Source organism: Clostridioides sp. ES-S-0001-03 (assembly GCF_020676075.1).
Lineage (GTDB): Bacteria > Bacillota > Clostridia > Peptostreptococcales > Peptostreptococcaceae > Clostridioides.
Map to the genome: position 1 here is coordinate 1 of NZ_JACVWJ010000006.1, position 115343 is coordinate 115343.

The 115343-nt window shown below is 27.3% G+C and carries 103 protein-coding genes, 2 pseudogenes, 1 riboswitch and 2 other annotated features (1 of these 108 running past the window's edge); of the genes and pseudogenes, 20 read left to right on the forward strand and 85 right to left on the reverse strand.

Going from position 1 to position 115343, the window contains the following annotated elements:
* A partial coding sequence (locus IC174_RS13140; RefSeq protein ID WP_255625507.1) for a glycine rich domain-containing protein occupies nt 1-212 on the reverse strand: 212 nt, incomplete at its 3' end.
* A 440-nt stretch (nt 213-652) separates the two neighbouring features.
* Here IC174_RS13140 and IC174_RS13145 point away from each other — a divergent pair.
* Nucleotides 653-1141 carry a prolyl-tRNA synthetase associated domain-containing protein gene (locus IC174_RS13145; RefSeq protein ID WP_255621705.1) on the forward strand — a complete coding sequence of 163 codons (489 nt, stop codon included), beginning with the start codon at nt 653-655 and terminating at the stop codon, nt 1139-1141.
* Nucleotides 1142-1371: 230 nt separating this feature from the next.
* Here the strand turns inward: IC174_RS13145 and IC174_RS13150 are convergent, their stop codons facing one another.
* The 5 genes from IC174_RS13150 to IC174_RS13170 all read right to left on the reverse strand — a co-directional run bounded on the left by IC174_RS13150 (nt 1372) and on the right by IC174_RS13170 (nt 7599).
* The gene (locus tag IC174_RS13150; RefSeq protein ID WP_227483093.1) at nt 1372-3918 is read right to left on the reverse strand and encodes an FtsX-like permease family protein; all 2547 of its coding nucleotides are present in this window, start codon (nt 3916-3918) and stop codon (nt 1372-1374) included.
* 8 nt (nt 3919-3926) lie between these two features.
* Nucleotides 3927-4604, reverse strand: coding sequence for an ABC transporter ATP-binding protein (locus tag IC174_RS13155; protein WP_227437334.1), 678 nt, complete (start codon nt 4602-4604; stop codon nt 3927-3929).
* An 82-nt stretch (nt 4605-4686) separates the two neighbouring features.
* Nucleotides 4687-5676, reverse strand: coding sequence for a sensor histidine kinase (locus tag IC174_RS13160; protein WP_227437332.1), 990 nt, complete (start codon nt 5674-5676; stop codon nt 4687-4689).
* Complete coding sequence (locus IC174_RS13165) at nt 5663-6349, reverse strand: response regulator transcription factor (protein WP_227437330.1); 687 nt, start codon at nt 6347-6349, stop codon at nt 5663-5665. Before IC174_RS13165 ends, IC174_RS13160 begins: the two co-directional genes overlap by 14 nt.
* 515 nt (nt 6350-6864) lie before the next feature.
* Nucleotides 6865-7599, reverse strand: a complete 735-nt coding sequence (locus tag IC174_RS13170) for a class I SAM-dependent methyltransferase (RefSeq protein ID WP_227483094.1) — start codon at nt 7597-7599, stop codon at nt 6865-6867.
* 380 nt (nt 7600-7979) lie between these two features.
* Here IC174_RS13170 and IC174_RS13175 point away from each other — a divergent pair, with 380 nt between their 5' ends.
* A complete protein-coding gene (locus IC174_RS13175; RefSeq protein WP_227483095.1) occupies nt 7980-8558 on the forward strand; it encodes an ABC transporter substrate-binding protein in 579 nt (192 codons plus the stop codon).
* Nucleotides 8559-8702: 144 nt separating this feature from the next.
* On the opposite strand, the gene IC174_RS13180 is transcribed toward IC174_RS13175, so the two are convergent.
* The 7 genes from IC174_RS13180 to IC174_RS13210 form a co-directional block, all read right to left on the reverse strand.
* Complete coding sequence (locus IC174_RS13180) at nt 8703-9944, reverse strand: ABC transporter permease subunit (protein WP_227483096.1); 1242 nt, start codon at nt 9942-9944, stop codon at nt 8703-8705.
* A 20-nt stretch (nt 9945-9964) separates the two neighbouring features.
* Entirely contained in the window at nt 9965-10831 is an 867-nt protein-coding gene (locus IC174_RS13185; protein WP_227437608.1) for an ABC transporter ATP-binding protein, read from the reverse strand.
* Nucleotides 10832-10868: 37 nt separating this feature from the next.
* Nucleotides 10869-11630: a hypothetical protein gene (locus IC174_RS13190; RefSeq protein WP_227437610.1), complete on the reverse strand. Its 762-nt coding sequence runs from the start codon at nt 11628-11630 to the stop codon at nt 10869-10871.
* On the reverse strand, nt 11627-12142 hold the full coding sequence (locus IC174_RS13195; RefSeq protein ID WP_227437612.1) for an RNA polymerase sigma factor: 516 nt from the start codon (nt 12140-12142) through the stop codon (nt 11627-11629). Before IC174_RS13195 ends, IC174_RS13190 begins: the two co-directional genes overlap by 4 nt.
* A gap of 178 nt (nt 12143-12320) precedes the next feature.
* The gene (locus tag IC174_RS13200; RefSeq protein WP_227437614.1) at nt 12321-12989 is read right to left on the reverse strand and encodes a VanZ family protein; all 669 of its coding nucleotides are present in this window, start codon (nt 12987-12989) and stop codon (nt 12321-12323) included.
* 331 nt (nt 12990-13320) lie between these two features.
* Nucleotides 13321-13824, reverse strand: coding sequence for a GNAT family N-acetyltransferase (locus tag IC174_RS13205; RefSeq protein WP_227483097.1), 504 nt, complete (start codon nt 13822-13824; stop codon nt 13321-13323).
* Nucleotides 13825-14132: 308 nt separating this feature from the next.
* Nucleotides 14133-14414 (reverse strand): hypothetical protein, encoded by a 282-nt coding sequence (locus IC174_RS13210; RefSeq protein WP_227437616.1) that lies wholly within the window; start codon nt 14412-14414, stop codon nt 14133-14135.
* Nucleotides 14415-14790: 376 nt separating this feature from the next.
* On the opposite strand from IC174_RS13210, the gene IC174_RS13215 reads away from it, so the two are divergent.
* The 3 genes from IC174_RS13215 (at nt 14791) to IC174_RS13225 (ending at nt 17888) form a co-directional block, all read left to right on the forward strand.
* Entirely contained in the window at nt 14791-15645 is an 855-nt protein-coding gene (locus tag IC174_RS13215) for an AraC family transcriptional regulator (protein WP_227483098.1), read from the forward strand.
* 208 nt (nt 15646-15853) lie between these two features.
* Nucleotides 15854-17362, forward strand: a complete 1509-nt coding sequence (locus tag IC174_RS13220; protein ID WP_227483099.1) for a recombinase family protein — start codon at nt 15854-15856, stop codon at nt 17360-17362.
* 46 nt (nt 17363-17408) lie between these two features.
* Nucleotides 17409-17888: a hypothetical protein gene (locus IC174_RS13225; protein WP_227483100.1), complete on the forward strand. Its 480-nt coding sequence runs from the start codon at nt 17409-17411 to the stop codon at nt 17886-17888.
* Between the two features lie 130 nt (nt 17889-18018).
* Here IC174_RS13225 and IC174_RS13230 read toward each other — a convergent pair whose 3' ends face one another.
* The 39 genes and pseudogenes from IC174_RS13230 to IC174_RS13415 all read right to left on the reverse strand — a co-directional run bounded on the left by IC174_RS13230 (nt 18019) and on the right by IC174_RS13415 (nt 63779).
* Nucleotides 18019-18366 (reverse strand): cupin domain-containing protein, encoded by a 348-nt coding sequence (locus IC174_RS13230; protein ID WP_227436116.1) that lies wholly within the window; start codon nt 18364-18366, stop codon nt 18019-18021.
* A gap of 198 nt (nt 18367-18564) precedes the next feature.
* On the reverse strand, nt 18565-19587 hold the full coding sequence (locus IC174_RS13235) for a M56 family metallopeptidase (protein WP_227483101.1): 1023 nt from the start codon (nt 19585-19587) through the stop codon (nt 18565-18567).
* A 1134-nt stretch (nt 19588-20721) separates the two neighbouring features.
* Entirely contained in the window at nt 20722-20931 is a 210-nt protein-coding gene (locus IC174_RS13240) for a helix-turn-helix transcriptional regulator (RefSeq protein WP_227436112.1), read from the reverse strand.
* A gap of 11 nt (nt 20932-20942) precedes the next feature.
* On the reverse strand, nt 20943-21272 hold the full coding sequence (locus IC174_RS13245) for a DUF6442 family protein (RefSeq protein WP_227436111.1): 330 nt from the start codon (nt 21270-21272) through the stop codon (nt 20943-20945).
* Between the two features lie 15 nt (nt 21273-21287).
* A complete protein-coding gene (locus IC174_RS13250; protein ID WP_227436109.1) occupies nt 21288-21599 on the reverse strand; it encodes a DUF6442 family protein in 312 nt (103 codons plus the stop codon).
* A gap of 278 nt (nt 21600-21877) precedes the next feature.
* The gene (locus IC174_RS13255) at nt 21878-22615 is read right to left on the reverse strand and encodes a YdcF family protein (protein ID WP_227483102.1); all 738 of its coding nucleotides are present in this window, start codon (nt 22613-22615) and stop codon (nt 21878-21880) included.
* Between the two features lie 16 nt (nt 22616-22631).
* Nucleotides 22632-26081 carry a diguanylate cyclase domain-containing protein gene (locus IC174_RS13260; RefSeq protein ID WP_227483103.1) on the reverse strand — a complete coding sequence of 1150 codons (3450 nt, stop codon included), beginning with the start codon at nt 26079-26081 and terminating at the stop codon, nt 22632-22634.
* A gap of 33 nt (nt 26082-26114) precedes the next feature.
* Nucleotides 26115-27467, reverse strand: coding sequence for a putative bifunctional diguanylate cyclase/phosphodiesterase (locus IC174_RS21410; RefSeq protein ID WP_413927193.1), 1353 nt, complete (start codon nt 27465-27467; stop codon nt 26115-26117).
* Between the two features lie 54 nt (nt 27468-27521).
* Nucleotides 27522-28247, reverse strand: a pseudogene (locus tag IC174_RS21415) (cache domain-containing protein); the annotation flags it as partial.
* Nucleotides 28248-28566: 319 nt separating this feature from the next.
* On the reverse strand, nt 28567-29406 hold the full coding sequence (locus tag IC174_RS13270; RefSeq protein WP_227483105.1) for a prephenate dehydrogenase: 840 nt from the start codon (nt 29404-29406) through the stop codon (nt 28567-28569).
* Nucleotides 29407-29421: 15 nt separating this feature from the next.
* Nucleotides 29422-29955, reverse strand: coding sequence for a shikimate kinase (locus tag IC174_RS13275; protein ID WP_227483106.1), 534 nt, complete (start codon nt 29953-29955; stop codon nt 29422-29424).
* A gap of 11 nt (nt 29956-29966) precedes the next feature.
* Nucleotides 29967-30776, reverse strand: a complete 810-nt coding sequence (aroE, locus tag IC174_RS13280) for a shikimate dehydrogenase (protein ID WP_227436087.1) — start codon at nt 30774-30776, stop codon at nt 29967-29969.
* 45 nt (nt 30777-30821) lie between these two features.
* Complete coding sequence (pheA, locus tag IC174_RS13285) at nt 30822-32018, reverse strand: prephenate dehydratase (protein ID WP_227483107.1); 1197 nt, start codon at nt 32016-32018, stop codon at nt 30822-30824.
* A 2-nt stretch (nt 32019-32020) separates the two neighbouring features.
* Nucleotides 32021-33100: a chorismate synthase gene (gene aroC / locus IC174_RS13290; RefSeq protein ID WP_227483108.1), complete on the reverse strand. Its 1080-nt coding sequence runs from the start codon at nt 33098-33100 to the stop codon at nt 32021-32023.
* Entirely contained in the window at nt 33078-34391 is a 1314-nt protein-coding gene (aroA, locus tag IC174_RS13295; RefSeq protein ID WP_227483109.1) for a 3-phosphoshikimate 1-carboxyvinyltransferase, read from the reverse strand. The genes aroC and aroA overlap by 23 nt, the downstream gene beginning before the upstream one ends.
* Complete coding sequence (gene aroB, locus IC174_RS13300) at nt 34391-35455, reverse strand: 3-dehydroquinate synthase (RefSeq protein ID WP_227483110.1); 1065 nt, start codon at nt 35453-35455, stop codon at nt 34391-34393. Before aroB ends, aroA begins: the two co-directional genes overlap by 1 nt.
* Nucleotides 35456-35476: 21 nt before the next feature.
* Entirely contained in the window at nt 35477-36490 is a 1014-nt protein-coding gene (gene aroF, locus IC174_RS13305; protein WP_227436070.1) for a 3-deoxy-7-phosphoheptulonate synthase, read from the reverse strand.
* A 468-nt stretch (nt 36491-36958) separates the two neighbouring features.
* Complete coding sequence (locus IC174_RS13310; protein ID WP_227436068.1) at nt 36959-37915, reverse strand: CorA family divalent cation transporter; 957 nt, start codon at nt 37913-37915, stop codon at nt 36959-36961.
* Between the two features lie 313 nt (nt 37916-38228).
* Nucleotides 38229-38927, reverse strand: a complete 699-nt coding sequence (locus IC174_RS13315) for a response regulator (protein ID WP_227483111.1) — start codon at nt 38925-38927, stop codon at nt 38229-38231.
* 34 nt (nt 38928-38961) lie between these two features.
* Nucleotides 38962-41664 carry a sensor histidine kinase gene (locus IC174_RS13320; RefSeq protein ID WP_227483112.1) on the reverse strand — a complete coding sequence of 901 codons (2703 nt, stop codon included), beginning with the start codon at nt 41662-41664 and terminating at the stop codon, nt 38962-38964.
* 298 nt (nt 41665-41962) lie between these two features.
* A complete protein-coding gene (gene ftsH, locus IC174_RS13325) occupies nt 41963-43780 on the reverse strand; it encodes an ATP-dependent zinc metalloprotease FtsH (RefSeq protein ID WP_227436062.1) in 1818 nt (605 codons plus the stop codon).
* A gap of 30 nt (nt 43781-43810) precedes the next feature.
* Entirely contained in the window at nt 43811-44254 is a 444-nt protein-coding gene (locus tag IC174_RS13330; RefSeq protein WP_227436061.1) for a MarR family transcriptional regulator, read from the reverse strand.
* 298 nt (nt 44255-44552) lie between these two features.
* Nucleotides 44553-45185, reverse strand: a complete 633-nt coding sequence (locus tag IC174_RS13335) for a TetR/AcrR family transcriptional regulator (RefSeq protein ID WP_227436059.1) — start codon at nt 45183-45185, stop codon at nt 44553-44555.
* Nucleotides 45186-45337: 152 nt separating this feature from the next.
* Nucleotides 45338-46228: a homoserine O-succinyltransferase gene (locus tag IC174_RS13340; RefSeq protein ID WP_227483113.1), complete on the reverse strand. Its 891-nt coding sequence runs from the start codon at nt 46226-46228 to the stop codon at nt 45338-45340.
* A 29-nt stretch (nt 46229-46257) separates the two neighbouring features.
* Nucleotides 46258-47523, reverse strand: a complete 1266-nt coding sequence (locus IC174_RS13345; RefSeq protein ID WP_227436055.1) for an O-acetylhomoserine aminocarboxypropyltransferase/cysteine synthase family protein — start codon at nt 47521-47523, stop codon at nt 46258-46260.
* A gap of 109 nt (nt 47524-47632) precedes the next feature.
* A riboswitch (SAM riboswitch) is annotated at nt 47633-47735 on the reverse strand.
* 53 nt (nt 47736-47788) lie between these two features.
* Nucleotides 47789-50446 (reverse strand): calcium-translocating P-type ATPase, PMCA-type, encoded by a 2658-nt coding sequence (locus IC174_RS13350; RefSeq protein WP_227483114.1) that lies wholly within the window; start codon nt 50444-50446, stop codon nt 47789-47791.
* A gap of 129 nt (nt 50447-50575) precedes the next feature.
* Complete coding sequence (gene yaaA / locus IC174_RS13355; protein ID WP_227483115.1) at nt 50576-51319, reverse strand: peroxide stress protein YaaA; 744 nt, start codon at nt 51317-51319, stop codon at nt 50576-50578.
* 15 nt (nt 51320-51334) lie between these two features.
* Nucleotides 51335-51793, reverse strand: a complete 459-nt coding sequence (bcp, locus tag IC174_RS13360; protein ID WP_227483116.1) for a thioredoxin-dependent thiol peroxidase — start codon at nt 51791-51793, stop codon at nt 51335-51337.
* 257 nt (nt 51794-52050) lie between these two features.
* The gene (gene ade, locus IC174_RS13365; RefSeq protein WP_227483117.1) at nt 52051-53748 is read right to left on the reverse strand and encodes an adenine deaminase; all 1698 of its coding nucleotides are present in this window, start codon (nt 53746-53748) and stop codon (nt 52051-52053) included.
* Between the two features lie 294 nt (nt 53749-54042).
* On the reverse strand, nt 54043-55197 hold the full coding sequence (locus IC174_RS13370) for a putative manganese transporter (protein ID WP_227483118.1): 1155 nt from the start codon (nt 55195-55197) through the stop codon (nt 54043-54045).
* Nucleotides 55198-55467: 270 nt separating this feature from the next.
* Nucleotides 55468-56307 carry a 4-hydroxy-3-methylbut-2-enyl diphosphate reductase gene (locus IC174_RS13375; protein WP_227436045.1) on the reverse strand — a complete coding sequence of 280 codons (840 nt, stop codon included), beginning with the start codon at nt 56305-56307 and terminating at the stop codon, nt 55468-55470.
* A gap of 12 nt (nt 56308-56319) precedes the next feature.
* Nucleotides 56320-56916 carry a lysophospholipid acyltransferase family protein gene (locus IC174_RS13380; RefSeq protein ID WP_227436043.1) on the reverse strand — a complete coding sequence of 199 codons (597 nt, stop codon included), beginning with the start codon at nt 56914-56916 and terminating at the stop codon, nt 56320-56322.
* Between the two features lie 51 nt (nt 56917-56967).
* A complete protein-coding gene (gene cmk / locus IC174_RS13385) occupies nt 56968-57618 on the reverse strand; it encodes a (d)CMP kinase (RefSeq protein WP_227483119.1) in 651 nt (216 codons plus the stop codon).
* A gap of 48 nt (nt 57619-57666) precedes the next feature.
* Nucleotides 57667-58920: an NAD(P)/FAD-dependent oxidoreductase gene (locus tag IC174_RS13390; RefSeq protein WP_227483120.1), complete on the reverse strand. Its 1254-nt coding sequence runs from the start codon at nt 58918-58920 to the stop codon at nt 57667-57669.
* Between the two features lie 24 nt (nt 58921-58944).
* Nucleotides 58945-59586 carry a histidine phosphatase family protein gene (locus IC174_RS13395; RefSeq protein ID WP_227483121.1) on the reverse strand — a complete coding sequence of 214 codons (642 nt, stop codon included), beginning with the start codon at nt 59584-59586 and terminating at the stop codon, nt 58945-58947.
* Between the two features lie 205 nt (nt 59587-59791).
* A complete protein-coding gene (locus IC174_RS13400) occupies nt 59792-60211 on the reverse strand; it encodes a DUF1653 domain-containing protein (protein WP_227483122.1) in 420 nt (139 codons plus the stop codon).
* A 365-nt stretch (nt 60212-60576) separates the two neighbouring features.
* Complete coding sequence (locus IC174_RS13405) at nt 60577-60918, reverse strand: LytTR family transcriptional regulator DNA-binding domain-containing protein (RefSeq protein ID WP_227436024.1); 342 nt, start codon at nt 60916-60918, stop codon at nt 60577-60579.
* A gap of 1284 nt (nt 60919-62202) precedes the next feature.
* Complete coding sequence (locus tag IC174_RS13410; protein WP_227483123.1) at nt 62203-62871, reverse strand: histidine kinase; 669 nt, start codon at nt 62869-62871, stop codon at nt 62203-62205.
* Between the two features lie 530 nt (nt 62872-63401).
* Nucleotides 63402-63779 (reverse strand): BlaI/MecI/CopY family transcriptional regulator, encoded by a 378-nt coding sequence (locus IC174_RS13415; RefSeq protein ID WP_227436021.1) that lies wholly within the window; start codon nt 63777-63779, stop codon nt 63402-63404.
* Between the two features lie 650 nt (nt 63780-64429).
* Here IC174_RS13415 and IC174_RS13420 point away from each other — a divergent pair.
* Nucleotides 64430-64903: a DUF2798 domain-containing protein gene (locus IC174_RS13420; RefSeq protein ID WP_227483124.1), complete on the forward strand. Its 474-nt coding sequence runs from the start codon at nt 64430-64432 to the stop codon at nt 64901-64903.
* A gap of 413 nt (nt 64904-65316) precedes the next feature.
* On the opposite strand, the gene IC174_RS13425 is transcribed toward IC174_RS13420, so the two are convergent.
* Entirely contained in the window at nt 65317-66528 is a 1212-nt protein-coding gene (locus IC174_RS13425; protein WP_227483125.1) for a pyridoxal-dependent decarboxylase, read from the reverse strand.
* Nucleotides 66529-67205: 677 nt separating this feature from the next.
* On the opposite strand from IC174_RS13425, the gene IC174_RS13430 reads away from it, so the two are divergent.
* Complete coding sequence (locus tag IC174_RS13430) at nt 67206-67808, forward strand: flavodoxin family protein (RefSeq protein WP_227483126.1); 603 nt, start codon at nt 67206-67208, stop codon at nt 67806-67808.
* An 87-nt stretch (nt 67809-67895) separates the two neighbouring features.
* Here IC174_RS13430 and IC174_RS13435 read toward each other — a convergent pair whose 3' ends face one another.
* From IC174_RS13435 to IC174_RS13445, 3 genes are all read right to left on the reverse strand, one after another.
* Nucleotides 67896-69641 carry a cell wall-binding repeat-containing protein gene (locus IC174_RS13435; protein WP_227483127.1) on the reverse strand — a complete coding sequence of 582 codons (1746 nt, stop codon included), beginning with the start codon at nt 69639-69641 and terminating at the stop codon, nt 67896-67898.
* A 249-nt stretch (nt 69642-69890) separates the two neighbouring features.
* The gene (locus IC174_RS13440; protein WP_227483128.1) at nt 69891-70574 is read right to left on the reverse strand and encodes a methyltransferase family protein; all 684 of its coding nucleotides are present in this window, start codon (nt 70572-70574) and stop codon (nt 69891-69893) included.
* Between the two features lie 251 nt (nt 70575-70825).
* Nucleotides 70826-71716 carry an MBL fold metallo-hydrolase gene (locus IC174_RS13445; protein WP_227435999.1) on the reverse strand — a complete coding sequence of 297 codons (891 nt, stop codon included), beginning with the start codon at nt 71714-71716 and terminating at the stop codon, nt 70826-70828.
* Between the two features lie 148 nt (nt 71717-71864).
* Between IC174_RS13445 and IC174_RS13450 the strand changes: the two genes are divergently transcribed.
* From IC174_RS13450 to IC174_RS13465, 4 genes are all read left to right on the forward strand, one after another.
* Nucleotides 71865-72725: a YitT family protein gene (locus IC174_RS13450; RefSeq protein ID WP_227483129.1), complete on the forward strand. Its 861-nt coding sequence runs from the start codon at nt 71865-71867 to the stop codon at nt 72723-72725.
* A gap of 510 nt (nt 72726-73235) precedes the next feature.
* On the forward strand, nt 73236-73802 hold the full coding sequence (locus tag IC174_RS13455) for a TerD family protein (protein ID WP_227435995.1): 567 nt from the start codon (nt 73236-73238) through the stop codon (nt 73800-73802).
* A gap of 41 nt (nt 73803-73843) precedes the next feature.
* Nucleotides 73844-74425 (forward strand): TerD family protein, encoded by a 582-nt coding sequence (locus tag IC174_RS13460; RefSeq protein ID WP_227435993.1) that lies wholly within the window; start codon nt 73844-73846, stop codon nt 74423-74425.
* 804 nt (nt 74426-75229) lie between these two features.
* Nucleotides 75230-75547: a hypothetical protein gene (locus IC174_RS13465; RefSeq protein WP_227435991.1), complete on the forward strand. Its 318-nt coding sequence runs from the start codon at nt 75230-75232 to the stop codon at nt 75545-75547.
* 51 nt (nt 75548-75598) lie between these two features.
* Here the strand turns inward: IC174_RS13465 and IC174_RS13470 are convergent, their stop codons facing one another.
* Together IC174_RS13470 and IC174_RS13475 are read right to left on the reverse strand one after the other, a co-directional pair.
* On the reverse strand, nt 75599-76165 hold the full coding sequence (locus IC174_RS13470; RefSeq protein WP_227435989.1) for a hypothetical protein: 567 nt from the start codon (nt 76163-76165) through the stop codon (nt 75599-75601).
* Between the two features lie 430 nt (nt 76166-76595).
* Nucleotides 76596-76907, reverse strand: a pseudogene (locus tag IC174_RS13475) (DUF1835 domain-containing protein); the annotation flags it as partial.
* A 1201-nt stretch (nt 76908-78108) separates the two neighbouring features.
* Here IC174_RS13475 and IC174_RS21420 point away from each other — a divergent pair.
* Both IC174_RS21420 and IC174_RS13485 read left to right on the forward strand, forming a co-directional pair.
* On the forward strand, nt 78109-78228 hold the full coding sequence (locus tag IC174_RS21420; protein ID WP_227483130.1) for a helix-turn-helix domain-containing protein: 120 nt from the start codon (nt 78109-78111) through the stop codon (nt 78226-78228).
* The gene (locus IC174_RS13485; protein WP_227483261.1) at nt 78221-78505 is read left to right on the forward strand and encodes a LysR family transcriptional regulator substrate-binding protein; all 285 of its coding nucleotides are present in this window, start codon (nt 78221-78223) and stop codon (nt 78503-78505) included. Before IC174_RS21420 ends, IC174_RS13485 begins: the two co-directional genes overlap by 8 nt.
* Nucleotides 78506-78636: 131 nt before the next feature.
* Here the strand turns inward: IC174_RS13485 and IC174_RS13490 are convergent, their stop codons facing one another.
* Entirely contained in the window at nt 78637-79542 is a 906-nt protein-coding gene (locus tag IC174_RS13490) for a LysR family transcriptional regulator (RefSeq protein ID WP_227435985.1), read from the reverse strand.
* Nucleotides 79543-79669: 127 nt separating this feature from the next.
* Here IC174_RS13490 and IC174_RS13495 point away from each other — a divergent pair, with 127 nt between their 5' ends.
* Together IC174_RS13495 and IC174_RS13500 are read left to right on the forward strand one after the other, a co-directional pair.
* Nucleotides 79670-81301, forward strand: a complete 1632-nt coding sequence (locus IC174_RS13495; RefSeq protein ID WP_227483131.1) for an FAD-dependent oxidoreductase — start codon at nt 79670-79672, stop codon at nt 81299-81301.
* Nucleotides 81302-81303: 2 nt separating this feature from the next.
* Nucleotides 81304-82251 carry a 4Fe-4S dicluster domain-containing protein gene (locus tag IC174_RS13500; RefSeq protein ID WP_227483132.1) on the forward strand — a complete coding sequence of 316 codons (948 nt, stop codon included), beginning with the start codon at nt 81304-81306 and terminating at the stop codon, nt 82249-82251.
* A gap of 283 nt (nt 82252-82534) precedes the next feature.
* Here the strand turns inward: IC174_RS13500 and IC174_RS13505 are convergent, their stop codons facing one another.
* From IC174_RS13505 to IC174_RS13520, 4 genes are all read right to left on the reverse strand, one after another.
* Complete coding sequence (locus IC174_RS13505) at nt 82535-82798, reverse strand: DUF1883 domain-containing protein (RefSeq protein ID WP_227435979.1); 264 nt, start codon at nt 82796-82798, stop codon at nt 82535-82537.
* 105 nt (nt 82799-82903) lie between these two features.
* Nucleotides 82904-83149 carry a hypothetical protein gene (locus IC174_RS13510; protein ID WP_227435977.1) on the reverse strand — a complete coding sequence of 82 codons (246 nt, stop codon included), beginning with the start codon at nt 83147-83149 and terminating at the stop codon, nt 82904-82906.
* Nucleotides 83150-83567: 418 nt separating this feature from the next.
* Complete coding sequence (locus IC174_RS13515; protein WP_227435975.1) at nt 83568-83936, reverse strand: C-GCAxxG-C-C family (seleno)protein; 369 nt, start codon at nt 83934-83936, stop codon at nt 83568-83570.
* A gap of 442 nt (nt 83937-84378) precedes the next feature.
* Nucleotides 84379-84549: a hypothetical protein gene (locus tag IC174_RS13520; RefSeq protein ID WP_227435972.1), complete on the reverse strand. Its 171-nt coding sequence runs from the start codon at nt 84547-84549 to the stop codon at nt 84379-84381.
* 439 nt (nt 84550-84988) lie between these two features.
* On the opposite strand from IC174_RS13520, the gene IC174_RS13525 reads away from it, so the two are divergent.
* From IC174_RS13525 to IC174_RS13545, 5 genes are all read left to right on the forward strand, one after another.
* Entirely contained in the window at nt 84989-85945 is a 957-nt protein-coding gene (locus tag IC174_RS13525; RefSeq protein ID WP_227483133.1) for an L-threonine 3-dehydrogenase, read from the forward strand.
* A 286-nt stretch (nt 85946-86231) separates the two neighbouring features.
* The gene (locus IC174_RS13530) at nt 86232-86582 is read left to right on the forward strand and encodes a hypothetical protein (RefSeq protein ID WP_227483134.1); all 351 of its coding nucleotides are present in this window, start codon (nt 86232-86234) and stop codon (nt 86580-86582) included.
* Between the two features lie 40 nt (nt 86583-86622).
* Nucleotides 86623-87594 (forward strand): 3'-5' exonuclease, encoded by a 972-nt coding sequence (locus IC174_RS13535; protein ID WP_227435965.1) that lies wholly within the window; start codon nt 86623-86625, stop codon nt 87592-87594.
* A 107-nt stretch (nt 87595-87701) separates the two neighbouring features.
* Entirely contained in the window at nt 87702-88361 is a 660-nt protein-coding gene (locus tag IC174_RS13540) for a DUF421 domain-containing protein (protein WP_227435963.1), read from the forward strand.
* A 2-nt stretch (nt 88362-88363) separates the two neighbouring features.
* Nucleotides 88364-88744: a DUF4363 family protein gene (locus IC174_RS13545; RefSeq protein ID WP_227435961.1), complete on the forward strand. Its 381-nt coding sequence runs from the start codon at nt 88364-88366 to the stop codon at nt 88742-88744.
* A gap of 55 nt (nt 88745-88799) precedes the next feature.
* Here the strand turns inward: IC174_RS13545 and IC174_RS13550 are convergent, their stop codons facing one another.
* The 22 genes from IC174_RS13550 to IC174_RS13655 all read right to left on the reverse strand — a co-directional run.
* Entirely contained in the window at nt 88800-89963 is a 1164-nt protein-coding gene (locus IC174_RS13550) for a MerR family transcriptional regulator (protein ID WP_227483135.1), read from the reverse strand.
* A gap of 235 nt (nt 89964-90198) precedes the next feature.
* On the reverse strand, nt 90199-91251 hold the full coding sequence (locus IC174_RS13555) for a BtrH N-terminal domain-containing protein (RefSeq protein ID WP_227483136.1): 1053 nt from the start codon (nt 91249-91251) through the stop codon (nt 90199-90201).
* A gap of 397 nt (nt 91252-91648) precedes the next feature.
* The gene (locus IC174_RS13560; protein ID WP_227435954.1) at nt 91649-92848 is read right to left on the reverse strand and encodes an argininosuccinate synthase; all 1200 of its coding nucleotides are present in this window, start codon (nt 92846-92848) and stop codon (nt 91649-91651) included.
* Between the two features lie 262 nt (nt 92849-93110).
* Nucleotides 93111-93318: a binding site (T-box leader), on the reverse strand.
* Between the two features lie 105 nt (nt 93319-93423).
* The gene (gene truA / locus IC174_RS13565; protein ID WP_227483137.1) at nt 93424-94164 is read right to left on the reverse strand and encodes a tRNA pseudouridine(38-40) synthase TruA; all 741 of its coding nucleotides are present in this window, start codon (nt 94162-94164) and stop codon (nt 93424-93426) included.
* Between the two features lie 21 nt (nt 94165-94185).
* Nucleotides 94186-95619 (reverse strand): cell wall metabolism sensor histidine kinase WalK, encoded by a 1434-nt coding sequence (walK, locus tag IC174_RS13570; protein WP_227435951.1) that lies wholly within the window; start codon nt 95617-95619, stop codon nt 94186-94188.
* Between the two features lie 2 nt (nt 95620-95621).
* On the reverse strand, nt 95622-96320 hold the full coding sequence (gene walR, locus IC174_RS13575; RefSeq protein WP_227435949.1) for a cell wall metabolism DNA-binding response regulator WalR: 699 nt from the start codon (nt 96318-96320) through the stop codon (nt 95622-95624).
* 28 nt (nt 96321-96348) lie between these two features.
* Nucleotides 96349-97728, reverse strand: coding sequence for a hypothetical protein (locus IC174_RS13580; protein ID WP_227435946.1), 1380 nt, complete (start codon nt 97726-97728; stop codon nt 96349-96351).
* Between the two features lie 147 nt (nt 97729-97875).
* Nucleotides 97876-99024 (reverse strand): THUMP domain-containing class I SAM-dependent RNA methyltransferase, encoded by a 1149-nt coding sequence (locus IC174_RS13585; protein ID WP_227483138.1) that lies wholly within the window; start codon nt 99022-99024, stop codon nt 97876-97878.
* A gap of 53 nt (nt 99025-99077) precedes the next feature.
* Nucleotides 99078-99896 (reverse strand): ATP-dependent sacrificial sulfur transferase LarE, encoded by an 819-nt coding sequence (gene larE / locus IC174_RS13590; protein ID WP_227483139.1) that lies wholly within the window; start codon nt 99894-99896, stop codon nt 99078-99080.
* Nucleotides 99897-100260: 364 nt separating this feature from the next.
* Entirely contained in the window at nt 100261-100962 is a 702-nt protein-coding gene (locus tag IC174_RS13595) for a DUF4253 domain-containing protein (protein WP_227435938.1), read from the reverse strand.
* Nucleotides 100963-101786: 824 nt separating this feature from the next.
* Nucleotides 101787-102149: an arsenate reductase family protein gene (locus IC174_RS13600; RefSeq protein WP_227435937.1), complete on the reverse strand. Its 363-nt coding sequence runs from the start codon at nt 102147-102149 to the stop codon at nt 101787-101789.
* 458 nt (nt 102150-102607) lie between these two features.
* Nucleotides 102608-103279, reverse strand: a complete 672-nt coding sequence (locus IC174_RS13605) for an amino acid ABC transporter ATP-binding protein (protein ID WP_227435935.1) — start codon at nt 103277-103279, stop codon at nt 102608-102610.
* A gap of 32 nt (nt 103280-103311) precedes the next feature.
* Entirely contained in the window at nt 103312-103923 is a 612-nt protein-coding gene (locus IC174_RS13610; protein WP_227435933.1) for an amino acid ABC transporter permease, read from the reverse strand.
* Between the two features lie 37 nt (nt 103924-103960).
* On the reverse strand, nt 103961-104764 hold the full coding sequence (locus IC174_RS13615) for an amino acid ABC transporter substrate-binding protein (RefSeq protein ID WP_227435931.1): 804 nt from the start codon (nt 104762-104764) through the stop codon (nt 103961-103963).
* A gap of 124 nt (nt 104765-104888) precedes the next feature.
* Nucleotides 104889-105149: a binding site (T-box leader), on the reverse strand.
* Nucleotides 105150-105235: 86 nt separating this feature from the next.
* A complete protein-coding gene (locus IC174_RS13620; protein ID WP_227483140.1) occupies nt 105236-106543 on the reverse strand; it encodes a hypothetical protein in 1308 nt (435 codons plus the stop codon).
* Nucleotides 106544-107073: 530 nt separating this feature from the next.
* Nucleotides 107074-107271, reverse strand: a complete 198-nt coding sequence (locus IC174_RS13625; protein WP_227483141.1) for a GyrI-like domain-containing protein — start codon at nt 107269-107271, stop codon at nt 107074-107076.
* Nucleotides 107246-107578: a helix-turn-helix domain-containing protein gene (locus IC174_RS13630; protein ID WP_227483262.1), complete on the reverse strand. Its 333-nt coding sequence runs from the start codon at nt 107576-107578 to the stop codon at nt 107246-107248. The genes IC174_RS13625 and IC174_RS13630 overlap by 26 nt, the downstream gene beginning before the upstream one ends.
* A gap of 92 nt (nt 107579-107670) precedes the next feature.
* Entirely contained in the window at nt 107671-108111 is a 441-nt protein-coding gene (locus tag IC174_RS13635; RefSeq protein ID WP_227435925.1) for a SufBD protein, read from the reverse strand.
* 327 nt (nt 108112-108438) lie between these two features.
* Complete coding sequence (locus IC174_RS13640; protein WP_227435923.1) at nt 108439-108816, reverse strand: C-GCAxxG-C-C family (seleno)protein; 378 nt, start codon at nt 108814-108816, stop codon at nt 108439-108441.
* An 86-nt stretch (nt 108817-108902) separates the two neighbouring features.
* Nucleotides 108903-109397, reverse strand: a complete 495-nt coding sequence (locus IC174_RS13645; RefSeq protein WP_227483142.1) for a methylated-DNA--[protein]-cysteine S-methyltransferase — start codon at nt 109395-109397, stop codon at nt 108903-108905.
* Between the two features lie 142 nt (nt 109398-109539).
* Nucleotides 109540-113796, reverse strand: coding sequence for a 2-hydroxyacyl-CoA dehydratase (locus tag IC174_RS13650; RefSeq protein WP_227483143.1), 4257 nt, complete (start codon nt 113794-113796; stop codon nt 109540-109542).
* Between the two features lie 387 nt (nt 113797-114183).
* A protein-coding gene (locus IC174_RS13655) for a hypothetical protein (protein WP_227483144.1) crosses the window boundary here: on the reverse strand, nt 114184-115343 show its 3' portion. Its footprint extends 10 nt past the window's final position; only the last 1160 of its 1170 coding nucleotides appear in the window; its start codon lies off the right edge, out of view — the gene reads right to left on this strand; its stop codon occupies nt 114184-114186.

The window sequence follows — 115343 nt, forward strand, 5'->3', positions numbered from 1 at the left end:
GAAGAAGCAAAACCAGTTTCCCCAACATAAACATACAATGTAGTTAGTTTATTTAATGTAAGTTCGCCTTTAGAATATCCGCCTCTAGCATCAGTATCCCAAGAAGAATTATTAATACCGCCAGAAGAAGCATAAATTTTACCAGTATATTTAATTCCAGCGAGTTCAGCTAATTCTTCATCTATGATTCCAACAACTTTGTCTGTAGACATATAAAGCACATTCCTTTCTAAGATAATTTATTGCTAAAATTATTAAAATTAAATATCTATATTTAAAGTATAGTTTATTCGAAAAAGAAAAGATAGTATAATATAGTTTTTTCATATCTGACCTTACATAACCTCTTTTTATATGATTTATAAATGGTAACTAAGGCTCTATTTTCAAATTATTTTTGGAAAATTTTTAGTTTTTTAAGCTTATATTATATATATATCATTTTTTACTTGAAAATATATATATTCTGAATTATTATAATAGTAAGAATTGAAATGAAATTAGGCAAGGCTGTTGAAAGATTTTATGATTAGATATGGAGAAAGTATAGTAGACTTTTGTTTGTACAGAATAATAATGCATGTTTTATTTTAAAGTGTTCTATGATAATATTATTTTTATATATCAAATAAATTACCAACAGGAGGAAATTATGAACGCTCAACAAGAAGTATATAAAAAATTGGATGAACTAAATATATCTTATGAAATTGTAAATCATCCTGCAGTCTATACAATTGATGAAATGGAACAATTAAAAACACTACAAATGGAGTTTGTTGTAAAAAATTTATTCCTTCGTGATTCTAAGGGTAAAGAGCACTTTTTAGTTGTCTTAGGTAAAGATAAAAAAGCAGATTTAAAGGATATACGCAAAAAAATTGATAGTAAACCTCTTAGTTTCGCTTCTGAAGAAAGACTTGAAAAATATCTAAAACTTACTAAGGGAGCTGTAACACCTTTTGGTATACTAAATGATACTGATGCTATTGTAAAAATTGTATTTGATAAAGATTTATTGAAAATGGATAAAATAGGTATACATCCAAATGACAATACTGCCACTGTATTTTTAAAGTTTGAAGATTTAAAAAGGATTATAGAAAAAAATGGAAATGAAATATACTATGTAGAAGTATAGTTTTATTATTTTACATATAATAAATGATAGATAAAGTGGGTACCTCAAAATAAAAATTTGAGTCATCCACTTTTTTATACAAAAAATAGAAAGGGGGGTTCATAAGAACCCCTAGTATAATTCACACTACTTCCATAGGATGAACTCTGTATTTTCAATGTTTAAATCGCCTTTTGGGACAATTGTGAATCATTTGAACTCAATCACGCAGGTATCTCTTTTATTTTCTATTAAGTCATATCATCCCTAAGCGCATCAATAATATTTTCTCTTTTTATTTTACTAATGGCATACAACATTGTAATGAACACTATAAAGAGAACGACAAACACGCTGATTCCGATACTGGTCCATGGAAGTACAAAATCTATATCATCTTTGACCATTCCTTTATGAATTAGCCAGGAAGAAATTACAGCTATAGGAAGTCCAAAGAGCAGCGACCTCATGCCATAAAAGGCACACTCAAAATTCATCATCTTCTGAAAATCACGTTCAGACATTCCCACAGAGCGAAGCATGGCAAGTTCACGACGGCGTAGCTTGATATTTGTGGAAATTGTGTTGAATACATTGGCTACTGCAATCAGCGAGATCATAATTATAAAAGTATATGCGAACACATTGGCAATAAAGATGTAATTACGGTTTTCGTCCATCATTCCATACATATTGTACAGGTTGTACTCAGCCGTAATCCCTTCCCTCTCGATGATTTTCTCCATTTCTGCAACTGACTGATTGGGATTCTTTGATTTAAAACTCAAGCTTTTAATTCCTTTAGAAATACTTGGAGTCTCAAACGAATCTTTGACCGAATAAGGTGCCAACACCCTGAAGCAGGCTTTCCTCATCTTTGAGTTTCTGACACCTGGTGGAGAATCAGGTGGCACGACTTTTACAAATGAAATGTTTACATTTTGCCTATCGACTGTGTTCGACTTGCTATCAGCTTCAGGAGTAAGTTTAAGATTTATGGAAGAATTTGTGAAGATATCAATAGTATGGTCATCCTCCACCATCATTGAAACGGCAATCATTTTTGCATTTTGCCCAGTGTACTCTTCTGTTGGCAACCCCAGACTTTTGATAATATTCAGATACGTACTGTCATCAAGAAACTGCATATCTACTGGCATATCAACCGTTTCAGATGGCGAATGTGAACCTTCATAGTTCAAGTAATCATCTGTAAGTTCACTTACTTTAACAACACATGAATAGGTCATAAGTTCTTGATACAAGCCTTCATACACACCATTGGTAGTCTTCAGCTTATCGTATAGCTGTAGCATTTTACTGTCATTCATGTCCTGTGTGGAAAAAATGATGTCCTGGTCAGTAACCTCTGATGCCTGATTTGAAACTTGTTTCAAATCAGCTACCAAAGCACTGGTCGATATGAACAGCACTATACTTAAAACAAGCGATAGCACAATACTACGATAGCGTTTCTTGTTTCTTTTAAAATTCTTCAGCGCCAGAGTTCCCTCCAGACCGTAAATACGCTGTTCAAGCTTTGATATCCTTACTGCTTTGGATTCAATTTTCACCTCGTTCGTCTGGCGAATACACTCCATCACTGGTTTGCTGGCAGCCTTTCTAGCTGGAATATAAGCCGATATCAAGATGGTAACCATGCTGACCACTGCCGCAACGACGATTGCTGGGATGGACAACGTCAAGGTCAAAGGTACATTGGTGTAGAGAACATTTGCGAAATTTTTGGAGATAACAGAAATAACAAGTCCAATACTAACTATACCAACCGCAACACCAATTGGTATGCCAACAGCACCAATGCAAAGACCTTCAAATAAAACTGAATTACGTAGCTGCTTTGCTGTAGCTCCAACAGATGAAAGGATTCCAAACTGCTGTGTGCGTTCGTTCAACGACATGTTAAACGAATTATATATCAGAAAAATCGATCCGAGCATGATTATGGCGACCACAATACCACCAACTGAGTACAAAAGCATATTGAACAAGTTATTGTCGGAAATACCCATGAAACGCAACACATTATCATTTAAAACGTAAGCATGGTCTCCAGTACTGTTTGTATATGAATGAACCTGACGTGGATTTTTCAACGTGACAAACAGGCTAAGGCTGTCAGCCTTGATTTGTGCATCCGCTTTGGTTATCAATGTGTATCCTGGTGCGGAAGATTCCTCAAAGACAGGCCTTTGGCAGGTACCAACAACTGTGTAGCTTCTCTCGCCTTGTGGAACAAGAGTTTCATCTCCAGCAGTATATTGGTCACTCTGACTAAGCTTCTCATTTCCATTCATACGGTTTCCCACAGGCAAAGAAATAGTGTCGCCCACTGCGAACTTGACACCGCCATCTGTTGCAACTTTACCCGAAACAAGAATCTCTCCACTGTTTTCAGGTAATCTGCCAGAAATCAAAGTTATAGGCAAAGTATCAAAGGCTTTTTCGCTGAATCCAGCTATAAAAAGATACGGTTTGTTTGGGTTTTTGTTACCATCAAGCTTTGCATAGCCAATATTTTCAAATGTTGCGGTATTTGCAACTTTATCATTTCCTATCTGTTTCTGTACGAAAGAGGAATTAACATCCAAAAACTCAACGTGCCAACCACCATATTTCTCAATCGAACCATTTACCATATAGTTTTGCAGGGAAATGGCAAGTGTAGCAACTGCTGTAATCATAGCAGCAGACAGAACAACTCCGATAACTGTTACAATCGTTCGTGTGCGTCTCTTTTTCATGTTTTGCAGTGCAACTTTGTTGAAAATGTTCATGGATATACCTACCTCCTTTCATCTCGCGTCACTTTGCCATCTGATATGCAGATAATGCGGTCTGCTTGCAGGGCTATATTTTCGTCATGCGTTACAATGATAAGGGTTTGACGATATTTTTTATTGCTTAATTTCAATAGATTGATAATTTCATGTCCATTTCGACTATCTAAACTACCTGTGGGTTCATCAGCAAGCATTACCGCTGGGGCATTCATTAAAGCACGTCCTATGGAAACACGCTGTTGCTGACCTCCAGAAAGCTGATTTGGTAAATGCGTTTTGCGGTCTTTTAGCCCAAGTAGGTCCATCAAGTCATTTAAGCGTTCCTCATTGACCTTTCGCTTGTCCATCAGTATAGGTAAAGTGATGTTTTCCACAACATTCAGAGTTGGAATAAGGTTATGAAATTGGTAAATCAGTCCGACTTGTCGCCTACGGAAAATGGCCAGCTTTTCATTGCTTTGGGCATATACATCCTGACCGTCCAAATACACCTTTCCGCTTGTTGGTACGTCCACTCCACCGATGATATGAAGTAATGTGGATTTTCCTGAGCCAGATGAACCAATGATTGCAGTAAACTCCCCCTTTTCTATTGTAAGCGAAACATTATCAAGTGCGGTAACTTTGTTCTCGCCCTTGCCGTAGACCTTGCATAGATTTTCAATTTTTAAGAACTCCATTATGTAAGTCTCCTTTCTTATGGTTTAACCATATAATATAACTTTCAACTTACATCTGTGTGACTTTCAGGTGAGAGATTAGTCACTTTGGGAAACGAATTACAAATATCGCGCCACCTTTTTGGTGATTTTTTGCAGTAATCGTCCCTCCCTGTCGTGTTATAATTATTTTACAGAGTGCCAATCCAATCCCATATCCTGTGGCTTCTGCGTTTTTACCACGATAAAATCTATCAAACAAATAAGGTAAATCTTCTTTTTCAAATCCTGTGCCACTGTCATGGATAGTAATCTCAGTAAATAGCGGATTATCCTCACAAACAATCTCAATCTTCCCATTATCGCCTGCACTTTCCATACAATTTTTGAGGATATTCTGAATTGCTTCTGAAAGCCAACCCGAATCACCCTGAATAATCATTCCTTTAGGCACATCTATTTGTAAAGCAATGTTATGCAGTTCAATTGGAATTAGAAATGGTCGAAGTGAGTTGTATATCAAGTTGTTCACATCTATCTGCTCGCTTTGGAAAACTACAATACCTGCGTCTAAGCGAGATAACTTCAATAGGGAAGTAATCAACCAATCCATCTTTACAAATAATTCCTCTGTTTCCCTCACCAATGCCTTTCGTTGATTTTCATCAGAGCTATTTGATAGCAATGACAGAATAATATTCGCGGATGTAAGAGGTGTGCGGAGTTGGTGGGCTATGTCAGCCAACGAATCAGCAAGATGTTCTTTTTCTTTTTTTAGCGCATCGTTTTGTTCCCGAATACATAGTGTCATTTTTGTTATCTCGCTGTGCAGAATGGAAAGTTCGCCCTCGTCCGATTCACCAATATACAGATGGTCAGCATTATGAAGCACAAGATCAATTTGATTAGAAATCTGTGCAATATTTTTATATCGAGCTTTGGTAAAAGAGAAAAACGCTAAACCAAAGGCAGTAACAGAAATAATAGAAAGGATTCCAGCCACCATATTTATTGTAAATCCAAGCGTTACAGTGGTGACAGCCATTAAAGAGAACAAAATAGCAAACTGCTTAAACTCTCTATTTCGAAGCATAATCGTCCCCCAATCTATACCCTGTCCCACGAACAGTCAGAATTATTTGTGGGCTTGCTGGGTCGCTCTCTATCTTCTCCCTCAAGCGCTTTATGTACACAGTTAATGTATTATCATTGACAAACTCACCCGCCGCGTCCCATAATTCATCAAGGAGCCTGCTCCTCGTGATAATACTTTTGGGGTTATTAATAAACACCAACAACAAGCGGTACTCTAAAGCTGAAAGAAAAACCTCATTGCTGTTTTTTTTCACAACGCCACTTGCCATATCGACATGAAGCCCACAGATTTCAAAAGCCGCTTCTGAACGTCCGTTTTTTCGTAGGGCAGTTCCAATTCGCGCAATCAATTCACGTGGACGAAAAGGTTTTGTTATATAGTCATCTGCGCCTATATTCAGCCCAGTAACAACACTCGCCTCATCGCCTGAAGCTGTCAGAAAGATAACAGGAACATCTTGCATTTCTTTGATTTCTGTGCAAACTGTAAAACCATTTCCGTCAGGTAAGGAAATATCAATTAACGCCAAGTCAAATTTATTACTGGAAAGCATGGCAATAGCTTCACCTCGTGTAGGAGCGTGAGTGACTTCAAATCCTTCTGAGTGCAGCAAAAGCATAAGATTTTTAGCGATTGCTTTATCGTCCTCAACCAAAAATATTCGTTTCATTTGTTTTCACCATCCTTTACTTTACTATTTCTATATCGTCCATCAGCTGAAACAAATCACATATTCTTCATTTTTTTGTTTACTTAACCCGCTCAGCAGAGTAATTTCATATCACTATTATGTATGCAATTTCCCAATTTTTCAAGGATTCTTTTGTTGTTATATAGCTCACGCGTAACACCTCCATTGCTATATTATATTTCTTTTGATGGAAATACACAAGTTGAGGTCTGGGTAAAACTGCTTTAACAAGCATCTTTACATTTGAAAATAGTTCTCCATAATGAAATCAATTTTCGAAAGTTCTCATTTTGCATTGTTATGGAAAGTAACCATATTCCTGTAAATACAGGTTTGATAAATGCCTTACCTATATTTACAGTGTCAAATGTACATGTTTATAGTGTAATAAAGAGGGTGAAAGCAACAAGTGCTTTCACCCTCTTTGAATATATAGCTTGTGTCACCCAATAGAATCCCATAATCACTTGCAATCAAAATTCCACTATTTTTTATTACTTTTTCCTTGCAGAAACAAGTAACATCATAGGTCTACGTAATTCATCTTTCATTTCAGGAATCGTATTTAATAATTTCTCTTCTGGTTGAGGTTCGATTATTTCTAATATCTCAAATCCAGTTTTAACTAAAGTATTTAGATAAGTAGTTAATGTTTTATGATATTTTATAACTTCTTCCCCTAAAAAATTTGATTTTCGAAGTCCCTCTATAAAATAGTTATCTACTGGCCAGTGTAAATTGTTTCCATCTTTATCACAGTACCATTCTTGAGCTCCATATGCAGTGAATATAGGATGTTCAACTGAAAATACAAAATCTCCTCCGCTTGAAAGACAATTGCTTATATTTTTACATATATCTTCAAATGATTGAATATAATGAAAAGCCAAAGAACTAATTACTACATCAAAGCAATCTTTTGGGAAGTCTATATCTTCAATAGGTATACATATGTATTTTATATTATCAAATTTGGTTTTATTTCTTGCTTCTTTTAGCATCTTTTCTGAAATATCAATTCCAATAGCAGACTCTGCACCATTTTCAACTGCATATTGACAGTGCCATCCAAAACCGCACCCTAAATCTAATACTCGTTTCCCCTCAAAATCAGGTAACATTTTTTTTAGAGTATGCCATTCTCCAGCACCTTCAAGACCTTTTTTAGAGCGTTCCATATCACTGTATTTACAAAAAAATTCATCATTATCATATTTATTTTGTTTCATTTAATTTCCTCCATTTTAACTGTACTTGTTTAACTATATTTGCCAAAATATAAAATGCAAATCTTCACTACTTTACACAATAACATTTTTTAAATTTATAAAATTAAATTATTATTTATATGAATTAATTTAATATCTATTATTAATAAATTTTGTGCCTATATAATTTATATAAAAACATTACTGTTTTAATTTTATATCTTAATTTACAAATAATCAATACAATCTATTTAATATAATCGATTACTTGAAAAATTCAAATATAAAAATTATTTTTAAATTATTGTAGAAATAAATTCTATAGGTATATATTTTTGTAACAACTACAACAAATATTTAATATTATATATTATTCGGATGTCTTATGGGAGGTATTTATTATGTTTAAAAAAATAATCGCAATTGCAAGTTCTATTGTTATGAGCACAATATGCTTAACTGGATGTGATTTTAACTCTAATGATGAAAATGATAAGTCTGCTTCATCTAAAGACTTAGATAAAGTAACTATTGCAGAAGTTACTCATTCTGTTTTTTATGCCCCACAATATGCTGCTATTACAAAAGGATTCTTCGAGGATGAAGGAATAAAGGTTGACCTTATAAATACTCAAGGTGCGGATAAAACTATGGCAGCTTTAATTTCAGGTGAAGCAAATGTAGGCTTAATGGGTCCTGAAGCTTCCATATATGTATATAATCAAAACAAAAACGATTATGCTGTAAACTTTGCACAATTAACTAAAAGAGATGGTAGTTTTTTAGTTGCCAGAGAAAAAATGCCTAATTTCTCCTATGATGATTTAAAAGGAAAAGAAATATTAGGTGGTAGAAAAGGTGGCGTTCCACTAATGACTTTTGAATATGTTCTAAAAGACAAAGGACTTACTATTGGAGAAAATTTAAAAGCAGGCAATGTCAACGTAAGAACTGATGTACAAAAATCAGTCTGTTTATAACTGTGATTTATAGCATCTAAAATACATATAATATAATTATTACTAAATTTAATGTCAAGATAATATAAAAAGACATAGATGCATCACTCTTCATTTATGTCTTTTTTGTATTATTATTTTTTTCATATATTTCTATATGATATATTAATTAACTTGATGTTTTCTAAAGTTATTCTTAACAAAAGGTAAAAAAATAATTGATAATATTAAACCTGTAAAAATAATCATTGTAGGTAAATCTATTATTAAGTTTCCAAATCTGTAGTTTACATACTCAGAAAATGAGAATGAAATAGCATTTGATGGTAAAATTCGAAGAATCTGATTATATAGCCAATTTGTCTCACTATATTTTAAGAACAGTGGTATAAATAGTAACACTATATCTGTAATTAAAACGGGAAAAGGCGATTTCATGCAAGAAGATAATAAAAGTGTAAATCCAATTAATGCTATTAATATCATATAGATAACTAAAATACTCAATAAGGTTGCTTGTAAAAATGTAACTGGGTATGGTGTTGAGCTCACTGTAAGTTGTAATGGTAAATTCCATCCATCTACTCCAAAAGACAATATAAGAATTCCAATAGATATAATTGTATTTATTATAAAAACAATTGTCCCAAATAAAAAGGAACTTATTATTTTAGCTGTTATAACTTTTGTTTTTCCATATTTAGAAGACAATATCACTGAATCAGTACCTGATTGATATTCTCCTGAAAATACAGAAGCTATACTTATACAGATAGCCAATATAGTGAAAATTAGTAAGTCTCTACCCAGTAAAAAATAATTCCAGCCTTCATAATATCCATTTAAATAGGGTTCATTTATTTTCTTATTCTTAGATAACCAAAACTCTTTTTCTTTTTGTGCATAATTTCCATCTGAATATTCACTGTTTAATATTGTATTTACTTTTTCATTTCTAAACTTATAAAAATTAGTTCTATTTTTTAATGATATTGATTGAAGTATCATAGAATTAAAATCATTTGGTGCATTATATGATTCTGTTATAAAGTTATAAAATGTTTTGTTTGGATAAAAGAATCTCCAATAAACGCCTTGCTTAAAACTTGAAAATCCATTTTCATCTTTTACAATATTATTTGTATTATTAAAATTTTTTTGATATTCTCTGATTGAGTTTTCTATTTTTTTATCTGTTATGTATCCCTCGTTTAATTTAGATTGTTGTTTTGAAAGTTCAATAGCTTGTAGCCCTCTATACTCTTTACCATTCTCATCATAGGATTTTTCTTTGAGTGGCATTAAGGCAAAAAGAAATATACTTAAAATCAAGCTTCCTAAAACAACTGCTATTGTAGACTTTCTTTTTATTATCTTTTTTAATTCAAACTTAATTAATGTAGACATATTTATCCCCTCACACATATTTATTGTACTTCATTAAAACAATATAAATATAAATCTTCTAATGTTGGTCTTAGATTACATGCATTATCATGTGGTTTTATATCACTTATAATTCTAAGAGTGGCAACACCTCCAGAGTGATGAATATTTACCAAACAATATTTACTAGCCATATAATCTACTTCATTTTCATTAACCACACATTTCCATACTTTATCTTCTATTTTTGATGTTACTGCTTCCACTGAACCATCCAAAATTAGATTCCCTTTTTTCAGTATTAAAATTTTATCTGCAATATGTTCTACATCAGATACAATATGAGTAGATAAAATTACAATTTTTTCCTTGGAGAATTCTGAAATCAAATTACGAAAACGGACTCTTTCTTTTGGGTCTAAACCAGCTGTTGGCTCATCTAATATTAAAATTTTAGGGTCATTAAGCAATGTCTGAGCAAACCCAAGTCTTTGTTTCATACCACCAGAAAATGTTCTTATTTTTTTATTAACGACACCTGACAATCCAACCAACTCTAATAATTCTTGCGATTTTTCTTTTGCGTAACTAGGAGTTAAACCTTTCAATGAAGCTATATATAACATAAACTCTTTTGCAGTAAAGTCTGGATAATATCCAAATTCTTGAGGAAGATATCCAATCATATCTCTAAAATCTTCTCCCATATCCAAATTATTTTTACCATCTATCTTCACTTCTCCAGAGGTTGGGCTTAATACTCCGCAAATCATTCTTATAAGAGTTGTTTTTCCTGCTCCATTTTCTCCTAAGAATCCATATATACCTTCATTTAGCTTGAATTCTATCCTATCTACTATAATTTTGTTATCATATTGTTTTGTTAGACATTCTAAACTTAGTTCCATACAATTCCTCCTAATACTATATATTGTTATTTATTATTTAGATAATAATGTTTTCAAATGAACAAAGATGTTTCCATGTTTTTTTTATTTCATGTATTAATATTACTGATGTCACTAAAAAAATAATTAACCATTGCTCTATTGATTCAAATTGATATATACTGTTTTTAAAAGTACCAAGCATAAATATTAACAAGACAAGAGATGTACCATAAATCATACAATAGTAATTTGTATACTTACCTCTATTTCTATTTATAATTTCTAAGCATCCAATACACATTAAGTTAAAAGGTACTAATATATAAATTATTATATACAAGGTATTGATATCAATTATTTGTTTTGCTAGTAATAAAATAACGCACATAAATAATAAATCACTTACTCCAAAAACAATCATTCTAGTAGCAATAATTTTATGTAATGTATTTTTTGTTGAAAATTCTATTTCCAATACACTATTGTTATATACTTTTGCTATCTCCTCTATATTAGTCAATATAAAAAGTGGAACTGCTACAGAAACCAAGGATAATATTTCATAAAATGAGTTATTATCTCTTGATGTATTGAATAGTAATGCACATATTGTACATAACACTAGAAATTGTATAATCCAGGTTCTTTTTCGTATAAAACCAATTTGAGAGATAAAAAAATCTATACTATTCATCCTTTTATCAGCGTTACTAAACGTCATTTTATGTATTGTTTTAATAGTCTTTTCAAAAGCTGAAACTTCATATTTAGGAACTGTATACTCCATTAAACTTTTTTTGATTTTTTTCTTATTCATAGTTTGCCTCCTTCCATATATGCCTCTAATTTTTTTAAGGCCATACTCATCCTATACTTTGTAACAGATACACTGGAATCCATAATTTTAGCAATATCCTTAAATTTCAAATCATGATAATACCGCAAAATTACTACTTCAAATTCTGTTTCTGGCAATTTAGTCAAAGCTTCTTTTACAAATATTTTGTTTTCTACATCTACTAATTCTTGTTTAGATTCTTCTTTGTCTAGTGACTCTAAATATAGGGGTTGTTTTTTCTTCCAAAAATCCTTACACCTATTTCTAGCAATAACATATAAATAATTTTCAAATTTACCATAGTGTTTATAATTACTTATATTTTTTATAACTGTTACAAATACATCTTGAGTTAAGTCCTGTGCAGTCATTTGATTATCTACATGGCGATAACAATAACAATAGACGCTATTATAATATTTCTCTATTAAAGTATCAAACAATTCTTTTTTACCTGTTTTTATTTGTGCTATAATCCTAGAATCATTCACTATTATCACCTCCATCACTCTATATAACGATTAAAACAAAGATAATCTTCAAATGACTTTATACCTTTAGATAATGCCCTATTTATTCCTTGTTTTGCTGTTTTGTTTAACGCTAAACTCTTATTGATAACTATTTTAAATTTAAGTATAATATATAAAACTAAATATTGATTATAATTTAATTATCCTCTCTTAAAATATCCTGTTTATAAATTTTAATATCCTCTTCAAGAGCTTCTTGTGAGTCACTATTTAATTCCTTATTTATGTATATCTTGTCTATAAAAAGTTTAAGCTTTCCTCTATAAGATAATTTGAATATAATGTATGCAATACAACCACCTAAAGTATTCATTATCAAATCATCTATATCTACAGCTCTTAACTGTGGAACTATAGACATGCAGTTCATAATTAATTGAATAGTTTCTATTGATAATGATATTAAAAAGCTAACTATAATTGTTTTTTTAAAATTTCTTAAACTTGATTTTATTAAACATAGATATAATGTAAATGGTAATAACAACAAAGTGTTGCCAATTAAATTATTTTTTATAAGATTTATATTTGTATACTTATTTTCTATGAAATCTCTAAATGGCAATAGATTTATATTCATTTTTTCATAAATCGTAAATCCTGAGAAATAATTTTCATCTGTATCTATTGGCAAAATGACTAAACTTATTAATATAAATAAATAAAGTATAAATATGTTGACCATTATTTCTTTTAAAAAAATATACTTCTCTTTATTCTTATACTTATTTATAAGTACAATTACCCTAACTATTACCCATATTGGTAATCCACACACAAATAACTTCATTATATCAAATTTCATAATCTACCTCCTTAGTATTTGATCTACCTCCTTAGTATTTGTAATTTGAAAACTTTAAGTAATTTTATCCTTATAAAATTGATTTATCTAGTGTAAATTACTTCTACCATCTTATATAACGATTTACAGTTTCAAAAAGTCAGTATTAAAAAATTATTTTATAAAATATATTCTTTAATATTTATCAATAATAATTTGAAACTTATATACTATCTGAAAATAAAAATAAAAGCTCTCTCCAAATATTTTATATATTTAGAGGTAGCTTTTATTTTTAATAACTATATTTGATTTGGATAATCTAAGGTAGTGTTTATATAAAGTTTATATTTTATTTGAAAGTATAAATGTATCGTACATCAGTAATTTTTTTATCCATAATCTCAATAGTATATACATCATTATTACAATAAAATCCATGTTTCTCATAAAATTTTCTCGCTCTCTGGTTTTCTTCTAATACCCAAAGATAAATATTACTAAATCCTGACAATCTCATATCATCTAGAGCACTTTGAAATATTTCATTTCCAACACCTTTTCCAAAATACTGAGGAAGTAAATACAATGAAACTATCTCGCCCCAATCTTTTAAAGTATCATCCCTTGAGTTGCCATAAGCAATACAACCAATTGGTTTATTATTATCAAAAATCATTTTAGCTGTTATTTTATTGTTTCCAATTAAATCTTTAAAAGTTTCAACCCAAAAATCGTCCTTTAAATCGTCTAAATAACTCTGTGGTATAATTCCCTTATATGCTGTTTTCCAACTTTGAGCATAAATCTTACTTATATTTTCTACATCATCTATTACAGCGTTTCTAATTTCCATCTTCTCCTCCTTAAACATAAAATATTTATGATAGTTATTTTCTATTTTATAATCTTTTATAGTAATAAATTTTAAAAATTATATAACTTACTTTAGTAAGAGTATACCAGTTTTCTTTTATACAATAAATTAAATTTTAAAATAATACTGATATTTCAAATCTTAACAATATTTTATAAGAAATTATCATATGTAATCTAAGTTTTAATGAGTATATTATTAGTTAAAGATTTATTATAAATTAACTAGTGAAGTTTTAATGTTAAGTTTTTAAATATATTTGTCCTATTTTATATCATAAAGAAGTGCTAATTACTAGCAACTTCCTTATTTGAGTTTTGTACTTTTAATTGTCTATCTATCATTATTTTTTCTATTGCTTTATATATTCTATCATCTTTATCCTGTTTTTCTCCTATTGTAAACTTTCTTCCTAGTGTTGTTTCAGGAGATACTACATGGCATACAGTATTTCCATGTAGTACTGTCATGGATATTTTATAACCATTATCGTCTGTTGGAACATCTACATCATCATCAAAGTATGTTATAGTAGTTGTACCATCCAAATCTTTTTCTATCTTTGGCATGCAAATCCCCTCCTCTCTTATATTTTATGTATATTAAAAATTGTCCTATTCTTAATTAATATTTATAAGTATTTAAGTAGTGTAATTTATGAAAAACAGCAATATATATCCAAAATACTCCATACAGTTAAGCACTTAATTAGATACTTTATGTAGTAAATTAAAACCATTATACTCTAATAAAATTAAGTGCTAAACTATGATATACTAAATATAAAAAAATTATATAATTAATAACTTTAATACTTAAGATTTAATATTTAAGTTGATTTTCAATACTAAATCTATACTTTATTATGCTAGTTAATTTGTGCATAAAAAGAGAGGAAGAATTATTTTAAAATAGGTATTATAAAAAGTACAAGGAGCTGATTTTATGGAATGGATTGAAAAACTAAACAAAGCAATTAACTATATTGAAGAAAACATAACAAAAGAAATTGAATATGAACAACTGTCAAAAATAGCTTGTTGTTCTACATATCATTTTCAAAGGATGTTTGCTTATATGGCAGATGTACCTCTTTCTGAGTATATTCGACGTAGACGTATGTCTTTGGCTGCTGTAGAATTACAAAATGATAATAAAAAAATAATTGATGTAGCTTTGAAATATGGATACACTTCTCCAACAGCATTCAATCGTGCCTTTAAAAGTATTCATGGTATTGCACCATCAATTATACAAAAAGGAGAAACAATAAATTTAAAGGCCTTTCCTCCAATTAGCTTTAAAATTACTATAAAAGGAGCTGAAGAAATGAATTATAGAATTGAAAAGAAAGAAGAATTTCGTATTGTTGGTGTATCTCAACGCCTTCACACTGAGTTAGAAAAAAACTTTGAGATTGTTCCAAAAATGTGGCAACAATCTGCATTAGATGGAACTATTCAAAAACTGTTACCTATGATGAATAGCCAACCAAAAGGTGTATTAGGTGTAAGTGTGTGTAATGATTCAGAAGAGTGGAAATACTTTATCTCTGTTGCAAGCACAGAATCCATAGATGATAAATTAGATGAATATACTATTTCACCTTTTACTTGGGCAATATTTTCTGGAGAAGGACAATGCCCACAAGCTATACAAGAACTAGAAAAACGTATTGTAACAGAATGGTTACCTACTTCCGGATATGAGTATGACAATGGTCCTGATATTGAACTTTACTTAAATCCAGACCCACAAAATTCTAAGTTTGAAGTATGGATACCTGTTATAAAAAAATAGCCTATAAATTTAATTTATATAGATATATAGAAATAGAAAGATAGAATTTATGCAAAAGTGAAGTTCTATTTATAATAACAAAGACTTGAATATATATGTGAAAATAAACATGTTAAAAAATAAAATCTATTTTTTACATGTTTATTTTTTATGTTTTAAATATAATCAGTTTACTGCTGAATATAATATATTCAAGGAGTGTGATTTAATGAATGTTTCTATTTATCTGCGAAAAAGCAGAGCTGATGAAGAAGCAGAACACAGAGGTGAGTTTGAAACCTTAGGTAGACATAAAACAACACTACTAAAACTAGCAAAAGAACAAAACTTAAATGTAATTGATGTTAAAGAGGAACTTATTTCTGGAGAAAGTATAGAATATAGGCCTAAGATGTTAGAGCTACTAGATGAAGTTAAAAGTAATAATTATGATGCTGTTTTAGTAATGGATATTGACCGTTTAGGACGTGGAAATATGCAAGACCAAGGATTAATATTAGATACTTTTAAAAAGTCTCAAACAAAAATTATTACTCCTAGGAAAACTTATGATTTGAATGACGAATTTGATGAAGAATATTCTGAATTTGAAGCTTTTATGGCTCGTAAAGAATTAAAACTAATATCTAGGCGTATGCAAAGAGGTAAAATTAAAAGTATTGAAGAAGGTAAGTTTATTGCTCAGTCTCCTCCCTATGGATATGATATTAAATACTTAAACAATAAAGAAAGAATTCTTGTAGTAAATAAAGATAAAGCAAATGTTATTAAAATGATATTTGATATGTATTTAAAAGGAATTGGAGCCTGTAAAATATCCAAGTATCTAAATGAACTTGGTTATAAAACCACAACAGGTAGAACTTGGTATGAAAAAGGTGTAAGAGATATTATAAAAAATAAAGTATATTGTGGCTACATAGTATGGAATAAAGTTGAGAGAAAAAGAAATTCTAGTAGGACTAGAGGCATCGAGGAACAAATGGAAGTAAAAGGAAAACATGAACCAATAATAAGCGAAGAAATATGGAATAAAGCGCAAGATATAAGAAAAAAACGCAGTAACTCACCTACTCCAAACAATAAAATAACCAATCCTTTAGCTGGAATTATAAAATGTGGATATTGTGGTCATACTTTAGTTGCAAAATCTAATACAACATCAAAAGGATATGAAAAATATATAGTCTGCACTAATTGTAAAAACAAATCTACTAAATTATACATATTAGAAAATAAAGTTTTAGAGGTTTTAAGTAAATGGCTAACAGATTATAAGCTATCTTTGAAAGAAGAACTTGTTTTTAAAGATAAATTTGAAGATAATTTAAAATGTACTCTAACATCCTTAAAAAAAGAACTTGAGAACCTAGAGAAACAAAAGGGAGGATTACATGATTTTTTAGAACAAGGAATATATAGTTCAGATGTATTTATAGAACGTTCAAATATACTTACATCACGTATAGAAGATGTTAAAAATTCTATAAATAAAGTAAATATAGATATTAAAATAGCAAAGGAAAAAAGCACTGTTAGAATGCAAATTATTCCTCAACTTGAAAAAGTTTTAAGAGAATACACAGAAGAGAAAGAGCCTTATCTGAAAAATATATTACTTAAAACTATAATTGACCATGTTGTATATAAAAAAGAGCCTAATCAAAAATGCGATGATTTTTCTTTAATACTATACCCCATTATATCAAAAGATTAATTGTATATTTCAATGTTATAAACAGACTGACTACCAATTTGGAGTAATGGCTGGGGCTTTTGCAGGTGGTGAAGGTGACTTTACAACAGCATTTGAACCTACAGCAACTGCCATGGAAAAAGAAGGCAGCGGATATATAGTAACATCTATAGGAAAAGATTCTGGAGAAATACCATTTACAGCTTACTCTACTACTAGATCTTACATGAAAAATAATAAAGATTTAATTCAAAGATTTACAAATGCTGTTTACAGAGGTCAATTATGGGTTCAAAAAGCTCCTAGTAAAGAAATCGCCGAAGCTATGCAACCTTTCTTTGAAGATATATCTCTAGAAGATTTAGTAACAGTTGTAGATAGATATAAGTCAATAGATGCATGGTCTCAAAACCCTGTATTAAAAGAGGAAGGTTTAAATAAACTAATGGATGTTATGAAAGAAGCTAAGGAATTAGACAAAGAAGCCCCTTACAAAGACATAGTAAATACTGAATTTGCAAATAATGCAATAAAAAATATAAAATAAATATGCATCAGTTTTAACTAAAAGCTTACAAAAATTATAAAAAGAGTCTTTTAAAAGACTCTTTTTATAATTGAGATTAAAGTTTATATTAAAAAATAGAAATTAAAGTATCGTAAAGATACCTATATATCTATCCTCTGTATTCTGCTCCAGCATTGATTTTTGTAATTTGAACAGCAACCATTTCCTCATTGCTTCCATTAGTAATTTCATGCCATTCTCCTGTTGGTACAAAAACAGTATCACCTTGTTTTACATCACACTCATGTTCTCCAAGTTTCATTTTCCCTTCTCCTTTTAAGAACACAAATATTTGTTCACCATTAGGATGTCTATGGGCATTAAGAACTTGATTAGGTTTAAAATAATAAACTTCTGAAGTTATATCATTACCAGCAAATACTGGTATTTTTGGTACTGCTGCATCATTATATTGAGCTAAGCTTCCATCTAATAGATTCTTTTTATTTTCATGCATACTATAAATACCTCTTTTCTATATTATAGATTTACTATTATTATTCCAATATAAAAAAATAGTATTCTCCTTATACATAATAGGAATAAAATTCTTTTACTTGTAACTATGACTCCTTAATATAAATTAAATTTTTTAATGTTTTTATTAAACTTACATCTTAACCTTTTAACACAGAAATTATTTCATTACATATATTTAATGATTATCTTGATTTTCTATTCTAATGTTTTTTTCATAGGTTGGTTTACTTTTGATTCTATTTTCAATATATGTTGAATTTGAAATAGAGTTATTCAAAAAGTTTGTAGAGATAAATTCTAATTTTAAATACATTATTGATGAAAATAAACATAAAAACAATACTACAACAGTGCTTCCTTTATATTTTTCACTAAACATATAATAAACACGTTTTTGAATATCTGATTTTTGATGTAAACCAGCTACAAATTTATTTGAATAATTTAATTTTTTTCTCATCATATTTATGATAATTAAAGCATACTCTTTTTTCTCTTCTATATTACAATTTTTTAAAACTCTTTCATCACAATAAAGTTCACAATCTAAATCTATAATCTTATCCATAATATACATAAAAGGATTAAACCAATAAACACATTTTAAAAATAACACTAAATATTTAATATAAAGGTCTTTATTCTTAAAATGTATAAGTTCATGTCTAAATATCCATTCAAGTTCTTTTAATGTATATTCACATGGCGGCAAAAGAACACATGAATCAAAAAATGCAGGTGTTTCAACTTCATAAGTGTATTTAAGTTTTATATCTTTACTTATTTTTAGTTCCTTTAATAAATTTTCATAAAGCTTGATTATATCTTTATCATCTATCTCATAAGATAAATCATTAATTAAATTTTTGAGTTTTATATATTTCAAAATATTGTAAATTAAATATACTATTGCACCAATAATCCAAATAAATATTAAAATGCCACTTTTAGAAATAGAAATATTATTAAAGTTTTCTAAGTTTATCTTTTTAATACTATCTTGATATTTCAATGTATTAAATGTAAAAGTATAATATGTAAATGGTAGCAAGAGTTTAATAACTACAATAAACCAGATATAATAATTAAATCTTTTACTAAATCTTTTAAATACACTTATTCTAAATACTAATAAAAGAATTAGGAATAAATTACTTACTAAAACCGTTCTAAAAATATCACTTAGAATCAAACTCATAGACTCTTCTCTCCTATTATATCTATTCTTCAATATGTTTATTTAACAATTTTTAAAAATCAGTTCAATATTAGTATTTTGTATTTAATTTTATGTATAAAGTAATTATAATTGTCATTAGTAAAATTTACCAGTATTATTTTGTTACTTATACTTACCAATAAACTTATTTAATTCTCTCCTTACCAAATCAGGTTTATCACGAAGCTATTTAGGCTAATTAAAATTTATTATATTAAATATAATTTATACTTAAAACTATATTATTAAAAAAAGGCATAAAATATATTATTTTATGCCTTTTTTTAATAGTATAGTTTTTTCAATACTTCTATAAACATAAATCGTTTATTTGTCAGTGAAATGTCAGTAATTTTTTTTGTTTTTTTTATTATTTTTTCATCTTTTTAGGATTCTCATAAACATTATATTTGTATTTATATTTTTAAAATTTATAGAAATCAAGCATATTAATTTACCACTCTAAATAGTTTTCACATTAAATTATTTAAACTTTATATTTTTTGTTTTAGCTATACCATATTTCTACCACAAAGAATTTATCGAATTTTATTTTCATTCAAATCCTTTTCAAATTAAAGACTCGTTGTATCGCATAAATTTCCATTAAAAATACTTGCGTTTCTATTTTTTATTTTAGCAAACTTTTCTTTTATTTTTTTTAATTAAATTCATAAATTTCATTTTTATAAATTTCAGCCAAAATTTATCTCTTCGCACTTTGGATTTTAAATGCGCTCTATAAAACCACGCGATGTTTTATACATATTTCATACAAACTTCCTTAAAATCTATTTAAATGTGTAATTTGATGTTTAAGCTACAAGCGAATCTAAAAAGTTAACTATATTTATATTATGTAAACTAAATTGATTTTTGAAAGCTTCATTTATATTTTTAAATAATCAAGATAAACTTGAAATTATTTTCATAGTAATTTATCTTAATATTATGAATATTTGCCAATAGTACTTTAAAGAAAAAAGGGAAGCATTACAATCTATTTAGATTAGTGCTTCTCTTTTCACTTCTTTTCTTCTTTGTTGAGTTAATAATACTTTCGCAGTTATAGTTATGAATAGGCATACTATTATTCTCATAAATTAATCCATCCTAAAAGAAAAATAAATCTTCAAACTTTTTATCTAATGCAATGCATAAAATCAATGCAAGTTTAGCAGTAGGATTGAATTGTCCTGTTTCTATTGAACTAATAGTATTACGTGATACTCCAACCATTTTTGCTAATGCTGATTGAGATAATTTTGCTTCTGACCTTGCTTCTTTCAAACTATTTTTTAATATCAATTCTTCTTTTTCCATATCACTTCTACCTATAACGTATAAATGAATTTAAAAATACATAGTGCAAAAATAATTAAAGCCCCTATACTTATCAGCAAATATTTTTTCTCATTTATCTTTCTGTAAACAACAAAATAAACAACTGATACATAGCCAGTTAATACAGCTAAAATATCATAGAATGGTGTTACTTTTTCAAGACCTCTCATGTCAGATACAACTACTTTGACTGCGAAAACAACACCACAAATAATCGCTAAAGCAATTGAACCAATTGCAGTAGCTTTTTGACTTACTGTGTTTTCAAATTCTTCGTTTTTTTCCAATTTTGCCTTGTTTAAAACAGCTTCTTTATTCATATCAATTCCCCTTTCTTAAAATACTTGTGTAATGTAATAGATAAAACTACTCAATGTTATAATAGAAGAGAGAAGGATAATAAAGCCACTCTTTTTATTTAATGCCTTAAAACTCCCATAATAGTTCCCAGTTAACCAGCCCCATAATATAGTTAATAATAAGGATAAATCAGTTGTTCTTAATTTTATAAGATTTAAGATAATGAGCGGTACTATTATACCTACAAATAATAAAGTTCCATATCGTTGACCTTTATTTAATACGAATAAATATCCCTCATCTGATTTTTCTTGTCTACTTCTTTCTAAAATTTCTTCTTTATTCATCTATATTCTCCTTTTATTGCCAAGTTTACTTGTCAATTATAATATAACACTGCCAAGTTTACTTGTCAATAACTTTTGCAAAGTTTTATTGTCAAATTAAAAGTATGCAAATCTTATATAGAAATGCACGCTTTTATGATTTACCTTACTATCTTCCAGTTATCGCCTTTCTTCAAGGTCAATTCATACTGTGAAATCTGCATTGGATTTTTACATAAAAAATACTAGATATAAATTTATGATTTATATCTAGTATTTTTATTTGTCACATATCACTTTCACCTATCAAAAACAATTGTTTTCCATATTGCAAAAAATTCTCTTGTATAATATGTTGGAACAAATGAAAGCTTTGACTTACTAGCGTAAAAAGAAATATTTTTATATTCATTTCTAGATGCTAGTATTTTACTCCTAAGAACATGAAAATCAGTTGTTACAATTTTTACTTTTATATTTTTTATTCTTTTTCTACTATGCTCTTCTATCTTTAGCTTTGAATATTTAAAGTTTTCATAAGTATTTGTAGATTTATCTTCTTCTATTATTCTATTGCTATCTATACCATTTCTAACAAGATAATCTTTCATAGCTTTTGCCTCAGTTATATTTTCTCCATTACCCTTACCACCTGATACTACTACATAGCATTCACTATTAACTTTTAAATATTTTAAAGCAGTGTTTAATCTTCCCTTCAATGTAGTACTTGGTGTAGTCTTTTTTACAGAAGCTCCTAAAATCAAAAGATAATCACTTTTTGTCTCAAAACTATTTTTAGGATAAGAGATTATTAAGCTTTCAGTAATCATGAATACTATTAAGAAAACACTAATTAGTATTTTTAGCACTTTATAAAAAACCTTCTTTTCTTTAATTTTCTTTTTTAAGATTCGATAAACAATTAATAGTATTCCTATAACTAAGAAAAATCCACTAAATGAAATACCACCAAAAACTATTTTAAGATAAAAATAGTAAATTATAAATATTAAACCCAATATTAAATTAATCATATTTCTATAATCCTTTTTATTTGTTTTTATATAAAGAAATATCTATGCACTCTATAAGACAGTTATATTCTCCATCTATCCAATTAATCCAACTTGCAATTGATACATTTTCTCCAAATATATTTGTCTCTGTTTTAAATTTTGAATCTCTATTTTCTTTTAATCCATTAATCGGGCAGTTATTACAAGGAATATTAGATTTTAATAATGATTTATAACATTTATCTCCTATTTTTATTTCTAAGTCTAAATTTGAGACCTTATTATTAATAAAAATAAGGTCATAAGTATTCGGATTTACTATATATATATAATTATCAATAGAATCAAGAACTTCTTTTAGTGATAGATTAGAATCTTCATATTCAATTTCACCTTTTAGACTTTCTTCTTTCACACTACCATTACTTATATCGGTTTCAAGTTTATTTTCACATATACAATCATTATAAAGTGAATACTTATCTTTTCCTTTATTCTTTGCATAATAAAGTGCCATGTCTGCTTTTTTATAAAGTTCTTCAAATACAGCTCCATGTTCTGGTACGAATGAAATTCCAACTGTACCAGATATCTTATACGTTTTTTTATTTCCAGTATAAGAATTTCTAAATATATTACATATTTTTTCTGCTTTACTTTTAGCATTTTCAAAAGATTGAATATTCTTTAAGAATACTATAAATTCATCACCACCAATACGCCCCACTATATCATTATTTCTAAATATAGGCTTTAGTTGTTTAGAAACTTCATACAAAACTTTATCTCCAAAAACATGTCCTAAATTATCATTTATTGATTTAAAATTATCTATATCAATAATTAAAAAGGCATGAATTCCTGAATTTGATTCTTCTGAATTTAGAAAATCATTAATAAGATTTTCTGTAGTACCCTTATTATATAATCCTGTTAAAGTATCTCTTTCAGCTTTTAATTTTAATTTAATTTCTTCATTTTTCTGTTCGTCGATATCTTTAATATAAGCAAGTGCTTTTATATCATTCGTAATAGAGTCTTTTATTAAATGCATTGTACAAAGTACCCAAATCATTTTATCATCTTGATTCATTCTTCTATATTCCAACTTTATTTCACTTATATTATTTTTATAGGCTTCTAATAAATGTCTACATAAAAATGTATTTAAAAAGACTTCTTTATCATCTTTATAAATAACAGTCTCTGATATAGATTTTACCATTTCAGAGTAGTCATTGCTTGGTTTAATTCCAAATTGTAGATACCATTTTTCATTACCCCTTATAAAAATATCCTTTGATACATTTATTTCATAGGTTATTATTGCTTCTGATAATATAGCGGAATGATATTTGTATGCTTGATTATATCTTATTTCTGCTTCTTTTTGTTCACTTATATCTTCTTGTATCCCAATAGCTCTTATAGGTTTAGCATCTTCATCAAAAATAGTAGTTAATGTAATTTTGTTCCATATGTAGCCTTCATCTGGAATTCTTATTTTAACAACACAACTTGCAGTTTTTTCTCCATTTATTATCTTCTCATACATTTTTATAAAATCTTCACTAAAGTCTTTATAAATAATTCCTGCTTCAACTAAGGAATAAGGAACATTTTCATTTATTTTATCAATATTATAATTTTCCATACTCTTATTAGTATTTACAAGAGATTTTGTATTTATATCATACTCAAATATAATATTTGATGTTTGATTTAATGCAATTCTAAATCTTTCTTCATTAATTCTAAGTTTTTGTTCTGCATTTTTTAAATCAGTTATATCAGTTAAAATCCAAATTCCTTTTTTACTATCATCACTATCAGTAATAAGCCTTCCTTTTAAAGAAACCCATATCATCTTGCCATCACATTTCTTTATTCTATATTCACCTACAGCAATATTTCCAATAATCAACTGATGTCTTAAATTTTCAAGAATCTTTTTTCTATCATCATAAAAAACAAGATTACATGATTTATATTGGAGTTCATCTTCTAACTGTTTACGTGTATATCCAATCATTGATAGATAACCAGAGTTAGCATATTGTATAGTAAAATCTTCATCAAATTCTGTTATAAGTATTCCGCCTAATATATTTTCTGATACCATTTCAAGTTCTAAATTCTTTTGTTCCATTTCTTTTTCTAATTGTTTTGTTTTGGTAATATCTACTGTAACACAATAAAGATATTTTTTACCATCAGGTTCTACTATAAGTTCCCCCTTATCAGATATCCAGACTATATCACCACTTTTAGTTCTAACTCTGTATTCCAATTCAATAGTTTTATTTTTATAAAGTTGTTCAGAGATTTCTTTTTTTACTCTTTCAACATCATCTTTGTGTATTATTTTATAAAAACTATTATTAAATTGCATTTTTATTTCTTCTCTTGTGTAACCAAACAAATCAACAAATCCATCACTTAAAAATTCAAACTCAAATTTTTCATCAACAGTACATTTTTGAACTCCTCCAGGAATGCTATTTGTAATAGATGATATTTCCTTATTGGCTTTTAGAATATGCTTTTGTGATTTATTATTTTTATAGAAGATATATATTATTAGTGCAATAAATAATAAGAACACCTTACAAATTAAAGAAAATGCTAATTGATTTATTTTATCAATATTTTTTCTTACAGTATATTGTGGTATTACTGAGAGAACATACCAGTCATTTACACCTATTGGTGTGTATGTTGCATAACGTTCTTTACCTTTGTATTTATATGAAATAAATCCACTCTTTTTATGTTTTGTATCTTCATATACTTTTTTATAGCTATAACCAGCATCAAAAGAAGCTTCCTTGAATATATCGTATATATTACTACTTGCTCCAACTATAGCATTTGTATGTGAAGATTTCAAAACAAATTGTCCGCTAGATTCAAATATATCTATATATCCTTCACTGTTAAAACTTGTTATGTCAATGAATTCAGCTAATTTATCATTATAGTATGAACCATATAAAACACCAATCACTTTATTTTCTTTGTATACAGGTGTAGCTATAACAAAAGTATCTTTTCCATCAATAGGAGATTTTACTACTTCAGATATGTTACTGTCTCCATTAACAGCTTTCTTAAAATATTGGTAATTTGATATATCAACAACTTTCCCATCGCTAGTACGACTTATTCCATTAGGAGAAGCAATTGATATTCTTTGAAAATCAGATTCTTTTGATATTTTAGCTAATAACGGGATTATCTCAGGATTATCTATAGTATCAAAATATGAAACCATATTCGCTATACTCTTAACAAATGATAATGAACTGTCTAGCTTTATTTTTATAGCATTAGAACTTTGTAAAGATATTTCTTTTAAACTAACTTTATTGTTTTCTTCTTCTTGAACATTAGTTTTAAATGCAAAATCAGAAAAAGAAATTATTGTGAATAAAAATATTAATATAATACTCATTACGCTTTTCAACGATTTTGCTCTTATCACTTACTTACCACCTCCAAATTAAAATTTATTGACCTATATTTTATAGACTAATTTCTCAAACTCTTTAACTGGTAATGGTTTTGAAAAATAATAACCCTGAATAATGTCACAATTTGCTTCCCTTAACATTTCCACCTGACTTTTTGTTTCAATTCCTTCAGCAACGACTCTTATTCCCAATTGTTTAATAAGCGAAACTATACTTTTTATAACAATTTGACTTTTATCAATATTCTTATCATCAATAAAAAAGCCTCTATCTAATTTGATTACATTTAAAGGTATATTTTTAAGCATATTTACAGAAGAATATCCTGACCCAAAATCATCCATTGAAATTATAAATCCAATATCTTGAAGTCTTCTACTTACATCAAATAGAGTGTCCGTATCACCAAACATACTAGATTCAGTAATTTCAATTTCTATTAAACTATATGGTATTTTATATTTATCACATATATTAACTATTTTTGTGATAAAATCTTTTTTTAAAAAATCAACTCTTGAAAAGTTCACAGATATAGGTAAAGGTAAAATACCTTTGTCAAATAAAGTTCTAATTTCTTTGCAAGCTTGTTCTAGTATGTACATATCAATTTTTGTAATAAAACCATTCTTTTCAAATATAGGAATAAAATCACTTGGATATATAAATTCTTTTTCTGTGTATTGCCATCTAACCAGTGCCTCACTTCCACAAAATTTATCTGATTTAATATTGTATTTTGGTTGTAAATACATTATAAATTGATTATTTTCAAGTGCATATTCCATCTCTTTCTCTATTTTATCTTCAAGTAATAACTTATCCCTTAACTTATCGTTAAAAAAAGCAAAATTTATATCTCTATTGTTTTTTATTGATAATTTCGCAAGTGAAGCTCTATCACTATATGCACTTATAGATAAGTTCTTATCCTTAATTTCATAGATTCCAAAAGACAAATTTACAAAGTCATTACTAATAATGATTTTTTTAATAGTATTTACTATATCTTCTTTTGTATTATATTTTAATAAGATATTAAAATTATCAGAACTAACACGAGCAAAAGTCTCATTATCATGAGTCATATTATTTAATGTATCTGCAATATCTTTTAAAATTGAGTTGCCTTTTTTATGGCCATATATATCATTAATTGCTTTGAATTTATCAATATCAAATGTTACCATTGCATGTTTATCATTTTGTGATGCTTTCTTTAGTAAATTTATAGCATCTGATTCAAATTTTCGCCAATTTGAATAACCAGTTACAAGATCTGTATATGCTATTTTTTCTATAGTCTTTTGATTCTTTGCTTTTGAATATAATATGTACAGTATAACACCTAAAAACAAAAATGAAAGTATAATCCATCCAATAATTGTAATCATCATTAAATTGTTTAGCTTTTTAGATACAACTATCTTTGGAACGATTGATATTATAAACCAGTCATTTATTCCTAAAGAAGTATATGCCATATAAATTTCTTTTCCTGATTCTTTAGCCTCTACTACTCCTTTATCTGATATTTTCATATTTTTAAAAGTAAATGTTTTTTTAAAATTAACTTGTGAAAGATTTGTAATATTTGAATTTGAATTTTTGTGATAAGATGGTATAATTATTTCACCATTACTATCACATATAAGTGAAAAACTTTCACCATTAAAAGTTGAAATAGACAAAAACTCAGATACAAACTCAACATCATAATCAGCTGCAATAACAGCAACAATTTTACCATTATTGTATAATGGGACTGCATATGTTTTCGTCAATTTTCCAGTATCTTTATCTATTAAAGGCTTTGATATATTAGCTGTACCTTTAATGGCCAACTTAAAATAATCCCTATCTGAAAAATCTGTTCCAAAAATACCTTTAGCATAGCCTTTGCCATTAGGTAAAATCATACCAATATTATTATAGTTACTATTTTTATTATATGATTCCAAGATTTTTAAAGTTTTTTCTAAATTAAAATTATCTTCTATTTCTAAAAACTTAGAAATACTTTCTAATTCATTTAAATTACTTTTCAACTTACTATTAATTGCAATCTTACTCTCTTCACTAATTTCTGATAAATAATTCTTTGTCTCATATTCTAATACATTATCCATATTACTTATATAAAAAAACGCAAATACACTAAAAAAGAATAGTACCATAAATGCTATTAATATACTTTTTAATATTTGCCTACTATATTTCAAGTAGCTACACCTCACCCTCTCCACTAGTTATATTTAGTTGATTCACTTTATTTTACTATTAAAAACTCTTTTTTACAATTGAGTTTTATAAATTGTTAATAAAGAACATATTAAATAAGTATTATTTATAGGATAATAAAATTAAGGGTATAAATACAGCAATAGCATATTTAATTACATTAGTAACAATAAAACTAATATGATTAAATATGTTATTGTTTATATTTATACCCACTTACATGTAATTTTAAATTTATATAATTTAAATAAGAGTCTATTTTTCTAAATACTCTCTTCTGACTGAAGATGTTTTAAAATATTCAACAAGTTTATTTTTATCATTATTAAAGATAGCATCTTTTATTAAATTCACTTCCATCTCAAAATTTTCTATAGATTTTAATAAATTATCTCTATTTCCTAAAAAAAGTTCACTCCATAGGTCTTCATTCATATTTGCAATACGAGTTAAATCCCTATAGCTATCTCCAATAAATTTGCCTGTATCTCTACCTTCTTCATCACTATTTATAAGAGCAACTGCCATTACATGAGGTAATTGAGATGTAAAAGCTATCATTTCATCATGTTTTTGTGCAGTTAATTTTTTTACTCTTTTAAATCCTATCTCTAAAATTAAATTCTCAACAAACTCCAAGTTTTTTATATTATTTCTGCCAGTTGGAGTAATTATATAATTTGCTTCTTTAAATACCTCATCACTCGCAAAATCAATTCCCTTTTTTTCTCTACCTGCCATTGGATGACCAAATATAAAATCTATATCATCTGGAATAATTTTTAAGACATCATTTATAAGAACTTCTTTTATTCCTGTGGTATCAGTAATTATAGTTCCTCTTTTAAAATACTCTTTATTATTTTCTAAAAAAGTTACAATTAATCTAGGATATATAGATAATATAATCAAATCAGCTTGTTTGAAAAATTCCTTCCCTGTAGTACATCCTTTTTTGATGATTTCTAACTCTTCTGCTTTTTTCAGAGTTTCAGAATCTATATCTACTCCAAACACATCTTCATATCCAGCTTTTTTCAATGCCTTAGCAAAAGAACCTCCTATAACTCCTAATCCTACAACAACAATATTCATTATTCTTATTTCCCCCTAGATTATTTTTTCATTAAATTCAAATTTAAAATTTTTATTAATTGCATTTTTGATATTATATACAGCATCATTTAATGATTTATCATTTAAAATTTCTATATCCGCAGCATTTTTATAAAGATTTATTCTTTCATTATAAAGATTGTATAATTTCTCTTTTCCATCTTGTAATAAGGGTCTTGAATTAATATTTATATCTTCTAAAATTTTTTCTATAGGTCTATTAATAAAAAGTATTATTCCTGCTTCTTTGAGTATTTCTATATTAATATCTTTTTTTATTACACCACCACCAGTAGAGACTACTGTTTTATCGCTAGTAGAAAGTTCTCTACATGCTTGAGTTTCATAATTTCTAAAAACCTCTTCTCCTTCTAAAAATAATTCTGCTATACTTTTTTGAGATATTTTATTTATATAATCATCCATATCACAAAAACTACAATTATATTCCTGTGCTAAAAGTTTTCCAATTGTAGTTTTTCCACTACCTGGCATACCTATTAATATTACTTTTTCTTTGTTTATCATAATCAATCCCCCTATAAAAAGTTTAATTTTATTTCTTCATATATAATATTTAAAACACCATTATCTATTTTAGTATTCTGCCATATTTCTTGAGATTTTATTGCTTGCCCAACCAACATATATAATCCATTACACGTTTTTTTACCTAGATTCTGACCAATTTCTAGAAAAGAAGTTTTTTTAGGATTGTAAATCAAATCTACTAATATATCAAAATTTTGTATAATAGATTTTGAGACAGGTGATAATCCTATATTAGGGTACATTCCTACTGGAGTTGCATTTAATATTATATCTCCTTTTATATTCTTAAGCTCTTCATAATCTATTAATATAGCTGAATTATTTGATAGCTTTTTATTATCTTTTTTTCTACTTGAAACATAAACTTTATCTATTCCAGAATCAAGAAGGTATGTTATGGCTGCTTTAGATGCACCTCCAGTACCTAATATAACAGCTGTCTTTCCTTGAATATCAATATTAGCTATTTTGAACATAATGTCAAGTCCAAAATAATCTGTATTATAGCCATATAATTTATTCTCTTTAAGTAAAATGGTGTTAACTGCCCCTATACGCTTTGCTTCTGGAGATATAAAATCTAAAAACTCCATGACTCTTTCTTTATATGGGACAGTAACATTTACACCTTTGATTCTTAATAATTTTATAGCATCATCCAACATTGGTATATTTTCTTTTGAAATCTCAAAGTTCTTATAAGCACCTTCAATATTCAATACTTCAAATAACCTCTTATGAATTTGAGGTGAAACGCTATGAGATAGCTTTTCACCTATTAGACCAAAAAAATTCATCTTTACACCTCCAATCATTCTGTTTAAAGAAAAAATTACATTTATCTATTCAATTTTATTTCTATATACACCGATAAATTTGAAGTATGCTGTATTACGTTCTATCATGTCTAATAAGCTACATACTTTTGAATCATATATAGAACATTCAAAATCTATATAAAAGAAATATCTCCAAGAAGCATTTTTCATTGGTCTTGATTCTATTTTTGTCATATTTATATTGTTTTCAGCAAAGTATCCAAGTATTTTATAAAGCTTTCCAGCTTCATGCTCAACAGAAAATACAATACTCATCTTATTTGACTCTTCTTCAATGTGTATCTCATTACTAATTACCACAAATCTAGTATAATTATCTGTTATATCATTTATACAAGGACTTATTATTTCTAATCCATAAATCGTTGCGGCTTTTTTACTAGCAATTGCTGCCTTTGTTTTATCTTGAAGCCTTTTAACAAGTTCAGCACTAGTTGCTGTATTATTAAAAGGTATCAATTTCCATTGACTATTTTGTTTTAAAAATTCACTACTCTGACCTATTCCTTGTGGATGTGAATATATTTCTTTAATATCTTCAAGGTTTGTGCCCTTTATTCCAATTAAATTTTGATTTATTTTTATACACTCTTCCCCAACTATATAGAATCCATATTTTCCTAAAAGGTCGTAAGTTTCAGAAATTGCTCCTGTAGAGGAGTTTTCTATAGGTATTATTCCATAATTTATGTCTTTATTTTGAAGTGCTATAAAGACATCTTCAAATTCTTTAAATTGTTTTTTTGTGATTTGAGTATTAAAAAATTTTGTTAGTGCTTCTTCTGTGAATGAACCTGATATACCAGGAAATCCTACTAGGAGATTTTTTTTATTAAGTTCACTTTTTAATGATTTATATTTATATAGATTTAACAAATCAAAATTTTCATTTGATGAATTTGAACTGTTTTCATTTTTTTCCTCTACATCATTATCTATTAATCTTTTTTGCAAATTTCTACTAACTTCCATTACTGAATTGAAAAATTGTACAGTCTCTTGTGAATATTTTTTATCTTCTAGATTATCTACTGCTTTACTCAATACTTTTTCTTCTCTATCTTTTTGAAGTATAGTAGTATTATTTTTCATTTTATATCTAGCAATTTCGAGAACTATATTCATCCTTTTTTCAAATAGTTGAACAAGTTCCTTATCTATATCATCAATTTTATTTCTATATCTCGTTAAATCCTCCATTATTATCGTCCTTTCATCAAATCAAAAATTCCAATAGCTGTTACTGCTTCTATTACAGGTACAGCTCTTTGAACTATACAAGGGTCGTGTCTACCTTTAATAGCTAAAACATCATCTTTTTTATCTTTTATATTAACAGTATTTTGTTGTTTACTAATTGATGGAGTTGGCTTAATTGCTACTTTAAAAACTATTGGCATTCCAGTTGTAATCCCTCCAACAATCCCACCATTATTATTAGTTTTACTTTTTACTGTATCTCCATCATAGTACATTTCATCATTACTTTGAGAACCATACATGTCTGTAATATCAAATCCTAATCCAAATTCTACACCTTTTATAGATGGAACAGAAAATAGTAAATGTGATAGAGTAGATTCAACAGAATCAAAAAACGGATTTCCAACACCTACATTAACACCTACCACTGCACATTCAATTATACCACCAACTGAATCTCCCTGATTTTTTGCATCTAGAATAGTATTTTTTATAGCTTCTTCTTTTGATAAATCAAGCAAAGGTAATTCTAAATTTTGTAAATTTAATAATTCTTGTATTGAGATGTCTATATAATTAAAACCCTTATCCTCTATATTCTTGATTTTTTTTATGTGGGCTCCTATCTCTATACCTTCTTGTGATAAAATTTGTTTACATATAGAACCACAAAATACTAATGGAGCAGTTATTCTTCCTGAGAAATGTCCTCCTCCTCTATAGTCATTAAACCCAGAATATTTTATATGACCTGTATAGTCTGCATGACCTGGTCTCATCAAGTTTTTAACTTCTCCATAATCTTTTGAGCGAGTATCACTATTTCTTATAATTGCACATAATGGAGTTCCTGTAGTTTTTCCATCAAAATATCCACTTAAAATTTCTGGTATATCACTTTCATTTCTTGAAGTTGATATAGAATTTTTTCCTGGTGCTCTTCTCTTCATTTCTTTATCAATCTTATCAAGGTCTAACTCAATGCCAGCTGGAAGACCATCTATATTTATACCTATAGCATTTCCATGAGATTCTCCAAAGATGGATATTTTTAAATTATTTCCCCATATTCCACTCATCAATTCTTCCTCCTAACATCTCAAAATCTTTAAAAAAATGTGGATAAGACTTTGATACACACTCAAAATCTTTCAATATGATTGGTTTATCACATCTACAAGAAGCAATTGCAAGTGTCATGGCAATCCTGTGGTCTTTGTGACTCCATACCTCTACACCTCCATTTAATTTGCTTACTCCCTCAATTATCAAACTATCCTCTTTTTCTTCTATATTTGCCCCAAGCTTACTTAACTCAACATTTATTGCATGAAGTCTATCACACTCCTTAATTCTAAGTCTTCCAGCATTGATTATAGTCGTCTTCCCTATACTTAAAGCTGCTACCACAGATAAAACGGGTATTATATCTGGGCATTGAGATGCATCTATCAAAGTACTATTTAGACAATTTGTTATTCCTTTAATTTTGTTGTCTTCTCTTAAAATTTCCACACCCATCCTTGATAAAATCTCAATAACTTCACTATCTCCTTGAAGAGAATTTTCTTTAAGGTCAAGTATGTTAATATCTTCTCCAATAGCATCTGCTGATAAATAAAATGCACCTTGAGAATAATCTCCTTCAACTTTATAATCTATAGATTTATAAGTTTGATTTCCTTTTATGATAAATTCTTTATAATTATTATTTACAATTTCTACTCCAAAATCTTTCATAGTTGAAATAGTTAAATCTAAATACCCTTTAGATTCCAGTTCAGTGGTAATTATTATCTTTGAGTCACTATCTAATGTAGGTAATATAAATAATAATCCTGTTATAAATTGAGAACTTATATTTCCTTTTACTCTAAATTCGTCTGGTTTAAGTTTTCCTGATACAATTAAATCCAGTTTATTTTCTTTGTAGTTGTATTCTATGCCTTGTCTGTCAAATATCTCATAATAAGTATTAAGTGGTCTTTTTCCAAGATTACCTCTTCCTATAAATCTTTTTACTCCATCAAAGGATAAAGATATAGGTACCAGAAACCTTAAAGTAGAACCTGATTCATTACAATCTATAGTCAATTTAGGTTGATTCAATTGATTCTCTTTATTTAAAATTGCTTCTTTAGAGTAGATTCCTGTAATTTCTAAAATGTCTTCTTTTTTTTCTATGGTTGCTCCTAATGATATCATTGCTCTTATAGTAGCTATAATATCATCAGAAAAATCTATATTAGAAATTCTACTTTTTCCATCACTTAAAGCTGCACAAATAACTGCTCTATGTGCCATACTTTTTGATGGAGGAATTTTCACATCTCCTGATAATTTGCTTGGATATATTTTTAAGCTTCCCATCATTTTACCTCCTGAAAAAATTTAGAAGTAGTATCATATATAATACTTTCTCCAATATCCTTTAAAAGTATTATTTTTAGTGTATCACCTAGATTTTTTTTATCAAGAGATATAGTATCTATTATGGATTTATTATCTCCTAATTCAACATCATAAGGTAAATCATAATTTATTAAAATTGATTTTATAAGCTCTGATGTACCTTGTTTTGTAATCCCTTTTTTTTCACTCTCTAATGTTATCTTATACATGCCTACACCAACAGCTTCTCCATGAGTATAACCTGTAAAGTTATAGTGTTTCTCAATAGCATGACCTAGTGTGTGTCCAAAATTTAAAAGCATCCTATCTCCTAAATCTCTCTCATCAGCTTCAACTACAGTTTTTTTGATAAGGCAACATTTGTGTATAATGTATTCTATATGTTGCATCACTTCTTCCCTATTTTTTAAGTTTGCAAGCTTATAAAAAAAAGTTTTATCTTTTATACATCCATACTTTATAACCTCTGCCATTCCATCTCTATAAAATTTTTCTGGAAGAGATGATAATACATCTGGGTCAATAAATACTGCTTTCGGCTGATAAAAACTCCCTACTAAGTTTTTTCCCCTTTCAAGGTCAACTCCAACTTTTCCACCTACAGAACTGTCCACTTGAGCTAATAGAGATGTTGGAATTTGAATAAAATTTACACCTCTTAAAAAAGTTGCTGCCGTAAATCCTCCTAAATCTCCAATTACCCCACCTCCCAATGTGATAATCAAATCTTTTCTAGTTAACTTAAAGTCAAGTAAACTTTCATATATTTTAGGTAGAGTATTAAATGACTTTGTCTCTTCACCAGCTTCTAATATTATAGCTTTAGTTTCAAATCCAGATTCAATCAAATTATTTTTAACTTCATATAAATATAATTTTGCTACATTTTCATCTGTAACAATAAAAATCTTATTTCCAGAATATATTTTTTTAATTTCTTTACCTATATTTTTTAATATACTTTTTTTTATAAATATATTGTAACTATTCTCTTTTAGATTAACTAATAATTTTTCTTCCACGTTTAACCATCCTTCTATAGATTATATTTCTCTTCCAACTGCTGATGCGATAGTTTTTAGTTCATTTATTAATCCTTCATACTCATCTGGTTTAATTGATTGTTTACCATCACAAAGTGCATGAGCTGGGTCATTATGAACTTCTATTATTAAACCATCTGCTCCAACCGCAATTGCTGCTTTAGATAGAGAGTCAACCATCCATGATTTTCCTGCTGCATGACTTGGGTCAACTATAACTGGTAAATGGCTAAGTTTTTTTACAGCTAAGATTGCACTTAAATCCAAAGTATTTCTAGTGTATGTTTCAAAAGTTCTTATACCTCTTTCACAAAGAACCACACTTTCGTTTCCTCCAGCCATTATATATTCAGCTGACATTAGCCACTCTTCAATTGTAGCAGATAATCCTCTTTTTAAAAGTATTGTTTTATTTGTTTTTCCTAATTCTTTCAATAAATCGAAGTTTTGCATGTTTCTTGCTCCAACTTGAATTACATCTACATTTTCTTCAAATACATCTATATCTTGTGTTGACATTATTTCTGTAACTATAGGAAGACCTGTTTTTTCTTTTGCTTTTTTTAATAAATCTAATCCATCATATCTTAATCCTTGGAAAGCGTATGGAGATGTTCTTGGCTTGAATGCTCCTCCTCTTAAAAATCCTGCTCCTGATTTTTTTACATCTTCAGCTATAGAAACTATTTGTTCCTCTGTTTCAACAGAACAAGGACCAGCTATCATAGTAAGTTTTTTTGACCCAATTTCCATACCATCTACATTTATAATTGAAGGTTCTGGATGAAATTTTCTATTTGCTTTTTTAAAAGGTTCTACTACATGCATAACTTTTTCAACCACCTTATTTGCTTCTATTCTTTTGGCATCTATTTTACTAGTATCTCCAACTAACCCCAAAACAGTTAATTCTTTTCCATCTATAGGATTCACTTCTACACCTTCTTTACAAATAGCTTCTATTAATTTCTTAACTTCTCTCTTATCTGCTCCTACTTTTAATACCACTATCATCTTTACTACCCCCTAATGTTATATTTTTATACTTGAGTTTAAAATAAAAAAGAGAACTCATTAATGAGTTCTCTAAAATAATCTATTAAGCATCAAATCTTACATGACCATATAAAATAATCATTTTTATAAAATTGACCTATGCCCAAGGTTATTAAAATCAAGGCCTCACCAGAAAGGAATTACATGTATTTTTGTAAAAGAAATAGCCAGCGCTAAAATAAAAGCCCCAGAACATAAAATAAAAAAAGCTATAAAGTTTTGCCACTAGTTCTTTTAAAATCCCTTTCATAGTATTATCCTCCATTTTTATAATTTATTAATCTTCTTGTTTAATAATTATAGCAAAGAAAATATAATTGTCAATATTTTCTATAAATATTTTCAATTTAAAATATTTTTTTATTTTCTTAATACACTTTTTCTTTTAATATATTTTTCTAAAATCGTTTAAAAAGCATCTTATTTTTACAATAATTTTTTTATTTTAAATATTATAATTCCAACAAAAACTATGCCTAACATCAAAAGTAATGTTGCTGGATATCCATAAAGCCAGTTTAGTTCTGGCATATACCTAAAGTTCATTCCATATATTCCTGTTATAATTGTAAGTGGTGCAGAGATAGCCGTAAGTAGGGTCAATTTTGTAATTAAGTGATTCGTTTTTTCACCTACTCTAGAAGAATAAATATCTAGGAGTTTATCTGCTAACTCACGTGTTGATAGTGCAAAATTATATAATTTATCAATACCAAAATCTATCCCTTGAAAATTTTCAAGATTATATTTTTTTACATTCGAGTATTTTAAATATCGTATATTTTCTTTAACTATTCTATCTCCAATATATAAAAGTGGTCTGGTGTTTTTAACTATAGTTCTAGTCAATCCTCTTACATCACTTATTCTAGAAACATGATTTTTATGAATATTGTCCATCATCTCATCTTCTATTTCAAGAATTAATTCTTCAACTTTTTCTAAAGATTCAAAACCATTTTTTATAACTTCTCTAAAAATTAAATAATTTATCTTAAAAAGGTTTATGACAGGATTTTTTTCAAGTTGAGAGTTTTTTAAAATAAGATTCTTTACAAATTCAAATAGAAAATGCTCTTCATTTACAACAACTAATATAAAATTATCTGATAAATACATATTTACTTCTTCTATAACAGCTTCTCCATTTCTCAATTCAAAAGTATTTAGGCTCAAAAAATCATAATTATCAAATAAATCAAGCTTTGTTATTTCATCAAATTTAAGACAATCATTAAATGTTATTTCATCTATATCCAAAGTTTCCTTGAGTAATTTTAAATTTTTTGGAGCACTTAATATAAGATATGAATTTTCTGGTATATAAAATTTTGTTCTAAAATCTTTTGCAATCTCTCTTGTATTTAAATTCAATATATACATAAATCTACTCCTAAACCTCAATTTACATTTTTAAAATTATATATATTTATTACTGTAATTATTTTTCACTATTTCAGTAATTATTATTTAATATTTATTTATATTAAATTTATTAGAAAATAAATATTAAATCTTTTATTTTTTAACTTAGACTTTTCTTACAAATTATACCATACTTTTATTTTAAAATGTGTTTAATATTATCAATGTTAAAAAAGTACTAAAAAATGAAATGCATATACTTAAATTAATAATAGCATACACACTTCATTTTAACTTAATCTAAATTATACAATTTTAGCATCCATTTTGCCTATTCATCATTTAGTCTATATCCAACACCAACTTCTGTAATTATATACCTAGGGTCAGCAGGTTGCTTCTCTATTTTTCGTCTTAATGTTGCCATAAAAACCCTTAAAGACTTAGTTTCATTGCCTATAATACTACCCCATATTTCTTTTATTATAAAATTATGAGTAAGTACTTTTCCATGATGCTTTGCAAGTAATGAAAGAATATTATATTCAATTGGTGTCAAATGTACTTCATTATTGTCAACAATAACTTTTCTTTTATCAAAATCAATAAATAATTCACCTACTTCAAACGTAGACCTAATCTCTTCTTTTTGTTGTAATTCTACTTGTGAGTGTCTAAACGCTACTCTGACCCTAGCTAATAACTCTACTATAGAAAATGGTTTTGTTAAGTAATCATCTGCACCTGCATCAAACACTTCTACCTTTTCTCTGTCTTGTTCTCTCGCTGAAACTACAATTATTGGTATATTTGAAAACTGCCTAATAGCTTTTATTACCTCTATTCCATCCATATCTTCTAACCCTAAATCTAATAGAACGACATCTGGAGAATATGATACAGCAATTGATATTCCTTCTTTACCAGTTATAGCCTCTTTAACATCATAATCTTGAGTTGTAAGTGCAGTAGATATAAATTTTCTTATTGTTTTATCATCCTCTACTAACAATATAAGTTTTTTACTCATTTCTTCCTCCAAAACTAAATTTCAAAATTTCATACTATTCATTTTCTTTTGGCAAACTAAATTTAAAAGTTGAACCTTTATCTTTATTGTTTACTACTAAAATTTCACCTTTATGAGCTTGAATTATAGATTTACAAATTGATAATCCAAGTCCAACACCTTTTCTAGAATCCTTAGTACCTTCTTCTCCAGTAAAAAATCGATCAAATATATGCTCTTTCAATTCTTTTGATATTCCAGGACCATTGTCAGACACTTCAAACCAAACATAATCTTCTTTTTCATATACAATTATATTTATCTTACAATCCTCTTTTGAATATTTTAAAGCATTATCTATTAGATTAATTAAAACCTGTTCTATTAATTTGGCATCCATAGGAACAAATAATATTTGCTCTGGTATATTAATATCTATAATTGCATTTTCAATTCTTTTTTTTATATTTTGCAATGACTCTGATATAATTTCCTCAACAAGTTCAGAACGTTTTTTGACTTCTAACTTTCCTTCATCTATCTTAGTCATGCTAAGCAAATTTTCAACAAGTCTTATTAACCACTGAGTATCTTCATATACACCACTAAGTAATTCGTCTATTATATCCTGACCTATAGTATCCTTATTTTTTATAATTGTACTAACTGCTCCAGATATTCCTGCTAATGGTGTTCTGAGGTCATGTGAAACTGCTCTTAAAAGATTGCTTCTAAGCCTCTCTCTTTCTATCTCAAGATTAGTGTTTTCTTTTGCTTCTGATAGAATTTCTCTATCAAGAGCTATTGCCATTTGAGCAGTTATTGTTTCAATTAAACTTATATCTTCTGTATCTAATTTTGAATCAACACATGATATACCAATGACTCCCAAAGTTGAATTCATACCTATAATTGGTATATAATATCCTTTTGAACCAGGAAGTGTATCTGTATCACTACCTGCTACTGTTGAATTAGACAATACCCAACTTGCAACAGCCTTTTCATCTTCTATATCTAAATCATTTTTGTCCTTATTAGCAGTATTTTTTTTATAGAACTTTGATTTCTTATCCTTATCCACATTTAAATAACAAACTATATCTCTACTTAGACTAAGACATAAAAGTTCTATACCCTTATTTACTATATCATCTTTATTCGACAATCTTAAAAATCCCTTAATGATTTGATATATCATTTTTGTATTTTCTTCTCTTTTAGCAACTGTATCTGCTTCATGTTGTATCTTGGATGTAAGAGTACTAGTTATTATACCAACTATTGAGAATACAACTAATGTTACTATATAATTTGAATCAGCTATTGACAGTGTATATAAAGGTGCTGTAAAAAAATAATTTAACAGTACTATGTTAAATACAGAACTTATTATACCTGTACTATACCCTTTAGTCCACATAGAAACCAAAACTACACCTAACATATATATTAGTAATATATTTTCTCTTATAAATCCCATACTTTGTACTATATATGCCAAAATGCTTATCACTGAAGTAATAATTATAAGTTTTATAAAATCAGTTTTACTAATTTTAAATTTTGATTTTATTGATGAGTTATCTTTTTTAGGTCTATATTTAACCTCTGAAGCAAATTTATAAGGGATTATATGTATATCTATATAATCAACTTCATCTATTAATTTGTCAACTATATCTTTTTTCAGTTTTTTACTCAATTTTTTAGTATTTGAATGATTTCTGCCTATTACAATTTTTGTTACATTTCTTATCTTGGCAATTCTAAGTATCTGTTCTATTACATTTTCACCATGTAAAACAATTATCTCAGCACCCAACTTCTTAGCTAGTTTTAAATTGTTTTGTAATTGTTTTTGCTCCTCAAAAGGCAATTTTGCTGTATTTGGAGTTTCAACATATAAAGCTATCCACTTAGCAAACGTACTATCTGCTATCCTAGATGCAGTTCTAATAACCTTGGCTGAAGATGGAGATGGGCTTATACATGCAAGAAGTGTATCTGATGTAGGTATTACTGTTACATCACCCTTTGATAATCTAGTCATTTGAACTTCTTTATTTACTCTTTCGGCTGTTTTTCTAAGTGCAATTTCCCTAAGTGCAACTAGATTGTCTTTTATAAAAAAATTATCTTTTGCTCTAATTGCCTGTTCCTTTTTATATATTTTACCTTCATTAAATCTTTCAAGAAGTACGTCAGGTTCAACATCTATAAGCTCTAATTGTGTACTTGTATCTAAAAATTTATCTGGTATAGTTTCTTTGACTGATACATTTGTAATTATCTCCACAATATCATTTAAACTTTCTAGATGTTGTACATTTACAGTAGTATATACATTTATACCTGCTAGTAATAATTCTTCTATATCCTGCCATCTTTTAGTATGCCTTAACCCAGTGACATTAGAGTGAGCAAACTCATCAACTAATATAACTTCTGGCTTTCTTGCTAATGCTGCATCTAAATCAAACTCTTTTAATTTTATAGATTTATATTCTATTTCTTTTACAGGAAGAGTCTCTAATCCGTCAAGTAATGCTAATGTTTCTGGTCTAGTATGTGGTTCAATATATCCAACAACTACATCAACCCCTACTTTTTTTAAATTTTGTGCAGACTCCAACATAGAATAAGTTTTACCTACACCTGCTGCATACCCAAAAAATATTTTTAACTGACCTCTATTTAGTTTTTTTTCTTCATTCTTTATTTTTTTTAATAGAATATCAGGATTTGGTCTGTCCATCAAACAACCTCCTTGTACATTTCATTACTATTATAATATCAATTCTAGTATAAAAATGTAGTTAAGATGTATTTTTAATGATTAAGATTATGTAAAGATACAAGTATGTAGTTTAATTGTAAAATAAAAATGCCTATTATTTAGGCATTTTTATTTTTTACACAGTCATTTTTATCGATTCTCTTGTTTTGATTTATATAGATATTTATTTATATTTTATTGAAAATACATTAACATTTTTAAATATGAAAATATATCTTTAAATAAAACTATTACTACAATCTTTATTTCAACATGGTTACTTTAAATTCAGTATTTCCATGAACTCATCACCTGTAATTGTCTCTTTTTCTAATAAATATTCAGCAAGTTCATGTAGCTTATCAATATTATTCTCTAAAATCTCAATTGCTTTTTTATGACAAGTCTTTACTATTCTAAATACTTCTTCATCAATTTTAGCTGCAGTATCTGAAGAACAAGCAAGAGAAGAGTCTCCTCCTAGGTACTGATTACTTACTGTTTCAAGAGCAACCATATCAAATTCCTCACTCATACCAAGACGAGTAACCATAGCTCTTGCAATCTTAGTAGCTTGCTCTATATCATTTGATGCACCTGATGTACAAGTATCAAAAATAACTTCTTCAGCAGCACGACCACCTGTAAAAGTAGTTATTTTATCAATGGCTTCCTCTTTGGACATAAGTACACTTTCATCTTCTGCAACTTGCATAGTATAACCCAATGCACCTGAAGTCCTAGGTATTATTGTAATTTTATGGACAGGTGCAGAATGTTTCTGCATTGCAGCAACAAGTGCATGACCTATTTCATGGTAAGCTATGATTTTCTTTTCTTTATCAGAAATCACAGCTCCTTTACGTTGATATCCTGCAATTACAGTCTCAACAGATTCCTCAAAATCTTGTTGCTCTACTACATCTCTGCCAGACTTAACTGCTAAAAGTGCTGCTTCATTTACAATATTTGCAAGTTCTGCTCCAGATGCACCTGATGTAGACCTAGCAATTGCATTATAATCTATATTTGAGTCTACATTTACATTTTTAGCATGTACCTTTAAGATAGCTTCTCGTCCTCCAAGGTCTGGAAGTTCAACTGGTATACGTCTATCAAATCGTCCTGGGCGAAGTAATGCTTTATCAAGACTATCAGGTCTATTCGTTGCAGCTAGTATTACTACACCTATTCCACCATCAAATCCATCCATTTCACTTAATAATTGATTTAAAGTTTGTTCACGTTCATCATTTCCGCCTATTCCACTTCCATTATCACGCTTTTTACCTATAGTATCAATTTCATCTATAAACACTATACATGGAGCTTTTTCTTTAGCTTGTTTAAATAAATCACGTATTCTAGATGCTCCCATACCTACAAACATCTCAACAAATTCAGAACCAGATATTGAGAAAAATGGTACATCTGCTTCACCTGCCACAGCTTTTGCAAGTAGTGTCTTTCCTGTTCCTGGAGGCCCTACTAAAAGTGCACCTTTTGGCATTTGTGCTCCTATTTTTTTGTATTTTTCTGGATTGTGTAAGAAATCTACTATCTCGCTTAGAGCTTCTTTTGCCTCATCTTGACCAGCTACATCATTAAATCTTTTTCCACTTTGAGCAGATACATACATTTTGGCATTACTCTTTCCAAATTGCATACTATTGCCACCCATTCGTTTTTGCATTGATTTCATCATTAAATTACCAAATAGCATAAGAATACCTATAGGTACTATCCATGTAAGTAAAATACTCAAAAGAGGTGAATTTTCTTTAGGAATAATCTTAGTAAATTCTACTTTTGCATCTTTTAATCTATCAACTAGTTCTGGGTCATCCATTCTACCAGTTATGTATATATTTTTATCCTTACTACTAGATGGGCTTATTGCAATTTTATTACTTTCTATTTCAACAGATTTAACCTTTCCTGAATCTAACATTGTAAGAAATTTTCCATAATCAATCTCAACCATTTTTTTATCCATTAGACTTGGAAATATTAAAGCATTTAAAAACATTACTACTATTATTATTATTGTATAATAATAGAGTATTGACCTCTTTTGTGGTTTGTGTTCATCCATAATTTTGTTCTCCTTTAAATTAATTTTATGTTATTTGCAATCAATATGAGTTAAAAGCCTATTTAATTTTTCTAAGCCCTCTATTATATCTTCCATATCTTGCAATTTTTCACTAGTCATATTTTCAAAATAGTCATCAAAAATACTACTTGAAATATTTTCTTGTATATCCAGCGATTTTTCTGTAACTTTAACTTTTACAATTCGTTGGTCTTCTTTATCTCTTATACGATTTAAAAATCCATTTTTTTCGAGTCTTTGACATATTACTGACACATTGCTATTTGTCATATTCAAATTTTTACCTAAATCACTTATTTTTTTCTCTCCATGTTCACATAGTTCTGATAAAATCAAAGCTTGTACTGCTGTAATCCCAAGTGGTTGATAGAACTGACTTAATGAAGTTGTAAATTTGATATTTATATCTCTAGTTAATTCTAGCAGTGCTTTTTTAAAACTTATCTCATCCATATAAATTCTCCCTGTAAAAATACTTTATTTTACTAATATTTTTAACTTTAAATTCAAAAATATTTTATAAATAATCCTTAACACTATAAATATTTAATGTATTAAATATTATAGTATTAAGGATTTATTGTCAATAACAATATTGTAACTTCAGTTATAAATAGTTTATCTTATCTTATTGAAATTTTTGAATAAGATATTTTTAATAAAAAATCGATGTATTTATTTTACACCGATTCCTCTCATTTTAATCTTATTCAAAAATAAAAATCTAAAGTTATTTACTATTACAATAAATTTAATCTTCTGTTAACATATTATATACAAAATCAAAACTTCCTTTATGTGCTCCCAAGGTCGTTTCCATAATACAAACAAATGCCTTTGCTTTTTGCAGTATTTCATCATTATCCCAATCAAACATGCCTTTATCAAATATACACTCAGAAGAAACAAGTAAAAACTCTATTGTCTCTTTTGGATATTTTGTATTGAATACACCTTCTCTTATACCTTGTTCTACTACCTCTGTTAATATAGGTGTAAAATTTAAAATAGTTTTGACTATTGTCTTTTGATGCATCTCAGCATTGTTGGGTTGTTGAAATTGGTTAATCACTTTTTCTTTACTTCCTCCAACTTTAGGTCTTTGAGATATTAATATCTGAAAGAACTTTTCAATAACTGGAATATCTGGATTTGAAGCAATTTCTTTCAACATCTTTATATCATTATCTATAATTCTAGTTATAATTTCATCCATTACCTCTTCTTTAGATTTAAAATAGTAATAAAATGTTCCTTTTGCAATTCCAATCTCATTTAAAATATCATTTACAGTAGTTTTTGTATAACCTTTAGTACAAAAAAGCATTTCAGCTGTATCAAGTATTTCATTTTTACGTTCTTCAGGGTCTTTTATAATTCTCATATACTTTCTCCTTTCAATAGACCAACAGTCGGTTTAGTTTTATTATATAAAACTACTTTTATAATGTCAATTTTATAAAATAAAAATAAGGTATAAAGAAGTATGATAATTACTTTTATACCTTATAGATTCTCATATTTTTTAGTTGCGTTTTATATTATTAGATAGTTTTTTATCCAATTTCTAAACAAAAGTTCTGAATGCTTTTTCCATTTAACAGTTGGTTCTTTTGAAGGATCATCATTTATATAATAATTTTTAGGTATTGAGATTTTATCACCTCTATCTACATCTCTTTTATATTCTTTATCTAAAGTGTATTTATCATACTCACTGTGACCCATTACAAATACATCTCTTGAATTTGTAATTATATAAGGACCAGCTTCTTTAGAATGGCTTACAATGCTCAATTCATCATTATTTTTCAAAGTTTCAATATTTACAGTAGTGTGTCTTGAATGTGGAGCAAAAAACTCTTTTTCAAATCCATCTACTATCTTACTATTTTTATCCACTTCATGCTTAAATACTCCAAAACATTTTTGACTTAATGGAAGTTTTTTTACATTGTAGTATTTGTAAAGACCTGCTTGAGCTGCCCAACATATATATAATGTAGATTTAGCCTTTCTTTTAGAATAATCCATAATATCTTTTAGTTCATCCCAATAATCAACTTCTTCAAACTCCATTTGTTCAACTGGAGCTCCTGTTATTATAAAACCATCAAAAGATTCTTTTTTTGCTTCATCAAATGTTTTATAAAAATTCTTAACATATTCATTACAACTTCTTTTACTCTCTCTTGTTGAGATTTTAATAAATTCTACAGATACATTAAAACCTGTCTTGTCTATTCTTCTAAGTAAATCTAACTCTGTATCTATTTTTATTGGCATTAGATTTAATATAGCTATTTTAGTATCTATATTTTCTTTGTATTCTAAATCTTTATTAAAGTCTTCTTTACAAATTACATCTATTCCTTCATCTAATAATTTATTAATAACAGGTAGTCCCTTTGGTAGTATTAAAGCCATATCTTTTCACTTCTCTTTCTCTTATACTATTAGAAATTTAAAGCTTGATTTAAATCAGCTATTAAATCCTCTACATTTTCTATTCCAACAGATAATCTTATTAGGGAAGGTAATACTCCAGACGCAATTAATTGTTCTTCTGTTAATTGTCTGTGAGTAGTTGAAGCTGGATGTATAACACAAGTTCTTACATCTGATACATGAGTTACTAATGCTGCTATTTGTAGTTTTTCCACAAATTTTTTAGCATTTTCAAGTCCTCCTTTTACTCCAAATGATAAAACTCCACTACATCCTTTTGATAGATATTTCTTGGCATTTCCATAATACTTATTATTTTCAAGCCCTGGATAGTTAATCCAATCTACATTTTTATGTTTTTCTAAAAACTCAGCTATCTTAAGTGCATTTTCACTATGTCTCTCCATTCTAAGATGTAGTGTTTCAATATTTAAATTAGTAAGATATGCGTTAAATGGACTCAGGCAATTTCCATAGTCTCTAAGTAATTGAACTCTTGTTTTAGTAGCATATGCAGCATTGCCAAACTTCTCAGTATAACTTATTCCATGATATGTTGGGTCTGGCTCAACTAATTCTGGAAATTTCCCATTGTCCCAGTTAAAATTTCCACCATCTACTATAATTCCACCAACACTTGAAGCATGGCCATCTAAGTATTTTGTAGTAGAATGAGTGACTATGTTTGCTCCATATTTTAGCGGATTACAAAGTACTGGTGATGCTAATGAGTTATCAACTATAAATGGAACATTAATTCTTTTAGCTACATTTGCTATTTTTTCAAAATCTATAACTTCAAGAGTTGGATTTGCAAGTGTTTCTGCAAATACAACTTTAGTATTTTCATTTGCAAGTTCTACTATTTCATCTTCACTTGCATCTAAATCAAATGATATTAAATCTATTCCAAATTTTTTAAGACTAGGCCCTAATAAATTAAATGTTCCTCCATATACTTTTGAAGAACAAAGTATACTATCTCCAGATTTACATATATTTAAAACTGCTAACATATTTGCAGATTGACCTGATGATACAGCAACAGATGATACTCCTCCCTCTAACAAACTTATCTTTTCTTCAAAAGCTTGAACTGTAGGATTACTTATTCTGGAATACATATGACCATCAGCTTTTAAATCAAATAAGTCAGCAAGTTGGTCTATACTACTATATTTAAAAGTTGTACTTTGATATAAAGGTAAAACTCTTGGTTCTCCATTTCCTGGCTTATAATTTCCTTGCACACATATTGTTTCTTTGTTATACATTTTTGTATCCCCCTTAGATTTTAATTAAGAAAATTAAACTATTTGTCAGATGAGATTTAAAATAAATAAAGCCTGAGTATATAACTCAGGCTCTGTATAAGCTTAATTATACTCATCTCTCAGCTTTCGCCGCAGGATTTAGCACCAATGTATATAAATATACTGGTTGCCGGGTTTCATAGGGCCAGTCCCTCCACCTCTCTGGATAAGATTTATTTAATTTTTCTATGTTTTATATCTTATATTTTTTTCCTAATTTTGTCAACTATTTTTTATATAATTTTCTTTTAAGAAATTTTCCAACCTCTACTTGAACTACAGACATTATAGCTAAAATAACTGTTACAAGCCACTGTGAACTATTTAAAACAGTTAAATTAAATGCATCTCTAAAATTAGGGACAAATAATATAACTGCCATAAGCAAAGCAGAAGTTAAAAATGAGATTAAAAGAAATGGGTTTTTACCACTATTTCTAGTAAACATAGAATCTGTATTTGAACGCTGGCTAAATGCACGCAACATTTGTGAAAATGCTAATACACAGAATGCCATTGTTTGACCTACAGTATGGTTTCCTATATTAAGACCAATTTTATATGCTAAAATGGTCATTATTGCTACAAATATCCCCTGAGTAATAACTCTTTGTACAAGGTTTTTTTCAAACAAACTTTCTGATTTAACAGGCTGATGCTTCATTATATTTCTACTTGGTGGGTCAACTCCAAGAGCAAGAGCTGGAAGAGTTGCTGTTGCAAGGTTTACCCATAGAATATGCACAGCAAGAAGTGGAGTATCCCAGTTTAACAATATTGCAACAAATAGTGTAAGTATCTCTGCTATATTTCCAACAAGCAAGAATTGTATAACCTTTTGTATATTTCTATATACACGTCTACCTTCTTTTATTGCATATGCAATTGTGGTAAAACTATCATCCATTAAAATCATATCTGAAGAATCTTTTGCCACATCTGTACCACTTATACCCATAGCTATACCAATATCAGCAGACTTTAATGCAGGGGAGTCATTTACCCCATCTCCAGTCATTGCTGGTACTTCTCCAATTCTTTTTAGAGACTGTATAATTCTAAGTTTATCAAATGGTGATACACGAGCAAATACTGTCACATTTTTAACAGCTTTATCAAGTTCATCATCACTTAAATTATCAAGTTCATCACCAGATATAACAGTATTTCCTTCATTCCAAATTCCAAGTTCATGAGCTATTGTTGTGGCAGTGACTTTATGGTCACCTGTTATCATTATGGTTCTTATGCCCGCTTCTTTACAAGTTTTTACTGCATCAGTTACCTCGGTTCTTGGTGGGTCAATCATACCAACCATACCAATAAATGTCAAATCATATTCTATGTTTTCACTATCTTCCTTTGGTATCGATAGAATTTCACGCTTAGCAAAACCAAGTACACGTAATGCATCTTTAGACATAGTAAGACATAATTCGTGTATGTTTTTTTTGTCCATCTCTGTAATGTTTCTTTCACCTTTTGATGTTAATATTTTGGTACATAAATGGAGAAGTTCATCCACTGCACCTTTAGTATATGCTGTGATTTTTCCATCTATATCATGAACAGTTGTCATACATTTTCTGTCAGAATCAAAAGGTTGCTCAAATACACGTGGATATTTCTCTTCAAGAGCTTCTTGATCTATTCCAAATTTATTAGCCATAAAAATCAATGAACCTTCTGTTGGATCACCTAATATTTCATCTTTTTTATCTGGATTTATACATGCATCGTTACAAAGTGCACCAGCATAAACAAGCTCTTTATATACTAGTGGATGTTTCTCAGACGCAGTATCTATTGATGTTACTTTTCCAGATTCAAAATCGCCATTTACAGCAATATGTGTAACAGTCATTTTATTTAAGGTTAATGTACCAGTTTTATCACAACATATTACTGTAGCTCCTCCTAATGTTTCAACTGCTGGCAACTTTCTAATCAAAGCGTTTCTTTTAGCCATACGTTGCACACCTAGAGCCATTACAATGGTTGCTGTTGCAGGTAATCCCTCTGGAATGATTGATATAGCAAGTGAAATTGCAATCATAAACATTGGTAAGAGAGGTCTCTGATAAAATGCACCTATTGCAAATATAATAACGCATACAATAATACCTATAACACTTAATGTTTTTCCAACAGTATTAAGTTTACGTTTTATAGGAGTATCAAAATCATTTTGTGAATCTAAAAGATGTGCTATATTACCTACTTCTGTGTCCATCCCAGTTGCAACTACAACACCTACACCTCTACCATATGTGACAATTGAAGACGTATAGGCCATATTACTACGGTCTCCTAATACACATTCTTCAGGTAAAATGCCATCTGAATCTTTTTCTGATGGGACAGACTCTCCTGTTAAAGAAGCTTCTTGAATTTTTAAACTAGATGTATCTATTAAACGAATGTCTGCTGGAATCATCGCTCCATCTTCTAAAAAAACAATATCTCCTATTACAAGATTACTTGCTTGAATAACATTTTCTTCACCATCACGTATAACACGTGCTGTAGGTGAATTCATATTTTTTAGTGCTTCCAATGATGATTCTGCTTTTTTTTCTTGAACAATACCAATAACTGCATTTACTGTTACAATTATTAGAATTACAAAAGCTTCTGTAAATTCTCCAAATGCTAAAGATAATACTGATGCACCTATTAGTATCAATACCATAGCATCTGTAACTTGGGTCCAAAGCATTTGTAAAACTGTTCTAGGTGGTCTTTTTCTCAGTTCATTTAAACCATACTCTTTAATCCTGTTTTCCGCCTCGGTATCGGTGAGCCCCTCCTCTGATGAGTCTAAACTCTCTAATACTTCATGTGTTGCCATCGAATGCCAAGGCATCTGTTTGTGATTTTCCATTTTGGAAGATCACTCCTTTCTTTTTTTGATTTAAGAATAATTATATTTTAAAATCCAATTCAATTCAATACTCAGTAATTATATTTTACCTAAATTTAACAATTCAATTTAAAGTCTATATAAAAATATCTACTCTTTTACAAACACATACTCCTTATTATTAGATAAATCTTCTTGATATTTATACCCTTCTAAGTTAAACTTTTTTAAGTCGTTAATATCTTCTATTTTATTTTTAACAATATATTTTACCATCATTCCTCTAGCTTTCTTTGCTTGTGTAGATTCGACTTTTAACATATTATTTTTATTTATTTTAAAATTACATGTTACATATGTATGATTGTCATCAATAAATTTTTCCACAGTTTTGCTGTATTCACTTGATGCAAGATTGACAATAGCTGTATTTTCTTTGTTTAATTCGTTATATATACTGTCTCCCCAATATTCATATAAATTTTTAAATTCTCTTATCTGTAACTTTGTCTGCATTTCTAATCTGTATTCATATATACTATCATAGGGTTTTACGACCCCATACAATCCACTTATGATTCTAATACAACTATTTGCAAATTCCTCATCTTGCTTTGTAAAATTCTCTGCTTCTATATTTTTATATTGTATTCCAGCATAAGTTAAGATTGCAGGAGTACCTAAACTGTCAAATTTAAAATTATCAAATCTACTCTTGTTTAATATAGCTAATTTTTCGTTGATTTTCATTTTACTTTTGAAATCCTCTACACTAAAGGTTTTTATATTCTTTGATATTTCTTTTGCTTTATCTATGAAACAGGGCAAGCTTAAATCTCTATCAAATTCTTGTACATTCTTCATATTTTTAGCTGGTGATAACATTATGATCATGAATTTCTACTACTCCTATTTTTCCAAATATTCAAGAATCTCTTGTGCATTTGTATCTGGTTTTGCTTTTTCAAAAACTTTTTCAATAATTCCACTTTCATCTACAATATAAGTTGCACGAACAACTCCTAAAGCAGTTTTCCCATACATTTTTTTCTCTTTCCACACATCAAAAGCCTTAATAGTAGTTAAATCTGGGTCAGAAAGTAAAATAAAAGGAAGCTCATGCTTTTCTGCAAATTTTTGATGTGATTTAATACTATCTTTACTTATCCCAATAACTGGTATATCATTATTTCTAAATCCTTCATATGCGTTCCTAAATGCACATGCCTGACGTGTGCATCCTGGTGTATTATCTTTAGGATAAAAATATATTACCACTTTTTTCCCCTTAAAATCAGACATACTGACTTTATTTCCATCTTTATCTTCTAATGTAAATTCTGGTGCTTTTGTACCTATACTTAACATAAATATCTCTCCTTTTGTTTTTAATCAATAATTTATACTATATTTATATTACTACCCTATATTTCTGTATATAAATAAAATATTTTACTTTTTATATAGAAATTTTCATGAATATGTAAATCTTATATACTGAAAATTTCAAGCTTTATTTGATTAGAACATTTAAACTGGAATTTATGTTAAGTAATTAAAATAAGCAGGATTTAATTTATGTATTAAATCCTGCCTATTTATTTTTATTCTTCTAATACTCTAATCTATATAAATTTAAATTCTTCTACATCAAACAGACCTAAATCAGTAAGTCTTATTTTTGGAATAACAGGAAGAGCCATAAATGAAAGTGTAATAAAAGGGTCTACATACTTTGGAACTCCCATTTTTCTTGCTATTTTTAACATATTATCAGTTGTTTCTTGCACTTCATCTGCTGGAAGAGTACTAATTAATCCAGCTACTTTAAGACTTAAGTGAGCAAGTACTTTTCCATTTGATACAATTACATAGCCACCCTGTATATCTCTCAAGTAATTTACTGCAACTATAATATCATCATCATTATCTCCTGCAACTATGATATTATGTGAATCATGAGCTACAGTAGTTGCTATTGCTCCATTTTTTATGCCAAACCCTTTTAATGGTGCAACTGATATGTTTCCAGTCATTCTGTGTCTCTCAACAACACAAAGCTTTGAATATTCTTCATTTGGATTGAAATATCCATTTTTGTTTGGTATAGATTCAAATAATTTATTTGTCAGAATTTGATATGGTACAATTTCCATTACATAATTTTTTTCATTTGACTTTAATTGTATTTTTTCTCTATCAACGTCTTTAAATTTGACTGTATTGAGTAAATCTTTATCCTTAATTTCATAATTATAATCAGAAAAAATTCCCTCATCTATCAATTTACCATCTTTATAAACACTACCTACCTCCATGTTTTCTAAATTGTTTAAAACAACAACATCCGCTTTATACCCAGCACCTATTGCTCCAATTCTATTTAGACCATATGCTCTTGCTGAATTGTAAGTTGCAATTTTAATAGCTTTAATTGGCTCCATACCCAAATCGATTGCACACTTTATATTCCATCTTATATGACCTTGTTTTTCTATATCATCCAAATGTTTATCATCTGTACAAAACATAAATTCTTCAATTGGTAAGTTGTGTTTCAATAATCCCTTTATTATGGCTTCTAAGTTTTTTGCTGCACTTCCTTCTCTTATAAAAATTTTTAAACCTGCTCTTAATTTTTCATACACTTCATTAAAAGTTATACATTCATGGTCATTTTTTATTCCTGCACATACATATGCTTGAAGTGACTTCCCACTTATATTTGGTGCATGTCCATCTGCAATTTTATCTTTAAAAGCCTCTAATTTATCTAAAATTTCCTCTTCCGCAGATATAACATCATTAAAACACATTACCTCTCCTAATCCTAAGATTCTAGGATTATTTATGTAAGCATCCATATCTTTTGCACTAAAAGTTCCTATTCCATTAGTTTCAAATCTTGTTGCAGGGACAGATGATGGTAGCATAATATATACATTTAAGGGTATTTCTTTTGTTGATTCTAGTAAAAAGTCTATTGCACTTGCTCCTTTTACATTGACTAGTTCATGAGGGTCAGCTATAACAGTTGTTGTACCTGACTTTAGTAATTTTTTTGATAATTCAATTGGCATTACCATTGTAGATTCAATATGCATATGTGCATCAATAAAACCAGGTGATAAGTATTTACCACTACAATCAATCTCTATTTTACCACTATATTCGCCGATTCCAACAATTGTATCATCTACTATTGCTACATCTCCTACTATTAATTCTTCTGTGAATACATTTATAATTGTTCCATTTTTAAGTACAATATCAGCTTTATCTCTTCCACTTGCAACATCACACTTTTTTTTCAAATTGCTCATTTTTACAACTCCTCTTAAATTTTTTATATCAATATACTTGTTGTATCATATATTATAGTTTGATTTATTAATATATATTATATATGAGTTTCAATAAAAAGTATTGATTGAAATTTATTCCATAGCTTATTAAATTAAATAAAAATAACATAAGAAACAATAATATTATTTCTCATGTTATTTATAAATATTTTAATTATATTAAATTTTATTTTTTATATTTTTAATACTTGTTACTATATCCATAGTATAGATTTATGTATTTTTATCATTTATATTAAAATCTACTTTCAATTAACCTAAAAAAGCATAAACTATAATTCCTACGATTATAGCTGGTATAGTAGTAATAATCATAGCCCATAAGGAAGATTTTTTATCCATTGCTAAAAGCGGAAAAAGTGCATCTCCATCTTGAGATATTGAATTAGCTATTACTGCACCAAGTGGTATAGTTCCTTTCAAGTAAAATGACATAAGTACAATTTGTATACCGCACCCTGGAATAAGTCCAAGACCTGCACCTATAAATACACTAATTACACCTGTTGATAAAACTAAATTAACTAAGTATTCATCTCCACCTAAAACCAATATTATCAAATCGTAAATAAGATATGCAATAAAAATCCATGTAATAACAAATGAAATTTCACCTACAGAATGTATAAGCATTTCTCTTAGGGAAATTTTCTTATTTTCTTCCTCTTTTTGATTAGAATTTTTAAATACCTTTTTAAAACACCACATATAAACTATTGAGAATAGTATTCCTATAACTGCTATTGCTTCTTCTAGTGAATGTAATTTTTCAATAATAGGAAGATTTATTCCAGAATGAGCAAGAGACATAAATATAAAACCTATTAATACAATTCCTATATAAATTTTGTACCCTTTACCATGTGTTATTATAAATGCAAGTCTATTTGTATTTCCATGAGATTTAGCTAAATTATCCAAAATTATATCATCATGATTATGCGATTCTTCATTATCTTTATGGTAATTTTTATCTGTATTATGTTTTTCTGATTTTCCATATTTATTTAATTTCAATTTTTCTTCTAACTTAAAATAATCTACTAGTTGTCCTGTTATTACTCCTGTAATTGTACTAACTATAGTCACAAAAAAATACATTTTAATATTTGATGAAATAAGTATAAATGCAGCATCTCCCATACTTGCTATTAAGCTTGCAATGATTGCTCCAAAGCTTAGTTTTCCACTTATATATAATGGCATTATTGCCAAACTCCCACCACAACCTGGTATAGCTCCTATCAAAGCTCCTATTAAAGGTTGATATTTTCTATTTTTTGATATAATATTAGTAAAATTACCACTAGTTTTATAGTTTATATATCCAAATAGCAAAATAAAAAATCCAATCATAGAACCCACATGTAAAAATGCTTCTTCAGAAGCAGATATTAACATTTCCATTAATTTACCTCCTATATTAATTTCGCAATAATTATATTATATTTCATTTATTATTGATAATCAATATCATTATATCTTTTAAATTTCTAATATTAAAAAGTGCATATCTTATATTGTTAATTTCTTGCATATTAAGATACACACTTTCTGATATTAGGTTATCTAGTTGCCATATGTAATTTTATATTATAATATAAAATTACATATAGATATTACAACAAATTTTATATATTATACCGATATTACACATTTTTTCATCGTTTACTATATTTATAAATTTTCAATAAATGTTATTACTTCCTCTATTATCCAATCTGGTGTAGATGCTCCTGCTGTCACTCCTAAAGTTTTATACTTCTTAAGCATATTTACATCCAATTCGTCTTTAGTTTCTATTGCAAAAGTTGGAACTAAATCTTCACAAACTTTTACTAACTTTTGAGTATTAGAGCTGTGTTTTCCACCTATAACTATCATACAATCAACTTCTCCTGCTAATGCTTTAGCTGCTTCTTGTCTAGTTTTTGTGGCTGAACAGATTGTATCATTAAATACTATATTTTCTAGTTTATCAGCTAATTTATTAACTATATTTGAATATAAATCTGGATTTATTGTTGTCTGTGCAACAACACAATATTGTTTTGAATTATCAAATTCCATATTCTCCATTTGCTCTACAGCTTTTATTATTATTGCTGAGTTTTCGCACCATCCATTTATACCTATCACTTCTGGATGTTTCATATCTCCAATAACTATTATTTCATAACCCTTATTATGATACTCACTCACTACTGTATGTATTTTCTTTACAAATGGACATGTAGTATCTACAATTTTAAGTTTTTTATTTTTAGCTTCTTTGTATACTTTCTCAGGAACTCCATGAGATCTTATTATCATATTTTCATAATCTGGTATTATATCGATTTCATCTACAGTTTTAAGACCTTTTTGTTCATATCTTGCTACTGCTTGCTTGTTATGAATAAGAGGTCCTAAAGCATATATTCCAGAATCATTTTTCTCTACTTCATCCCATGCCATTTTCATTGCTCTCTTTACTCCAAAGCAAAATCCTGCATTTTTTGCTATTTTAACATTCACAAAATCCCCCCCTTATTTTGAATATTTAAAGTAATTCTGTTTTATTATTTCTAAAACTTCTTGCGACATTCTTTCATGGTCATCATTACTTAACTTTTCTTTAAAATGTTCTTCAAATGATATTGGCTCTCCAAAGTACACAATTACTTTACTAAAAGGTTTATACTTAGATATTATCGATACTGGTACAACCTTAGATTTACTCTTTATTGTAAATAGAGAAAGACCTGCCTTAGCTTTGCCAAAGTTGTCTCCTTTAATTCTTGTTCCTTCTGGAAATATTCCTAATATATAACCATCTCTAATTGACCTTAAAATAGTTTTTATAGTGGATACATCTGGCTTTTCTCTATTTATAGGCATAACATGCAATTTTTTTAATATAAAACCTAGTGGCTTCACTTTAAATAATTCTTGTTTTGCAATAGCTGCTATCTCTCTATTCTTTATAGCTGCAGCTAAAAATACAGGGTCAAGATTTGATTTATGATTTGAAGCCACCACTATATTTCCTCTGTCTGGTATATTTTCGGCACCTATAACTTCATATTTAAAAAACACTTTAGAAAAACATCTAAAAATATTTATTGCAAATCTATAAAAATTCACGTTTATCTCCCTTCAATACTACATTATATTTTCATTTTAGATACATTAAGCTTAAAAACTTATCTTAGATACAACTTCTTGTACAACCTGATCTATAGTCTTTCCTGTTGTATCTATTTCTAGTGCATCCTCAGCTTTTACTAGTGGTGCAAATTCTCTATTTGAATCAATTTCATCTCTCTTTACTATATCCTCAATTACTTCTTTTAAAGTAGTATTATATCCTTTATTGCAAAGTTCTTTATAACGTCTATTTCCTCTTTCTTCTGGTGTAGCTACTAAAAAGAATTTATAATCTGCATTTGGAAAAACATATGAACCTATATCTCTACCATCTAATATTACTGAACTTTTTGTTCCAATTTTTCGTTGAACTTCAACCATCAACTTTCTTACTTCTTTTATCTTAGCTACATTGGAAACATTATTGCTTACTTCTATTGTTCTTATTTCATTATTTATAATTTTTTGGTCTAAGTATATGTTATTATTTTCAAAATCTATATCTGAATTTTTAGCTATTTTAATAACCTCTTTTTCATTATTAACATCAATATTATTTTTTAAACACTTATAAGTAACAGCTCTATACATAGCACCTGTATCTATATAATTTATATTTAGTTTTTCTGATACTATCTTAGCTATTGTACTTTTACCAGCCCCTGCTGGTCCATCCACAGCTATAATCAAATTACTCATATCTACACCTCTATTTTATTTATATTTAATAATCGACTTATCAAAAACTTATACACTAATCCCTGCAAGATATCCAGTTGAAAATGCTATTTGTAAATTATATCCACCAGTTTCTGCATCTACATCTATCACCTCACCTGTAAAAAATAAATCCTTTATTAACTTAGACTCCATTGTAGAAGAATTAATTTCTTTAACTGAAATACCACCAGAAGTAACCATTCCAGTGTTTATCCCTGTAGTTCCATTACAAGTTAGTTTCATATTTTTTATATACTCAATAATTTTAATCTCATCAGCCTTAGATAAATCATTTGCTTTTTTATCACTTAAAGATAATATAGAAAGAATTTCTTTTAAGAAGTTTTGAGGTAATATGTGTTTAAGATTATTTAAGATATTTTTATTTGGAAATTCTCTAATTATATTAGAAATTTCATTGACATCTAAGTTTGGTAAAAAATCTATATTTAATTCTATCTTATCTTTTTCAATAATCTTGTTGATATAAGAAGAGATTATAAGTACACAAGGACCTGTTATCCCAAAATGTGCAAATAACATGTCTCCTGATTTTGATATTTTCTTTTTCTTAATCTTACAAGATATTTCTACATTTCTCATAGATATTCCTTGCAAAGCTTTAATCCATTTTTCTTCTATTGTAAGTGGCGCTAAAGCAGGATATAGTTTATTTAATGTATGTCCATGATTTTGAAGAACCTTATACATTGAACCATCTGAACCTGTTTTTGAATAACTAACTCCTCCAGTTGATATAATGACTTTATCTCCTAATATCTTATCTCCATTATCTAAAATGACACCTTTTATTGAATAATTTGCTTTATTATTGTTATGGTCACCTTGTTCAGTAATTTCTTCAGTTATAATATCCACAACTTTTTTATTATACATTATCTTTACATTATGATTAATTAAGTCCTTATTTAATAATTCTATTACTTCTATAGACTTATCATTCTTAGTATAGACCTTGTGGTCATTTTCTTCTTCAATCTTATATTCTAAATTTTTACTTTCAAAGTACGATATAAGATTTTTATTTGTAAATGTATAAAAGCTACTGTATAGAAATTTTTTATTGTTCACAACCTTATCAAAAAAATCTTCTATCTCTCTATTGTTGGTAAAGTTACATCTACCTCCACCAGTTGCTCTTAACTTTCTCCCTAACTCTCCATTTCTTTCAATCAATATTACTTCATTATTATTTTTCGAAGCTGACAAGGCTGCCATCATGCCAGATGGACCTCCACCAACCACTATAACTTTACTCATAAACTTCTCCTTATAATTTGATACTTACTCAAGTGCAGAATTATTTATTTTTACATGATTTTTTATATGACTTGTATCATTCATCTTTATTACTACTGGACCATAATCTTTAAACTCTACTATATTTAAAGCAGTATTATCTTGCTTAATTCTGTATATATTTTCCATACCTGACTCTAAGAATGATACTAACATAACCCTCAATGTAATTGAATGTGTAACAAGAACTATATTTTTATCATTGTATTTTTCATTTAATTCCTTTATAAAAGTATCCACTCTTTCTTTTATAATTTTAAGAGTTTCTCCTTCTGGTATATTTACTAAATGTGGCTCATTTCTCCATGTTGAATATATATCTGAATAGTCTTTTTGAATTTCTTTTATTAAAAGACCTTCCCAAACTCCAAATCCCATTTCTCTAAGTGCTTCAGTTTTTTGTACTTCAATATTGAGCTTATCACCTAAAATTTGAGCTGTTTGCATTGCTCTTCCTAAATCACTACTAAAAATATAATCAATCGAATACTTACCAATGTCTTCAGAAAGTTCTCTTGCTTGTTCTATCCCTTGTGGTGTAAGGTCAGAGTTACCATGACCTTGTGTTTTTCCTAATAAGTTCCAGTCTGTTTGTCCATGTCTTACTATATAAAAAGTATTTCCCATATTTCCTCCTAATATATCTGTCTATTTTTTATTAAATATAAATTGTCACTTCTCAAACTTTAATTATACCATATAATAGTTTACTATGTTTCTATTTTATAACTTAATCTAATATATCCTTCTTAGCTCATACTATTTATATTTACCACAATTTATTATATAATAACAGGTTTTTTCTCAACTTATAAAAAATAATCATCATATTTTATTTATAAAATTCTTCAAATCTATATTCTTGAATTGGATTAAAATACCTATCTCTATCTACTTTTGATAAAAACATATCTAATGGCCTTGCAAATATCCCTGTATCATCATATAGAGTTTTATATAAAACCAAATTATTATTATCTTTTTCTTTTTTATGATAAAAACTTCCATTCATGTCTATATATATATAAATATTTTCATCTAGCTCAGTATGCTTAACATCTAGCTTATACCTAATTTTGTTTTTAGTTGAACCTTTTTCATTGTATGTTTCACAGATTTTTTCTATATCATTATTATCAATGGCTTTGCTCAATCCCATTGTAGCATAATATTTTCCTTTAAAATGCTTATAAATACAAGGACATTTTAATTTTCTTTCATCAATGTTTAGACTATTTTTTGGTTTATCCATTTTACTATCCTCTCCTATATGTATTTTTTAAAAAATATGCTTTATCTTATTATTTTTTATTTTAAAATAAATTTACAAACTAAGTTATTTAAACTTTTTCAAAATACAGCAATTTTTAATATTCAAATTATATATTATAATTTGTCTAATATTTTTACACATCATATAATATATTTAGTTGTTTATGAATTTAATTTTTATTTATATAAATATATTCTACTTTTCTTATTATGTAGTTATATAAAACTTATCCTATATTTTATTTATTAAAAGCAATACTTGTCTTATATTTTATCATAATTTAAAGTTTATTAATAATACAATAAAATAAATAAAGAGGCTGTATAAAATACAGCCTCTCAAAGTTAATATTTATAATCATATAATTTTTCTAACTTCTTTTCTAATTTCTTTTTTCTATCTAAACCTAAAACTCTTATAAAATTATTTCCTACAAAAATACAATTATTGCTGAGATAAAATTCACACTTATCTAAATTTACAATATAACTGTTACTGCATTTGAAAAAATTTTCTTCTTTCAGTAGTTTTCTTACACTAGAAGAATTTTCTCCAATATAATAAGTTCCATTTTCTGTATAAATTTTTGATTCATACTCTTGCTTTTCTATGTACAAAATTTCTTTAATGTTAATTGAAAAACGTTTATCTTCGTATTCAATATTAATAAAACATTCCTCTTTCATTACCATCCCTCCAAGTATTCTTATTAATTTAATTTTAGTGTTTTTTATCAATATAATCTATCGGAAATATATGTAAGATTAGTCTATTTGAGATATTTATAAAGTTATTTTTGATACTGACCTACAGACTCTTTTTTTAACATTAATTTTTAAAGTTAAAATAGCTTATTATAAATAACATCAGTAATTATAAATACATATTTCTTTAATAAAATAACTTTTCAATAAAATTGTGTAAAATTATACATATAAAAGTAAATATTGACTTTTATATGTATAATTTAAAAAATTAAGATTTAATTATGAATTTGTTAAAATAATTTTATACTTCTTAATTATCAATTAAAATCTCAATAGACATATTATAAATATATATGTATATTTATGTATTTCTTTTTTGATATTCTGTTACTCCCTCAAGTTATATCTAAGCAAATTTAATAATATAATCTTTTTACTATAAAAACTTGATAAAAGTGTTCCCATATATTTTACACATACATTTCATTTTTTCAAAAAAACAATGAAGTTCATATTTGTAAATTTTTTTAATTTCTGTTGAAAGAATTCGAACATTTGCTTGTTCTGAACTAGAAGCAAATGGAAAACGTAAAACACCTTGCAGAGTAACTGGAGTCTGTTCAGAGTGTTTTTCACTTGAGTACATGTGTTGCAATATAGTTGTTACACATATGTCTAGATATAAAAAACGCATAAAAGTGATTTTGGTTGATACATAGCTAGGATGTTAATATTACATTTTTTTATATTTACTAATATCTCTCCTTACAAAATAGGCATTTCTTGAAGTTATTAAAAAATCTATAAGTAATTTTACAAATGTTACATGGTATAGTTATAGACATAAAAAAACAGTCTATATGTTAAAATAAACTGCTCTATAAACTAAAACTTGATATTTTTTTAAATTGAATCTATCTAATTATATCTATAGGTTCGTAATAACAAGCAATCCTAAAAATCCTATCGTAAGAATTGTTCCAATCAAAGCTAATGCATTAATAATCGTTTTTATTCTGAATAACTTGTTTTAATTTATTTGCAAATCTGCAGAATATGTTGCTACTATCAGTTCTTCTACCATACAACTTGAGAATACATTTATGTAATCTTACTTATGTCACTAATACGCTCATTTTAGAAAGTCTTAGCATAATCAACTTTATCTACTTCACCAGATAATTCAATTTTCAATCTTTTAAAACAAATACGCTATAATATATCAATTAGAAATATATACTAAGCTATTTTTATATGTATTAATTAATTTATTATATTATCTTTTTTCTCTTTAATTTTAAGTATTATACGTATTAATGCAAATATTGAGATATTGGATAATATCAATAGTAAAACTATTGCTAGAAAGACAACTCTTCTTTCAGGAGAAATCTTTATAAGATTAATAATATAATCGTAAAGTATAAAAAATGATAATAAATTTGCTATCATTGGAACACATATATACAATTCTTTTTTACTAATTTTAAAATTAGTACAAGAAATTTTATAAATGTACAATAATATAATTAAAATCAATTTGCCAAAAAAGATAGCTTCATACCTGTATAAATTTCCACTAAGTAAAATATTCATATTATCTAAATTGTTCATTGAAACTACTAATAGCATACTCAATGCATTTATACCTATTAACACCATCCAATAAAAAAACAAAACCACTAAACATTTATATATATTGACCTTATAATTAGACTTATAAAAAATAAAAGTTATAAGAATACATATCCATATTCTATCATTAGCTCCTACATTTATATAAAAAGAACCGATAATAAGAAAAATAGAAAATAAGAAAGATATATTTAGTTTCATTAAATTAGTTTTTACTTTACTTGTATAATCAAAAACTTTCTTGCATGCCCATATCTCTATAATAGAAGAAACAATTGTTATAAACGTGTCTAACATAATAACTCCCCAAAAATAATTAATTTATATCTTCACAATAAAATATACCATTAAAAATACATACTAATTATAACATAAAATGGCACTTAAATTTGATATTATCACTTAATGATTTTAATAATAGTATAAAATCAACTAACGAAATATTAACCACTAAATTGTTAACATTACAATTAGAAAATATAAAAATTATTTCCTCATTTTATTTTAATTATGCTCAAAAATATAAGTTGACTCTAAGAACAATTAGAAACAATTAAGGAAGTTTGATATGATTAAATAAAATAACGGCTTGAATTAAGGAAAAGTAATGAATTAAAAAATTATTTTTAAAGCTAAAAGCATGGAGAACTAAAATAGGTGGTATCATTTAACTTGATACCACTTACTTTAATTATTAATAGGTATTTTATTGAATTTACGCCTATTAATCATCAATTTATAAATAGTTGGTAACTTATTAAATAATACCAATATAGATTTTTGTATATATCTATCTATTAAAAACTTAAACATATAAATACATATATTTATTCATCCTTTAAATTTTTAAAATGATTTTCAAATAAATCTAATGCATCTTTGTCAATCACTTCATCTTCATGTAATGCTGAAAGTAAACTTTGTAAAGAATTATCATGTATATTACTTAAAAAATCTTTTGTCTCAACATTCAAATATTCTTTGTGACCAACAACTATCGTATAATGAGTATATCTATCTATTTTTTCTGCATTCAAGAAATGCTTTTTAACAAGTCTTGATAAAAGTGTCAATGTTGTTGTTTGTTTCCATCCATATTTTTGTTCCATAGCTTCAATAGTTTCTTTTGATGTTACTGTATCATTTTTCTCCCAAATAAACTTCATAACTTTTAACTCTGCTTGTGGTATTTTTGAAATTGTCATAGCCTTACGCCCCTCTCAAACTTTTATTAAATTAATACTATCGCAATATAGTTTTTAAGTCAAAGATTTTGTCGATAATAATATTTTCCAATTTTTTCCATAATTTATTTCTTGCTATAATTCTATAACAAATTACATAAGTAATGATTATTCTACATAATAAATTTAAGTACATAAATAAGATATAGATTATCAAAGAAATAAAAATTTAAATTTTCTTATTGATTCATATATTAGAGACCATATATATCATAGACATGTTTATATTTCCTATTTTTGTAGAGAAATGATTTCAAAAAACTAAAAGTGTATTTGTATTTAATTTTTTGGAATATTCTTCTTAAGATTAATTTAGATTTCAATAATATGTCTATTTTTAAGTTAAAGTTTTTTTTAAATCTTTGATTTATTCTATCTTATTTTAGACAATATAAAATAGTAATTTTCATAAACTGTAACTTAATTTATAATAACTATTCTAATTACTTATCCTCTTAAAATCATATCCTATATTTAAATTTAATTTTTCATTATATCAAAATAATTTTCAATTAAATAAAAAAATGAAAAATAAAAAAAATTACTTACACTAAAATTTTTCTTAATGTATAATCCTAATATAAATAAATTAAATTGGGAGGTAAATAAGTATGCCACAAAATAAAAAAGAAAGTTTGATATTCACAGTGCTTATGTGTGCTTTTATGGTATTTTTTATGAGTATCTATAATATCTCTTTACATGAAGGTCTTTCATCAGAAACTGTAAAAAATGCTTGGATGGGGTTTCCGCTAGCCTATGTAGTAGGTATGATTTTTGATTGGTTTATTGTTTCTAAAATTGCTAAAAAAATTGCATTTTGCATTGTAAATCCACAAAGTAAACAAATTGCAAAGGCCATTGTTATATCAAGTTGTATGGTATGTGGGATGGTTATATGTATGTCTTTATTTGGAGCCATTGAATCAGTTGGTTTCCCTAGCACAACCTTATTTGTATGGGCTGTTAATATACTCAACAACTTTATCATTGCATTGCCGTTGCAACTACTAATTGCAGGCCCTTTAGTGAGATTTGTTTTTAGGAGATTATTTCCTGAAGGAACAATTGTAGACTGTTTATAATTCACAAAACTACATAAAACTTTATACTATAAGTATGTTTATCCTAAAGCAAACTACTACACTATACAATAATTTTTAATTAATGGCAAAATAAATTTATTACCAAATTTATTTTGCCAGCAAATTTATTCTTAATCGTATTTTAGATTTATGAAATACTATTCAAATTCATTTAATTTATTTACATCTAATTTTTCATCTTTTCTATTTATTAAAACTGAAATTAAAATCTTAAGTTAAATTTTATGTATGTTCTTTATAAATCTTTTTATTTCAAATTTTTGATATTTCTTTTGCTAACATTTTATAAAATTTACATTTATCTCTTTTTTAACCATCAAAGGATATTTCAACTTTTACTTATCAAAAGTCAGTAAATGTAAAGTATTCCAGTTTTAATATATCATAAAAATTTACTCAATCCATCCATCTTTTCTTCTATAGTATTGTTTAGGAAATTCATAGCTTGAAAACATTAATGGAGATAGAGAATATGAGTAACTACCTGCATTATTAATTGAAATCACATCTCCTATAACTGCCTTTTTTAATTTAACATTATTAGCTAACACATCTAATGATGTACAAAGATTTCCAACTATTGTTACATATTCTTCTTCTTCTGAACTACTTAATACTGAAAAATAAAATGCATGATTTGATGTATATAATGGTTCTTGCCCTTCTAATTCTACACCACAAGTTACTTTCTCAATTAAATTAGAAATAATAGGTCTCATAAATCCATTAAGACCATTTCTTACAACAAGATACTTTATCCCTCTTGATACCTTAATATCGACAATTTTAGTATAGTAATTACCTGATGTGCAAACTACAAAACGACCTGATTCAATAAAGAGTCTAGCCTTTAATGTATTTGCATTAGTAGAAACAATCTTTTCAGTTAATATTGAAAGCTTTTTAAGATTAACTGGACTTTCTTTAAGATTGTCATATACTACTCCAATACCACTACCAAAATTTATAAATTCAATATTTATATGTTCACTTTTATTTAAATTTAGTGCTATGAGAAAACATTTTTCATAATAACATCCTAACTTTTCAAAATCTAACACTTGAGATTTAATATGTATATGAATTCCAACCACAGATATATAGTTACAAAGATTTAGTATTTTAAAAACATTATCTATATCTTCTATATCAATACCAAACTTGCTTGATATAGAGCTATCATCATCCATAGTAAAAGCAGGATTTATTCTTATGCCTATTTTAATTTTTTTATTTTGTTTTTCTGATATTTTATTTATAAGTTCTATTTCTGTTATACTATCTGCAATAATTATACACTTATCTAAAACAGCTTCTAGCTCCTCTTCTAGCTTTCCTGGTGCAGAATAGTAAATATTATCTCTATCCACTCCACATTCTTTTGAAATCAATACTTCTTTCATGGATGCTGCATCTGTTCCAAACCCTTGTTTAGCAATGCTTTTTACAATTTTATTATATGGATTTGTTTTGATGGAATATAAAAAATCAAAACCTAAAATACTATTTTTTAACTCCATACACCTTTCGATTATATTAATCTCATCATATATATAACATGGTGCATGTTCTTTTATAAAACTATATTCTTGATTTAAATACATATTTTATACCTCCAAAGTTATAGATGATTTTATTAATTAAGTTCCTATACTGTTTATAATATATTTTACTATAGATTGGTATAGTTAACTATATACATATGCTTAAAGTATGCATTTCAAGTATTTTATATAGTAAACATTCAATAGTAATATTTATAAGTTTTTATGCCATAAATTCATCTATCTAATAAAAAAATATAACTTAAAATTATTATATTGAATATATTTTATATCCAATCTTAATTGTTTTTGCCTAATTTTTTGAATGATTTATTTCAACTTTATTACAGATTAAAAAAGTGTATTGTTGTTAATGTATTCTCGTAGTATCCTAAATTTATATGAAACTTTAAAATTGTGAGGTTATATATGAAATTTTTAATGGTCTTTTTAGCATATTTTTTAATGTATATTTTACTGGTACGTATTGGAAAAAGAATTAATAAGATATATCCATACAAAAATCATATTTTTACATGGATGATTTTAATTTTATTAGCATTCTACATAGTTACTAATATTGCTAGTTTTCTAAAATCACTTCTTTAGGCTGTTGGTTTTAAACTACTAAATGAAATGAAACTCATTTTATAGAATATATATTTAAAAAGTTTTTATAAAATTTAAATATTACTATATCATTAAACATTATTTTAAAATAATATGGAGGTGTTAATATGAAAGTATGTATTCTTATGGGAAGCCCTAAGAAAAATGGTAATACTGCTTCTATTTTAGAACCATTTATAGAAGAACTAGAAAACTATAATGCAAATCTTGAAATGTTATGGTTGTATGATTATCAAATAGAACCTTGTATTGCCTGTAAAAAATGTCAAGAAAATTTATCTTCTTTTGGATGTTGTCGTCAAGATGATGTTCATAAAATTTTCAAAAAGGTTCTTATGTGTGATTTAATTATTCTTGCAACTCCAATTTATTCTTGGTATTGCACTTCTCCAATGAAAGCATTGCTCGATAGATTGGTATATGGTATGAATAAATACTATGGTGATGAAAAAGGACCAGCACTATGGTCAGGAAAATCAGTAGCACTTATTACAACTTGTGGATATAGACCTGAAAAAGGAGCTGATATCTGGGAAGATGGTATAAAGCGTTATTGCAAACATTCACAGTTAAAATATATAGGAATGCTTGTTGAACGTGATTTAGGTAAGCCTAATTTTATGGATACAGAAAAAGAAGAACATTCTCGTCAATTTGCAAAACAAATTTATGATATTTTAGAGAATTCATTTAAAGCAGATAACTGTTAAGTACATAATGCTACATGGAAAGTATTGGTAATATAAATAGAGCTTATAATAATTTTAAAATTATATAAGCTCTATTTTTATATGTTTTTATTCTCCAATTGATATATTATTTATGCCACTGTTTTTAACTTCGACAATTGGTTGTCCATTTCCTAAGATATAATCTTTAGACCAACCTTCTGGTAATTTATTCAGACCATTTCCAATCAACTTCAAGTGTAAATTTGATGGTTCTTTTTTCAAGTTTAATTTGAATATGCCATCAAAGGTATCTTTGCTGTCCTTTCCAAACAAACTTATATTGCCACTTATATTTGTAGCTGTTACATTTACAATTCCATTGTTTCCTCTAAACTTTATCTCAGATGATATAGTTTCGGCTGTTACACCTGAAATCCCACTATTAGTATTTATATTAAAAGGATATGTTACACTTTTGTCGATAACTTTCGCAATTCCATCATTGACATCAACTGTAGCTCCCCCCTTAATATTATAAAGTTCTACTGAGCCTCGTTCAACATCTACTTTAAAATTAGAATACACTTTATCTGGAATTCCAATCTTTATTACATTTACTCTCTTATCTTTATTTGCATTTATCATATTATCGCCATTCATATCTTGCAAGTGACCATCTTTCTTCTCTATTGTTTTCTTAGCACTTACAACCAACTTTCCATTTTTTCCATTATTAGAAGCAGTCTCTTCATTCACAGAAAAAGTACAATTTTTTTCATTAGTTACACTTACATAATCAAACTCAAATTTATCAGTATTCGTCTTTTCAACAACTACACCTAAATTATCAGTTTCTATATATACTTCAGAAACTTCATTTCCTTCAATTGAAGTTAAGTGTTTTACAATATTTGGAGTTATATTCATATTATTATATTCCACCATATCTAAACATTGTTTATATATATTGGCATCAATTCCTCCAACTTTTGTTATACTTTTAGCTCCTTTTAAAATACTTTTATTACTTCCATCAGCAACTAAAACAATTGGCTTTTCTTTTGCTAGAGGAGATAGTGTTAATGCATCTACTAATTGATATCCTCTTGTTATGTAAAAGTCAGTTGATTCATTATAAAACTTTTCTATTACTTTTTTATTGGTTTCAAATCTATCATTTCCACCAACTCTAGTTGCATTAGTCTCCCTTACCAAATCCTCATTTATTGCAGATTTGCCACCTATAGCATAAATATTTAATCCTTCAATCTTAAATGGAATTGATTTACCATCTGTAAGTATTATAGCTCCTTTGTTTTTTGCAGCTACAGGTGCTATGCTCATAGCATCAGCCTCTCCTACAAACCCATTTGTCAACATGACATCTTTTACCTTACTAACTTCATTTATTTTTTTTGCTACATTGTAACTAGTTTCAATTCTATTATTTCCACTTATCCTTTCTACTTCAATACCTTTTCTTTTTATATCTTTTTCCACGGAACTTTCAATAGTATTATAACCACCAATTATGTACACTTTTTTTACAACGTTCAAATTCTTGTTATCTAGTCTATTTGAAGTGGCCTTTGGTATTTCATCCTTTTTAGTCAAAAGTATTGGCGCGTTAATAGCCCCAGCTAGTCCACTTGATGAAAGTCCATCAGATAAATTTTTATCTCCATTAACCAATATTACAGTGTCATAAGTCTGCCTATCTGCTATAAGCCCTGCTGTTTCATATCTATCAGTTCCTATTATAGAATCTTCTTTGATTTGTGCACTTGCAGTTAAACTATTAAAAAGAATTAGAGTCAAAGCCAAAGTTGATATACCTATTTTTTTACTGAATTTTTTGAACTTTTTATTCATAATTCCTAATATTTCCCCCTTATTATAATTAATTATTTTTTTAATTTTTATAAATTTACCTCTTTACTTACAAATTATAGCATAATTTTATAATTAAATATCTATTCACCTAAAATTATTTAATATAAAAAAGCTGTATTTCTATTTATTAATTACTTGACTATTAATTAATAAATAGAAATACAGCTTAAAATGTTCGACTTTTTACCAAAGTTATTTAATCCGATTAATAAACTAAAAATTTGCACTCTACCAAATATAAGGTATAATACGATATTTTGTTTTTTGACAATATTCTTTATACCCATCAAGTTCAGCACTAAGCAACTTTTCTTCATCTAATATACGAAACACAACTATTATGCATAAAGGAATTACAGCAATCATTCCCCACCATGAATTCAGTGCTAGAGGTGTAAAAAGTATAATTAATATAGCACCTAGATACATAGGGTGTCGCACAACTGAATATGGTCCATCAGTAATTACTTTTTGATTACTCATAACAACTATAACTTTTGATGTAAAAGAATTGTAGCGAAAAACAAAGAATACAATTATAAATCCAATTAAAATAAGTACATCTGATATTATTGTCAAAATAATTGGAATACTAGACCAAGCAAAGCGGTTGTCTAGAGCTGGTACTCCTAGCAATCCAAATAAGAAAAGAAATCCAGCGATACTTTGACCAAGTATTTGTTGTGGACGTGTTTCCTTTGATTTGATGCGACGTTCAAGTAATACTGGGTCATTAATCATCAGGTAAATTGTAATTATACAAGTTGGAATACAAAAGGCAGTCAGAAATATCCATCCTTGCCAAAAATCAATTGTACCAGTTAAACCAAAAATTAAGCATGCTAAAACTAATATAAAAGCAATAACAGATACACTTGCTAAAATGTATAAAGATTTTATTTTTTCTTGCATTTAAAACCTCCAGCACAGCTTTTTTCTATAAAAGCAATAAACTATATGTAAGATAAATTAAGATAAATATAGAAAACAATTATAAGTTAATAAAAAATTAAGTTCCTTAGACTTTTAAATATATTATAAAATTATTTGCTACCATTGTTTGTTATTGTGGCAATTTGGTAGCAAATTTTATTTCTATCCCATTTTTTAGAATATACTTATATTAAAATATTTTTATTGCATAGTTTGATATTTTTCAATATTTATACAGCTTTTATCATCATCTTGCCACCATCAAATACATACTCAACCATATTATGTTCATATAAATATGTTATATAAGAACGTATTGTACTACCAACTAGAACGTATTGATTAGCATCTAATTTAACATTGTACACATCACACATTTTTTCAATGACTTCATCAATCATAATTGGTTCACAGCAAACCTTTTTAATATTAGATATTATTTCTTCCATCTTGTCTTTATTTACATCAATTAAATCTTGTATACTTGTAGTCTTGACAGAGTGACTTGGAACAAAAAAATCTGCATTAAGAGTTTTCATTTTTTCTAACGTTTTAAATTGTGAATCTATATCTAACAAAAAGAAGAAATGATATTTACTAATTATATTTTCTGGTGTAAGACTGTCTGCAACAAACAAAACATTATCTGGAGTTCTAACACCAATCATTTCAAAATAATGACCAGGAAGAGAAATCGCTTCAAGTTCTGTATCTAAAATTTTTCCATTTGAAGGTATAATATAATCAACTTCACTCTCTTTTGCTAATAAAAATTTATTTTTTAGTGCTTTACTTGGATACCCTCCATACAAAAATGCCGATTCTAATATTGGATTTTCTGTAAAGTATCCTTCTATTTTAGTTGTAGCAATCTTACATTTTGTTTGATTTTTCAAATATGCATTCCCTCCTATATGGTCTGCATTTGAATGAGTGTTTATTATTAATTTAGGATTTAAATTATGCTCCTCTAATAGTCTAAGAATTTGTCTAGCAGTATCTTTGTTATTTCCACTGTCAATTAAAATTGCATTATTTCCATCTACATATACACCTACTATTGTAGGAAGTGGAATATAATATGTATTTCCTTTTATCTTCTCTAAAGTCAGTTTAGCCATTTTATAACCTCCCTTTAAATTTATTTTTAATTATAGCATTAATTTTCAGAAAATTCCAATCAAATTATTTTTATAATATGTTTTTATTTTTTTTATTAAAAATTGGAAAAACTATATAATATATATTATAATCTATATATAAGGAGTGATGTTATTGAAAAAAGATAGAATAACTTTTTCAGAAATTTTAATATTAATTGTAGGCTGTATATTAATGGCAATTTCTCTTAACATGTTTTTTAATCCACATGCAATTGCTGCTGGTGGTATAACAGGTCTTGGAGTTGTTTTAAATTCATTATTTGGTGTACAACTTTGGATTGTCAATTTACTTTTAAATATACCTCTATTCATATTTGCTTACAGAATACTTTCAAAGAAAGATTGTTTTAAAACAGTCTTAGGAATAATTTTTCTTACTATAGCACTTAAAGTTACTGCAAATATGACTACACTAGATATTACAAATGATATGTATCTTGCAATTATATCTGGTTCTATTTTAATGGGAGTTGGTCAAGGCCTTATTTTTAGAATAAATGGCTCTACAGGTGGAACCGATTTGATGGCACTCCTATTGAATAAATATTTCCCTACACTTAGTATTCCTGTTTTGATGGGTATTGTTGACTGTGTTGTAGTAGTACTATCGGGAATAGTAAATAAGCAAGTTGAGATTGCACTTTATTCAACTGTGGCACTATACATTTTAGTAAAGATTAGTGACTTACTTATTGAAGGATTTAATTATTCAAAATCATTTACTATTATATCTGACCTGTCAAAAGATATAAGTAGAAGAATAATGGAAGATTTAGATAGAGGCGCAACTATTCTAAAAGGTGAAGGTGCTTATACTGGAGAAAATAAAAATGTGCTTTTAGTTGTAGTTGAAAAAAAAGAAGTTGTCGAACTAAAAAAATTAGTGAAAAGTGTCGACCCTAATGCGTTTATAATAATTACAGATATACATGAAGCTTTAGGAAATGGATTTAAAAAAATAGAATAATCACAAAAACAAACAGCAAGCATAAATTTCAAATATAAAAAACTTATATTTTTATATTTGAAAATTGTGCTTGCTGTTTTTCATACAATAAACAGTCAAAAAATACACTACTTAGATTTATTTTAAGATTTATCTCATTATTCTAAGTTCACATTATTTATTAGTTTAATATCTATAATTACATTATAATTATCTCCCAACTTTGTATAAATTCCTATGCATATAATCTTATCTGCAAACTAGAAGTTTTTATAATTATTATTCTCCATTATATCATTTATTGATTTTTTTAACAATTAAAGCAAATATAAACTTAAACACCTATGTAATTACTAACTATAAAGTGTTTTAAAATTACACAAGACCTATATTTATAGATTATAAGATATTTATATAAAAATGATTCATAAATATAGCCAAATTGCTCTAAATATGTATATAATAAAAATAATATGATGATTATATTTAACACTGTCAATAAAACTAAAAATATTAAAAGGAGAACTTAAAATGAGTGTTAATTTACAAAAAGGACAAAGAGTAAGTTTAGTAAAAGATGCTAATCCTGTAAAAAATTTAATTGTAGGATTAGGATGGGATATGAACAAATTAGGTAAAAAAAACTATGATTTAGATGCATTTGCAATAGCATTAACTAGTGAAGATAAAATGAAATCATCAAAAGATTTAGTTTATTTTGGACACCTTAAACATCCTTCTAAATCTATCATACATACTGGTGATAACTTAACTGGAAGAGGTGAAGGAGACGATGAACAAATAAATGTCAATTTATGTGATATACCTGAATATGTACATAAAATAGTTTTTGGAGTTTCTATATACAGAGCTAAAAAAAGAAATCAAGATTTTGGCCAGATGAATAATTCTTTTATAAGGCTAGTTGATTCAAATTCTAGACAAGAATTATTTAAATATAACCTTCAAGAAGACTTTTCTGGTAAAGTAACCGTTTTGGCTGGCGAAATTTATCGTAGAAATAACGAATGGAAATTTAATGCCCTAGGAATTGGTCAAAATGAAGAGCTTCATGAATTAACTGATATATATCGTTAATACTAACTATAACAAAAAAATTATAAAAGGAGTTGTTTTAAATGGGTATAACTTTAGCAAAAGGACAAAAAGTAAGTTTAACAAAAACTAACCCAGGTCTTAAGAAAGTAATGGTAGGATTAGGATGGGATACTAATAAATATGATGGTGGTTTTGATTTTGATTTAGATGCTTCTGCATTTTTAACTGGAGCTGATGGTAAGGTAACAAATGATGGGGATTTCATATTCTACAATAATTTAAAACATGCTTCTGGAGCAGTTGAATACATGGGAGATAATAGAACAGGAGTTGGAGATGGTGATGATGAGCAAATAAGCGTTGACTTATCTAAAATACCACAAAACATTGCAAAGATATCATTCACTGTTACTATAAATGAAGCTGTTACAAGAAGACAAAACTTTGGACAAGTTGAAAATTCATATATAAGAATTTATAATGAAGAAACTAGTGAAGAGCTTATCAAATATGAGTTAGGTGAAGATTTTAGTATAGAAACAGCAATAGTGGTTGCAGAGTTATATAAACATAATGAAGAATGGAAATTCAATGCCTTAGGTTCTGGTTTTGAAGATGGGCTTGCAGGATTATGTGGAAATTTTGGTGTTAATATAGGTTAATAAGTAGTTTAAAATAAAAAGGTAGCTACTATTTTAAGTGCTACCTTTCAATCTACTCCTCTTATTCTTGCTGACTTTTTATTCATTCTTCTAATGCTTCCATTTTATCGCCCTTAAATTATTCTTTCTCCTATAGTTTTGAAAGATAATAATAAATATATATCTTATTTCCTGAATATTATATGCTTCTCAATATAATGCATTGTAGTTAGAAACTCACTGAACCATACTTTAATACAAGCCAACTATCCCTATTGTAATTGTTATAGTGGTCTATTGTATTGGTTTGTTTCCATATTGCCTACCTTTCATATATTGGAAAATATAAATAATCTACTGTGTGCATTGTTCGGCTAAGCCAAACAAATACAACTCAATTTTCTCTCATTCTAATACCACCATAAAATATCTTATGTTTTAGGATGATAATTTTCATTCATTTTATTACAATTTATACTATAGTTTTATGTGCTTTGTTAATATTTGTAATATTTTAGACACTCTTTATACTTATGTTACTGATATACTTTGATTAAGAAAAGTAAATATAATATGAGTTGGTGATTATTTATGAAAGATATTTTAAAGAATTCTTTTCGTACTATACTAGGGTTTTGTATTGGTGCGTTAATATGTATATCTTATGAATTTATTTCTAAAAAAGAAATAAGCTTTTATACAATTAGACTATTTATTTTTTTACTTGCTGGAGTGCTTATAGGTACTCTAATACGTATAATATTTTTATATTTAAGACAAAACAGAAAGCATTAATAGAGTATATTATAAAGGAGATAATGATATATGGATTTTTGGAACAATACACTTTTAAGTATAGGAGTAATATTCTCAATAGGAACTACAATAAGATACTTAATTAAAGGTAAAGCTAATTATTGCAAGAAAAAATATTTAGATAAGTTAGAATTGAAATATGGAAATATAGACAGAGAAAAAGCTATTAAACTAGAACTATTTTTTAACTATTTAATAAGTTTAGAATACATAATAATGGGTTTATTAATAAAAAAATTTGATACTGCAATAATATCAGTGATATTAGTATCTATTATAACACTAGTATCTTATTATTTAGTTAGGAAGAAATATATAACTCTATAAGAACCACTAAGATTAATTAAATTAAAAAAAGAACTCCTGTTATTGAGTTCTTTAATACGCCTTTATTGGTATCCTAAATTCTTTTGTTTCCATGTTATCAGCTGATAATACTACTTCTATATAAGCTTCTTTTTTAAGCATAATACAATTTTTAAAATTAAATTGTTCTATTCTAAAATTTATTCCTTTATGAATTGTAGTATTATCTTTTGGGTGCCATCTAAGTTCTTTATTTATCTGTTCAAAATTGTTATTTTCTCCAATATCTACTTCCATATTAATAAATTTCAAACTTAATATGGGGCTTTTTGCAACAATAGTACTTTTATTTTCTATTACAAAATCAACTAAGTTATTACTATGAATTTCAGCATAAATATTAGCTTTATCATCTAACTTATTTGAATCAAGTCTAATATATCCATTACCATTCTCATAATAATCACCCGCCATATTATTCTCATTATTTCTTCTATATTTTAATATCAATTTGGCTTGTTTATTAGATTCCATAAAAGCCATAATTGATATAATTAAGGCTGCTATTGCTGCAAATGATGCAATTACAGAAATTATATTTACATAATTACCAAGAAATTCATTAAACTGATTGAGCATATCTTTTTCTCCTTAAAAACATTACTTTATCTTATTATAGTTGTATAATATTTTTTACATTTACTTTTAATTTATTACACAAACTTCTTATATAAAAAAAGACCATCTATCAAGATGATTCTCTAGACTAAGTATCTATGTTTTTGTTTATACTCTGTAACAGCATCATTTCATGCCTCTTGCTCTCTTATTCCCTTTTCTCTAGCAATTCTCTGTGCTATCTTTCTAACTAATTCAGCATTTTTTAATATTCCTATACTAACCACTTCCTTATCTCTATTTTATATTATACCATACAATAAGGAATAAAGCTAATTCCTATTAAGTTTTGTTGCTCGTTTCATAAGTTCAAAAACTTAATCCCCCTAACATCTTCTTTTAATTTATTATATAAAAAAGACCATCTATCAAGATGACCTTTTGACTTAATCTATTTTTTACCTTTACACCACTTCTTATTGGTATCATCTTTTATGTAAGTTCTAAATATTTCACAACAACCTAAACATAAATCAGAACATTTCTTTGAGACTTTAGAGAAAAATCTTGGATTATTTGCATACCATATTATTATATCTCTATGTTTTACTAATTTTCTATCTTCTAGTAAATTTAGGTTAAATAATAATTTAGGATTATTTTCTCTTAATTCCTGATTATTTACATCTGAAATATTACCTATTGATAAATTATCTTCAAATGATACAATTTTATTATGTGGTATTAACTTTAACTTCATTGCTTCTTTTAATAAATAACAGCATCCTCACACCCTGCCTAGTCAGTTCAATAAGCTAGAGTAATCTCTTAATTCTAGCCTAGTATATATTTAGTTTTGATAGTAAAATTCTTCATTTCCACAATATTATTATCTTACATAATTATCAATAAAAAATCTCAGGATAGTTTCTAAATAGTCTCATTTTCAAGCTTTTCATGAAAAAATGGGTAATTCAAATTCCTTTATTTTGAGATATAACATATTAATAATCTTACTATTGATAACTGAATTATTTAATAATCTTATTTTTTCTACTTCTATAGTTCATAGCATTTTGATTTCTTTACTTAAATTTTCATCCATAATCCATATCTCCTTTTCCTTTTGAATAATTTATTTCAATTTATTTACAGTTCTGCAAAATTGATTGCTATTATTAACAACTCATATTACTCTAGAGTTATACTAATTTATGAGGTAATTATTTATGGACTATTATCCTATGTTAAAGTATTTAATAACTTTTTTAATTGCGATTTTTGTTTTCATTCTGATAAATTCCATTTGTCAAAAGATAGAAAAAAGTTTCAAATTAAATGGATTTAAAAAGTTTCTTTTTTATTTATTTACATATTTCATTGGTTATTCAATTATTAGGTATTTAGATTATTTTTTTACAATTTATAGTTAATATTAGGAGAATAAATTTATGACTGTCTTTTCTTATTTGCAAGAATCAAACACATTTATCATTCTGTCTATAATTTTAGGAATACTTATGACAATCAATGATAATAAAAAACAACTATTAAAATTTAAAATACTGAATTATTGTTTTTTTATATGTATGAGTATCTCTTATATTTTTTCTTTTTTAGTCTTTTTTAAAGACTTTAGTTCAAACATATTAGAAATTATTGCTCATATTTTGTCTATAATACTATTAATCGCTTGTAATAGAGTTTCGACTAAAAATACTTTAAATACTAGTCTTTACACTTTACTAGCATTTTGGTTTAGTCCTCTATTTGCAATAATATTATTATTTTGGATACACAAACCTCACAAATATCTTAACAATTAAGTTTCTTATTTTTAGAAGGTAAAAAATATAATAAAATTTCTCTCAACACTTGTAATTACAATTCTTTTATATTATAATTCTTTAAATTAAATATTTAAAGTTATACTTTAAAATTATTTAACTATCTAGGAGGAAAACATGTATCTTAAATATCTGCAAACTTTTAAGACTATTGTTGAAGAAGGTAGCTTTTCAAAAACGGCAGACAAACTGAATTACACACAATCAACAATTAAAAATACCATTTATAATAGATGAGAAAAACTGCATTTTTAGACAGATATTTGAGACATATTTACGAGAAAAGGATATTACTTTAGACCATACAATTGAACTTTGGAGTATACCAACAATTAAAAATTTAGTAAAAAATGATATGGGTATATCTTATCTCCCCACATTTACAATAGAAAGTGAAATTAAATCAGGAGATTTATGTGAAATTAAAACAGATTTAAGTAGTAAAACTATCACAGCTGTCTGTGCACATCACAAAAATAAATGGATTAGCCCTCTTATGCAGTTATTTATTTAGTTAGTTGCTGCAAATTAAAAATAGTAAAACAATAAATATGACATAATAACCACTCAACTTCTAAATTCAAAACTTTGTAGTTATGAATATACTTTAGATATGAAAAAGAAGGTAACAACTATACTTAGTTGCTACCTCCTAATCTTTTTTCTCATTTCTTTTTTCCCAAACTCTACTGAAATATCAAAAAATGATGCTATATTCTCAGTAAAAAACTTATTTTTATGATATGCAATATCAAATGTCCTGCATAAGTCAATGCCTTCAATATCACAAGACCATAAAAGATTTTTCTTTACGTAATCTTCAACAAGAAGTTCAGATATAACAGCAATACCAAAATTATCTGTAACTGCTCTTAGAATAGCTTCAGAGTTATAACATGACCATCTAATATTCATTGGTATTTTTAATTCTTTCAATTGATTTTCTAATTGCGCTCTTGTTCCACTTCCCAGTTCACGCATAATTAATGGCTGGTTTGAAAGTTCTGAAACTTTTACTGAATCTCGATTGTAAAATTTATGCTTATTGGAACATACAAGTACAAGGTGGTCCTTAATAATGCTTTTTATCACAATATCTGGATGATTAATCTTTCCTTCTACAATTGCAATATCTAATTCACTATTAAGTAATTTTTTTACAATTAGACTTGTATCTTCAACAAACACTTCAGGTTCCACTAAAGGGTTTCTTTTATATAACTCTAATATTATTGGGCTTATCACACAAGTACCAACAGTTACTGTTGCTCCAACTCTTATTCTAATATTTTTAGCACAATGTTTCATACAATCAATCATCTCTTCATTTATAGATAAAAGATGCTTTCCATATCCTAGAAGCTTTTTTCCTGCTTCAGTTAGGTATAGTTTTTTTGAAATTCTATCAAATAATTTAACTCCATACTCTCTTTCTATTTCCGAAATAGCTTGACTAACTGACGACTGTGTAATATACATATTTCTTGCAACTTCACTCATTTTGCCACATTCAGCAACCCTTACAAATATCTCAAGGCTACGAATAGTCATATTATCACGACCTTACCAAATATTAGTAAATACTTATGATTTTATTAACATTTTAGTATTTTACAAATACATTGTCAAGAACTATAATTTTAGCATAGAGTTATAAAAAGGATTGGAGTGTGATATTGTGAAAGTATTAATTATAGGTGGAGTTGCTGCTGGAACAAAAACTGCTGCAAAAATAAAACGTGAAATGGGTGACAATTGTTCTGTTACAATCCTCAATAAAGGCGAACATATTTCTTATGCAGGCTGTGGCTTACCATATTATGTTGGTAAGGTTATTGAAGATAAATCATCTCTAATTGTAAATACACCTGAGAGCTTTTCTAAACTAACAGGAGCAGAAGTTCGATGTGGAGTTGAAGTTACATCTATTGATAGAAAATCAAAACAAGTAGTTTTGAAAAGAATTTCAACAGGAGAAGAAGAAACTATTAGTTATGATAAACTTGTAATTGCCACAGGAGCAGACCCAATAAAACCACCAATACCTGGAATCGATTTATCTGGAGTATTCTTCATGCGTACTCCAAATGATGCAATAGCATTAAGAGATACTGTCGAAAATGGAGTCAAGAGAGCTGTTGTCATTGGTGGAGGCTTTATTGGTCTTGAAATTGCTGAAAATCTTTCTGCTATGGGTATACGTGTAAGTGTTATTGACATGGCCGAACATGTTATGCCTGGATTTGATACCGATTTCGCTGAATATGTTGAAAATCACCTAGCTGATAAAGGTATTATGATTTTCACAGGCGACCAAGTTATAGGAATTGAAGGTGAAAATAAAGTAGAAAAACTTCGTACCAAAAATAGAGTTATTAAAACAGATTTAGTGGTTATGTCAGTTGGAATTCATCCTAATACAGCCTTTTTAAATGATACAGATTTAGAATTTGCTCCAAACAAAACACTTATAGCTGATGAATTTATGCTTACAGCTGATGAAAATATATATGTAGTTGGAGATTGTGCTTGTGTAAAAAATGCTTTGACAAATAAACCTACATGGTCACCTATGGGTTCATCTGCAAATCATGAAGGTAGAATTTGTGCTCAAAATATAGCTGGAAAATCTAAAACTTATAAAGGAGTTCTTGGAACAACTGTAGTCAAATTGCCAGAACTTAATGTAGGAAAAACAGGTTTAAGTAAAGAGTCAGCTAAAAAAGAAGGTTATGATGTTTGTTCTGTTACTATAGCTACTGATGATAAGGCTCACTATTATCCTGATGCATCTAATTTTATAATAAGAATGGTTGCTGAAAAACATACTAGAAAGTTATTAGGTGTTCAAGTTATGGGCCCTGGTGCAACTGATAAGATAGTAGATATAGCTGCCACTGCAATAACTTTGGGAGCAGACCTTTATTCATTAGAAAGTATGGACCTTGCATATGCACCACCTTTCTCAACAGCTATTCATCCTTTTGTAGTGGCAGTAAACGTGTTACAAAATAAACTTGATGGAGAACTCGATAGTGTTTTACTTGATGAAATTGAAGATTTTGATAGCTGGACTAAACTTGATGTTTCAAAAGCCCCTTCTATTCCTAACCTACGTTATTTACCTGTTGGTGAAATTAATGGAGAAATTGAAGGTCTTTCTAAAGATGAAAAGATTCTTCTTCTATGTGCAAAAGGTAAAAACAGCTACATGGCTCAAAATCGTTTAAGACGATTTGGTTATACAAATACAAAAGTCCTTGAAGGTGGAATACTATTTTATCCAAATCTTAAAGCAATGGAGGATTAATTATGAATAAGATTACAACAGAACAAAAAAAGGAATTAAAAGGTAGAGGCTTTTTACCAAGTAGAGATGGAGAACATTTTGCTGCACGTATAATAACTGTAAATGGAGTAATCAATACCTCACAAACGAAAAAGATTGCTGAGGCTGCTGAAAAATTTGGAAATGGTCAAGTAGCATTTACTACTAGATTAACAGTAGAATTACCTGGTGTAAAATTTGAAGATATTGAAGCTTTAAGTGAATTCATTGCCAGTGAAAATTTAATCACAGGTGGAACAGGTTCAAGAGTTCGTCCTGTTGTAGCATGTAAGGGAACTGTTTGTGTTCATGGATTGATTGATACACAAGCACTAGCTGCTGAAATTCATCAAGAATTTTATAAAGGATGGTACGATGTAAAGTTACCTCATAAATTTAAAATCGGTGTTGGTGGATGCCCTAATAATTGTATTAAACCTGACTTAAATGACCTTGGAATTGTTGGTCAACGTGTACCTGATTATGACCCTGAAATATGTGTTGGATGCAAAAAATGTTCTGTTATGGAAGTCTGTCCTGTCAAAGCCGCTAAATTAACAAATAAAGGAAAGCTTGAAATAGATAATAATTTGTGCAATAACTGTGGTAAATGTATAGAAAGTTGTAATTTTGATAGTATTGAAGAAAAAGAATCTGGCTACAAAATATACATAGGAGGAAAATGGGGCAAATCTGTTCGCCCTGGAACACAAATTGATAAACTATTTTCAAAAGAAGAACTTATGACTTTAATTGAAAAAACTCTTCTTTTATTTAGAGAACAAGGTAAAACAGGTGAACGCTTTGGAATTACGATTGATCGAATTGGTGTTGATAAATTTATAGAAATGCTTTTATCAGATTCTGTATTGGAAAGAAAGCAAGCTATACTTGATGCTCCTTTACATCTTAAAGGTGGAGCTCAGTGTTAATAAGAGTATTTTTAATTTAAATTTTAAGAGTATATTTAGCGTATATAAATAATCTATATAAAAATAATATAGTAATTATATACCAGATAGATATAGACACAAAGGATTTATAAAGATAAATTTTTAATGCATCTTTATAAATCCTTTCTTTATCAAAACTGTATACTTATTTTATTCTAATTATATATCAACACTCTTTTTAATATTTATTAAGATAATTTTATATATAAACCATGATACAATAAAAAGACCTAGATATTAATCCAAGCCTTTTAGTATTAAATTAATTTTGAATTGTATTAATTGAAAAGTTTACTATACCACTATTTCCATTTTCATTTACAACCAAATACCAAGTTCCTGTATTAGGAACTTTCATTCTACATAGAGTTTTCTTAGCAAATCCACCATAATAATCATAGTTTCTTTGATTTTTAAATTTAACATAATTTATATGATCTAATAATATCACATTAGCTTGTTTCTCCAAGTTTACTTCTACAATATCCCCTTTTTGCAGATGCATCTTACTATAACTATATTCCATTTAATTAACCCTCCACAATTGAATAACTTTTCTTATTTATTACATATTAGTCCTCTATATCTGAAAATTTATTTAAAATATCATAAATACTATATAATTACATGATTAACCAGCTCTAACCTTATCTACTACAACCCAAAGTCTATTTAAAATATTATTAGCAACAACTTTTCCATCCCATGTTACTTTTTCATCCTTATTTTCTAACAAAGCATAATACCCAGAGTCAGAACTTTCATCTTTATAGATTGTAACATAAAATTCTTCATCACTATATTCAGGTCTATCTTTAAAGTCTTCAGATATTTTACATTTTATTATATATCCTTCTAATTCTTCCTCTATAAACAAATTAATTCCTCCAATCTCTATATTTTTACTAATTATACCATATTATGTCATAATCTATGTATTTTATAGGAAATTTCTATTTTTTCTTTATTTTATAAAAGTATTATATAATTTTATACTTTTTTACTTTATATTATATTCATTAATTCTTTTATTTTCTTATATATTTCTTTATAATTAATATATTTTTTTATTAGTTTCTACAATCTTATAGACATAATTATATCTACTCTCTTTATGTTAAATAATTTATTTTTATTTAGCATAGTATATTTTTTCTTGTCAATTAATATTTTCTATATTAAATTATATTGGCCAAAATATAATCAAATTGATTTAAAAATTATATTAAAAGAAAATACTATTTATCTAATAAAAAATAGCACTCCCCTAAATGGGAAATGCTCATTTTTCAAGATTATTTTTGATCTTCTAGTATATCATTTAAGGCATCATATGTGAAATTTATTATTTCACCACAGCTTACTTTATTTTTTTTCAATGAAGCACATATTTCTGTACTGTATTTAGCCCTTACTTTATTCATTAATTCTCTTGAATACTTTCTTGCCATATTTTCATCTAAGTTATTATTTCGTCCATTTAAATATCCTATTATAACAACTGCTGCATTTACAGCTCCACAGACACTCCCTACAGTAATTCCAACTCCCATACCACTTCCTATTGAAATTGGTATGTCTGTCTCATGTTCTTCATTATAAGATTTTATTAATGCTTCTGCACAAGTGTATCCTTGGCTATGATATATTGATGGTCTTGTCATTTTTATACTTCCTTTCAATTTTTATTTTAAGTTTACGTGTTCTCATAGTGTCTAAATAAAATATTATTAACCTTTTTATATAATATTTATTATGACTATAAACTTAGAATTGTATTTACTTCAAAAAATTCATAATTTTATTCATTTGATTGTCTAATACTTCAAATATTACAAAACAATGTTTAACAAAAAACTACAATAAGTTACAACTAAACTAAAAACAACATTTATACTCAGTTCAATACTTATGATACTTTTTTATTTGTAGAAACATCTTTGTTATATCTTAATATTATATCCTAAATTTACTTTGATTTCTGTGACTTAGTCACATACTCTATATTTATACCTCATTAAGATTTAATTTAATAAGAAATACGCTTATAAAAACATATAATTTTTATTCTCAGATTTTATGGGAAGGATATATCAAAGTTATTCTTTAAACTAAATACCTATACTTTTGTTTATATACACTAACAGCATCATTCCATGCTTCTTGTTCCTTTATGCCCTTTTCCTTAGCTATTTTTTGTGCTAATTTTCTTATTAATGTAGCACATTCCAGTATTCCAATATTAGATATTTTATCTCTATCAACTCTATATAACATATAAATTTATCTCCTTTAAACTTTTATACAAATTAATTTAATTTTTAATCTTACTTAATGCTTATCTTTGTAGTAATTTTAAACTTTATATATGTAATATATGTGAAGTACATTAGAATAAATTTAGAATTTAAACAAAAGTAATCTTATAAATATTACTTTTTAAACTTAATCCACTGTCCACTTTGACTCTCTTTGTACTTTACCTATCTTTAAAAACAATTTCATAAATAATATATAAACGTTACTATTACTATGTCTTACCTATATGCTATATACTTAATTTTGATATTTATTACATTAAACTCTGAAACATTTATTATAATTTATTAAATTAAGTAATGCATTAAGTAGTTTAATTCTTTGTATTTAAACAAAAGATTTGCTAAAATAAAAATAAGCAATAATACACAAATTAAACTCTAAGGAGGTTAGCAAATTGAAAAAAATACTTATAACAGGTGCATTAGGACAAATAGGCTCAGAATTAACACTCAAGCTAAGAAATGAATATGGAGAACAAAATGTAATTGCTAGCTCAAGAAGAACAAAAGAAGGAAATCCTGTATGTGAATCTGGTATATTTGAAATATTAGACGTCACAGATAAAAATCGATTCTTTGAAATCGCAAAAAAATATGATGTGGATACTATAATTCATCTAGCTTCTCTGCTTTCAGCAGTTGCAGAAAGTAAACCTTTAGAAGCTTGGAATTTAAATATGGATGGATTGATAAATGGTCTTGAAATAGCTAGAGAATTGAATTGTAAGTTTTTTACACCTAGTTCAATAGCTGCATTTGGTGAAAATTCTCCAAAAAACATGACTCCTCAAGATACACTACAAAGACCTAATACTATGTATGGTGTAACTAAAGTATCTGGTGAATTACTATGTGATTATTATCATTCAAAATTTGGAGTGGATACTAGAGGAGTTAGATTTCCTGGTCTTATTTCTTACGTTACTCCTCCTGGTGGTGGAACTACAGACTATGCAGTTGACATATATTATGAAGCATTAAAAAATAAAAAATATAAGTCTTACATAGCAGAAGGTACAAAAATGGATATGATGTACATGCCTGATGCTCTTCAATCTATAGTAGATTTAATAGAAACTCCAGCTGAAAAACTTATTCATAGAAATGCTTTTAATATCACTGCTATGAGTTTTGCTCCTGAAGAAATAGCTGATTCTATAAAAAAATACATACCCGATTTTACAATAGAGTATGATGTAGACCCTGTAAGACAAAGTATAGCTGATTCTTGGCCTAATTCATTAGATAGTAGCAGTGCTGTAAATGAATGGAGTTTTAAAGCTAATTATGATTTAGATAAAATGACTAAGGATATGCTAGAAAAATTATCAGAAAAAGGAATTGGCAAATAACAAATTAAGAATTTAGTACCAAAAAATTCAGAGAATAAAACATCTTATATTTATGATTCTATTTTATAATCTTCACTTTTACATAGCTTTTATTCTCTGAAAGACTAACAGTTTTTATTTTTAACATACAACAAACTATTCTTTATAAGCATATTAGTAGTTTTCTAATATGGATTAATCATATAAAAATAAACAGAAAGGAAAAAGCTACTATTGCAAGTATAATAAAAAAACTTAATCAAATTTTACTATACTTTGCATATTATAATACAAGTAGTAGGTGTTAATGTTGCTAAATTTAAGAGAAATTAGAGAAGAAATAATTAAAGAATATATAGGCAATAATTTAATCTCTGAACTTACAGAAGAATTAAAGATCATTCTTATAACTGATTTAAAATCTAACCCATTTAAAAGTAATATTGAACTCAGTATAATACCCGCGAATATAGAAATATTTAAAAAGATAGAAACTAAATTGTTAGAAGCTAAGGTTAATCTAAAAATAGGTTGGGAAAGAATACTTATAAATTCTATCTTAAAAGATTCCTTTGATTTAAATTACGAAATAAATAAAAGTTGTAATGAGCCTTTGATGTTCAGAATCATTATATCAATTGATTCTTATGACGCTTAATCTCATTAAATAAATATCTATGAGGATGTGCTTTTAATTTATGAAATACAAGTTATTTATAGACTTTGAATTTAATATATTAGATGATAATAAATACAAGCTAGAATATAGTGGAGCTGAATTGATTTCAATAGGTTGTGTTTTGGTAGATAATGACTTTAATATAGTTGATGATTATTATTCTTTAGTTAAACCAAAATACAATGAAATACTTTCATTTAAGTGTAAAAAACTCACTAAATTAAACCAGTTAGAAATTAATAATGCTCCTAATCTTTTATATGTTATGGATGATTTTTTCAAATGGTTTAAAAAATTTAGCGATGTTACAATATATAATTGGGGTGATTTTGATATTGCTGGTCTTCTAAATTCCTTTAGAGTATATAAATATGCGGGTACCTGCTTAGAGTTATTCAATATGATGATTGATATTCAACCTTTTATATCTCAGCATATTACATATAAAAATAGAGTCTTATCTAAGCAACTATCTTTACTAAATATGAAAAAGATTTTTTCTGTAGAGGGAGAAATTAAACATAATTCACTTTCAGATGCTCTGGATTTAATGAATGTATGTAAATGCTTTTACCTTAACTATCCTAAAGATACTAATACACTTGAAGAATTATACAATAAACTGCCTCCTATTAAAAATCCTTTATATTATATTCCCTATTTTGAGGATGAAAATTTTGAACTTAAATTTGATAAGACTCCAGAAGATATAATAATGTATCTTAAACAAATATTCAATATATTAAATATAAGTAAAAAAGATATTTATTTTAAAAAAAGAAGTGTATTAGTAAATAATTCTAAAATTATCAACTTCAAAAACTTATCTTCTTCTTTTAAATTAATAAAGCTCAATGAATTTGAAGAATATCCTGATTTTGTATTGAAATTAGGTGATAAAAAGAATTTTGTTGAATCTGTAGTTAAGATAAATAAAAGTAATAGAAAATCCATAAAAAATTTAATATTGAGATTATCAAGAGTACCTTAAATGATTGAATTCAATTGTTTAAGGTATTTTTTATAATCTGAATTATTTTTTTTATATAGGATATACTAACTTAGTATAAATATTTTTTAAAGGAGTAATTGATAGATATGACAGTGGTATTAATAAGAAGTATTATATTATACATAACAGTGTTGATTGCACTTAGAGTCATGGGAAAAGGTGAAATCGCTGAAATGAACTGTTTTGATTTGGTCATAACACTTTTAATTGCAGAAGTTGCATCCGTCCCAATGGAAAATAATAATATACCAATTATAAATGGTGTTGCAGCAATAACTGGCCTTGTAATTATGCAGACTCTAATTTCATTTTTATCCTTAAAAAGCAGAAAATTAAGTTCATTTTTATCAGGTAAACCTTCTGTCTTAATTGACAAAGGAAAGATTGTATATAATGAACTTAAAAAAGAAAGAGTTAGTATAGATGAGTTGTTAGAACAATTGAGAATTCAAGGTTACTTCAACATAAAAGATGTACAATATGCTATTTTAGAGACTGATGGTAATTTAAGTGTGGTTCCAGCATCAAGTTATAATAGTACTCCTCCAAGAGCTTTTAACCATTTACCAATTCCACTTATTTTGGATGGTAAAATAATAAATAAAAATCTTGATATGGCTGAAAAAGATACTAACTGGTTAATGGGTATCTTAAAGTCTAACCACATAGAAACTTTTAAAGATGTTCTTATTTGTGTTTTAGATGAAAATGACAAAATATTTATTCAAAATAAGAAGGGTGATTAATATTGAAATCTACAACATTTGTTATACTATGGGCTGTTTTATTTATGCTATTTGGATTTTATGTTAATAATAAACTATATGATTTTACGGAAGATTACAAAAACAATATGTCTATATTAGAGAAATCTATAGAAAATGAAGAATGGGAAAAAGCTCAAAAAGAAGCTGATTCTATATCTACTAGATGGTCTAAAGAAAGAAATCATTGGTATAAAGTTTTAAATCATGAATACTTTGACGAAATAGGTCTAAAATTTAATATTCTTGATAAAGCAATTTATACTGAAAATAAATTAAAATCCTTAGAAGAAGTTGAAAGCATAAAAACATATTTAGGAAATATTGTTGAAAGTGTTAAGTTTGATATAAATTATATATTTTAACAGTCACAAGTAAGGATATAGATAAAGTAATGATTCTATATCCTTATTTGTTTATTTACAATTTACTACTATCAGAATAAATTTTTAGAGCTTCTCCAATGAATTTGGATGCTCCTTTACCATATTTCTTATCAGTCACCTGTATATAGCTAGAATTTTGTAAATAAAGTTCTGACAAATAATCTAAATAATTCTCTCCTTCATCTATCTTGTAAAATTCATTCATTCGGTTAGTTTCATATACTATATCTCCAACAATATCTTGAATCTCTTCTGAAGAAGGATTTTTACTTAAGTCTGCCACAAGCTTTTCATATAATATGTTTATTTTGGGTTGTTTATTACCTAAATAACTCTTCAAAACTTCTCCAATAAATTTACACGCTCCATTACCATACTTTTTATCAACTTCTTTTATCCATATAGGATTTAGTAAATAATTTTGCACCATGCTATACCAATTATCATCTCCATACTCCATATTAAAAAGTTCATAATCTTTCTTAGATGTATCTGTTATCTCTTTAGCAATTTTTTGAAGTTCCTTTGATAAAGGATTTTTATTTAAATCTGCTACAAGTATTTTATATAGTTCACTTAATTTTGGATGATTATCTTCCAAACAGTCTTTTTTAAATTCATCAAATTGTTCTGCTAAAGTCAATATATCACTATTAAAATTTTTCTTTATAGCCTCAGAATATTTCTCAATACTTCCATATATTTTTATAGCCATTTTAGCAATTTCATCTTCTTTAGATTTAAACTTCTCAATATGTTCATTATATTTCTCTACACTACCATAAATTTTAATTACTTTATCTTCATGCTCTATTTTAAATTCCTCTAATACTTTAAAATATTCACTCATATCAAATTCTTTGAAGTTTACTACATTTTCTCCTTTTAACGTTTTGTCTATAATTTCTATTAGACTATCCAATCTTTTACGTTTTATAATAAGTAGCTTTCTTTGACTTTCTAGAGCATGCATTTTATCAAAGTATGGGCTTAACATTATATCTTTAACTTCTTTTAAAGGTATCTCAAGCTCTTTAAAAAATAAAATTTGTTGAAGCGTTTTAATAGCTTCATCATCATAAAACCTGTACCCTGCTTCTGTAATTTCACTTGGTTTTAATAAACCTATCTCGTCATAGTAATGTAATGTGCGCACACTTATTCCTGTCAAATCTGAAACTTGTTTTACTGTTCTCATTGCCTCACCTCAAAATTTTATTTTACAGCTACGAATATTAATAAATATTTATATATCTATCAGTATTTATTAATATTTTCAAACTATGTTTTCATATTACAATATAACGTGGTGTTAGAGTCAACACTTTATAAATATATAATTTGATTTTTTGAACTCATTTCATATTTAAATTTTGATTATCTAGTTAATATACTTTTTCCTAACATTATTAAAAAGAAATCTTGTTCTATATTCATATACCTAACATTAAGTATCCAGATTTCATTTGTTTCAAAATTTCGGAAAATAGTAAAGGAAGTTTTTCAGTTTCATCATCCTTATTCAATAAATAATCTATTATTATATTAGATATTTTTTCAATTATAATTGCGCTTTCTTCAAAAATCTCTGCTACTTGTACCCAACAGTCATTTTTGTATTCAGTTCCAATAGATTTAAGCATCTTGCTCATTTTATCAAAACCACCTTTAAATTCGACACTATCTGGTTCTTCAATTCCTTTGATTGCATTTGGAATAGTTGGTACTGTTCCAAAAAACATAACCATATTAGCTAAAATCCTATCATAGTCATCTTTTTCCAGTTCATGTTTCCATTGTGACAATTCTTTGATAAACTTTTCAAAACCTTTATATCCTAAAAACCCTGTAGGTGGATTTAAAAACATATCACGCTTTATAGCGAGTGCTTCTTGAGCAATATGATATTTATTCTTTGAACTATTCATTCTAACTGTACAAATTGTATTCGCTTTGCTTAATCCAGGATAACTACAATTCATACATTCACATAGTTCATCATAAGAAATAGAGATTAAATCAGTTATCCCACAATCATATAAATATATTCTTTCTTCTATATCATCATACCCTACCATAAGCACATAATGAAAAGGAATATGCTCTTTATGATATAATTTTTCATAATATGGCAGATAATACATATCTAAGGCTCCTAAAACAACTGGATAACCAGAATCAATTTCTGATTTTGCTTTTTTTAAAGCTTGTTCATACTTTTTAAACTCATAGTGTTTATATTCAAAACCAACAATAGGTGCTAAAAATTCATACATTTTTTTGGTTCTTCCATCCCCCAAAGCAACCATTCTCTTTAATTCTTTTTTATTTGTTTTTAGATAACAAAACGAGCCAAAACCTGATAATAAAAAGAAAAAATCATTTGGCAGAGATTCACCCATTTTATTCATATATATATCTTCTATACCATTCCACATACATTCATAATCATGTAAATGGTGCTTTATTTCAATTATTTTCCTCATTTAATTTACCTCCATTTATAAATAATTTCATTATGGAATTAATAGTGTTTTCATAAATTATATCTTTATAATTTTAAATGATATGGTTATTGCCTTCTACGATTAGTAGCTTTTTCATGTATATTTTTAATTAAACCCAGTATAAACCCTCCTATAATGTGAGAGTCAATGGCAAAATTCAAAAATAAGTATTCATATTGTGTAACTTATAATAAAATTAGACTTTTAATGCTTGTAAATAAGTAGAAAATCTTGAGAAAAATAAGTTTTAAAATTTCTTGTATTGTAATCAAATAAATTATTACAAATAATATAATAATTTTATATAAAAAAGAGTATATAAAAAACTAAAAAACGTTTCTTATATACTCTAATAATTTTAATTTACTATATTCTATTATTTCCCAGCCTTCATAGCTCTAATTTTTAGTGGTAAAGTAAATAAATTAATAAATCCTTCTGCATCTTTATGGTCATAAAGTTCACTATCTCCAAAAGAAGATATTCCTTCATCATAAAGTGCATTTTCAGTAAATATTCCAGCAGGTTTTATATTACCTTTGTAAAGTTTAACTTTTACTGTCCCTGTAACATTATCTTGAGTTTGTTCCATAAATGCATCTATAGATTCTCTTAATTTACAGTACCATAATCCATTATAAATAAGCTCTCCATATTTGTAAGATATCATTTGCTTAAAGTGTAGTGTGTCTTTATCTAAAGTAGCACTTTCTAAAATATTGTGTGCTTCATAAAGAATTGTTCCTCCTGGAGTTTCATATATACCTCTTGATTTCATACCAACAAGTCTATTCTCAACTATATCTATAACTCCAATTCCATGCTTACAACCTAACTCATTTAATTTATGAATTAATGCCACTGGAGATAATTCTTCACCATTTATCTTTTTAGGCTCACCTTTTTCAAAATAAACCTCTACATATTCAGCTACATCACATGCATCCTCAGGGTCTACACATTGTTTATATACATCCTTTTTATGTTCATTTTGTAAATGTTCTATGTCTCCACCTTCTGTTGATACATGCCAAAGGTTAGCATCTACTGAATATATTTTAGCTTTAGTTGCTGTTACTTTTATGTTGTGTTTCTCAGCATAATCTATAGCATCTTCTCTTGATTTTATATCCCATATTCTCCAAGGAGCTATAACTTTTATAGTTGGGTCAAGGGCTGCAATTGTAGCTTCAAATCTAACTTGGTCATTACCTTTTCCTGTACATCCATGGCATATATATTTTGCTCCTTCTTTATGAGCAACTTCAACTAATTTTTTAGCTATTATAGGTCTTGCTAAAGAAGTTCCTAATAAGTATTTTCCTTCATATTTTGCTTCTGCTTTTACAGCTTTAAATATAGTTTCCGTCACAAACTCTTCACTTATATCATCTACATAGGCTTTTGATGCTCCACTTTGTAAAGCTTTTTCATAAACATCTTCCATTTTATCTTCTTGACCTACATTTCCACAAACAGCTATAACTTCTATATCTTCATAATTTTCCTTTAACCAAGGTATTATAATTGATGTATCAAGTCCTCCTGAATATGCTAATACTACTTTTTCCTTCATTGTTAATTCCTCCCAATTTTAAATTATAATTTTATATTTTTTATTTTTTAATAGAAACTCTTAATATTGAATGACTTTAAAAATATAGATTCTTATAAAATCATTTTAATACTAAAAAAACCCCTCAGTATTTTTAAATACTAAGAGGCGAAATATCCGCGGTACCACTCTTATTGATAAACTTAGCTAATCAATCAGTAAATGTATAACTACTAAATACATATTAGTAAATAAATATATTAAAAAACGCCTCTTGGAAAAACCAAGAGACGAAATATATCCGCGTTACCACTCTAATTGATAAGATAAACTTATCCACTCTTTCTCTTAAGGCGAGATTACCTACTAACATACTAAATTCAATTAGCATCCTCCAAAGTTCTTTTCACTAATACTTATTTGCTAAGCTTCCACCATCCTCAGCTCTCTATAAAATACATAAAAGTTACTCTCTTTTTCATCGGATTTAAATATCAAATTTTTTAGACATCTCTTATAGAATATATAATAGTTTATTTTTCCATTTATGTCAACTATATAATTTATTTTCTTTTTAAAATATTTTCTCTTTAAGCTTACTCATATTTTACTTTCCAAAGGCATAGTCCTTTAGCTGGTGCGGTGTCTGATGACTTGCTTCTGTCTTTCGACTCAAGCATATGCTTAACATCTTGTGGTGCTTTTCTTTTAAGGCCAACATCTATTAATGCTCCTACTATTATTCTTACCATATTATATAAAAATCCATTTCCCTCTATATATATTTCTACAATATCATCATTTTCTTTTATATTTATTGAGTAAATTTCTCTTACATTAGATTTTTTCTTAGACTTAGAAGAAGCAAAGCTAGTAAAATCATGTTCTCCTATTAAATACTCACTTGCTTTTCTCATCCTATCTAAATCTAATTTTTTACTTATGTGTGCAGCATACTTTCTCATAAAAGGACTGTGATATTTGTTATTATCAATCTTATATAAATAAGTTTTTGATTTTACATTGTATCTTGAATGAAATCTTTCATCAACTTCCTCAACAGTTTTTACAACTATATCCTCTGGCAAATATTCATATAGATATTTTTGAATTTTATCTACTGAATCCATACAATTTGTTTTAAAGTTTATAACTTGGCCTCTTGCATGTGCTCCCATATCAGTTCTCCCAGAACCAATTATCTCAATAGTTTCATTGGCCATTTTACTTAAGACAGACTCAAGCTTTTCTTGTATAGTCATGTCATTATCGCCTAATTTTTGATAACCTTTGTATCTTGAACCATCATATGCTACTATCATTTTTATATTTCTCATCTTAATCCTCTTTCTAAGAATTTATGCCTGTTTAGCAAATTTATTTTTTATATTAAAAGTTATTTTTGTTCCAACATTCTTTTCACTTTCTATTTTCATTACTCCACCATGAAGTTTTACAATTTCATTACTAATTGCAAGACCTAATCCACTGCCAGCCTTGTTGTAATCCTCTTGGAAAAATTTATCTAAAACTTTATTTAAATTTTGCTTTTCTATACCTGAACCATTATCTTCAACTGATATAGTTGTTATATCTTCATCCTGAGAAGCTACAACTTTTATGTAACCACCCTGACTAGTGAATTTAAATGAATTTTGTATTAAATTTATAAGAACTTGTCTTAGTCTATTTTTATCTCCTTGGATATTTTCTATGAATTCATTTTCAAATTCAAATAAAAGTGATATATCTTTTTCGGCTGCTTTAACTTTCAACTGATTTACAACCCCAACAACTAATCCTTCAACATCAACTATATCAATATGAAGCTTTATCCTATCAGAAGAAAGCCTTGAGAAATCCAATAATTCTTCTACCAACTTTATAAGTCTTTCTGTCTCATCTTGTATAATACCTAGACCTAAATCTAACTCTTCTCTAGTTATACTTTCATATCCTAATGTTTCACTCCATCCCTTTATAGATGTAAGAGGGGTTCTCAACTCATGAGATACAGAAGATATAAATTCTTCTTTCAATTTTTCACTCTTATCAATTTCATGTGCCATATGTTCAAATGTCTGTGCTAAATCACCAATTTCATCATCTACAATCTTCATATTTTCCAATTTTATATTGTAGTTTCCTACAGCTAATTCGTTTGCAAACTTCTTTAGCTCTCTCAATGGTTTTATAAGAGTCTCAGCAAATTTGAGACTTATTAATATAGCTATAATAAGTATGAATATTCCCGCCAATATAAGCCATGTAGCTTGCTTTAATATGGCGTTATCAATTCCATCTAATGAAACAGTATATCTAACAACACCTTCTATAATATTATTTACTTTGAGTGGTAAGGAGATGCTCATGACATGCTCTCCTGTATCTGGTATTTTATAAGTATATGGTGTTAAATTTTTAGTCTTTACATCTCTTAATGCATTATCTACATCTTCATAATTTGCTTTTTCTTTACTTTTAAATCCATATTGGTCCAATATAACATTTTTATTCTTATCTATTATCGAAATCCCAAATTCTGAATTCTTTGTTAATGGCTGTTTATCAAAAATATTTTTAACTTTTTTCTCAAAGCTTGTAGTTTCCATTGTAATAGCATTATATTCATCAGCGTATTTTATTTCAGATTCAAGTAACTGTTTAACAGAATCATAGTAATAGTTTTGTATATAAAACATGAATAGCCCTTCAAACAGAGTTACCATTATAATAATTATTATAAAATAGTTTTTTATTACTTTTTTTCTCAGACCTTCAAAATGTAACACTATTATTCTTCCTTTCTAAAACAGTATCCATAACCCCAAATAGTTTGTATATATTTTGGTTTTGATGGGTCATCTTCTATTTTATTTCTTATCCTTCTTATATTTACATCTACTATTTTAAAATCATACAAATAATTAGTTCCCCATACCTCATCTAATATCTGATCTCTACTTAATGATTGTTTAGCATTTGATATCAAATATTTTACTATTGAAAATTCTGTTGGAGTAAGTTCAATCTCTTTACCATTCTTAAATAATTTTCTTTTATCTATATCAAGTATAAATGGTGGCGAGACTATCTCACTTGACTTAACATTTGAATCATCTTTTGCAACTCTTCTGATAAGAGCAGAAACCCTAACTAAAAGTTCCTTTATACTAAATGGTTTTATGATGTAATCATCTGCTCCTGAAATAAATCCTTCTATTTTATCATCTTCTTGAGCTTTTGCAGTAAGCATTATTATCCCAACTTGATCAAAATTTTCCCTTATAAACTTACAAACCTCTATCCCACTTATATCTGGAAGCATTACATCTAAAAGAGCTATTGTAATATCACTTTCTGTTGTCATTTTTTCTATAGCTTCTCTACCAGTACCTGCTTCAACTATTTCATAGCCTTCTCTTTTTAAGTTTATACTGACAAAACTTCTAATTCCAATTTCATCTTCTAGTATAAGTATTTTTTCCTTCATAAAATAAAACCTCCAATTGAGTGTAATATTAACCATATATTAATGAGAAATACTCTTTTAATGCGTCTATCGTAATATCTAACTTATCCATTTCATTTGCATCATTTATAGTTAGTAAAAAAGTATATTCATCGCTTTCTTGAAGTACAATAGAATTTTGTGTATTTGCACTTTTTCTATCTTCAAGTTTATTTTTACTCTCTACTATTATATTAAATAAATTCTTACGTTCTGAATAATCAAAATAGTAAAATTTAAATACAGCTTTTTCCCCAACAAATTCTTGTTCAACAATTATTTTATCTACTAAATTATTTTGCATAAATAATCTAAAATTGTATTTATAATTATAGTATATCTGGCTTATAAATATTAATTTTGAATTAGAATCTTCTTTCCCATTCCATCTGTACCAACTTATATTAGCAGATGCTTTAGAGGTATAAGTATTTCTATTCCCTCCAGCAACTATAGGTATCTCTATAATTTTATCTTTATCAACATCATCAACAGGTATGTAATAAGGTTTAGTAATAGTTTTATCATAATCACTAAACACTTTTTGAATTTTATCATTTTTCATATATAATATCTGTGTGATATAATTATTTTCTTTTAACATGGGAATATCTAGTACAACACCTTTGATGGATGCAGCTGAATTTCCAACAGATGAAGCAACATTACCTAGAGTTATATATAACTCATTTAGATTTTTTACATTTTCAAATTTGACATAATCCTTAACCTTCATAGTTCCATCAAAATTTGCAACAGTTGCAAACATCTCATTAGTTTTATTATTCAAATGAAGCATTAATATATCTATCTTGTCATCTCCATCTATATAACCAATCTTTACCTTCATATCGTTAAAATCTTCTTTATTTTGAATCCAAGAAGCATCTAAATCGTATACTTTTGTGATTTCATTATCCCTTACTTTGTATATATGCATATTAGTTTTATCTTTGGATTTAACAAGTAAAATAACTTCCTTATATCCATCTGAATCCAAATCATAGAAATTAGCATATTCTATTGATTCTCCATTTTCTAAATAATGGTCTCCTAGTACATATTTTTCACCATTGTAACTTAAAGTTACAAAACCTACTTTATTAACATTATTACTTAAATCTTCTTTTTGCTCAAATACTACTAATTCATCAACTCCATCACTATTTAAATCTACCTTATTTATTTTTCCTACCTCTTTTGTATTAGAAGGCAATATCATAGACGAGTCTGGTTTTAGTAGCTGATCTATACCATCGTACAATACTTTTTTTGTATCATCATAGTTAGGTATCTTTGCCAATTGTTCTGGAGATTCAGTTTTAACATTACATCCAGTAACAAATAACATCATTAAGCCTGATACAATAATAAGCTTTAATAACTTCATTTAACCCCTCCTAATCCTACAATCTTAAATTTTTCTTTTTTCTCGCAAAAATCTCCTCACAATAGTTAGACGTTTCAAATCCTCATAAGGTTTTACTTATTTTAACAAAACTTTATATTTTGATAAAACTTATGATAAATATAAAATCTAATTATTATTTCTAGGAGGTTTAGGCCCTGGATATTGGAAAAAGTTAGTTTTTAGCATACCATTATATAATTTTCTCTTTTTAGCTGCTTTTTGTCCAAATTCATATTCAAATTCTTCATAGGAAGTTATCAGATAATATGACCAATTTTTTAACTTTCTAAATGCATAACCAAGCTCTTTATATAATTGTTTAACACTATCCTTATCTTCCAATCGTTCTCCATAAGGAGGATTGGTAACTATAAATCCAAATTCTTCTTCACTCTCAAACTCAGTTGCATCTCCTACATTGAATTCTATATATTCATCTACACCTGCTATTTCTGCATTTTCTCGAGCTATATCTATACATTCTGCATCTATATCATATCCATAAATTTTAAATTTAGATTCATTGTCTATTTTATTAAAAGCATCTTTTCTTACATCCCACCAAATCTTTTTATCAAGCGTTCTCCATTTTTCTGATATAAATTCTCTATTTAATCCAGGTGCCATATTTATACCTATCATAGCTGCTTCAATTAATATAGTACCAGAACCACACATAGGGTCTACTAAAGTCCTACCTGCTTTCCAAGGAGTTAAGTAGATAAGTCCAGAAGCTAAAGTTTCTCTTATCGGAGCTTTATTTGCTTTTTCTCTATATCCTCTTTTATGTAAAGCATCTCCTGTTGTGTCTATTGAAAGAGTTACTTTATCTTTGTGTATAAATACAAATATAGGGTATTTTTCTTTATCTTCTTTAAGCAAACCATCCTCTAAATAACTTTTCTTCAAGCTTTCTACAATAGCTTTTTTTACTATAGCTTGTACATCTGGTGTACTGTATAATTTTGATTTTATAGAAGAAGCTTTTGAAATAGGAAATTGAGCTCCATAAGGTATATATTTAGACCAATTTATCCTTTTTGTATTTTCAAATAATTCATCAAAGCTTTTTGCTTCAAACTCAGCAATCTTAAGATGTACTCTTTCTGCACATCTTAACCACATGTTTGATTTTGCTATCCCAAATTCATCAGTCTTATATGTTATTCTTCCATCTTCTGTTTTTATTATTTCATATCCCAAATTAGTAATTTCTCTAGCCAACATTTTTTCCATTCCAAAAAAACATGGCGATATTAATGTATAGTTTTTCATAAAACCTCCTGTTTCCTATATTAATTACAACGATTATTTATTTTTTAACCTATTTACATGTTTAAATTCATACTTCCCATTTGATATCCTGACATATCTAGTGTAACATATTTAAAGCCAAATTTTTTTAATTTAGTGTCAACTTTACTAAAATTGTTATTTTCAAAAAATTTACCTAATTCTTCCTGATTAACTTCTATTCTAGCTATATCTCCATGCATTCTTACTCTAAATTGAGAAAAGCCCAAATCAGATAAATATTCTTCACTTTTTTCTATTATCCTAAGCTTTTCATCTGTAATTTCAACACCATAAGGAATTCTGCTTGCCAGACATGCAAATGATGGTTTGTTAAAAGTTTCTAACTTCATATCTCTTGAAAGTAACCTAATTTCATTTTTCTTTAATCCACTTTCTTTCAATGGACTAATTACTTCTAGTTCATTTAGTGCTTTAAGACCTGGTCTATAGTCTCCTAAATCATCTACATTGGTTCCATCTACTATGTACTTTATATTATGTTCCTTTGCGACCTCTTTTATTTTAGTAAATATATATTTTTTACAATAATAACATCTTTCAACACCATTTTCTTTGAATTCCTTTAAATCAAAATCTTCTATTCTTAATATAATATGTTTAACTCCAAAATTTTTAGTATATTGTTTTGCTTCTTCTATTTCTCTATTTGAGTGCATCATTGCATGAATAGTTACAGCTATAACATTATCTCCTAATGTATCTCTTGCTACTTTAAGTAAGAAATTACTGTCAACTCCACCTGAATAAGCAACTGCCACACTTTCTAATCCAATCAATTTTTCTCTTAATTTTTCTAACTTTTCTCTTTCCTTCACTAAATCTACCTCCATATCAATAAAATATGAACTCTAAAACTATTCTTATTTTTTACATACTTAATGATTATAACATATAAAGTATATATTTAAAAAATTAGAATGACTTTTAAATATATTAATTATAATATTAAAGTACTTTTATTTATATCTTTACAATTTAAGCATATTGCTGTATTACACTATATAAAAACAAAACAGTGTAATACAGTAATATACTTAAAAGCCATGAAGCCTAAATAGCCTATCTTCATGGCTAAGTTCACGATTTTATTCTCATATAATTACTCTTCTTATCGATATAATTGTAAATTACAAAAAGATACTATCATTAAAAATGTTTTAAAAACTTAATACTTATAGTTTACAGAGCCCTATATCAATCCCACCAAAAAAGCCATATGGTAGAATCTTGTATTACCTCTTTTAGAGCTCTTAATGTCTCATATCCTTGTACAATAATATCTTCACAGTACAAGATTAACTCTATGCATAGGTTATTGAACATTGTATTGTCACTAGGTATATTTTTTGAAAAATATTGGACTGTGTCACATCCAATTGCTATTGGGTATGCTCCATAGTTTTCGTACCAATATTTTGCAACTGCTATATGCTCTTCATCACTAGGACAATCGTTAAATCCACCAATTGGTATATATGCAAATACTTCATAAGGTTTAGTTGTTGGAACTTTAGCTATGTAAACTTTGTTATTTTCTTGAAATATATCTATATTTGTAATTGGGTTAAAACTTTTATAATCACAAAAAATATCTTCTGACTCTATGAGTTCCTTTACCACCTCTGAAATTTCACTCTTCCTACACTTGAAAAATTCATTTACATCAATTTCATTATATTTTTTCAGACAATGCTCTTTGTAGTTCTCAAGAGAACCATACTCTTTATTGACAATATCAATGTTTTCTTTTAGCAATCCTACCTTTTCATCGATAATTATAATTGGTGTATATCCTTTTTCTTTTCCATCTTCTATCATTGTCTCCAATAAATTGTCAATATCAATCTCATTGTTCACAGGAACACATTCAAAACCATATAAATCTTCAATACCCATATTTATCTCCTATTCTTTTTAGATTTAATTCTTTTGAAAGTTTTCTTTTTTTGTTGTCAAATTTTTAAATACTATTATTATTTGTAAAACTATAAGTAGAGGTATAATTTATAAAAAACATTCATATTAAATAAATTTTCATTTAATTTTTTGTATAAATATAACGTTTTTATGACAATATCCTCATATAAATATAATATCACAAAACAAATGTTCATGGTTAATAATAAGTAATTTTGTAATAATTCGTTGTAATATTATGTTATTTTAAATAAAATAAATGATATAATTTGTATAAGAAAGGGTATATTTATTCACATTAAATTTATTTGAGACAAGGTCAATGTGAATTTTTTTAATAGTAACAAATATCCCCAAAATAATAAATAATATTAGACTTTATGTATAGTATAAATTCTAATAAATCACATGCATGTTTGCAAGAATTAATAGATTAAAATCAAGATTTAGATTTAATAGTACTTTTATGTGAAAAGATATGTATTTATTTAATATATTAAACTCAGAAAGTACAAGATTCTACTATCTAATAGCTAATAATTCTATTGATGTGCTTTTAATACCAATACTAAAAACACTTACATAGAGACTAGAAATGTACTTTTCTAACTTGTAATTAACAGTAATTACTATGTATAAATTTTAACTGCATTGAGAAAATAGTAGAATAATATACCTGTAAAATTTATTAGAGTTGTATATTCACGTGTATTTCTTATTATTTATGTATAACAAAAGTAAATTTAATACATAAATTTATAGGTGTACCAATTAAAAATTTTAACTAATACACCCATTGATTTCTATTCTTCCTTTAATAAAATATCTTTCCATACATCTTCTTTAAACCCTAATAGTACATTTTTACCATCAAATAGTAGTGGTCTTTTAATAAGCATACCATCACTTACTAATATTTCTAGCAGTTTATCATCTGACTCAGTCTTTACTACATCTTTAAGACCTAATTCTCTATATTTCATTCCACTTGTGTTAAAAAACTTTTTTATATCATATCCACTAATATTATAAATTAATTCTAATTCATTTTTAGTTGGTGGATTTTGAACCATATCTATATCCTCAAATTCCAAATTATTTTCTTTAAGCCATTTTTTTGCTTTTTTAACTGTAGAACATTTTGTATATCCATATAATTTAATCATTATAGTAAAACTTCCTTTCTAATTTTTTATCTCTATATTTACATTTTTATACCCATAATATGTATATTATAATCAAGTTTTATCATAAATACGATAGAACAGTTCAAATTTTCTAGCATCAATAGATACAGTCTTAGTTATATTAAAATCTCCATATTTGCTTTCATTAAATTTATAATTGCTACTGTTGATGATAAATTCTTCCTCCTCATACTTTTTCTTTAGCTATTTTGGTGTGAAGTATGGCATTTTTATAATTTTAATCTTACATTATACATTTTTTGAATTTGTATACATGTAAAAGCCGTGACAGTTTGATATCACGACTTTTTTGCCACACAGTTAAATTAAATTTTAACTGCTCTAATATATCAAAATTTATATTTTTCATTGTAAAAGTCAGACAAACAATTCTTATTTTTTTATAAAATTTCAATATAAATTTCGTTTTTAAAAATTTAAACAATTTTTTCTTTTATTTGAATATCCTCAACTATACCATCTTTTATACTTATAATCTTATCAGCAACACTATTTGAAAATACAACATCATGTGTAATTATCAGTATAGTCATGCCTTTATCTTTAAGCCTATTCATTATATTTACTACTTTTTGAATAGTATCAATATCAAGTGCAGAAGTAGGTTCATCAAAACAAAGAACTTTTGGCATTAATGCACAAGACCTAGCTATTGCAACTCTTTGTTGCTGTCCTCCTGACAACTCAAATGGATATGAGTTCAATTTTTCTTCCAAATCAACTAGTCTCAAAAGTTCTTTAGCTCTATTTTCAGCTTCCTCTCTAGGGACTTTAAAAACATTAACTGGAGATTCAATTATATTTTCAAGGACAGTCATATGAGGAAATAGATTAAAGTTTTGAAAAACCATACCTATTTTACCACGTATTTTTGCCATGTCTTTCTTGCTTTTTATTATTTCATTATCTATTATAATTTCTCCACTATCAAATTCTTCAAGACCATTTATACATCTTAATATTGTGGTCTTCCCTGCACCAGATTTACCAAGCAAAACTCCAATCTGACCTTCTTCTAGTTCAAAAGAAATATCTTTAAGCACTTTATTTTTTTTAAATGATTTATTTAAATTCCTGATTTTCAACATATAAAAAACCTCCTCCTATAATTATTGTAGCTTTATCTGTAATAAGAATATTTTTTTTCAAGTAATTCAAATCCCTTAGTAAGTATAGCTACAAATATAAGATATATTGCTCCTGCCTCAAATAGTGGTAACAAACTTGCTTCTCTATTCATTGCTATTTGAGATATTCTTAAAATATCATTTAATCCTAATATATATACTAAAGATGTATCTTTTACTAATGTAATTACTTCATTTGAAATAGGTGCTAGTATTCTTTTAAAAACTTGTGGAAAGATTATTCTCTTGTACATCGTAAATTTGTCAAACCCTAGTACTTTTGAAGCTTCATATTGACCTCTATCTATTGATTGTATTCCACCTCTAAATATTTCTGCAAAGTATGCTGCATAATTTAAGAAGAAAGCTACTATTCCAGCTGTAAACCTGTCAAATACAATTCCTATAAGAGGTAAACCATAAAATATAACTATCATTTGTAAAAGTAAAGGTGTTCCTCTCATTATTAATATATAACATTGTGTAATACCACTTATTAATTTATTTTTTGATAATCTTAAAAATGCAACTCCAATCCCCAATGGAATTGATACTATTAATGTTATACAAAACATTGCTATAACTATTTCTAAACCTTGTAACATGCCTTTAGTGCCCCCTTCTTAACAGCTAACTTATCTCTTATTTAAACCACTTATCATAAATTTTGTCAAAAGCTCCATCTTTTTTCATTTCTTTTAATGTTTCATTTATTTTTTTACAAAGTTCTGGATTTTCCTTAGATGTTGCTACAACATAATCTTCTAATCCAAAATCTTCTTTTAATACTTTATATTTATCTTCACCTTTTTGTCCCATATAGTATCTAATTAAAACTTCATCACCAACAACTGCGCTAGTTCTACCTATCTCTAAGTCTCTAAGTGCTTTATCATAAGTATCATAAAGAACTGGTGCTCCACCCTTTAAGCTATTCATAAAATCTTTATCTTTTTCTACTGCATCAAGAGCTGTTGAACCTTGTTGAGTTCCAACTTCTTTATCTTTTAAATCAGCTTTTGTATTTACTTTTGAATCACTTAAAGTAACTATTATTTGTTTATTTTGTAAATAAGGTTCTGTATATGATACTATTTTCTTTCTCTCATCTGTTATAGAATATCCATTCCATAATACATCTACAGTTTTTGAATCATTTAACTCTGTTTCTTTCATTGACCAATCTATTGGTTGAAATTTAACTTCCATTCCAAGTCTCTTAAATGTCTCTTTTGCTAAATCAACATCAAATCCCACTGTTTCTCCTTTTTCATCTAAAAATCCCATTGGTACAAATGTATTATCAAATCCTACAATTACCTCTTTTTTTGATGCATTTGAAGCATCTTTATCCTTTTCATTATCTGATTTTGAGCAACCTGCCATTCCACTTACTAAACCTAACATAATTGTAAATAATCCTAATTTTTTTAATATATTTTTCATAATATTCTCCCTCGTCTTTTAAATTTTAAATATTTTGATTATTTCAGAAAAAATGTATCTATTGCAATATAATTCTCTGCGCGCTTAAAAAATTATATTAAAAAACTCCCGTCTCTAGCTATTGCTAGAGGACGGGAGTTAAATCTCGTGGTTCCACCTCTGTTCATTAATGCCTCACGACACTAACCTCTTTAAGTACAATAAAAATTATACTCTAGCACTATAACGGATGCAAGGATACCGGGAAACTCCTAGTAAAGTATTTTTACTCTTTCAGAGTCCTGCTCAAAGATGTGTTCAAAGTAAAATCTATTGCTCCTCTCACCAATCGGAAACTCTCTGTTTAAGATTACCTACTTTTACTATTTCTTTTCATCGCATTTAATGTTGTTTTGAATTCTTATTTATGATATTGATTTTATATCATAAGGCAATATCTGTCAATATATATTTTAAAATAAATATAAAAATCTAATTCCAAGGTACAACTTCTACCTCACCATAGCATCGTTCTACCAATCTATTAGAATACTCTCCTTTATATCCCAAAATAAAAAGCAAAACAAGCTCAATATATCTTGTTCCTATTGAAATGATATTCCAAATGTCTTCAACTTCTAATGTAGCTCTATGAGCTTTTCTACTTGGATGAACTATACTATTTCTTAAATAAATAACTAAATCTATTCCATCATCAAACTTCTTTTTTATCATGCTATCAAATATGTCTAACTCATATTTACCATATGGTATCTTACATATATCAAGTAGAAGTCTGATATTTTTAGATGCCAAATTATGGTCAAAAGTTTCATCTGTAAGCACCTTATTTTGCTCTACCAGCACTACATATGACAAAGTTTCAAGTGCAATCTGTACAGATATTATATTATTTTCCATAGTCACACTTCCAAGAGACTCTATATACCAATCAACGACACTCTTTATCGCAGAACCATAATAAAAATCTTCTAATTTTTTGCACATGAGACTTATATATTTTTCTATATTATGATAATTCGACAGCGTATCTGACCATGTTGGTACATATCTAAAAGGTGTTATTTGATTTTCATTCCAAATTCTATAAACTTCATTACCATTTCTATATCCTTTTGCCAAACAAAATCCAACATATCTGCCACACATAAAACTCAAGGCTGTTGCTATTCTATCTAAAAGATTTATTGTATTATTAGTTCTAAAAATTCTACCATCTTTTCTTCTAATCCTACCTATATGAGTTATTATTGCACCAGATTTAGACTTTAAATCTGACTTCAATTCTTTTCTATAATCATACCGTTTATCTATAGTAACAACATAATCATTTATATCAAATTCAATTCTACCTGCATATACCTTATCATTGTATTTTATAAGTTTTCCAGGTATTTTATCTAAGTTTATTATATTAAAATCTACATGTTCAACATAAGAGTTTTTAGATTTTATACAATCATCATTGATATATCCTTCTATCACAAAATCACTTAGAGTGTTTATTGTTATAGAAATAATCTTATAACCATAGACTTCAAGAATAGCATTATCATAGTCCAAAACTAAGTTCTCATCTTCATTTTCTATATCTTCAATGCAACCTATATCTGCTTTAAAACTTATGGATATTGGAGGTGTCATTTTATAATAAATTTTTCCATTACATCTATATTTCTTATCTAAATATATACAAAATCTACCTTCATAGATACTAATATCTTCATTGATACCATAGCTTAAATATTCTGATGTTATAGAATCATCAATTTCTTTCATTTTTATTCCCACCTTTGCTTTTGTATAATAACATGGGGATTTCATTTCTTTTTTATTTAGTAAAACCCAATCTATTATATAATTCAATATATTATTTTTATTAATTATGTATTTTATAATTTCTTATAAAAACAGTATCATTCTAGTATCATCGTTTGTTAGAGACATTATGTATTTTATAATTTTTTATTTATTAATAATACCTAAAATAGATTTTAAGAAATCATTTTATTACCATAGCTTTTATTCATTTAGATATTATCATTCATATATGTACATTGTCAAAGAAAACATTTAATTTATTAAATATTTTCTTTAACAATATATTATTATAATCTTATAAATAATATATTTAATAAACTGAATCTATTTCATTAAATGATTTTTCAAAATAAAAATGGTAGCTTTAATTTGTTATTTCAAAACTACCATTAGATTATGTATATTTTCTTTTAACATATAAAGCTTTTACTCATTACAACGATTTTTACTACGTTTATTTAGTCTATATATTCAAAATATTATGGCACTCATAAAATTGGAACCCAAAATTCAATCAAACTTTTACCATCCTTATCAACTAATTCTCCATATCTCGCAAAATCATATTTAGCATTTTCATTTAACTGGCATGTTGACTGAGGTAACCATTCTTTATAAGCATAATCTACAACAAGTTGTAAGCTATCTTCTCTCTTTGCTTTAAAGGTAAAAACTATATTTTGCACATTCACCTATAACAGAAAAACCTAGTCGTGTATTTCCTTTATAGCCTACTAAAAGAATTTTGTCATTTTCAACCATTTTAACTTCCATTATTCTATCACCTCTCAAAGTTTCTTTTCCATCAACACTAAACTTTAATTGTACAGGATGAAAATCTCCTTTTTTTCTAAATGATTGTGGGCTACATTTAAACATAGCCTTAAATCCAATTGTAAATGATTGTTGTGTTTCATATCCAGCAAATAGTGAAATTTCCATAATTGACTTATCTGTAAAAATTAGTAACCTTCTAGTATGATTGTACCTAATTCTGTCTTAGCTATTTTCACATTTCTTGCTATTGTCAAAAAAAATTAATCACTAATAATGATGGCAACCCGTAAAATTTGGATAATATATCATTACTCAAGGTTAGATAATGTATTTCTTATGTCCTTTTCTACTAATGACTTCATATTATCATTATAAATATTTATATCTGCATTACTTAATTCCGCTCTTATACGATGAATAAGTTGTTTCTTATACTTTATGATATTAGGTAATGACTGAATAAAATTTCTCGATACAGAAGGCTTTTTATCCACAATGTGACTTAGTATACTATCTATATTCATTTCAATTTTATTATCAGTATCCCACTTAGCATTTGCAACTATTAACAACAATCCTCTTGTACGAATATATGAACTTTCATTATTAATCATTTCTAGAAAATAATCAAAAAAACAGTATGTAATGTTTGATTTTTTACTTTCATTTTCTAGAAATAAAAAAGTTTTATATGCTTCAGTATGATTTTTTGAACATAATTCTTTAATAAGTAAATCAATATTTTCCAATATTTTCATCTCCTTTGTAACAAATATTTATTTAAGCTGAGTATAACATAACAAAAAATAAATAGAAATAATTGCGATACCTATATAAATATTATCTGTTAATCAATCTGATTTACATCAATGCATGTTAATACTCAATTGTCATTTAAATTCTGTTAATAAGTAATATAATTTTTTTCTAAATTATACTAGTAAAAAGACGCTCCTTTCTGAGCGTCTTCATAATATAAAAATCTAATATTCTTTTAAAGTTCATTGCGTTTTATTTGTAACTAATAAGTTATATAATAAATAGACTTAATAAATATATTATATAACTTATATTTATTATAGTTCCTTTTTTAAAGTTTCTTTTAAAGTATCATATGCAAAATCCATTATCTCTCTACAAGCAACTAAATCTTTCTTTAAGTCTATACATAACTCTGAACCATACTCATTTCTTACTGTTGTTGTCAAATCTTTAGCATATGCTTTAGCTTTAGTGCTTTCACCCTCATGGTTTCTACCTCTTACATATCCAATTATTATATTTGAGGCATTTACTGCACCACATAAACTAGCAACTCCACAACCTGAACCTAATCCACTACCCAAACAAACTGGTATATCTGTATTAAACTCTTCATTATATGCTTTTATAACTGACTCTGCACAATTAAACCCTTTTTCATGGTATTTTGATGCTATAACTTTATTGCACATTAAAACTCCCCCTTATCAATGTAAATTAAAAATCTCTTCTAACATAATTATATCAAATATTAACAAAAAAATCACTTTTAACCATTTTAACTATTTTCTTCTAAATCTAATAGTATTTTTTTTAAGTCAGAATGATTCCCCATATATCCACCAATATTATTTTTACCAACAACTCTGTGACAAGGTATTATTATTGGAATTTTGTTGCTTTTACTTGCTTGTCCAATTGCTCTAACAGACTTTGGATTATTTATATTTTTTGCTATTTCTGAGTATGAGAGTGTTTTTCCATAAGGTATTTTTAACATTTCTTCATAGACAGACTTTTGAAATTCAGTACCATCAACACGTATTTTCAAATCAAATGTTTTTCTTTTTCCATTAAAATAATCATCTATCTGATTTATTGCCTCTTTTAAATCTTCTTCACTTCTTTTTATATCTGTTCCTTTTTTAATATATTCTTCTTTTAAATTATTAAATTTTTCATCTCCTATATCTAAACTAACTACAAAACCATCTTCACTCAATATGTACAAATTTCCTATTTTAGACTCATAAACATCATATACTAAATTCATATAACGTCCCCCCTTTTATATTAGTATACATATAATTTTTCAAGTAATAAAGAGTTACCCTAAAAAATAGAGTAACTCTTTTTATAATTGTTATACAATAGTAATTTATTTAGATAGCTATAAATTTTCAATATGTGAAACATTAATCTTCTATATTTTTAAAAGCTTTAGAAAGCATAAGTTTTATCCTGTTAAGCTGATTCACCTCGCTTGCAGAAGGGTCATAATCAATAGGAATTATATTTGCATTCTTATATAATCTTTTTAATTCTTTTATAGAACCTTTACCAATTATATGATTAGGTAAACATCCAAAAGGTTGCATACAAATGATATTTTCCACACCTTCATTCAACAATTCAACCATCTCACCTGTTAAAAGCCATCCTTCTCCAGTTTGATTTCCTAATGATACTACTGGTTCTGTATTTTTCGCAACTGTTTTTATATTTCCTGGAGCGTAAAATCTTTTACTTTTATCAAGTGCTTTTTTATATACTCTTTGGTATATACTTGTTATGTATATAAAGGCTTCTCCTATCATTCTACTTTTTCTACTTCCTTCTAAATGAGTGTGTTTATAAATAGTATTAAACGCACAACTTAAAAAGAAATTTGTAAGGTCTGGTACAACTGCTTCAGCACCTTCTCGCTCTAATATATTCACTAGATTATTGTTTGCAATTGGATGAAATTTAACTAATATTTCTCCAACTAAACCTACTTTAGGTTTTTTAATATCTAATATCTCTAGGTTATCAAACTCATTTACTATCTCTTTTATGTTTTTAGTAAATACAGAAATTTTAGCTTTGACTAGAGATTTTTTACATATATCAACCCATTTTTCATATAGAGTATTTGTACTTCCAATAACTTTCTCATATGGTCTCACTCTATATAGTACTTTCATCAATAAATCTCCATATACAACAGACATAAAAAGTCTATTGATTAATTTTAGAGATACATTATCCATTATCCCACTATCTTCTATTCCATTTACACTAAGTGCAATAACTGGAACATCTTTAAACCCTGCATCATACATAGCTTTTCTTAAAAATCCAATATAATTTGTAGCTCTACAACCGCCACCAGTTTGAGTTATTGCAACAGATGTATTATTTAAATCATATTTTCCAGACTTTAATGCTGTTATTAATTGACCTACTACTATTATAGCTGGATAACAAGCATCATTATTTACATACCTCAAACCTTCCTCAATAACACTACTATCTGTATCTTTTAAAATTTCTATCTTATATCCACTCAGATTTACAGCTTCTTCAAGGAATTGAAAATGTATAGGTGACATTTGTGGTGCTAATATAGTATGTTTGTTCGTTATTTGATTATTCTTTGCATACTGTATTCTATCTACTTTCATATTTTTTACATCTATATTTTTACTTTCTCTCTCAAACATAGCTGCTTTTAAAGACCTCATTCTTATCTTTGCAGCTCCCAAATTATTACCTTCGTCAATTTTTATAATAGTATATATTTTAGATTTTTCATTAAGTATTTCTTGAACTTGGTCTGTAGTTACTGCATCCAAACCACACCCAAATGAATTAAGTTGAACCAATTCTAAATAATTTTTATCTCTTACAAAACTAGCTGCTTTGTATAATCTTGAATGATAGACCCATTGGTCTACAACTCTAAGTGGTCTTTGCATATTTGCTAAGTGACATATAGAATCTTCAGTAAGTACTGCCATATCTAAAGAATTTATAAGCTCTGGCATTCCATGATTTATTTCTGGATCTATATGATATGGTCTACCACATAATACAATTCCCTTTAAGTTTCTCTCTTTTATCTCCTTAAGTGCTCTTTCACCTGCTGCTTGCATCTCCATCTTAAATGAATTTTGTTCATCAGTCGCTTTATCAACTGCATGATTAATTTCTTCCTTAGTTATATTTATACCATTAAAACGTCTTGATAATTCCTCATGAAGTCTCTTTTTCAACTTTTCCTTATCATTTAGACTTATAAATGGATTTATGTAATTTATATTTTTGTTTCTTATATTTTCCACATTATTTTTTATTACTTCAGAATAGGATATTACAACGGGACAATTATAATAATTATCTGCACTTAAATCTTCTTTATTTTCATTGGTTACACTAGGATAAAATATATTCTTTATTCCTTTTGAAATTAAATTTTCTATATGACCATGAACTAATTTCCCAGGATAACACACTGTTTCAGAAGCAATGCTAGTTATACCAGTTTCATATAATTGTTTTGATGACCTATCTGAAAGTACAACTCTAAATCCCATATCATTGAAAAATGTAAACCAAAATGGATAATCTTCATACATATTTAATACTCTTGGTATTCCTATCTCTCCTTTTTTTGCTTTATCTTTTTCTAATGGTTTGTATTTAAAAATCCTATCATATTTATACTTAAATAGATTTATGGGGTTTTTCTTTTCTAAACCTATCTTTTTATCGCCATAAATGGCTTCTCCCTTCTCACATCTGTTTCCTGAAATAAAAATTTCATTATCAGAAAATTTGTTTATTGTAAGAAGACAATGATTTGAGCATCCTTTACATCTAATTACACTTGATTCTAATTTTATACTATTCAATTCTTCTTTAGATAATAAAGATGTTTGATATCCACTTTCATACTTCTCTCTAGCTATAAGAGCTGAACCAAAAGCACCCATAATTCCAGAAATATTAGGTCTAATTACATTTTTGCCAATTAACCTTTCAAAACTTCTAAGTACTAAATCATTATAAAATGTTCCACCTTGTACAACAATATTATTTCCAATCTCATTTAAATCTCTGATTTTTATTACTTTAAATAAAGCATTCTTTATTACAGAATAAGATAAGCCTGCTGATATATCTCCAACACTTGCCCCTTCTTTTTGAGATTGTTTTACTCTCGAATTCATAAACACAGTACATCTTGAACCTAAATCGACAGGGCTTTGAGAATAGATACCTTCATGTGCAAATTCTTCGATTGTCATAGATAAAGAACTTGCAAATGTCTCTAAAAATGAACCACAACCTGATGAACAAGCTTCATTTAATATTATATTATCAATTACACCCTCTTTTATTTTTAAACACTTCATATCTTGACCACCAATATCAAGTATAAAGTCTACATCTTTATTAAAAAATTTAGCAGCTTTATAATGTGCTATAGTCTCTATTTCTCCATTATCTATTTTTAATGCTTTTTTAATAAGTCCCTCTCCATATCCAGTTACAGTTGAACTTAAGATTTTAACGTCTTTTGGTAATATATCATATATTTCATTTATGACCTTGATTGTTGTTTTTAGTGGATTCCCTTCATTACTATTATAGTAAGAATATACTAGATTCCCATCTTCATCAATAAGCGCAGCCTTAGTAGTAGTAGAACCTGCATCAATTCCTAGATAACAATTTTTCTTAATTGAATTTATATCTACATAATCTATTTTTTCTTTTTCATGTCTTCTTAAAAATTCTTCATACTCGTTTTTATCTTTGAATAAAGGTTCTAATAAATTTACTTCTCCATCTTCAATATTTTTTATATTGTCTAGTTTTTCTATTAGAGATTTAAGTTTTATACTATCTTCATCTACTGATAATAATCCTGCTCCAATAGCAATATAAAGCTGTGCATCTTCTGGGAAAATTACATTTTCATCTTTTAAATTTAGTACTCTTTTAAAAGCTTCTCTAAGTTCAGATAAAAAATACAATGGTCCACCTAAAAATGCAACATTGCCTTCTATTTTTCTTCCACAAGAAAGAACACTCACTGTTTGTACGACAACTGCATTAAAAATACTCATTGCTATATCAGTCTGCTTAGCTCCATCATTTATAAGAGGTTGAATATCTGTTTTAGCAAAAACACCACATCTTGAGGCTATTGGGTAAATAACATTGTAGCCTTTAGCTAATTCATTTAAACCACTAGCATCTGTCTTTAAAAGGGAAGCCATTTGGTCTATGAATGCTCCAGTGCCACCTGCACATATACCATTCATTCTTTGATCTATTCCTCCACTTAAATAGGTTATTTTTGCATCTTCTCCTCCAAGTTCTATAACAACATCAGTTTCCGGATGGAAATATTCTATTGATTTTGTACTAGATATAACTTCTTGGACAAATTTTACCCCAAGTTTTTTTGAGATTCCAATTCCTCCTGAACCAGTTATTATAATGGTTGCATTTATATCTCCCAATTTTTCGTATATTCCATTTAGTACTTCTTTAACTGATTTCTTCACATCAGAATAATGTCTTTTATATTCTTTATGAACTATATTGTTATTATTAAGTACCACAACCTTTACTGTTGTAGAACCTACATCAATTCCTATATGAAATAATTCATCCATTGTACCCCTCCATACTTATATGCTTTTTTAATTTTTGTAAGTTCTATGGCTTTATTTTAAGTAAGTTATTTTATAATTTTTATGATTAATATTTTTATTTTATGATTCTTTTATTAATCAAGCTTACTCTACTAGGTAATTTCTAATAATACCTTTAAATTTTAAATAAGAACATATAGTTAGTGTACTAAATTTTGTCATAAATTTCTACAGATTTTTGTTACTTTTTACATAAATATAACTTAACTCTAATACCAATTTAATGTTCATATATTATAAAATATCTTCATTCAAAAAAAATGGTTGTCAGTACACAATTCCTTATTGCATATAGACAACCATTTTTTTGTATATTATTTTTATTTTAATTACTTCTATTTATCATATTTATGATACGAGCATAAATATAAAGTGAGCTGCTGCTCCTGCACATAAACCACCTATTGTATGAGAAAGAATTGCTTTTCCAGCTAATTGTCTAGCATTTAATGCATCCATCATACCAATATGTGTACTTAAATATCCACTCCAACACATACCCATTGCTGTAAATACTGCTATATCATTAGGAGTTATAGCTCCTGATTTTATAAATTCTGGAACTAAAGACATTGCTGCTCCAACAGCTCCTAATGAAGTTATAGGGAATGCTATTGCTTCTGGTGATGTAAATCCAAATAATGGCTCTAATATAAATCCAAGCTTATCCCCAAGAACTGGAAGTAATTTTATTCCTTCATATGCAGCTCCTGTATAAACCTCTTGACCTGTAGCAGGGTCTGTAGATGGTCCAAAAGTTAATAGCATAACTAATGTACATACTACTAGGACACCAGGGATTATAGCCATTCCCATATCTACACCCATCTTACCACCTTCAAGAATAGCATCTAGGCCTCTTTGGAACACATTTCCTTCTCTTATTTCTCTAAATTCAGCTTTTTTCTCTAATGTTCCTGCTGCTTTATCTTCTTCTGGATTATAGTTATAGAACTTCTTAGTAAATGTCAACATTATTCTAACACTTACAACACTACCTATTACTGCACCTAAGTTACCAATCAATGCTGGCAATACATATTCTGTACCTTGAGATATCATAAACGTTGTTAAGATAAGTCCCATACCAAAAGCTGTTCCTAAATTACATAGTGCTGGAACTTGATATTGTTTAAAATACTGTGTGAATGTTTTATCTTTAGCAAAAGGTATAATAGCTGGATTATCTGATAAATAAGTTGTTATAGCCCCTGCTATACTAGCACCAGGTAATCCGTATAAAGGCTTCATAAATATAGCGAAAATTTTATTAATTAATGCTATTACTCCAAACTCTGAAAGTAGTGCGCTTAATGCGCCTGCAAGAACTGCCATAGCCATAATTAAGAAAACTGTCTCTAATAGTAAAGCATGTGCTGTACTCATTATTACTTTAAACATCATTCCTGCGCCCATAATACTACCAACATAGCCAAATCCAACTATTAGTAATATTATGAAAACGAATGTCTCCATGCTTACTGCCTTAACCTGTCTCCTGTCTGTTA

Coding starts and splice junctions, on each gene's coding strand:
- IC174_RS13145 (WP_255621705.1), top strand. CDS start 653: ATGAACGCTCAACAAGAAGTATATAAAAAATTGGATGAACTAAATATA.
- IC174_RS13150 (WP_227483093.1), bottom strand. CDS start 3,918: ATGAACATTTTCAACAAAGTTGCACTGCAAAACATGAAAAAGAGACGC.
- IC174_RS13155 (WP_227437334.1), bottom strand. CDS start 4,604: ATGGAGTTCTTAAAAATTGAAAATCTATGCAAGGTCTACGGCAAGGGC.
- IC174_RS13160 (WP_227437332.1), bottom strand. CDS start 5,676: ATGCTTCGAAATAGAGAGTTTAAGCAGTTTGCTATTTTGTTCTCTTTA.
- IC174_RS13165 (WP_227437330.1), bottom strand. CDS start 6,349: ATGAAACGAATATTTTTGGTTGAGGACGATAAAGCAATCGCTAAAAAT.
- IC174_RS13170 (WP_227483094.1), bottom strand. CDS start 7,599: ATGAAACAAAATAAATATGATAATGATGAATTTTTTTGTAAATACAGT.
- IC174_RS13175 (WP_227483095.1), top strand. CDS start 7,980: ATGTTTAAAAAAATAATCGCAATTGCAAGTTCTATTGTTATGAGCACA.
- IC174_RS13180 (WP_227483096.1), bottom strand. CDS start 9,944: ATGTCTACATTAATTAAGTTTGAATTAAAAAAGATAATAAAAAGAAAG.
- IC174_RS13185 (WP_227437608.1), bottom strand. CDS start 10,831: ATGGAACTAAGTTTAGAATGTCTAACAAAACAATATGATAACAAAATT.
- IC174_RS13190 (WP_227437610.1), bottom strand. CDS start 11,630: ATGAATAAGAAAAAAATCAAAAAAAGTTTAATGGAGTATACAGTTCCT.
- IC174_RS13200 (WP_227437614.1), bottom strand. CDS start 12,989: ATGAAATTTGATATAATGAAGTTATTTGTGTGTGGATTACCAATATGG.
- IC174_RS13205 (WP_227483097.1), bottom strand. CDS start 13,824: ATGGAAATTAGAAACGCTGTAATAGATGATGTAGAAAATATAAGTAAG.
- IC174_RS13210 (WP_227437616.1), bottom strand. CDS start 14,414: ATGCCAAAGATAGAAAAAGATTTGGATGGTACAACTACTATAACATAC.
- IC174_RS13215 (WP_227483098.1), top strand. CDS start 14,791: ATGGAATGGATTGAAAAACTAAACAAAGCAATTAACTATATTGAAGAA.
- IC174_RS13220 (WP_227483099.1), top strand. CDS start 15,854: ATGAATGTTTCTATTTATCTGCGAAAAAGCAGAGCTGATGAAGAAGCA.
- IC174_RS13225 (WP_227483100.1), top strand. CDS start 17,409: ATGGCTGGGGCTTTTGCAGGTGGTGAAGGTGACTTTACAACAGCATTT.
- IC174_RS13230 (WP_227436116.1), bottom strand. CDS start 18,366: ATGCATGAAAATAAAAAGAATCTATTAGATGGAAGCTTAGCTCAATAT.
- IC174_RS13235 (WP_227483101.1), bottom strand. CDS start 19,587: ATGAGTTTGATTCTAAGTGATATTTTTAGAACGGTTTTAGTAAGTAAT.
- IC174_RS13240 (WP_227436112.1), bottom strand. CDS start 20,931: ATGGAAAAAGAAGAATTGATATTAAAAAATAGTTTGAAAGAAGCAAGG.
- IC174_RS13245 (WP_227436111.1), bottom strand. CDS start 21,272: ATGAATAAAGAAGCTGTTTTAAACAAGGCAAAATTGGAAAAAAACGAA.
- IC174_RS13250 (WP_227436109.1), bottom strand. CDS start 21,599: ATGAATAAAGAAGAAATTTTAGAAAGAAGTAGACAAGAAAAATCAGAT.
- IC174_RS13255 (WP_227483102.1), bottom strand. CDS start 22,615: ATGATTAATTTAATATTGGGTTTAATATTTATAATTTACTATTTTTAT.
- IC174_RS21410 (WP_413927193.1), bottom strand. CDS start 27,467: ATGATGATTACAATTATTGGATGGATTATACTTTCATTTTTGTTTTTA.
- IC174_RS13270 (WP_227483105.1), bottom strand. CDS start 29,406: ATGAATATTGTTGTTGTAGGATTAGGAGTTATAGGAGGTTCTTTTGCT.
- IC174_RS13275 (WP_227483106.1), bottom strand. CDS start 29,955: ATGATAAACAAAGAAAAAGTAATATTAATAGGTATGCCAGGTAGTGGA.
- aroE (WP_227436087.1), bottom strand. CDS start 30,776: ATGAATTTTTTTGGTCTAATAGGTGAAAAGCTATCTCATAGCGTTTCA.
- pheA (WP_227483107.1), bottom strand. CDS start 32,018: ATGGAGGATTTAACGAGATATAGAAATAAAATTGATGATATAGATAAG.
- aroC (WP_227483108.1), bottom strand. CDS start 33,100: ATGAGTGGAATATGGGGAAATAATTTAAAAATATCCATCTTTGGAGAA.
- aroA (WP_227483109.1), bottom strand. CDS start 34,391: ATGGGAAGCTTAAAAATATATCCAAGCAAATTATCAGGAGATGTGAAA.
- aroF (WP_227436070.1), bottom strand. CDS start 36,490: ATGATAGTGGTATTAAAAGTAGGAGCAGATAAGAGAGAAGTTAAGAAA.
- IC174_RS13310 (WP_227436068.1), bottom strand. CDS start 37,915: ATGTATATATTGAATTTAAATACAAGAGAGATTGCAAAAGATTTTAGA.
- IC174_RS13315 (WP_227483111.1), bottom strand. CDS start 38,927: ATGAGTAAAAAACTTATATTGTTAGTAGAGGATGATAAAACAATAAGA.
- IC174_RS13320 (WP_227483112.1), bottom strand. CDS start 41,664: ATGGACAGACCAAATCCTGATATTCTATTAAAAAAAATAAAGAATGAA.
- ftsH (WP_227436062.1), bottom strand. CDS start 43,780: ATGGATGAACACAAACCACAAAAGAGGTCAATACTCTATTATTATACA.
- IC174_RS13330 (WP_227436061.1), bottom strand. CDS start 44,254: ATGGATGAGATAAGTTTTAAAAAAGCACTGCTAGAATTAACTAGAGAT.
- IC174_RS13335 (WP_227436059.1), bottom strand. CDS start 45,185: ATGAGAATTATAAAAGACCCTGAAGAACGTAAAAATGAAATACTTGAT.
- IC174_RS13340 (WP_227483113.1), bottom strand. CDS start 46,228: ATGGCTTTAATACTACCAAAGGGACTACCTGTTATTAATAAATTATTA.
- IC174_RS13345 (WP_227436055.1), bottom strand. CDS start 47,523: ATGTATAACAAAGAAACAATATGTGTGCAAGGAAATTATAAGCCAGGA.
- IC174_RS13350 (WP_227483114.1), bottom strand. CDS start 50,446: ATGGAAAATCACAAACAGATGCCTTGGCATTCGATGGCAACACATGAA.
- yaaA (WP_227483115.1), bottom strand. CDS start 51,319: ATGATCATAATGTTATCACCAGCTAAAAATATGAAGAATGTACAAGAA.
- bcp (WP_227483116.1), bottom strand. CDS start 51,793: ATGTTAAGTATAGGTACAAAAGCACCAGAATTTACATTAGAAGATAAA.
- ade (WP_227483117.1), bottom strand. CDS start 53,748: ATGAGCAATTTGAAAAAAAAGTGTGATGTTGCAAGTGGAAGAGATAAA.
- IC174_RS13370 (WP_227483118.1), bottom strand. CDS start 55,197: ATGGAAATGTTAATATCTGCTTCTGAAGAAGCATTTTTACATGTGGGT.
- cmk (WP_227483119.1), bottom strand. CDS start 57,618: ATGAGTAATTTGATTATAGCTGTGGATGGACCAGCAGGGGCTGGTAAA.
- IC174_RS13390 (WP_227483120.1), bottom strand. CDS start 58,920: ATGAGTAAAGTTATAGTGGTTGGTGGAGGTCCATCTGGCATGATGGCA.
- IC174_RS13395 (WP_227483121.1), bottom strand. CDS start 59,586: ATGGGAAATACTTTTTATATAGTAAGACATGGACAAACAGACTGGAAC.
- IC174_RS13400 (WP_227483122.1), bottom strand. CDS start 60,211: ATGGATAAACCAAAAAATAGTCTAAACATTGATGAAAGAAAATTAAAA.
- IC174_RS13405 (WP_227436024.1), bottom strand. CDS start 60,918: ATGAAAGAGGAATGTTTTATTAATATTGAATACGAAGATAAACGTTTT.
- IC174_RS13410 (WP_227483123.1), bottom strand. CDS start 62,871: ATGTTAGACACGTTTATAACAATTGTTTCTTCTATTATAGAGATATGG.
- IC174_RS13415 (WP_227436021.1), bottom strand. CDS start 63,779: ATGACAATTTCAAAAATACCACAAGCAGAGTTAAAAGTTATGAAGTTT.
- IC174_RS13420 (WP_227483124.1), top strand. CDS start 64,430: ATGCCACAAAATAAAAAAGAAAGTTTGATATTCACAGTGCTTATGTGT.
- IC174_RS13425 (WP_227483125.1), bottom strand. CDS start 66,528: ATGTATTTAAATCAAGAATATAGTTTTATAAAAGAACATGCACCATGT.
- IC174_RS13430 (WP_227483126.1), top strand. CDS start 67,206: ATGAAAGTATGTATTCTTATGGGAAGCCCTAAGAAAAATGGTAATACT.
- IC174_RS13435 (WP_227483127.1), bottom strand. CDS start 69,641: ATGAATAAAAAGTTCAAAAAATTCAGTAAAAAAATAGGTATATCAACT.
- IC174_RS13440 (WP_227483128.1), bottom strand. CDS start 70,574: ATGCAAGAAAAAATAAAATCTTTATACATTTTAGCAAGTGTATCTGTT.
- IC174_RS13445 (WP_227435999.1), bottom strand. CDS start 71,716: ATGGCTAAACTGACTTTAGAGAAGATAAAAGGAAATACATATTATATT.
- IC174_RS13450 (WP_227483129.1), top strand. CDS start 71,865: ATGTTATTGAAAAAAGATAGAATAACTTTTTCAGAAATTTTAATATTA.
- IC174_RS13455 (WP_227435995.1), top strand. CDS start 73,236: ATGAGTGTTAATTTACAAAAAGGACAAAGAGTAAGTTTAGTAAAAGAT.
- IC174_RS13460 (WP_227435993.1), top strand. CDS start 73,844: ATGGGTATAACTTTAGCAAAAGGACAAAAAGTAAGTTTAACAAAAACT.
- IC174_RS13465 (WP_227435991.1), top strand. CDS start 75,230: ATGGATTTTTGGAACAATACACTTTTAAGTATAGGAGTAATATTCTCA.
- IC174_RS13470 (WP_227435989.1), bottom strand. CDS start 76,165: ATGCTCAATCAGTTTAATGAATTTCTTGGTAATTATGTAAATATAATT.
- IC174_RS21420 (WP_227483130.1), top strand. CDS start 78,109: ATGTATCTTAAATATCTGCAAACTTTTAAGACTATTGTTGAAGAAGGT.
- IC174_RS13490 (WP_227435985.1), bottom strand. CDS start 79,542: ATGACTATTCGTAGCCTTGAGATATTTGTAAGGGTTGCTGAATGTGGC.
- IC174_RS13500 (WP_227483132.1), top strand. CDS start 81,304: ATGAATAAGATTACAACAGAACAAAAAAAGGAATTAAAAGGTAGAGGC.
- IC174_RS13505 (WP_227435979.1), bottom strand. CDS start 82,798: ATGGAATATAGTTATAGTAAGATGCATCTGCAAAAAGGGGATATTGTA.
- IC174_RS13515 (WP_227435975.1), bottom strand. CDS start 83,936: ATGACAAGACCATCAATATATCATAGCCAAGGATACACTTGTGCAGAA.
- IC174_RS13520 (WP_227435972.1), bottom strand. CDS start 84,549: ATGTTATATAGAGTTGATAGAGATAAAATATCTAATATTGGAATACTG.
- IC174_RS13530 (WP_227483134.1), top strand. CDS start 86,232: ATGTTGCTAAATTTAAGAGAAATTAGAGAAGAAATAATTAAAGAATAT.
- IC174_RS13535 (WP_227435965.1), top strand. CDS start 86,623: ATGAAATACAAGTTATTTATAGACTTTGAATTTAATATATTAGATGAT.
- IC174_RS13540 (WP_227435963.1), top strand. CDS start 87,702: ATGACAGTGGTATTAATAAGAAGTATTATATTATACATAACAGTGTTG.
- IC174_RS13550 (WP_227483135.1), bottom strand. CDS start 89,963: ATGAGAACAGTAAAACAAGTTTCAGATTTGACAGGAATAAGTGTGCGC.
- IC174_RS13555 (WP_227483136.1), bottom strand. CDS start 91,251: ATGAGGAAAATAATTGAAATAAAGCACCATTTACATGATTATGAATGT.
- IC174_RS13560 (WP_227435954.1), bottom strand. CDS start 92,848: ATGAAGGAAAAAGTAGTATTAGCATATTCAGGAGGACTTGATACATCA.
- truA (WP_227483137.1), bottom strand. CDS start 94,164: ATGAGAAATATAAAAATGATAGTAGCATATGATGGTTCAAGATACAAA.
- walR (WP_227435949.1), bottom strand. CDS start 96,320: ATGAAGGAAAAAATACTTATACTAGAAGATGAAATTGGAATTAGAAGT.
- IC174_RS13580 (WP_227435946.1), bottom strand. CDS start 97,728: ATGAAGTTATTAAAGCTTATTATTGTATCAGGCTTAATGATGTTATTT.
- IC174_RS13585 (WP_227483138.1), bottom strand. CDS start 99,024: ATGAAAAACTATACATTAATATCGCCATGTTTTTTTGGAATGGAAAAA.
- larE (WP_227483139.1), bottom strand. CDS start 99,896: ATGGAGGTAGATTTAGTGAAGGAAAGAGAAAAGTTAGAAAAATTAAGA.
- IC174_RS13595 (WP_227435938.1), bottom strand. CDS start 100,962: ATGGGTATTGAAGATTTATATGGTTTTGAATGTGTTCCTGTGAACAAT.
- IC174_RS13600 (WP_227435937.1), bottom strand. CDS start 102,149: ATGATTAAATTATATGGATATACAAAATGTTCTACAGTTAAAAAAGCA.
- IC174_RS13605 (WP_227435935.1), bottom strand. CDS start 103,279: ATGTTGAAAATCAGGAATTTAAATAAATCATTTAAAAAAAATAAAGTG.
- IC174_RS13610 (WP_227435933.1), bottom strand. CDS start 103,923: ATGTTACAAGGTTTAGAAATAGTTATAGCAATGTTTTGTATAACATTA.
- IC174_RS13615 (WP_227435931.1), bottom strand. CDS start 104,764: ATGAAAAATATATTAAAAAAATTAGGATTATTTACAATTATGTTAGGT.
- IC174_RS13620 (WP_227483140.1), bottom strand. CDS start 106,543: ATGAAAGAAATTGATGATTCTATAACATCAGAATATTTAAGCTATGGT.
- IC174_RS13640 (WP_227435923.1), bottom strand. CDS start 108,816: ATGTGCAATAAAGTTATAGCATCAAAATACCATGAAAAAGGGTTTAAT.
- IC174_RS13645 (WP_227483142.1), bottom strand. CDS start 109,397: ATGAATTTAGTATATGATGTTTATGAGTCTAAAATAGGAAATTTGTAC.
- IC174_RS13650 (WP_227483143.1), bottom strand. CDS start 113,796: ATGGATGAATTATTTCATATAGGAATTGATGTAGGTTCTACAACAGTA.